This window comes from Devosia psychrophila, from assembly GCF_000971275.1.
GTDB lineage: Bacteria > Pseudomonadota > Alphaproteobacteria > Rhizobiales > Devosiaceae > Devosia > Devosia psychrophila.
Window position 1 is genome coordinate 56,529 of the sequence record NZ_LAPV01000093.1, and the last position, 113,459, is coordinate 169,987.

At 61.5% G+C, this 113,459-nt stretch carries 107 protein-coding genes, 1 tRNA gene, 2 pseudogenes and 1 riboswitch (2 of these 111 cut by a window edge); of the genes and pseudogenes, 52 read left to right on the forward strand and 58 right to left on the reverse strand.

Annotation, left to right across the window (positions count from 1 at the left end; translation table 11 throughout):
- The 4 genes from cobW to WH91_RS22590 form a co-directional block, all read right to left on the reverse strand.
- On the reverse strand, positions 1-885 hold the 5' portion of the coding sequence (gene cobW / locus WH91_RS08970) for a cobalamin biosynthesis protein CobW (protein ID WP_046170665.1). It extends 174 nt beyond the left edge of the window; only the first 885 of its 1,059 coding nucleotides appear in the window; its start codon is at positions 883-885; its stop codon lies off the left edge, out of view.
- Positions 882-1,646, reverse strand: coding sequence for a CbtA family protein (locus WH91_RS08975; protein WP_046170666.1), 765 nt, complete (start codon positions 1,644-1,646; stop codon positions 882-884). The genes cobW and WH91_RS08975 overlap by 4 nt, the downstream gene beginning before the upstream one ends.
- A gap of 24 nt (positions 1,647-1,670) precedes the next feature.
- Entirely contained in the window at positions 1,671-1,856 is a 186-nt protein-coding gene (locus tag WH91_RS08980; protein ID WP_046170667.1) for a CbtB domain-containing protein, read from the reverse strand.
- 38 nt (positions 1,857-1,894) lie between these two features.
- Positions 1,895-2,105: riboswitch (cobalamin riboswitch) on the reverse strand.
- A 181-nt stretch (positions 2,106-2,286) separates the two neighbouring features.
- Entirely contained in the window at positions 2,287-2,922 is a 636-nt protein-coding gene (locus WH91_RS22590) for a hypothetical protein (protein ID WP_052952701.1), read from the reverse strand.
- A gap of 99 nt (positions 2,923-3,021) precedes the next feature.
- Between WH91_RS22590 and WH91_RS08990 the strand changes: the two genes are divergently transcribed.
- Both WH91_RS08990 and WH91_RS08995 read left to right on the forward strand, forming a co-directional pair.
- The gene (locus tag WH91_RS08990; RefSeq protein ID WP_046170668.1) at positions 3,022-3,276 is read left to right on the forward strand and encodes a DUF2164 domain-containing protein; all 255 of its coding nucleotides are present in this window, start codon (positions 3,022-3,024) and stop codon (positions 3,274-3,276) included.
- Between the two features lie 133 nt (positions 3,277-3,409).
- Positions 3,410-3,705: pseudogene (locus WH91_RS08995) on the forward strand (DMT family protein).
- Here the strand turns inward: WH91_RS08995 and WH91_RS09000 are convergent.
- Positions 3,686-4,795, reverse strand: coding sequence for a zinc ABC transporter substrate-binding protein (locus tag WH91_RS09000; RefSeq protein ID WP_074797317.1), 1,110 nt, complete (start codon positions 4,793-4,795; stop codon positions 3,686-3,688). The pseudogene WH91_RS08995 and the gene WH91_RS09000 overlap by 20 nt on opposite strands.
- Positions 4,796-4,901: 106 nt before the next feature.
- Here WH91_RS09000 and znuC point away from each other — a divergent pair, with 106 nt between their 5' ends.
- The 3 genes from znuC to WH91_RS09020 all read left to right on the forward strand — a co-directional run bounded on the left by znuC (position 4,902) and on the right by WH91_RS09020 (position 7,103).
- A complete protein-coding gene (gene znuC, locus WH91_RS09005) occupies positions 4,902-5,708 on the forward strand; it encodes a zinc ABC transporter ATP-binding protein ZnuC (RefSeq protein WP_046170669.1) in 807 nt (268 codons plus the stop codon).
- Positions 5,709-5,878: 170 nt separating this feature from the next.
- The gene (locus tag WH91_RS09015; RefSeq protein ID WP_046170671.1) at positions 5,879-6,697 is read left to right on the forward strand and encodes a metal ABC transporter permease; all 819 of its coding nucleotides are present in this window, start codon (positions 5,879-5,881) and stop codon (positions 6,695-6,697) included.
- A complete protein-coding gene (locus WH91_RS09020; protein ID WP_046170672.1) occupies positions 6,687-7,103 on the forward strand; it encodes a Fur family transcriptional regulator in 417 nt (138 codons plus the stop codon). Before WH91_RS09015 ends, WH91_RS09020 begins: the two co-directional genes overlap by 11 nt.
- 138 nt (positions 7,104-7,241) lie before the next feature.
- Here the strand turns inward: WH91_RS09020 and rsmD are convergent, their stop codons facing one another.
- The 8 genes from rsmD to WH91_RS09060 form a co-directional block, all read right to left on the reverse strand.
- Complete coding sequence (gene rsmD, locus WH91_RS09025; RefSeq protein WP_046170673.1) at positions 7,242-7,838, reverse strand: 16S rRNA (guanine(966)-N(2))-methyltransferase RsmD; 597 nt, start codon at positions 7,836-7,838, stop codon at positions 7,242-7,244.
- Positions 7,839-7,970: 132 nt separating this feature from the next.
- The gene (locus WH91_RS09030; RefSeq protein ID WP_052952703.1) at positions 7,971-10,028 is read right to left on the reverse strand and encodes a pseudouridine synthase; all 2,058 of its coding nucleotides are present in this window, start codon (positions 10,026-10,028) and stop codon (positions 7,971-7,973) included.
- Between the two features lie 102 nt (positions 10,029-10,130).
- On the reverse strand, positions 10,131-10,841 hold the full coding sequence (locus WH91_RS09035) for a hypothetical protein (RefSeq protein ID WP_046170675.1): 711 nt from the start codon (positions 10,839-10,841) through the stop codon (positions 10,131-10,133).
- Positions 10,842-10,922: 81 nt separating this feature from the next.
- Positions 10,923-11,486 (reverse strand): signal peptidase II, encoded by a 564-nt coding sequence (gene lspA / locus WH91_RS09040; protein ID WP_158409539.1) that lies wholly within the window; start codon positions 11,484-11,486, stop codon positions 10,923-10,925.
- 210 nt (positions 11,487-11,696) lie between these two features.
- On the reverse strand, positions 11,697-14,816 hold the full coding sequence (gene ileS / locus WH91_RS09045; protein ID WP_046170677.1) for an isoleucine--tRNA ligase: 3,120 nt from the start codon (positions 14,814-14,816) through the stop codon (positions 11,697-11,699).
- Between the two features lie 243 nt (positions 14,817-15,059).
- Positions 15,060-16,031, reverse strand: coding sequence for a bifunctional riboflavin kinase/FAD synthetase (locus tag WH91_RS09050; RefSeq protein ID WP_046170678.1), 972 nt, complete (start codon positions 16,029-16,031; stop codon positions 15,060-15,062).
- 4 nt (positions 16,032-16,035) lie between these two features.
- The gene (locus tag WH91_RS09055) at positions 16,036-16,902 is read right to left on the reverse strand and encodes a TIGR01459 family HAD-type hydrolase (protein WP_046170679.1); all 867 of its coding nucleotides are present in this window, start codon (positions 16,900-16,902) and stop codon (positions 16,036-16,038) included.
- 81 nt (positions 16,903-16,983) lie between these two features.
- On the reverse strand, positions 16,984-18,216 hold the full coding sequence (locus WH91_RS09060) for an EAL domain-containing protein (RefSeq protein ID WP_046170680.1): 1,233 nt from the start codon (positions 18,214-18,216) through the stop codon (positions 16,984-16,986).
- A gap of 264 nt (positions 18,217-18,480) precedes the next feature.
- On the opposite strand from WH91_RS09060, the gene WH91_RS09065 reads away from it, so the two are divergent.
- Positions 18,481-19,908, forward strand: coding sequence for a sigma-54-dependent transcriptional regulator (locus WH91_RS09065; RefSeq protein ID WP_244542322.1), 1,428 nt, complete (start codon positions 18,481-18,483; stop codon positions 19,906-19,908).
- Here the strand turns inward: WH91_RS09065 and WH91_RS09070 are convergent.
- The 3 genes from WH91_RS09070 to WH91_RS09080 form a co-directional block, all read right to left on the reverse strand.
- On the reverse strand, positions 19,905-20,870 hold the full coding sequence (locus tag WH91_RS09070) for a DMT family transporter (RefSeq protein ID WP_052952704.1): 966 nt from the start codon (positions 20,868-20,870) through the stop codon (positions 19,905-19,907). The two genes, WH91_RS09065 and WH91_RS09070, sit on opposite strands and share 4 nt — an antisense overlap.
- Before the next feature lie 24 nt (positions 20,871-20,894).
- On the reverse strand, positions 20,895-21,089 hold the full coding sequence (locus WH91_RS09075) for a hypothetical protein (RefSeq protein WP_143078040.1): 195 nt from the start codon (positions 21,087-21,089) through the stop codon (positions 20,895-20,897).
- 502 nt (positions 21,090-21,591) lie between these two features.
- Positions 21,592-21,954 carry a DUF427 domain-containing protein gene (locus WH91_RS09080; RefSeq protein WP_046170682.1) on the reverse strand — a complete coding sequence of 121 codons (363 nt, stop codon included), beginning with the start codon at positions 21,952-21,954 and terminating at the stop codon, positions 21,592-21,594.
- A 181-nt stretch (positions 21,955-22,135) separates the two neighbouring features.
- On the opposite strand from WH91_RS09080, the gene WH91_RS09085 reads away from it, so the two are divergent.
- The gene (locus WH91_RS09085) at positions 22,136-22,426 is read left to right on the forward strand and encodes a co-chaperone GroES (RefSeq protein WP_046170683.1); all 291 of its coding nucleotides are present in this window, start codon (positions 22,136-22,138) and stop codon (positions 22,424-22,426) included.
- Positions 22,427-22,474: 48 nt separating this feature from the next.
- The gene (groL, locus tag WH91_RS09090; RefSeq protein ID WP_046170684.1) at positions 22,475-24,118 is read left to right on the forward strand and encodes a chaperonin GroEL; all 1,644 of its coding nucleotides are present in this window, start codon (positions 22,475-22,477) and stop codon (positions 24,116-24,118) included.
- Positions 24,119-24,387: 269 nt separating this feature from the next.
- Here groL and WH91_RS26090 read toward each other — a convergent pair whose 3' ends face one another.
- On the reverse strand, positions 24,388-24,657 hold the full coding sequence (locus WH91_RS26090) for a hypothetical protein (protein ID WP_425285332.1): 270 nt from the start codon (positions 24,655-24,657) through the stop codon (positions 24,388-24,390).
- On the opposite strand from WH91_RS26090, the gene WH91_RS09095 reads away from it, so the two are divergent.
- The 3 genes from WH91_RS09095 to WH91_RS09105 all read left to right on the forward strand — a co-directional run bounded on the left by WH91_RS09095 (position 24,634) and on the right by WH91_RS09105 (position 26,174).
- The gene (locus tag WH91_RS09095; RefSeq protein ID WP_046170685.1) at positions 24,634-25,035 is read left to right on the forward strand and encodes a type II toxin-antitoxin system HicB family antitoxin; all 402 of its coding nucleotides are present in this window, start codon (positions 24,634-24,636) and stop codon (positions 25,033-25,035) included. The genes WH91_RS26090 and WH91_RS09095 overlap by 24 nt on opposite strands.
- A gap of 16 nt (positions 25,036-25,051) precedes the next feature.
- On the forward strand, positions 25,052-25,297 hold the full coding sequence (locus WH91_RS09100; protein ID WP_046170686.1) for a BrnA antitoxin family protein: 246 nt from the start codon (positions 25,052-25,054) through the stop codon (positions 25,295-25,297).
- 151 nt (positions 25,298-25,448) lie between these two features.
- On the forward strand, positions 25,449-26,174 hold the full coding sequence (locus WH91_RS09105) for an EF-hand domain-containing protein (protein WP_046170687.1): 726 nt from the start codon (positions 25,449-25,451) through the stop codon (positions 26,172-26,174).
- Between the two features lie 31 nt (positions 26,175-26,205).
- Here WH91_RS09105 and WH91_RS09110 read toward each other — a convergent pair whose 3' ends face one another.
- From WH91_RS09110 to WH91_RS09140, 7 genes are all read right to left on the reverse strand, one after another.
- Positions 26,206-26,955 (reverse strand): TSUP family transporter, encoded by a 750-nt coding sequence (locus WH91_RS09110; protein ID WP_046170688.1) that lies wholly within the window; start codon positions 26,953-26,955, stop codon positions 26,206-26,208.
- Positions 26,956-26,958: 3 nt separating this feature from the next.
- A complete protein-coding gene (locus WH91_RS09115; protein WP_046170689.1) occupies positions 26,959-28,149 on the reverse strand; it encodes a glycosyltransferase family 2 protein in 1,191 nt (396 codons plus the stop codon).
- 18 nt (positions 28,150-28,167) lie between these two features.
- Positions 28,168-28,875: an ATP phosphoribosyltransferase gene (gene hisG, locus WH91_RS09120; protein WP_046170690.1), complete on the reverse strand. Its 708-nt coding sequence runs from the start codon at positions 28,873-28,875 to the stop codon at positions 28,168-28,170.
- A gap of 52 nt (positions 28,876-28,927) precedes the next feature.
- Positions 28,928-29,992, reverse strand: coding sequence for an ATP phosphoribosyltransferase regulatory subunit (locus tag WH91_RS09125; RefSeq protein WP_046170691.1), 1,065 nt, complete (start codon positions 29,990-29,992; stop codon positions 28,928-28,930).
- A gap of 202 nt (positions 29,993-30,194) precedes the next feature.
- On the reverse strand, positions 30,195-31,691 hold the full coding sequence (hisS, locus tag WH91_RS09130) for a histidine--tRNA ligase (RefSeq protein WP_046170692.1): 1,497 nt from the start codon (positions 31,689-31,691) through the stop codon (positions 30,195-30,197).
- A gap of 442 nt (positions 31,692-32,133) precedes the next feature.
- Positions 32,134-32,397: a hypothetical protein gene (locus WH91_RS09135; RefSeq protein ID WP_046170693.1), complete on the reverse strand. Its 264-nt coding sequence runs from the start codon at positions 32,395-32,397 to the stop codon at positions 32,134-32,136.
- A gap of 646 nt (positions 32,398-33,043) precedes the next feature.
- Positions 33,044-33,667, reverse strand: coding sequence for a DNA-3-methyladenine glycosylase I (locus tag WH91_RS09140; protein WP_046170694.1), 624 nt, complete (start codon positions 33,665-33,667; stop codon positions 33,044-33,046).
- A 91-nt stretch (positions 33,668-33,758) separates the two neighbouring features.
- On the opposite strand from WH91_RS09140, the gene WH91_RS09145 reads away from it, so the two are divergent.
- The gene (locus WH91_RS09145) at positions 33,759-34,436 is read left to right on the forward strand and encodes a L,D-transpeptidase (RefSeq protein ID WP_082102080.1); all 678 of its coding nucleotides are present in this window, start codon (positions 33,759-33,761) and stop codon (positions 34,434-34,436) included.
- A 63-nt stretch (positions 34,437-34,499) separates the two neighbouring features.
- Positions 34,500-36,488: a TadE/TadG family type IV pilus assembly protein gene (locus WH91_RS09150; protein WP_158409540.1), complete on the forward strand. Its 1,989-nt coding sequence runs from the start codon at positions 34,500-34,502 to the stop codon at positions 36,486-36,488.
- 16 nt (positions 36,489-36,504) lie between these two features.
- Here WH91_RS09150 and WH91_RS09155 read toward each other — a convergent pair.
- Positions 36,505-36,581: transfer RNA gene (locus WH91_RS09155), tRNA-His, on the reverse strand.
- A gap of 274 nt (positions 36,582-36,855) precedes the next feature.
- On the opposite strand from WH91_RS09155, the gene WH91_RS09160 reads away from it, so the two are divergent.
- From WH91_RS09160 to WH91_RS09195, 8 genes are all read left to right on the forward strand, one after another.
- Positions 36,856-39,606, forward strand: a complete 2,751-nt coding sequence (locus WH91_RS09160) for a sensor histidine kinase (RefSeq protein ID WP_046170695.1) — start codon at positions 36,856-36,858, stop codon at positions 39,604-39,606.
- 219 nt (positions 39,607-39,825) lie between these two features.
- Complete coding sequence (locus WH91_RS09165; protein ID WP_046170696.1) at positions 39,826-40,872, forward strand: extracellular solute-binding protein; 1,047 nt, start codon at positions 39,826-39,828, stop codon at positions 40,870-40,872.
- Positions 40,873-41,100: 228 nt separating this feature from the next.
- A complete protein-coding gene (locus WH91_RS09170) occupies positions 41,101-42,132 on the forward strand; it encodes an extracellular solute-binding protein (protein ID WP_046170697.1) in 1,032 nt (343 codons plus the stop codon).
- A 9-nt stretch (positions 42,133-42,141) separates the two neighbouring features.
- Positions 42,142-43,764 carry an ABC transporter permease gene (locus WH91_RS09175; protein WP_046170868.1) on the forward strand — a complete coding sequence of 541 codons (1,623 nt, stop codon included), beginning with the start codon at positions 42,142-42,144 and terminating at the stop codon, positions 43,762-43,764.
- An 82-nt stretch (positions 43,765-43,846) separates the two neighbouring features.
- Entirely contained in the window at positions 43,847-45,328 is a 1,482-nt protein-coding gene (locus tag WH91_RS09180; protein WP_046170698.1) for an ABC transporter substrate-binding protein, read from the forward strand.
- A 243-nt stretch (positions 45,329-45,571) separates the two neighbouring features.
- On the forward strand, positions 45,572-46,522 hold the full coding sequence (locus tag WH91_RS09185) for an ABC transporter permease (protein ID WP_046170699.1): 951 nt from the start codon (positions 45,572-45,574) through the stop codon (positions 46,520-46,522).
- Positions 46,519-47,358, forward strand: a complete 840-nt coding sequence (locus WH91_RS09190) for an ABC transporter permease (protein WP_046170700.1) — start codon at positions 46,519-46,521, stop codon at positions 47,356-47,358. The genes WH91_RS09185 and WH91_RS09190 overlap by 4 nt, the downstream gene beginning before the upstream one ends.
- Positions 47,345-48,922, forward strand: coding sequence for a dipeptide ABC transporter ATP-binding protein (locus tag WH91_RS09195; RefSeq protein ID WP_046170701.1), 1,578 nt, complete (start codon positions 47,345-47,347; stop codon positions 48,920-48,922). Before WH91_RS09190 ends, WH91_RS09195 begins: the two co-directional genes overlap by 14 nt.
- 17 nt (positions 48,923-48,939) lie before the next feature.
- Here WH91_RS09195 and bglA read toward each other — a convergent pair whose 3' ends face one another.
- The 8 genes from bglA to WH91_RS09235 all read right to left on the reverse strand — a co-directional run bounded on the left by bglA (position 48,940) and on the right by WH91_RS09235 (position 57,773).
- Entirely contained in the window at positions 48,940-50,610 is a 1,671-nt protein-coding gene (bglA, locus tag WH91_RS09200) for a beta-galactosidase BglA (protein WP_074797307.1), read from the reverse strand.
- A 35-nt stretch (positions 50,611-50,645) separates the two neighbouring features.
- On the reverse strand, positions 50,646-51,308 hold the full coding sequence (locus tag WH91_RS09205) for a UPF0149 family protein (RefSeq protein ID WP_046170702.1): 663 nt from the start codon (positions 51,306-51,308) through the stop codon (positions 50,646-50,648).
- Between the two features lie 57 nt (positions 51,309-51,365).
- The gene (locus WH91_RS09210) at positions 51,366-52,679 is read right to left on the reverse strand and encodes a GH1 family beta-glucosidase (protein ID WP_046170703.1); all 1,314 of its coding nucleotides are present in this window, start codon (positions 52,677-52,679) and stop codon (positions 51,366-51,368) included.
- Positions 52,680-52,766: 87 nt separating this feature from the next.
- Positions 52,767-53,846, reverse strand: coding sequence for an Mrp/NBP35 family ATP-binding protein (locus WH91_RS09215; RefSeq protein ID WP_046170704.1), 1,080 nt, complete (start codon positions 53,844-53,846; stop codon positions 52,767-52,769).
- Positions 53,847-54,103: 257 nt separating this feature from the next.
- Positions 54,104-54,757: a fructose-6-phosphate aldolase gene (gene fsa / locus WH91_RS09220; RefSeq protein WP_046170705.1), complete on the reverse strand. Its 654-nt coding sequence runs from the start codon at positions 54,755-54,757 to the stop codon at positions 54,104-54,106.
- Positions 54,758-54,829: 72 nt separating this feature from the next.
- Positions 54,830-56,014 carry an amino acid aminotransferase gene (locus WH91_RS09225; protein ID WP_046170706.1) on the reverse strand — a complete coding sequence of 395 codons (1,185 nt, stop codon included), beginning with the start codon at positions 56,012-56,014 and terminating at the stop codon, positions 54,830-54,832.
- 71 nt (positions 56,015-56,085) lie between these two features.
- Positions 56,086-57,015: an electron transfer flavoprotein subunit alpha/FixB family protein gene (locus WH91_RS09230; protein ID WP_046170707.1), complete on the reverse strand. Its 930-nt coding sequence runs from the start codon at positions 57,013-57,015 to the stop codon at positions 56,086-56,088.
- Positions 57,015-57,773, reverse strand: coding sequence for an electron transfer flavoprotein subunit beta/FixA family protein (locus WH91_RS09235; protein ID WP_046170708.1), 759 nt, complete (start codon positions 57,771-57,773; stop codon positions 57,015-57,017). Before WH91_RS09235 ends, WH91_RS09230 begins: the two co-directional genes overlap by 1 nt.
- A 210-nt stretch (positions 57,774-57,983) precedes the next feature.
- On the opposite strand from WH91_RS09235, the gene WH91_RS09240 reads away from it, so the two are divergent.
- From WH91_RS09240 to WH91_RS09250, 3 genes are all read left to right on the forward strand, one after another.
- Complete coding sequence (locus WH91_RS09240; RefSeq protein WP_046170870.1) at positions 57,984-59,153, forward strand: M20 aminoacylase family protein; 1,170 nt, start codon at positions 57,984-57,986, stop codon at positions 59,151-59,153.
- Positions 59,154-59,258: 105 nt separating this feature from the next.
- Positions 59,259-60,347, forward strand: a complete 1,089-nt coding sequence (locus tag WH91_RS09245; RefSeq protein WP_046170709.1) for an AbrB family transcriptional regulator — start codon at positions 59,259-59,261, stop codon at positions 60,345-60,347.
- Positions 60,344-60,619 (forward strand): hypothetical protein, encoded by a 276-nt coding sequence (locus WH91_RS09250; RefSeq protein ID WP_046170710.1) that lies wholly within the window; start codon positions 60,344-60,346, stop codon positions 60,617-60,619. The genes WH91_RS09245 and WH91_RS09250 overlap by 4 nt, the downstream gene beginning before the upstream one ends.
- 56 nt (positions 60,620-60,675) lie before the next feature.
- Here WH91_RS09250 and WH91_RS09255 read toward each other — a convergent pair whose 3' ends face one another.
- The 5 genes from WH91_RS09255 to WH91_RS25775 all read right to left on the reverse strand — a co-directional run bounded on the left by WH91_RS09255 (position 60,676) and on the right by WH91_RS25775 (position 64,188).
- Positions 60,676-62,316: an alpha-glucosidase family protein gene (locus tag WH91_RS09255; RefSeq protein ID WP_046170711.1), complete on the reverse strand. Its 1,641-nt coding sequence runs from the start codon at positions 62,314-62,316 to the stop codon at positions 60,676-60,678.
- 273 nt (positions 62,317-62,589) lie between these two features.
- Positions 62,590-62,964 (reverse strand): DUF1801 domain-containing protein, encoded by a 375-nt coding sequence (locus WH91_RS09260; protein ID WP_046170712.1) that lies wholly within the window; start codon positions 62,962-62,964, stop codon positions 62,590-62,592.
- Positions 62,965-62,966: 2 nt separating this feature from the next.
- A complete protein-coding gene (locus tag WH91_RS09265; RefSeq protein WP_046170713.1) occupies positions 62,967-63,896 on the reverse strand; it encodes a 2-hydroxyacid dehydrogenase in 930 nt (309 codons plus the stop codon).
- 11 nt (positions 63,897-63,907) lie between these two features.
- A complete protein-coding gene (locus WH91_RS25770; protein ID WP_280140227.1) occupies positions 63,908-64,042 on the reverse strand; it encodes a hypothetical protein in 135 nt (44 codons plus the stop codon).
- 11 nt (positions 64,043-64,053) lie between these two features.
- Positions 64,054-64,188: a hypothetical protein gene (locus WH91_RS25775; protein WP_280140227.1), complete on the reverse strand. Its 135-nt coding sequence runs from the start codon at positions 64,186-64,188 to the stop codon at positions 64,054-64,056.
- A gap of 127 nt (positions 64,189-64,315) precedes the next feature.
- On the opposite strand from WH91_RS25775, the gene WH91_RS09270 reads away from it, so the two are divergent.
- The 4 genes from WH91_RS09270 (at position 64,316) to WH91_RS09290 (ending at position 68,205) form a co-directional block, all read left to right on the forward strand.
- Positions 64,316-65,737, forward strand: a complete 1,422-nt coding sequence (locus WH91_RS09270; protein WP_046170714.1) for a circularly permuted type 2 ATP-grasp protein — start codon at positions 64,316-64,318, stop codon at positions 65,735-65,737.
- Between the two features lie 169 nt (positions 65,738-65,906).
- The gene (locus tag WH91_RS09275) at positions 65,907-66,857 is read left to right on the forward strand and encodes an alpha-E domain-containing protein (RefSeq protein WP_244542320.1); all 951 of its coding nucleotides are present in this window, start codon (positions 65,907-65,909) and stop codon (positions 66,855-66,857) included.
- A 46-nt stretch (positions 66,858-66,903) separates the two neighbouring features.
- Positions 66,904-67,773 carry a transglutaminase domain-containing protein gene (locus tag WH91_RS09285; protein WP_052952707.1) on the forward strand — a complete coding sequence of 290 codons (870 nt, stop codon included), beginning with the start codon at positions 66,904-66,906 and terminating at the stop codon, positions 67,771-67,773.
- A 96-nt stretch (positions 67,774-67,869) separates the two neighbouring features.
- On the forward strand, positions 67,870-68,205 hold the full coding sequence (locus tag WH91_RS09290) for an ArsR/SmtB family transcription factor (RefSeq protein WP_046170718.1): 336 nt from the start codon (positions 67,870-67,872) through the stop codon (positions 68,203-68,205).
- Positions 68,206-68,434: 229 nt separating this feature from the next.
- Here the strand turns inward: WH91_RS09290 and WH91_RS09295 are convergent, their stop codons facing one another.
- Positions 68,435-69,145: a DUF1428 domain-containing protein gene (locus tag WH91_RS09295; protein ID WP_046170719.1), complete on the reverse strand. Its 711-nt coding sequence runs from the start codon at positions 69,143-69,145 to the stop codon at positions 68,435-68,437.
- A 134-nt stretch (positions 69,146-69,279) separates the two neighbouring features.
- Complete coding sequence (locus WH91_RS09300) at positions 69,280-70,215, reverse strand: AEC family transporter (protein ID WP_046170720.1); 936 nt, start codon at positions 70,213-70,215, stop codon at positions 69,280-69,282.
- Between the two features lie 170 nt (positions 70,216-70,385).
- On the opposite strand from WH91_RS09300, the gene glpD reads away from it, so the two are divergent.
- Both glpD and glpK read left to right on the forward strand, forming a co-directional pair.
- Positions 70,386-71,885 (forward strand): glycerol-3-phosphate dehydrogenase, encoded by a 1,500-nt coding sequence (glpD, locus tag WH91_RS09305; protein WP_046170721.1) that lies wholly within the window; start codon positions 70,386-70,388, stop codon positions 71,883-71,885.
- Positions 71,886-72,071: 186 nt separating this feature from the next.
- Positions 72,072-73,568, forward strand: coding sequence for a glycerol kinase GlpK (glpK, locus tag WH91_RS09310; protein WP_046170722.1), 1,497 nt, complete (start codon positions 72,072-72,074; stop codon positions 73,566-73,568).
- A 308-nt stretch (positions 73,569-73,876) separates the two neighbouring features.
- Here the strand turns inward: glpK and WH91_RS09315 are convergent, their stop codons facing one another.
- Both WH91_RS09315 and WH91_RS09320 read right to left on the reverse strand, forming a co-directional pair.
- On the reverse strand, positions 73,877-74,380 hold the full coding sequence (locus WH91_RS09315) for a CAP domain-containing protein (protein WP_158409541.1): 504 nt from the start codon (positions 74,378-74,380) through the stop codon (positions 73,877-73,879).
- A gap of 17 nt (positions 74,381-74,397) precedes the next feature.
- On the reverse strand, positions 74,398-75,246 hold the full coding sequence (locus tag WH91_RS09320; RefSeq protein WP_158409542.1) for an aminoglycoside phosphotransferase family protein: 849 nt from the start codon (positions 75,244-75,246) through the stop codon (positions 74,398-74,400).
- A 216-nt stretch (positions 75,247-75,462) separates the two neighbouring features.
- Here WH91_RS09320 and WH91_RS24610 point away from each other — a divergent pair, with 216 nt between their 5' ends.
- Entirely contained in the window at positions 75,463-75,639 is a 177-nt protein-coding gene (locus WH91_RS24610) for a hypothetical protein (protein ID WP_158409543.1), read from the forward strand.
- A gap of 64 nt (positions 75,640-75,703) precedes the next feature.
- On the opposite strand, the gene uxaC is transcribed toward WH91_RS24610, so the two are convergent.
- Positions 75,704-77,110, reverse strand: a complete 1,407-nt coding sequence (gene uxaC / locus WH91_RS09325) for a glucuronate isomerase (protein ID WP_046170872.1) — start codon at positions 77,108-77,110, stop codon at positions 75,704-75,706.
- 217 nt (positions 77,111-77,327) lie between these two features.
- Between uxaC and WH91_RS24615 the strand changes: the two genes are divergently transcribed.
- From WH91_RS24615 to WH91_RS24900, 4 genes are all read left to right on the forward strand, one after another.
- On the forward strand, positions 77,328-77,492 hold the full coding sequence (locus WH91_RS24615) for a hypothetical protein (RefSeq protein ID WP_158409544.1): 165 nt from the start codon (positions 77,328-77,330) through the stop codon (positions 77,490-77,492).
- A gap of 51 nt (positions 77,493-77,543) precedes the next feature.
- On the forward strand, positions 77,544-78,215 hold the full coding sequence (locus tag WH91_RS09330; protein WP_046170724.1) for a response regulator transcription factor: 672 nt from the start codon (positions 77,544-77,546) through the stop codon (positions 78,213-78,215).
- A gap of 155 nt (positions 78,216-78,370) precedes the next feature.
- On the forward strand, positions 78,371-80,833 hold the full coding sequence (locus WH91_RS09335) for a sensor histidine kinase (protein WP_046170873.1): 2,463 nt from the start codon (positions 78,371-78,373) through the stop codon (positions 80,831-80,833).
- Between the two features lie 359 nt (positions 80,834-81,192).
- Positions 81,193-81,363, forward strand: a complete 171-nt coding sequence (locus tag WH91_RS24900; RefSeq protein ID WP_171910548.1) for a hypothetical protein — start codon at positions 81,193-81,195, stop codon at positions 81,361-81,363.
- Between the two features lie 114 nt (positions 81,364-81,477).
- Here the strand turns inward: WH91_RS24900 and WH91_RS09340 are convergent, their stop codons facing one another.
- The 4 genes from WH91_RS09340 to WH91_RS09355 all read right to left on the reverse strand — a co-directional run bounded on the left by WH91_RS09340 (position 81,478) and on the right by WH91_RS09355 (position 86,500).
- The gene (locus WH91_RS09340) at positions 81,478-83,025 is read right to left on the reverse strand and encodes a tripartite tricarboxylate transporter permease (RefSeq protein WP_046170725.1); all 1,548 of its coding nucleotides are present in this window, start codon (positions 83,023-83,025) and stop codon (positions 81,478-81,480) included.
- Positions 83,026-83,041: 16 nt separating this feature from the next.
- A complete protein-coding gene (locus WH91_RS09345) occupies positions 83,042-83,527 on the reverse strand; it encodes a tripartite tricarboxylate transporter TctB family protein (protein ID WP_046170726.1) in 486 nt (161 codons plus the stop codon).
- A complete protein-coding gene (locus WH91_RS09350) occupies positions 83,524-84,468 on the reverse strand; it encodes a Bug family tripartite tricarboxylate transporter substrate binding protein (protein WP_046170727.1) in 945 nt (314 codons plus the stop codon). The genes WH91_RS09345 and WH91_RS09350 overlap by 4 nt, the downstream gene beginning before the upstream one ends.
- A 169-nt stretch (positions 84,469-84,637) precedes the next feature.
- Positions 84,638-86,500 carry a putative bifunctional diguanylate cyclase/phosphodiesterase gene (locus tag WH91_RS09355; protein ID WP_244542319.1) on the reverse strand — a complete coding sequence of 621 codons (1,863 nt, stop codon included), beginning with the start codon at positions 86,498-86,500 and terminating at the stop codon, positions 84,638-84,640.
- Positions 86,501-86,747: 247 nt separating this feature from the next.
- On the opposite strand from WH91_RS09355, the gene WH91_RS09360 reads away from it, so the two are divergent.
- Complete coding sequence (locus WH91_RS09360) at positions 86,748-87,419, forward strand: spermidine synthase family protein (protein ID WP_046170728.1); 672 nt, start codon at positions 86,748-86,750, stop codon at positions 87,417-87,419.
- Between the two features lie 6 nt (positions 87,420-87,425).
- Here WH91_RS09360 and WH91_RS09365 read toward each other — a convergent pair whose 3' ends face one another.
- Genes WH91_RS09365 through WH91_RS09385 form a run of 5 tightly spaced genes read right to left on the reverse strand, consistent with a single transcriptional unit; the run spans position 87,426 to position 91,934 of the window.
- A complete protein-coding gene (locus WH91_RS09365; RefSeq protein WP_046170729.1) occupies positions 87,426-88,028 on the reverse strand; it encodes an ABC transporter ATP-binding protein in 603 nt (200 codons plus the stop codon).
- Positions 88,021-88,821, reverse strand: coding sequence for an ATP-binding cassette domain-containing protein (locus WH91_RS09370; protein WP_046170730.1), 801 nt, complete (start codon positions 88,819-88,821; stop codon positions 88,021-88,023). Before WH91_RS09370 ends, WH91_RS09365 begins: the two co-directional genes overlap by 8 nt.
- Positions 88,818-89,681 carry an ABC transporter permease gene (locus WH91_RS09375; RefSeq protein WP_046170731.1) on the reverse strand — a complete coding sequence of 288 codons (864 nt, stop codon included), beginning with the start codon at positions 89,679-89,681 and terminating at the stop codon, positions 88,818-88,820. The genes WH91_RS09370 and WH91_RS09375 overlap by 4 nt, the downstream gene beginning before the upstream one ends.
- Positions 89,678-90,664 carry an ABC transporter permease gene (locus WH91_RS09380; protein ID WP_046170732.1) on the reverse strand — a complete coding sequence of 329 codons (987 nt, stop codon included), beginning with the start codon at positions 90,662-90,664 and terminating at the stop codon, positions 89,678-89,680. The genes WH91_RS09375 and WH91_RS09380 overlap by 4 nt, the downstream gene beginning before the upstream one ends.
- A gap of 7 nt (positions 90,665-90,671) precedes the next feature.
- Positions 90,672-91,934: an ABC transporter substrate-binding protein gene (locus WH91_RS09385; RefSeq protein WP_046170733.1), complete on the reverse strand. Its 1,263-nt coding sequence runs from the start codon at positions 91,932-91,934 to the stop codon at positions 90,672-90,674.
- Between the two features lie 118 nt (positions 91,935-92,052).
- Between WH91_RS09385 and nikR the strand changes: the two genes are divergently transcribed.
- The gene (nikR, locus tag WH91_RS09390; RefSeq protein WP_046170734.1) at positions 92,053-92,499 is read left to right on the forward strand and encodes a nickel-responsive transcriptional regulator NikR; all 447 of its coding nucleotides are present in this window, start codon (positions 92,053-92,055) and stop codon (positions 92,497-92,499) included.
- 91 nt (positions 92,500-92,590) lie between these two features.
- Here the strand turns inward: nikR and WH91_RS09395 are convergent, their stop codons facing one another.
- Positions 92,591-92,842 carry a GlsB/YeaQ/YmgE family stress response membrane protein gene (locus WH91_RS09395; protein WP_046170735.1) on the reverse strand — a complete coding sequence of 84 codons (252 nt, stop codon included), beginning with the start codon at positions 92,840-92,842 and terminating at the stop codon, positions 92,591-92,593.
- 183 nt (positions 92,843-93,025) lie between these two features.
- Here WH91_RS09395 and WH91_RS09400 point away from each other — a divergent pair, with 183 nt between their 5' ends.
- Complete coding sequence (locus tag WH91_RS09400; RefSeq protein WP_046170736.1) at positions 93,026-93,391, forward strand: response regulator; 366 nt, start codon at positions 93,026-93,028, stop codon at positions 93,389-93,391.
- A 148-nt stretch (positions 93,392-93,539) separates the two neighbouring features.
- Complete coding sequence (locus WH91_RS09405) at positions 93,540-94,541, forward strand: sensor histidine kinase (protein WP_046170737.1); 1,002 nt, start codon at positions 93,540-93,542, stop codon at positions 94,539-94,541.
- Positions 94,542-94,558: 17 nt separating this feature from the next.
- Here WH91_RS09405 and WH91_RS09410 read toward each other — a convergent pair whose 3' ends face one another.
- Together WH91_RS09410 and WH91_RS09415 are read right to left on the reverse strand one after the other, a co-directional pair.
- Positions 94,559-94,906 carry a response regulator gene (locus WH91_RS09410; protein WP_052952709.1) on the reverse strand — a complete coding sequence of 116 codons (348 nt, stop codon included), beginning with the start codon at positions 94,904-94,906 and terminating at the stop codon, positions 94,559-94,561.
- Positions 94,903-95,160: a hypothetical protein gene (locus tag WH91_RS09415; RefSeq protein WP_046170738.1), complete on the reverse strand. Its 258-nt coding sequence runs from the start codon at positions 95,158-95,160 to the stop codon at positions 94,903-94,905. The genes WH91_RS09410 and WH91_RS09415 overlap by 4 nt, the downstream gene beginning before the upstream one ends.
- Positions 95,161-95,235: 75 nt before the next feature.
- Between WH91_RS09415 and WH91_RS09420 the strand changes: the two genes are divergently transcribed.
- Positions 95,236-95,544, forward strand: coding sequence for a hypothetical protein (locus tag WH91_RS09420; protein WP_046170739.1), 309 nt, complete (start codon positions 95,236-95,238; stop codon positions 95,542-95,544).
- A 232-nt stretch (positions 95,545-95,776) separates the two neighbouring features.
- On the opposite strand, the gene WH91_RS09425 is transcribed toward WH91_RS09420, so the two are convergent.
- The gene (locus tag WH91_RS09425) at positions 95,777-95,995 is read right to left on the reverse strand and encodes a hypothetical protein (RefSeq protein ID WP_046170740.1); all 219 of its coding nucleotides are present in this window, start codon (positions 95,993-95,995) and stop codon (positions 95,777-95,779) included.
- A 211-nt stretch (positions 95,996-96,206) separates the two neighbouring features.
- A complete protein-coding gene (locus WH91_RS23350) occupies positions 96,207-96,371 on the reverse strand; it encodes a DUF3606 domain-containing protein (RefSeq protein WP_074797298.1) in 165 nt (54 codons plus the stop codon).
- Positions 96,372-96,561: 190 nt separating this feature from the next.
- Here WH91_RS23350 and WH91_RS09430 point away from each other — a divergent pair.
- From WH91_RS09430 to glgX, 4 genes and pseudogenes are all read left to right on the forward strand, one after another.
- A pseudogene (locus WH91_RS09430) lies at positions 96,562-96,741 on the forward strand (DUF6766 family protein); the annotation flags it as partial.
- Between the two features lie 55 nt (positions 96,742-96,796).
- On the forward strand, positions 96,797-98,593 hold the full coding sequence (treZ, locus tag WH91_RS09435; RefSeq protein WP_046170876.1) for a malto-oligosyltrehalose trehalohydrolase: 1,797 nt from the start codon (positions 96,797-96,799) through the stop codon (positions 98,591-98,593).
- 24 nt (positions 98,594-98,617) lie between these two features.
- Complete coding sequence (locus tag WH91_RS09440) at positions 98,618-99,271, forward strand: YihY/virulence factor BrkB family protein (RefSeq protein WP_082102082.1); 654 nt, start codon at positions 98,618-98,620, stop codon at positions 99,269-99,271.
- Positions 99,272-99,472: 201 nt separating this feature from the next.
- Entirely contained in the window at positions 99,473-101,557 is a 2,085-nt protein-coding gene (glgX, locus tag WH91_RS09445; protein WP_046170742.1) for a glycogen debranching protein GlgX, read from the forward strand.
- A 75-nt stretch (positions 101,558-101,632) separates the two neighbouring features.
- On the opposite strand, the gene WH91_RS09450 is transcribed toward glgX, so the two are convergent.
- Positions 101,633-103,105 (reverse strand): glycosyltransferase family protein, encoded by a 1,473-nt coding sequence (locus WH91_RS09450; protein ID WP_144408359.1) that lies wholly within the window; start codon positions 103,103-103,105, stop codon positions 101,633-101,635.
- A 650-nt stretch (positions 103,106-103,755) separates the two neighbouring features.
- On the opposite strand from WH91_RS09450, the gene WH91_RS09455 reads away from it, so the two are divergent.
- The 8 genes from WH91_RS09455 to WH91_RS09490 all read left to right on the forward strand — a co-directional run.
- On the forward strand, positions 103,756-105,732 hold the full coding sequence (locus tag WH91_RS09455) for a tetratricopeptide repeat protein (RefSeq protein ID WP_074797295.1): 1,977 nt from the start codon (positions 103,756-103,758) through the stop codon (positions 105,730-105,732).
- 467 nt (positions 105,733-106,199) lie between these two features.
- On the forward strand, positions 106,200-106,868 hold the full coding sequence (locus tag WH91_RS09460; protein WP_046170745.1) for a recombinase family protein: 669 nt from the start codon (positions 106,200-106,202) through the stop codon (positions 106,866-106,868).
- 284 nt (positions 106,869-107,152) lie between these two features.
- On the forward strand, positions 107,153-107,458 hold the full coding sequence (locus tag WH91_RS09465) for a hypothetical protein (protein ID WP_046170746.1): 306 nt from the start codon (positions 107,153-107,155) through the stop codon (positions 107,456-107,458).
- Between the two features lie 142 nt (positions 107,459-107,600).
- Positions 107,601-108,479: a tyrosine-type recombinase/integrase gene (locus tag WH91_RS09470; RefSeq protein ID WP_158409545.1), complete on the forward strand. Its 879-nt coding sequence runs from the start codon at positions 107,601-107,603 to the stop codon at positions 108,477-108,479.
- A gap of 888 nt (positions 108,480-109,367) precedes the next feature.
- Positions 109,368-109,874: a hypothetical protein gene (locus tag WH91_RS09475; protein WP_046170747.1), complete on the forward strand. Its 507-nt coding sequence runs from the start codon at positions 109,368-109,370 to the stop codon at positions 109,872-109,874.
- Positions 109,874-110,437 (forward strand): hypothetical protein, encoded by a 564-nt coding sequence (locus WH91_RS09480; RefSeq protein ID WP_046170748.1) that lies wholly within the window; start codon positions 109,874-109,876, stop codon positions 110,435-110,437. Before WH91_RS09475 ends, WH91_RS09480 begins: the two co-directional genes overlap by 1 nt.
- Positions 110,438-110,523: 86 nt before the next feature.
- Complete coding sequence (gene rnhA / locus WH91_RS09485; protein WP_046170749.1) at positions 110,524-111,045, forward strand: ribonuclease HI; 522 nt, start codon at positions 110,524-110,526, stop codon at positions 111,043-111,045.
- Positions 111,046-111,133: 88 nt separating this feature from the next.
- Positions 111,134-113,459 carry the 5' portion of a hypothetical protein gene (locus WH91_RS09490; RefSeq protein WP_046170750.1) on the forward strand. The gene runs 113 nt beyond the window's last position, so the window shows 2,326 of its 2,439 coding nt (coding positions 1-2,326); the start codon lies at positions 111,134-111,136; the stop codon falls past the right edge of the window.

Sequence of the window (113,459 nt, forward strand, 5' to 3'; positions counted from 1 at the left end):
ACCGGGGATGGCTGCGAAGCCCTTGAGGCGGAGGACGTCGTGGTCGCGGATGGTGGCTTCGATGATGGCCAGCAGTTCGTCCTTGCCGGTTACGGCGGGGATGCGCAGCGAGAAGCTGTCGAAGTCGTCGTGCTCGTGGGTTTGGTCGCCATGCTCCAGCTCGTGATGGCTGGGACGATTGGCGATGTCGTCTTCGCTACCCATGCCCATGCCGAGCAGGGCCGCGATATCGACATGGCCGTTGCGGGCGTGGACGACGCCGACACCGGGGCGCAGTTCGGCGCGGATATTGGCTTCCACCTTGGCGAGGGTTGCAACGTCAACCAAGTCGGCCTTGTTGATGATGACGAGATCGGCGACCGACAGCTGGTCCTCGAACAATTCGCCCAAGGGCGTTTCGTGGTCGAGCATTTCGTCCTGACGGCGCTGGGCGTCGACTGCGGCTTCGTCACTGGCGAAGCGACCTTCTGCCAGCGCCGAGGCGTCGGCGACGGTTACGATGCCGTCGATGGTGACCTGGGCCTTAATTTCGGGCCAGTTGAAGGCGCGGATCAGCGGCTGTGGCAGTGCAAGGCCCGAGGTTTCGATGACGATGTGATCGAACTTTTCCGGGCGGGCCAGCAGCGCCTGCATGGTGGGGATGAATTCATCGGCCACGGTGCAGCAGATGCAGCCATTGGACAGCTCGATCATATCCTCTTCGCGGCAAGTTTCGTCGCCGCAGCCGGCCAGGATATCCTTGTCGACGCCGAGATCGCCGAACTCGTTGATGATCAGCGCGATGCGCTTGCCCTTGGGGGCGTGCGCCAGCAGATGGCGGACCAGCGTGGTCTTGCCGGCGCCAAGGAAGCCAGTGATGACGGTGGTGGGGATTTTGGTGGTCATGCGATGGCTCCGGCCGGAATGGCGGCCTTGCGGGTGGCGAACACGTCGCTGAACTTGCCGAACAGGCTGCCGAGCAGCAGCCAGAACACCAAGGACGTGCCCAGCGTGATAGCGGCGAATTCGGTGGCGAGATGGGCCGGAACGGCGCTTGGCTCATCGGGCGAAGCGGGCGCGCCGATGATATGGGGCGCGACGACCAGTGCCACCGCGACAGCAAAGGCCCAGTTGGCGCGGGTCTTGGCGAGCAGCAGAATGGCGCCGCCGGTGGCGAGGGACGTGCCGGTCCACCAGAGCTGGCGGGCGACGAGGTCTGCCGCCGGCATGCCGGGCAGTTCGGGGGCGAGGCCATAGGCGGGCGCCAGCGAGAAGGTCAGGAATCCGGCGATGCCCCAGAGGAATCCATTGGCGAAGGTGATCGGGATATTGGCGAACATCGAGACGGCGCCGATGACCAGCGCGAAGCCGGCGGCGGCCAGCACTGTGGCCAGAGTCGTATAGGCGGTGCGCTCGAAGCCATCCTGCGGCGCCCATTCTTCCGGTGCGGCAACGGTTGCGGCGACAACGTCATGGCTATGGGCAGGCGTGCCGGGCGCGTCGACATGGTCGACGACGGCTTCGGCGCCGTGGCTATGGCCGCCTTCGCCCTCGAAGGTTTCGGCATGCAGAATGATGGGGGTAACGCGGAAATGCTGGATTGCGGCCGTGACCAGGCCAGCACAAAGGGCTGCGAGAAGCGCAGCGGCAAACAGATTGCGGATCATTTTATTGCTCTCTAATTCGCCTGCTTAGTGGCAGGGAAAACCCATGGCGTGGCGGGTGTCGTGGGCGCCATTATGCAGGCGGAAATCGCCAGCAAAGCCGGTGCCGACCAATAGGGTCAGCCCGAGCAAAAGCGCCAGCGAACCGGCAATGAGACGCTGGGAAATCGAGAGTGACTGGAGACCAGTCGAGGTATTCGTCGTTGTATTCATGGCAGCACCCTCCGTGCGCGGAACAGTTTTGGGCTTTGCGCCCGACTCGTGTGCCGGCAGGTCTCCTGGCTCGCGGTGATTGCAGCCCCCTCGCCTTCCCGACCCATCAAGGATCAGTGGCCTATTGAGAGGGCCCACCGCTTACAGTTGCGGGGGCAGCCACGGTTTTGCGCCCTGATGGGTACGTCGCACCGTGTTCCCTTTTTCAACCTTCGCCTGTGGCGTGATGCCGGGCTGCAAATGGCCTAGTGCTGTGCTCCAGTGCTCACGTACCAGTGTACGTCCCGCTCCGGTGCTCGCACAAAACCATTTTCGCCTCGGCCTGACGCCGCATGCTTCGATTAAGTATCCCTAAGGCACAACGGCCATTGGAAACCAACACGCAACCAGCGTTACGCGCTCACGCGGTACCGGTCAATCGCCACGGTCTTCAGTTGGCATAATCGGGGCTGGCATAGCCCAGGCTCAACCGCTCCACGCGGACGTCGAGAACCTCGAGCAAGCCTTCGCTGGACGGCACTTCGATGTCGCCGGAGATAGGGGTGACGTCGATGGCTTGGGGAATTTCGTTGGGCACCGCAAAGCCAAGGCTGACGTAGCAGTCGCCGGCGACGCCGCTGAGCTTGCCGCTGTCAAAGCCGGCGGAGCCGCCATAGTCCCACCAGAAGCCGCTTAGGGTGAAGGGTTCGCCGTTGATGGCCTCCACCTCTGCGACCGTTTGGCCGATGCGGACGCCGCCGGGGCCGGCCTGGGAGGGCGACAGTGCGATGCTGCTGATCCCGGTCAACGCCGTCTCGTCGAACCAGCTGAACAGCATGGTCCGATCCGGATCGTCTGGAAATACAGTGGTGGCTGTATAGGTGGTACCTTCCGGGCCATCGACGGGGCCGGTCACGACATTTTCGGCGCCGAACGTTTGGACCACCAACGCTTCGGTAGTATCGGCACCATAGACACCTTCGCATGTGACCTGGTCAGCATCGGGGGCAGGCTTTTCTTTTGCCAATACCGGGCCAATGGCCAGCGCAGCAGCACAAAACGTGCACAGAAAAAGTCGGGAATGCATAGCGGTGTTTCTCCACGAGGCGATCAGTTTGTCTCAAATCCCTGCGCTCGGCAATCCGCGACTCGCCGTATGAACCGGCGATGAAGGAGTGCAAAAGCCATGAAGCCGATCAAGTTCACGAAGGAAGAAACCAAAGCCATCGTCGGCGAAATCCAGGATTATTTCCGCAGCGAGCTGGACCAGGATATCGGCGCCATGCCGTCCGAACTGCTGATGATTTTCTTCGCCGAGCGGATGGGCGCCTATTACTATAATCGCGGTGTCTATGACGCGCAGGCGGCACTGAAGGCACGCATGGACAGCCTGCATGACGATCTTTATGCGCTGGAACAGAAGACCAAGCACCTGCGTTGAATGGCGCTTTGGCGGGGCTGCGACTGTGGCTAGATAGAGCCGCCGCGTTCGCAGGTTTGATCAGGAGCGCGCCTTGGGCTTTAACTTTTCTACGCTGGCGCCGATCGGGCTGCTGCTCGCATCCAATGTGTTCATGACCTTCGCCTGGTACGGGCATCTCAAGTGGCCGAGTTCGGCGCTGTGGATCGCGGTGATGGTCAGCTGGGGTATCGCGTTTTTCGAATATTGGCTGGCCGTGCCCGCCAACCGGATCGGCGAGGCGGTCTATTCGCCCTCCGAGCTCAAGACCATCCAGGAAGTGATCTCGCTGAGTGTGTTCGCGGTGTTCACCGTGTTTTACTTTGGCGAAAAACTGACGCTGACCATGGGGTGGGGTTTGCGCTGATCGGGCTCGGGGCGTTTTTTATCTTCAAGGGGCCGTTGAAGTAGCAGTGTTCCTTGTCGGGTACCCCCACCCAGCCTCCCCCTGATGAGGGGGAGGAGTCAGATCGCGTTTCGGGCACAATGGCGGATAGCTCACCAGCCAAGTTCCTCCCCCTATCAGGGGGAGGTTAGGTGGGGGTACGCTCTTAGTTCGAACCAACTTCAGGCAATCCACGAGACTCGTAGCAAGTCCGCGCAACAACTCTGGATACAAATCCACCCCCTCGGTCAGCCCACCCCCCTCAGGGTCCAGCACGCCGGCCTTGGCCTCGGTGCCCTCGGTGATGGCCGAGATGATGGTGGGTTCAAAATTGGGTTCGGCGAAAACACAGGTGGCGCCGAGGGTTGCAACCTTGGCCTTGAGTTCATCGATGCGGGCGGCGCCGGGCGCCACGTCAGGAGTGACGGTGACCGAGCCGGCCAGCGACAGGCCGAAGCGGGCTTCGAAATACTGGTAGGCGTCGTGGAACACCACGAAGGGCTTGTCGGCGATTGGTGCCAATGTGGCTTTCAACTCTTCTTCCAGCGCATCAAGCTTGAGCTGTTCGGCCTCGGCATTGGCCTGGTAGGCGCTGGCGTTTTCGGGATCGACTTCCGACAGCGTGGTAGCGATCTGGGCCACCATCAGCTTGGCATTTTCCGGGTCGAGCCAGAAGTGCATGTCACCTTCGCCGTGCTCGTGGCCTTCATGGGCGGGTTCATCGTGGTGCTCGGCCTCGTCGCCATCCGAATGCGGCTCGAAGGCGCCACCTTCGCGCAGCGGAAGCAGGGTAATGCCGGGCGAATCTGCCAGCTCTACCACAGTGGCCTTGCCGGCCAGCGTGCTCAGCGCGTCGGCCAGAAACAGCTCCATGCCGTGGCCGGTCCAGAACACAATATCGGCCGATTCCAGCGCGCCGGCATCGGAGGGACGCAGGGCGTAGGTGTGGGGCGAGGCCGAGCCCTTGACGATAAGAGTTGGCTCGCCGACGCCGGCCATCACGGCGGCAACCAGCGAATGTACCGGCTTGATCGAGGCCACGACATTGGGCGCGGCGAAGGCTGTGGAGGTGAGCATCGTCGCGGCCAGCAGGGCGAAGGGGGCGAGCAGTTTCATCGGCTTGGGCCTCTTGAAGGTCTGAAGGTGTGGCGTGATATGTTATGTTATTACGCTTGCGGCAATGTTATGCTATAACGTATTGAGGGGCGTCAAGGGGTTTCGAATGGACGCACGGGCACAAAGAGAAACGCTGATCACGCTCAGCAATGCGGGCGTGACACGAGGCGGTCGCACGCTGGTCAGCGGCGTCGACCTGACCATTGCGCGCGGCGAAATCGTGACGCTGATTGGGCCGAACGGCTCGGGCAAGTCGACCACGGCCAAGCTGGCCACGGGTGTGCTCAAGCCCAGCATCGGCACCGTGTTGCGCAAGCCGGGCCTGCGCATCGGCTATGTGCCGCAGAAGCTGACCATCGACTGGACGCTGCCGCTAACGGTGGATCGATTAATGACGCTGACGGGGCGCTACAGTGCTAGTGAAATTAGCGCGGCGCTTGAAGCGGTCGGCGCTGCGCGCCTGCTCAAGGCAGCGGTGCAGGAGCTGTCCGGCGGTGAATTCCAGCGCGTGCTGTTTGCACGGGCGATGATCCGCAAGCCGGACCTGCTGGTGCTGGACGAGCCGGTTCAAGGCGTCGATTTTTCGGGTGAAGTGGCACTGTATGATCTTGTGCGCCAGATCCGCGACACGACGCAGAGCGGCATATTGATGATTTCGCATGACCTGCATGTGGTGATGGCCGAGACTGATACGGTGATCTGCCTCAACGGCCATGTCTGCTGCCGGGGCACGCCGTCGGCAGTCAAGCGCAGCCCGGAATATCTCAAACTGTTCGGGGAACGCGCGGCGGGATCGCTCGCGATCTACCAGCATCATCATGACCATGAACATCACGACGATGGCTGCGTGGTGGCAGAGGGGCATGAGCACGACGATGAGGGGCACGACCACGCGGGGCATCATCATGGGTGAATATTGCATGGTGGCTAGTCCGCACCCCCTCCCAACCTCCCCCGTCGAGGGGGAGGTGCCGGATCGAGTTTTTGGCTGGATCGAAGTCAAATCACAGGGCGGCACCCTCCCCCTCGCGGGGATGGCTGGGGAGGGGGATTTTTGGCCTCAGAGCCAGAAAGAGACCACAAATGTTCGGTGACTATTTCTCCCGTGCGCTGATTGCCGGTGTCGGTTTGGCCCTCGTTGCCGGCCCGCTCGGCTGCTTTGTGGTCTGGCGGCGGATGGCGTATTTCGGCGACACGATGGCGCATTCGGCCCTGCTCGGCGTGGCGCTGTCGATCCTGTTGTCCATCAACATGACGCTGGGCGTGTTTGCCGTTGCGGCGCTCGTGGCCGGTGCGCTAATCGTGCTGCAGCGGCAGGCGACGCTGTCGACCGATGCGCTGCTGGGCATTCTCAGCCATTCGACGCTCGCGGTCGGACTGGTGCTGGTCGGCTTTATCACCACCGTGCGCATCGATCTGATGGGCTTCCTGTTCGGCGATATTCTAGCCGTATCGGTTGAAGACATCGCCATCATTTATGGCGGCGGGGTGGCAATTCTTGTCATCCTGATCCTCGCCTGGCGGCCGCTGCTGGCCTCGACTGTCAGCCCCGAACTGGCCGAGGCGGAAGGGCTGCGGCCCGAGGCCAGCCGGTTGATCCTGATGATCCTGATGGCCTCGGTCATCGCAATTGCCATGAAGCTGGTGGGCGTGCTGCTGATCACCTCGCTGCTGATCATTCCGGCGGCCACGGCGCGCCGGCTGAGCGCGACGCCTGAGATGATGGCGGCGGTCGCAGCGGTGCTCGGCGCCATCGCGGTGGTCGGCGGCTTGTTTGGATCAAGAACCTGGGATACCGCGTCGGGACCGTCGATTGTGGTGATGGCGCTTCTTATATTTCTTGTGTCGCTGGCGGTTCCCGTCACGCGGCTGTTCGGCAGAGGCGAGACCCATGGCGCATAGTCACGAAATTCCCGCCGACCTGACGCGCAACCAGGGTCTGGTGATGGGCGCGCTGAACCATTCCGTCGGTCCGCTCAGCGCCTATGATATTCTCGACAAGCTGCGGGCGGATGGTTTGCGGGCGCCGCTGCAGGTGTATCGCGCGCTGGACAAGCTGGTGGAACGAGGGCTGGCGCATCGGCTGGAATCGCTGAACGCCTTTGTCGCCTGTGCCGACGAGCACTGCCATCGCAAGGGGCTGATCGCTTTTGCGATTTGCGAAGGGTGCGGCAAGGTCGATGAGTTTGCCGATGCGGTGATCGAGGAACGGTTGGGCGACTGGGCCAGTGCCAAGGGCTTCAAGGTCGAACGCACGACGATGGAAATCCGGGGCAAGTGCGAAGCTTGCGTGGGGGCGGCGGCTTAGACGCTCCGCCTCCACACCCACGGTGTCATCCCGGCCTTGAGCCGGGATCCATCCTGAGATGTGGAGATGAACATTGCGACCTTGGAGATGAGCATTGCGGCCTTGCGGCTGGCTCGACATCTCGAGATGGGCCCCGGCTCAAGGCCGGGGTGACATCGTGGGTGGTGCGACCTCTTTGGTCTCCCCAAACGTCAAAAAATGCACCGCTGCCGAACCGTATTCGCGGCGGTCGTCGAGGGTGAAGCCTGCCGGTATCGCGATTTCAGCATCGACACTTTCCTCGAACACCAGCGTTGCGCCCGGCTGCAGCCAGCCACCAGCGGCGATGCTGGCGAGGGCCTTTTCGCCCAGTTCCTGACCATAGGGCGGGTCGAGGAACACCAGGTCGAATTGGCCGAAGGTGCCTGGCGTGCCAAGGTCAGTTGCGTCGCGGCGAAGCAGCTTGGTAATGCCCCCTGCCCCAAACGCTTCGATGTGATCGCGGATCAGGCCACGCGATTCCGCCCCCATGTCGACGAAGGTGACGTGGCTGGCGCCGCGCGACAGGGCTTCGAGGCCGAGGGCCCCGGTGCCGGCAAACAGGTCGAGCACGCGCACGCCGTCGAACACCGGGCCGATGCGGGAGGCGAGGATGTTGAACATCGATTCGCGGACGCGGTCTGCCGTCGGGCGAATGCTATCGTCCGACGGGGAGTTGAGCTGCTTGCCGCGGAATTTTCCGGCAACGATGCGCATGGATAGGCCCCTTATTCAGCAAGCACGAAGCAATCACCAGACCTCATCCTGAGCTTGTCGAAGGACGAGGTCGCGGCACCATGCGGGCACGACCTCGTGGTTCGACAGGCTCACCATGAGGTCTACGTCGGCTTACGCCTTGGGGCGACGCGGAGCACCGCTGGACGGACGACCGCCGCCACCCGACGGACGACCACCGCTGAATGGGCGACCGGCACCACCGGCGGGACGACCGCCGCTCGACGGACGGCTTGCGCCACCAAAAGGACGAGGTGCACCGCTGGACGGACGGCTGGCACCACCGGCGGGACGACCGCCTGCAGACGGGCGACCAGCCCCACCGCTCGGACGGCCGGGACCGCCTGCAGGACGGCCTGCGCCGCCAGTCGGGCGACCGCCGGGCTTGCTGAAACCACCTGGTTTGCCAAAGCCGCCGGGCTTGCCGGCGCCACCGGGGCGCGGGCCACGGGCGGGGGCGGCGCCATCGCGCTTGGGCGCGGGCTTGCCGTCGGGACGCATGCGGGGCTTACCATAGGTCTTGGCCTCGGAGCCGTATTCGTCGCGACCCGGACGAGTCGGGCGCGCGGGCCGGTCACCGGCAGGACGGAAGCTCTGGCCTTCGGGACGACCAGCGCCCTCGGGGCGGAAGCTGCGGCCTTCGGGACGGCTCGCGCCTTCGGGACGGAACCGCGCGGGCTTTTCCGAGAAGTTGCGGCCGGGACGCTTGGCCTCACCACTGAAAGCGGCGCCTTCGCCGCGTTCATTATCGGGCCTGACGCGTGGCGTGAAGGCCGGACGTTCGCCTGCACCAGCATCTTCACGACGCGGACCGCGTGGCGTGCCGACGAATTCACGACCCTGCGGCGGACGCGAGCCGCCTTCGGGACGGGGACCGCGTGGCTTGTCGCCGAACGACTTCTTGTCACCATAGGGCTTCTTGTCACCAAACGACTTTTTGTCGCCGTAAGGCTTCTTGTCACCAAAGCTCTTCTTGTCGCCAAAGGCTTTTTTATCGCCGAACGACTTCTTGTCGCCACCCGGCTTGGCCGGGCGCGGTGCGGCCTTGCCGAAAGTCAGGGCGGACTGGTCGTCGCGGTCGGGGCGCTTGACGACGCGGGTGTTACGTTTAGCCACAAATTCCTCCGGCGCACGGCCGTCTTCATCAAAATGTACGTGGCGCGGCGGCGCCATCTCTTCGTCACTAAATTCTTCGCGCTTAGCCATCGGCTTGCGCCCGTCGAAACGGCCAGGACGATCCTGGCGGGGGCGTTCCTCGCGGATTTCTTCCTCGGTCTTTTCGGCGCCGTCCGTAAAGCGGAAACGCTGGCGGGCGATTTCGACGGTATTGGTGCCGCGACCGGTCAGGCGGTCACGCGTCGGCTTGCCGACCAGCGCATTGGCTTCAGCGGGCATTTCGCTGTCGAAATCGACGTCGGCTGCATCGGCCAGTTTCTTGCCGAGCTGCTCGCGCAGCATCTTGGCCTTGATGGTCTCGATGCCGCCGACCGGGATGTCCCCGAGCTGGAACGGGCCATAGCTGATGCGGATCAGGCGGTTGACCTCGAGGCCGAGGGCGCCCAGCACGTTCTTGACTTCGCGGTTCTTGCCTTCGCGCAGGGCAAGCACCATCCAGACGTTGGAGCCCTGCTCGCGCTCGAGCGTGGCTTCGATGGAGCCGTACTTGATGCCGTCGATCTCCATGCCGTCCTTGAGCTTGTCGAGGGCGGCCTGGGTAACTGAGCCATGGGCCCGCACGCGATAGCGGCGCAGCCAGCCGGTGGCGGGCAGTTCGAGCACGCGCTTTAGGCCGCCATCATTGGTGAGCAGCAGCAGGCCTTCGGTGTTGATATCGAGACGGCCAACGGTGACCACCCGGGGCAGGCCATGAGTTTCGAGATGTTCGAAAATCGTCTCGCGACCTTCGGGGTCCTTCTCGGTGACCACGAGCCCGGCGGGCTTGTGATAGAGCCAGACGCGGGTGCCCTGACGGGCGGCCAAGGGCGCGCCATCGACCAGGATCTTGTCGCGGTCGGTGACGTTGAAGGCAGGGGTCAGTACCTTCTTGCCGTTGACCACGACGCGGCCCTCGGTAATCCAGACCTCGGCATCGCGGCGGGAGCATAGCCCCGAGCGGGCAATGGTCTTGGCGAGGCGGTCGCCGGTATCGGGCTGGGAGGGTTTGTCGCTCATAAAGGCGTCTTTCATGTCATGCGGGACCCAAAAAGGGCGGCGCGGAAAATGCGAAGCGGCCGGATGATCCGGCCGCTTGAAACTGGTGTATCGACGTGACTGCTACTGCAGGGTGCGCTCGGTCTCGGTCAGGCGAACGCCCTGACCACTGGTCCCGTCGGGGGTCAGGCTTGGCGACGCCTTGATCCGGGCATCGCGAATGGCCTTGCGAACCGATTCCGGGCAGCGCGCGTCGCTGAGCGAGACGATTTCGCCATTGCCGATCGAGCAGACCAGATCGGCGTCGCCGACGCGGGTGAAATACTCGTCCGGTGGCATATAAAGCGCGCGGCTGGAACTGTTGACGCTGACGTCGCGATTGTTGGCCTGCATGCGGGCGGTCAGCGTACGGGCTTCCTGCTCGGTCAGCGGACGGCCGGCGACGGAGCGCAGGTCGACGACCTTGGCATTGCGCAGGCGGGCGATGTCGGCTTCGCTGAGATTGGCGGTATCAATCCGAACGGTGTCGCTGTCGACTGGCAGCAGAGCCGCGGCAACTGAGGTGCTTGGCGCTGGCAACGCCTGGCCTGATGCTGGCAGCACCAGCGGCGCGCGGGCATTGGTCAGGTCTTCCTTGGCGGCTTCGCCGGGGACCAGGCCGACACCGCGTGCGGTCGAGGTCATGACTTCGCGCTCGAAGGTACCGAAATCGGTCAGGGCATTGGTGCCTTCGGCGGTCGTACAGGCCGCCAGCGCAAGCGCCAGCACGATGGCCACACCGGCCTTGCCAAGTGCAACGAGAGCAGACTGTTGCCCGATCAATCCAATATGCATGAAACGTCCTTCACGATGTCGGCGGCTTATAACCCACTTTGCCGACTAAGACCAGATTCAGGCGGCAACGTGTTCGCGATGTCAGTTGGCCGGTTTTTGCGGCTTGCCGAGGCCCAGCAGATCGACGATCAGCAGGATGACGCCGACGGTGATCGCAACGTCGGCGATGTTGAAGATGTAGAACGACCAGTCGCCCCAATGCAGGTGGAAAAAGTCCGCCACCGCGCCATAAATCAGCCGGTCGATGGCATTGGACAGGGCGCCCCCGATGCAGAAGGCAAGGCCGAGGCGCACCAGAGCTGAATCGGCGCGTGCCCACCAGATCGATAGGGCGACGATAGCCACCAGCATGACGACGCCAAGCGCCCAGACTGGCAGGCTATCGAACAGACCGTAGGAAATGCCGGTATTCCAGACCAGCACATAGTCGAAAAAGTCAGTGACGCGCACGACTTCGCCACCGCGCCAGCCGGTCATCGCAAAGGGCACGTAGCTGGTAAAGACTTCGACGCAATTGGCCGTACCGATGGCGATGCAATCGGCCGAAACGGCGAATGCCTTATGCGCCCGATCAAGCCCGAAGGCGAGGATCGCCATGGTGAGCGAGATGTAGATGGAGGGGTGAAAGACGGATTTCAGGTTCACCAACATACCCTTTCACCTAAAGTGTCAGTCGTCACCCTCCCACTCGCGGGGAGGGTCAGGTAGGGGGGCGTTTGGCTCCGGCATTGGGGCTCTTCCACCCCCTCCCAACCTCCTCCACTCAAATCGCTCCACTGGAGCGATTTGCCCTCCGGGACGGGTCGGAGCCCGTCCAGGGGGAGGTGCCGTCCGGTGAACGGGGCACTATGGGAGCTAGGCAAGGGGCTCAAGCCCTGCGGCAGCGCGTTCGCGCAATGCCTGGGCATCACGCAGGGAAACGTCGGGGAATTCGGGATCGGAGCCGACATCAGGCAGCACCTTCCACGAGCGGGCGCAGCGCTGGCCCTGAGCGAGGGCCGGTACCACGGCGATGCCGGATACGTCGTCGAGCGTGAAGGCACCAGCAGGCGCCTCGGCATTGCCGACCTGGATATCAGAGGTGATGGCGATTTCGGCGAGGTCTTCGCCGGCCAGAGCCGTCAGGTAGCGCTCATCGGTGATGAACACTTTTGGCGCGGCTTCAAGCGACGAGCCGATGCGCTTTTCGCGGCGTTCGACTTCGAGCGCCCCGGTCACCACGCGGCGCACCGCGCGGATCAGCGTCCACTTGGCGGCCAAATCCTCGTTGAGCCATTCGGTCGGCACGTCGGGGAACTGGCGCAGATGCACCGATGAGCCTTCGCCCGGGAAACGCTCGAGCCAGACTTCTTCCATCGTGAAGACCAGGATGGGGGCCAGCCATGCGGTCAGACACATGTAGAGGTGGTTGAGGACGGTCAGCGATGCCTTGCGCTTGATCGAGGAGATCGGGTCGCAATAGAGCGCGTCCTTGCGGATATCGAAGTAGAATGCCGACAGCTCGATATTCATGAAGTTAGTCAGCAGGGTCACGATGCGGCGATAGTCGTATTCCTTGTATGCAGTCCGCACCTGCGCATCGAGCTGGGCAAGGCGATGCAGCATCAGCTGTTCCAGCTCTGGCATATCGGCGAAGGCGACCTCGTCGCTGGCCTCGTAATGCGCCAGGTTGCCGAGCAGCCAGCGCAGCGTATTGCGCAGCTTGCGATAGGCATCGACCGTGGTCTGGATGATTTCCTTGCCCAGCCGCAAGTCTTCCGAATAATCGGAGGAGGCGACCCACAGGCGCAGGATATCGGCGCCGTATTGCTTGATGATGTCCTGCGGGGCAACGGTATTGCCCAGCGACTTGCTCATCTTCTTGCCGTCGCCATCCATGGTGAAACCGTGCGTCAGCACGCCTTCATAGGGGGCATGACCATTGGTGGCACAGCTTTCCAGCAAGGATGAATGGAACCAGCCGCGGTGCTGGTCGGAGCCTTCGAGATACAGAGAGGCCGGGAACTTCAGATGCGGCCATTTTTGCTTGTTGCGCAGCACGAACGAATGGGTGGAGCCACTGTCGAACCATACGTCGAGCACGTCGGTGACCATTTCGTAGTCACCGGCCTTGTAGGCGTCGCCGAGATAGCGCTGGGCGGCGCCGGGCTTGTACCAGGCGTCGGCTCCCTCTTCCTCGAAGCTCTGGGCGATGCGGTGATTGACCGTCTCGTCCTTGAGGATGTCCTGCGTGGTCTTTTCGACAAACACGGTGATCGGCACGCCCCAGGCGCGCTGGCGGCTCAGCACCCAGTCGGGGCGGTCGGCGATCATGGCGCGCAGGCGGTTCTGCCCGGCTGCGGGGTAGAATTTGGTGGCGTCGATGGCGTTGAGAGCACGATGGCGCAGGGTGTCACCTGCAGCGCCCTCGATGTCGCGGTCCATATAGACGAACCACTGCGGCGTGTTGCGGAAGATCACCGGCTTCTTGGAGCGCCAAGAGTGTGGATAGGAGTGCTTGACGCGGCCGCGGGCGACCATGGCGTTGCGCTCGGCCAGCGCTGCGATGACTCGGTTGTTGGCGTCGCCCTTCTTGCCGTTGTCGTCGATGACGCGGGCGCCCTCGAAGCCGGGGGCTTCGTTGGTGTAGAAACCGTCGTCGCCGACAACATAGGGGATGGCTGCATCTCGTGCCATGTCTGAAAGAAATTGGGCCCGCTCCGCGAGCGAGATGCCAACGGTATTCGCGAAGGCCTGCGAGCGCTTCCGATGATACTCGTTCCAGGCTTCATAGTCCTCTAAGCCGTGGCTTGGAGCGGTGTGAACAAAGCCTGTGCCCGCATCATCCGTCACATGATCCGCGTCGATTAGAGGTACGTGAAACTGATAACCGCCGCCGAAACCTTTCAACGGGTGCGAACATGAAATGATATGCGACGGATCAACATCAGCGATGCGCGCGAATTCATCGACCTTAGCCTTTGCGAAGGTTTCAGCAGCCAATTTGTCAGCAAGAATGTATTTCTCACCCACGGAAGCCCAATTACCTTCTGGCGCTTTGGTAATTTCATACAGGCCGTAGGAAACCATGCCGGAAAAAGAAACGGCGCGGTTAGCGGGGATGGTCCAAGGCGTGGTCGTCCAAATTACAACCTTGGCATCTGAAGGAAGGTACTTCTCAGCGATCTGCATCGATTCTTCGACAGAAAGAGGCCGTGCTGGAGCTTCCTGCATCGTGTCGACCAGTACGCGCTCAACAATTTCAGTCTGCGATCGAATCCGATCGGCAACAGCCGATAGGTTTCGCTGCTCTACCGGAAACTTGACCCAAATAGTGTCGCTCTCGTAGTCTTGGTATTCGATCTCGGCCTCGGCCAGCGCGGTGCGCTCGACGACCGACCACATCACAGGCTTTGAGCCGCGATAGAGCTGTCCGGTGGTGGCGACCTTCATCAGCTCGCGGGCGATCTGGGCTTCGGCGTCGAAGCTCATGGTGAGGTAGGGGTTATCCCACTCGCCGAGCACGCCGAGGCGCTTGAATTCCTCGCGCTGGATATCGACCCATTGTTCGGCAAAGGTGCGGCATTCCTGGCGGAATTCGACAACCGGAACCTCGTTCTTGTCCTTGCCCTTGGCGCGGTACTGTTCTTCGATTTTCCACTCGATGGGCAGGCCGTGGCAGTCCCAGCCCGGCACATAGGCCGAGTTGAAGCCCAGCATCTGCATCGAGCGGCTCACGAGGTCCTTCAGCGTCTTGTTGAGCGCATGACCGATATGGATATTGCCATTGGCGTAGGGAGGACCGTCATGGATGGTGAACAGCGGCCGATCCTTGGCCTGCTCGCGCTGCAGCCCATAGATGTCCATCTCTTCCCAACGCTTGAGCCAGCCCGGCTCGCGATCGGGCAGGCCCGCGCGCATGGGGAATTCGGTTTCCGGCAAAAACAGCGTGGCCGAGTAGTCGGTTTCGGCGGCGCCCGTGGCGGTATCGGTCATGGCAAACGGCAATCGGTAAAGGAGATTTCGCCGCCTTTTAGCAAGGCGGCGCGGATCGGGCAAAGGTTGATTTGGGATGGGTTGTTTCAAGAGCGTACCCCCACCCAGCCTCCCCCTGATGACGGGGAGGGACTTGGCCGGTGGGTTGACTTGATCAAGCCACAAGCCAGATCAGATTCCTCCCCCTTTTCAGGGGGAGGCTAGGTGGGGGTATTCTTGCTTGTTCCTACCCGACAAATCCCACTAACCCACAAAACCCAGTTTTGCATCGAGCCCACTCAATGGCTTGGCCTCGGCCAGCGCCTCGCGTGCCTTGCGGCTGTCGCGGTCCATGGCGGTGATCAGTTCGTCGAGGCCCGAAAACACTTCCTGACCGCGGATGTGGGCGATCAGGGCCACGGTGATGATCTGGCCGTAGATGTCTTCGTCGAAATCGAACAGGTGGGTTTCGAAGGGCGGGCGCTGGTTGTTGAACATCGGCTTGCCGAAGGCGGCAACGCCATCGAGCAGGCGGTCGCCCAATCTGGCGCGGACGGCATAAACGCCCTGAGCCAGCTGGAAATTGGCGTGGGTCATGGTGTTGGCCGTGGGGTAGCCGAGTTCCCTGCCCCGCTGGTCTCCCTTGACGACGCAGCCATCGAAAAACCAGTGGTAGCCGAGCAGGCGATTGGCAGCGACCACGGCGCCTTCCGACAAAGCCGCACGGATGCGCGAGGAGGAAATCACCTCGTCGCCTTCGTCCATCAGATCGAGCGTTTCTACGGCAAAGCCCTGAGCTTCGCCCGAAGCCTTGAGGAAGGTCGGAGTGCCACGGCGCTGGCGGCCGAAGTGAAAGTCCGAGCCAACGATGACGCCGGTAACGCCCAGCGCCTCGACTAAAAAGCGGGTGACGAAATCCTCGGCCTCGATCTGGGAAAAGGCGCGGTCGAAGTTCAGTACCGCAATAGCGTCGAGCCCGAAGGCCTCGGCGAGACGCGCCTTGGCGTCGCCATCGGTGAGGCGGAACATGAAGGGAGCCGGCGCAAAAACGTCGCGCGGATGCGGCTCAAAGGTCAGCAAAATGGCCGGCGCGCCAGCCTCGGCGGCGCGGGTCTTCAGCGTCTCCAGCACGGTCTGGTGGCCGCGATGTAATCCGTCGAAATTGCCGATCGCCAGATAGGCGCCGCGCAGGCTGGCTGGGACGGCATCGAGATCGCCAAGACGGACGAAGCTCATCGGGTTACCAGCTCAGCCGCGGCAGGAAGCCAGCCATATGGGCGCGGCTTGGGGCCACGAGATCGGCAATGGCCTGGGGATCTGGCTTGCCGAAGGCATCGAGCTCGGCTGCATGGATCGAGCCGGTGACAAACAGCAGGTCGATGCCGAACTGGGCTGCGCCGGTCGCATCGGTGCGCACGCTGTCGCCGATGGCCAGCACTCGGGCCTTGTCGAGCGGGCGGCCGACAGCCTGTTCGGCCAGCCGGAACGCTTCCTCATAGATCGGCTGATATGGCTTGCCGGCCATCAGCACCATGCCGCCCATGGCCGCGTAGAGATCGCCCAGGGCGCCGCCGCAATAGATGATCTTGTCGCCGTGCTCGACGACGCGGTCGGGATTGGCGCAGATCATCGGCAGCTTGCGGCTCAGCCACAGCTTGGCGCGCTCGCGGTACATTTCGGGCGTGTCTTCGTCAGTGTCGAGATCGGTCACCACGACGACTTCGGCTTCGTCGGCGCCGGTGCGGCGGACGTTCAGCCCTTCATAGAGCGCGTCGTCCTCGGTCGGCGGACCGACATGATGGATGGCCTTGCCGCTGTATTTGGCGATCATCACCCGCGTCGCATCGCCGGAGGAGACGATGGCGTCATAGGCGGCGCGATGCACGCCGAGGCGGTCGAGCATGTCGACGATCGGGCCGGAGGGCCGCGGCGCATTGGTGATGAACACCACCTTGCCGCCGGCTTCGCGATATCTGGTCAGCGCATCGACGGCGGTCGGGAAGGCCTCGACGCCGTTGTGGACGACGCCCCAGACATCGCTCAGCACCGCATCATAGCGGGTGGCGAGGTCGGCAAGGCCGGAGATGGAAGGCAGCGCGCTGGTCATCGTAGCATTCCGATGCAAACAGGATTGGCCGTTCTATGTGGCAGTCTGCCCCTCGGGATCAAGGGGAAACGGACATGTGCCTTAGTATTCGGCACGCCGGAGCTGCGGGATCTGGCGCGAGGATTCCACCACTAGATCGGCGCGGACCGGGCCGGGCGCGGCAATGTGGGGGCCTTGCACCAGCACAATGCCGTCTTCCAACAATTCGACGATCTGTCGCTCGTTGGTGATGCCGGTGGCCAGCAGCTTGATATCGAAACGCGCGATGTAGTTGGCGATATCGGACGCGTGGAAATCGGTGAAGGCCTGCGGCTCGGCGATGAAGTGACCGGCATCGATGCGCAGCGAGCGAACGCCCTGCGCTGCCATTTCGGCGACGTCGATGCGCAGCGAGCGAACATTGGTCACCGAGAAACCGGCGCCCTTCTTGACCATGGCATCGGCAATGGCGCGCTCGCCGGTGGTCAGCCCCTGCCAGTCATTTTCGCTGATGGCGAAGATCAAGCCTGCCGCAATGGCGCGATTGGCTTCAAGCGTCACGATCATCTGTTCGGATGCCGACGAATCGCCGAGCGTGGCGCGTGACAGCGGCACATACAGCGTGATCGGCTGGCCGCCGGTGCGGGCGCGGCGCGAAATGGTGATAGCCTCGACCATGCCGATGCCTTCGATGTGGCGTAATACGTCCTCGCCACCGCGACGCGGCATGAAATCGACCCGGTCGGCCAGGTCGCCGTCCTGCATGCGCAGGCGCGGCACCAGGTCATAGCCTTGCGGGCGGCGCTGCGGCAGCGTCACCACGGGCTGGATGTGATAGATCAGGCGGTTTTCCTCGATGCCCTGGCGCAGCAATTCAAGCGGAATGGTCGGCTCCGGCTCGCGCATCACCGGCGGCGGCGCGGCGGCGATCATGCGGTCGCGACCGGACGGTTGGGCCTGCGCCTTGGCACGGTCCTCGATATCAGCAACCGCCTCGGCGACCTGGCGGATTACCGTACCCAGCACCGAGATATCGGCCTCGACGCTGTCGATCCTCACCTCGGCATTGATATCGGCGATGGCATTGATGCGTTGGCCAAGCACGGCGCCGGCCTGGGCGTCGGTGGCCAGCAGTCGCGACAAATCCTCGATGGCCTTTTCCAGGCGGCTCTCGGCGCGCTGGCGCAAACTGCGCTCCAGCAGCACGACGCAAACGCAGCCGAACACCACGGCGGCAAGTATCGCTTCGGCGGGGGTGAAGGTCAGCCCAAAATAGGCGACGGCGCCAAGGGCGGTCGCTGCAAGGGCAATGAACGTGTAGACCAATGCCTGCACGGGCGGACCTCAAACCCATCTGGGGTGCCGGGATTCGGCCCAATGCTTCTAGCACCGAGCTTGAGCACAAAAAAGCGCACAACCCGCGCTGTCCCAAGGCTAAATGCGGCCGTATCGCGGCGGCTAATAGTGGAACAAGTGCAAAATGCGACGGGTCGGAACGGATTATTTACCCTGTTGGGGAACTAATGGATGCAGATCGGGACAGCAGCGACAGCGGCTGACCACCGATATTGACTGATCGAAGCGCGAGGACTGCCCTGCATGGCGATGCACACTCGAAGCGATGGCGAACCCCATGGTCGGCTATTGCTTGTCGACGCCGATGACGCCAGTGCGCGACTGGTGACCGAGACGCTGGGGCAGAGCCTTGGCGGCAGCCTGCGCATTACCACGGCGAGCGGTGGCCGCCCGGCAGCGGAGCTGCTGCGCGATGGCGATTTCGACATCATCCTGGCCGATCTTTCCAGCCTGCGTGATCTCTCGGAGCGCAGCGACGATGCCGTCGCCCGTCTCGTTCGCCTTGCTGACGGCGCGCTGGTGGTCGCGCTTTCCGATGGTGCTTCGGTGACCGCTGCGGTTGGCGCCATGCGTGCCGGTGCCCATGATTATGTAACCAAGCCACTCAGCGGGCCGGCCATGGCCGCCCGCATCAGCGAACTGGCCCAGCGCCATGGCAAGACGCGCGCGCTCAGTATAGAGCCACGCAACTCGGGCCGCGCCGATTTTGCCGGCTTCATCGGCTCATCGAGCGCCATGCAGTTCGTTTATGAGCAGATCGGCCGCATCTCCGCCTCGTCTGCACCGGTTTTCATTACCGGCGAGAGCGGCACCGGCAAGGATGTCTGCGCCGAGGCCCTGCACGCCAAAGGTCCACGCTTCGGCAAACGCCTGGTGGCAATCAATTGCGCCGCCATCCCTCGAGATTTGATGGAAAGCGAACTGTTCGGCGTGGCGCGCGGCGCCTTTACCGGTGCCCATGACGACCGTAAGGGCGCCGCCGAACTGGCCGATGGCGGCACGCTGTTCCTCGACGAAATCGGCGAGATGGACCTTTCGCTGCAAAGCAAATTACTGCGCTTCCTGCAGACCGGCACGTTGAGCCGCGTCGGTGAAGCGGGCGTACGACAGGTTGATGTCCGCGTTATATGCGCCACCAATCGTAATCCGATGCAGCTGATCTCGGAAAAGAAGTTCCGCGAGGATTTGTTCTACCGGCTGCATGTGCTGCCGATCCACCTGCCGCCGTTGCGCCAACGGCCCACCGACATCATGGTGCTGGCCCGCCATTTCCTCGCACGTTATTCAGCGGAGGAGCGCAAGAATTTCAGCGGATTCGCGGGTGATGTGGCGAGCCTGCTGACCTCGGCGGAGTGGAAGGGCAATGTGCGCCAGTTGCAGAACCTCGTGCGCCGTCTCGTCGTGATGTGCGACGGCGAAGAAATCACCATGCCGATGCTGCGCGCCGCCGATATCGAGTCGCAGGGCCTCGCCCCCGTGGCGGAGCCGGCTCCCCGCAGCGAGAGGCGCCAAGCCATCCTGCCGATGTGGCAGCAGGAGCAGCGCATCATCGAAGATGCCATTGCCAGTTTCAGCGGCAATGTGTCCCTCGCCGCCGCGGCGCTGGAAATCAGCCCCTCCACCATCTATCGCAAGCGCCAGGGCTGGGCGGAACTGTCGGTGGCCTCTTAGGGCGTATTCGCCTCCCGGGCCTTGGCCCGATCAAGGCCGAGATAATGCTCGCGCAGGATCACTGCGATGCCCGAACAAACAATGATGACGGCGCCGCTGATCATGGCAATAGTGGGGATGTCGCCGAAGACGAAGAAGCCGATCACCAGCGTCAGAAGCAGCGAGACATATTCGAACGGCGCGATGACCGACATGTCCGCATAGCGGTAGCATGAGGTCAGCAGCAGTTGCCCGATGCCCCCCGCGAAACCCGCGCCGACAAGCAACGCCGCCTGTTGCGGCGTCGGCATGGCCCAGCCGAACGGAATGGTCATCAGCGACAACATGCTGGCGCTGATGAAGAAGTAGATGACGATGGCTTCGGTGCGCTCGGTCTGCACCAGCTTGCGCACCTGCATCATGGCAAAAGCGGTGAGCACCGCGCCGCCCGTGGCCGCAATTGCGCCCACGGTCTCGCTGTCGCCCATTGGTGCGCCACCGGTCAACAGTGTCAGGCGCGGCCACAGGATGATGACGACGCCACACAGGCCGACGATCACCGCCGTCCAGCGAAACGCATGCACGCGCTCCTTGAGCAGCACGGCGCTGAACATCACGATCAGCAGCGGCGCCGCATAGCCGATGGCGGTGGCTTCGGGCAAAGGCAGCCGGGTCAGTGCAAAAAAGCCGAGCCCCATTGACGAGGCGCCGACAAGCGCTCGGATGACGTGGCCCCATGGGTCTTTGGTGTGAAGCGCGGTGCGCAATTGCCTACGCAAAAGCAGCCAGGCGACGACGGGCAGGATGGCGAAAAAACAGCGGAAGAATACCAGCTCGCCGGCCGGAATAGTGCCCGTGGCCTTGAGCAAAGTCGCCATTACGACGAAGCAGCACACTGAGAGCACCTTGAGCACGATGGCGCGCATCGGGCCGCCGCGATGCCGAGCAGGGCCTTTGGCGTCAGCTGTGGCGGGAATGGTCAAGGCAGTCTCGTCGGTCGCGGCAAATTACTTGCCGGAGGTTTGCTCCAGCTTTTCCTTGGCGATACGCGCCGTGGTAAAGGCCTTGTGCTCGGGGCCGACAGCCGAGCCGGTCTTGACGACCTTGCCGCTGGCATCGTGAATTTCCCAATGCCAGTTAGCATTCGGGCCGCTGCCGCCCTTGAGGCTCAGCTTGATCTGAAAAGTGTTGTCCTGGGTCATGCTTGCCTTATGGCGCAGCTTGGCGCGACGTGGAAGAGGGAAAGGGAAAAACTTCGAACCGGCCCCCTTGGGCAAAATCGCTCCAGCGGAGCGATTTTAGGCGAGAAGGCCATGAGAGCTACGCTCGAATGGCAGGATCCTAGAGGCTTGGCGTTCTGCTTCCTGATCGCCTCGCCCCTCAATCGCGACCGACTAGCAGGCACTCCAACAAAACTTATCCCCACCCACCGGCACCTCCCGCATACTCCACCCCATCTTCACAACAGAGCTAGTCATGACGAGTGACGAGCGTGGAGACTGCCGGGAATGGGAGGTCGCTCCTGTTGCGTGCGGGGAAATCGGGCGCGCTGGTCTGCGATAATGGCCAGCACGATCCCAACCCACGACAAATCCCGACTTGGTGGCGAGGCAACTGCCTCACTTTTTACTACCCTACCCGAGGCAGTCGCCTCGCCACCATCGCTCACCTTGAAATCCGCAATCAGGCGGCGCTTCGGCATGCCTAGACTTCCGAGGTGCGATACTCGATGCGGTCACCCCAGAAAGCGAGATGATCGCGGATCGGCTCCACCAAGGGGCATGGATCAGGATAGTACCAGACCTGGTCGGGACCATCGGCCGTCAGGGTCTTGAGCGTATAATAGTGAGCCTCGCCCTTGTAGGGACAGATGGTCTTGGTTTCGGATAGCTCCAGAATATCTTCGCGTACATCCGAGCGCGGCAGATAAATTCGTAGCGGAGCGCCGGGCTCGTCGAGTTCAAGCGCGTTCAACGAACTGCCGATTTCGGCGCCGTCGAACAGCACGTGGACCCGGCCCTTGGCGGGGTTGATCTTGATATCCTTGTCCAGACATTGGCGCGTCATGTTAGCCTGCCATGTTCGTTAATCATCGGTCGCAAGTGACAACGCGCGAGAAGAAAGCGGGTTCACTAAACCTTGACTCGGTGAGGTCCCAGCCATATATCCCCGTCACCTGTTAGCACTCTACAATGGCGAGTGCTAATAGTGCCAAATTTGCATTCAAACGCTGCCATAGGAGCATAACATGAGCTTCCGTCCCCTGCACGACCGCGTGGTCGTTCGTCGTCTCGATGGCGAAGAAAAGACCAAAGGCGGGATCATCATCCCCGACACCGCCAAGGAAAAGCCCTCCGAGGGCATGATCGTTGCCGTTGGCCCCGGCGCCCGTGACGAAAGCGGCGCTCGCGTCGTTCCAGACGTCAAGGCTGGTGACCGCGTGCTGTTCGGCAAGTGGAGCGGCACCGAGGTCAAGGTCGACGGTGAAGACCTGCTGATCATGAAGGAAAGCGACATCATGGGCATCGTCGAGGCTTAATAGCCCCACGAGCCTTCGTTTCCATTCCACACTTAAGGAGCGCCTCACATGGCTGCCAAAGAAGTAAAGTTCTCTACCGACGCTCGCGACAAGATGCTGCGCGGCGTCAATATCCTGGCCAATGCGGTCAAGGTGACCCTCGGCCCCAAGGGTCGTAACGTCGTTATCGAAAAGTCGTTCGGCGCACCGCGCATCACCAAGGACGGCGTGACCGTTGCCAAGGAAATCGAACTCGAAGACAAGTTCGAAAACCTCGGCGCGCAGCTCCTGCGTTCGGTCGCTTCCAAGACCAATGACATTGCCGGTGACGGCACCACCACCGCGACCGTTCTCGGTCAGGCCATCGTTGTCGAAGGCGTCAAGGCTGTTGCCGCCGGCTTCAACCCGATGGACCTCAAGCGTGGTATCGACCTGGCTGTTGCCGAGGTCGTCGAGTCGCTGAAGTCCGCTTCCAAGAAGATCACCTCCACCGCTGAAATCGCTCAGGTCGGCACCATCTCGGCCAACGGCGAAACTTTCATTGGCGAAGAAATTGCCAAGGCCATGGAAAAGGTCGGCAATTCGGGCGTCATCACCGTCGAAGAATCCAAGACTGCTGAAACGACCGTCGACATCGTCGAAGGTATGCAGTTTGACCGCGGTTACCTGTCGCCTTACTTCGTGACCAACGCCGAGAAGATGACTGCCGTTCTTGACGAGCCACTGATCCTGCTGCACGAGAAGAAGCTGAGCAACCTGCAGGCTATCCTGCCGATCCTCGAAGCTGTCGTTCAGTCGCAGCGTCCGCTGCTGATCATCGCTGAAGACATCGAAGGTGAGGCTCTTGCGACTCTCGTCGTCAACCGTCTGCGCGCTGGCCTCAAGGTCGCTGCCGTCAAGGCTCCTGGCTTCGGCGATCGCCGCAAGGCAATGCTTGAAGACATCGCCATCCTGACCGGTGGCCAGGTGATTTCCGAAGATCTCGGCATCAAGCTCGAGAACGTGACCATCGACATGCTCGGCACTGCCAAGCGCGTTGAGATCACCAAGGAAAACACCACGATCGTCGATGGTGCCGGCACCAAGGAAGACATCGAAGGCCGCGTTGGCCAGATCAAGTCGCAGATCGAAGAAACCACTTCGGACTACGACAAGGAAAAGCTGCAGGAACGTCTGGCCAAGCTTGCTGGCGGCGTTGCAGTGATCAAGGTTGGCGGCTCGACGGAAGTCGAAGTCAAGGAGCGCAAGGATCGCGTCGACGACGCACTGAACGCGACCCGCGCTGCCGTTGAAGAAGGCATCGTTGCCGGCGGCGGCGTCGCGCTGCTGCGAGCTGCGCATGCCATGACTGTCAAGGGCGCCAATGCCGACCAGGACGCTGGCATTGCCATCGTCAAGCGCGCATTGCAGGAGCCAGTACGCACCATTGCCAACAATGCCGGTGCCGAAGGCTCCGTCGTCGTCGGCAAGATCCTCGAGAACAGCTCGATCACCTTCGGCTACAATGCCGCAACCGGTGAATATGGCGATCTGATCGCCATGGGCGTTATCGATCCAGTCAAGGTGGTTCGCACCGCCCTGCAGGACGCGGCTTCGGTCGCTTCGCTGCTGATCACCACGGAAGCCCTCATCGTCGAGGCTCCCAAGGACTCCGCACCCTCCATGGGTGGCGGCGGTGGCGGCATGGGCGGCATGGGCGGTATGGACTTCTAGTTCGCAACCGCGAACTAGTTTCCTCTCTCGCTCACGGGCCGTTTCGTTTTTGGCACGACGCGCTAAAGCCGCGCTGGACCAAAAACTGGCCCTGCGCGGGCGCGGCCCACGGCCGGTCCGCATTGCGGGCTAAAGGCTGAAGATTCGAAGTTCGTTTCTTCCCAGTCACGAACTTTGCAGAAAGGCGCAGTGGAAACACTGCGCCTTTTTCTTAGTGCCAAAGCGAACAAGGCTCAGCCTAGAGCCCTTGTAGCAACTCGCAGTGTGTATTATCTTACACGAAAGTTCATGGGTTGCTGGCTTTGGGGACAACCATGCACTTTGAGCGCGACAGCCGCAAACTGATTGCCTTGTTGCAGCGTGACGGTTGATACAGGGTGGATGCCACCGGTGACCATCACCAGTTCATACATCCAGAGCGTGCGGGGCGTGTGACTGTTCCGCATCCCAATAATGACATGCCATTCGGGACTGTCGATCGATTTATCGGCAGGCCGACTGGCTGAAGAGGTGATATGCGTTACGTCGCGTTCGTTCATAAAGATCCTGACAGTTGCTACGGGATCAGCTTCCCTGATTTTCCTGGCTGCACTTCGGCTGGGGACACCATGGATGACGCCATTGCCAATGGGACAAAAGCCTTGGCTTTTCATGTCCGTGGCATGGAAACTGATGGCGACACCATTCCAGGGCCACATTCGCTTGAGGAGATAGTGATCGATCCCGAATTTGCTGACGAACTCGACGGGGTGAGCTTTGCCCTTGTCCCTCTCGTTCGCGATCTTGGGTCGACCACGCGGATCAATGTTTCACTCGATCTCGGTCTGCTGAAGGCAATCGACGACGAGGCTCGGTCAAGAGGACAGACGCGATCGGCGTTTATCGCGTCAGCGGTGCGCCGAGAGCTTGTTGAATAGACAACGGACAATATCGATGAGACCACCACGACGCGGCGGCAGTGCCTACGACCAGGCAGAAGCCGCATTCAAAAGCGCAACGAGCAAGCCCGCAGCGGCCCCTGCCCCGGCCAAGCCGGCGACTGCGACCGAGGGCAAGGAAATGGTCACCCTGCGGCTCGATCGCGCCGTGCTGGAGCACTTCCAGGAGGATGGCCCGGGCTGGCAGGATCGGCTGAATGCGGCGCTGCGGGTGGTGGCGGGACTCGACCCCGCAATCTAGCCGCCTTTACGACGCATTACCGGAACCTTACCAGAGCATTAAATCTGTTCGCCAACCGCCTGCCTGCAACAGGTGTTAAGGCTCGGTTAACCACGCTGGACACTCTGCTGTGATGACCGGATCGTCCGGTCGCGACAGCAGAGGACCTCACATGTCGATCAGTAGCATTGCTGGAGGACAGTCGGTTTCGCAGTTGATGCGCACCAGCTTCAAACCGCCCAGCTTTGAAACCCTGGATGCCAATGCGGACAGCAGCCTGACGCTGGACGAAATCAAGCTCAAGGCCACCAAGGGCGCGGCGAGTGCCGAATCCAATGCCCGGGCAGAAGCCCTGTTCAAGGCGATAGATGGTGATGGCGACGGCAGCGTCACCAGTACCGAGAAAGACAGTTTTGACACCCAGATGGCCGAGCAGCGCCAGGGCATGGCTTTCATGACCCAACAGATGGCCAGCCCGTCCAATGCCGACATCTTCGCCGCCACCGATACCGATGGCGACGGCGGTGTATCGCTCGCAGAACTGGGGGATGACGACGCCGCCAGCGATGTCAGTTCCGAGGCGCTCAAGAAGATCTTCGATCTGATCGACGCCGATGGTAGCGGCTCGATCACCGAGACCGAGAGTTCAGAGTTCCTGAGCGCAATCAAAACCGCTCTGGACGAACAGCGTCCTGCAGATGGGCCGCCGCCCAATGTCGGCCCGCCACCGGGCGGGCGCCCGCCGGGTGGACCGCCTCCGGCATCGGCATCCACTGAAACGGACGAAGAGGAGGATACCACCGTTACCCTCTTCTCGATGGCTCAATCGGCCTACAAGACTACCCAGCAGCAAACCTTGCTGGAGCAGTTGGCGTCGATTTTCGACAGCGCCGCATGATCACCGCAGGGGCGGCAGCGCCCCTGCCTTGTTACTTGAAAAACAACAACCGCAGAGCCAGCGCGATCGACACCACGACCACGACGGGGCGGATGATCTTTGCACCATAGCGAATGCCGGTGCGGGCGCCTACATAACCACCCACCACCTGCCCGACCGCCATGGCGATGGCCGCGGGCCAGACGACGTCACCGGCCGGAATGAAGATGGTCAGAGCAGCCAGGTTCGAGACGAGGTTGAGGATCTTGGTATTGCCCGAGGCGCGGGTGAGCGCCAGGCCGAACAGCATGACGAAGCCTATGGTGAGGAACGAGCCGGTGCCGGGACCGAAGATGCCATCGTAAAAGCCGATGGCAAATCCCATGAGCGGCACGAACAGACCGAATGGCAGGCGAGCCGCCTTGTCGGCGTCGGAGAGATTGGGTGCAAACAGGAAATAGACGGCGATGCCGATCAGCGCCACCGGCACGACCACGTCAAGCAGGCTGACGTCGATCTGCTTGACGACTACAGCGCCGATCAGGGCGCCGGCATAGGTCAGCGCGATCGAGGGGACCAGCGCCTTGAGCGAAACGAAGCCACGCCGCCAATAGGTGATGGCGGCCATGCCGGTGCCGAACACCGATTGCAGCTTGTTGGTCGCCAGCGCCGACACCGGGGGCAATCCCACCGAGAGTAGCGCCGGCAGCGCGATCATGCCGCCGCCACCGGCAATTGCGTCGACAAAACCGGCCAGCAAGCCGACGGCTGCGAGGGCCAGGAGAACGAGAGGGTCGAGCATGGATCAGTCGGCCTTCGGCGTGTCAGCGATGCGCCGTTCGTAGATTGGGATGTTGATCATCGAGGACATGAAGCCGCTCATCATCATCTGGAACCCTGAAACGAGGGCGGTCAGGGCGAGGATGACCGGGCGCATGGTGGTGCTGGGATTGAGATCGCCGTAATCGCGGGCCGCCCACTCGCCCAGTCCCCAAACAAGAGCGCCAATGCCGAGCAGCATGAGGGCGATAGAGGCGAGCAGGATGCGCTCCAGCGTCAGGGCCTCGAGCAGTTTGTCATAGTGCCCGGAGCGGGGGATAAAGCCATAGCGCGAGGCGAAGCGGCGGCCGATGATGGCGAAGGAAATCGACTGCAGGCCGACGATGATGCAGAGCGCGGCGACGAGGAATGTATGGATGTCGAAGGAGACCCTGCCGATGGTCAATGGACCGGGCAGCAGCAGGGCGCCGACGACGAGGCCCACCGCTAGCAGCGTAATGCCGGGGTAGAGGAACAGCCAGCGCGGCGAGAACAGCAGCAGGAAGCGCAGGTGGCGCCAGCCGTCGCGGAAGGAGCGCAGATGTGGCGGGCGCGAGCGGCCGTCCTTGGCGAGCGTGGTTGGCACCTCACGCAAGTCGAGATGCGCCAAGGTTGCCTTGACGACCATTTCGGACGCGAATTCCATGCCGGTCGTGCGCAGGTTGAGCCCGAGGAACGCAGCGCGCGAGAAGCCGCGCAGGCCACAGTGGAAGTCACCGATGGGGGTACGGAAGAAGCGGCGGCCAACGGCGCTCAAAATGGGATTGCCGATATAGCGATGGTGCCAGGGCATGGCGCCGGGGGCGATACCGCCCTTGAAGCGGTTGCCCATGACGAGATCGGCGCCACCACGCAATTGGGCAATGAAGGCATCGAGATTGGCGAAATCGTAGCTGTCGTCGGCATCGGCCATGATGACGTAGCGACCGCGCGCCGCGTCGACACCACCGGCAATCGCTGCGCCATAGCCACGCTCGGAGACCGGGATAACCCGTGCGCCGAGATGCTGCGCGATCTGCTGGGAGCCATCGGTCGAGCCGTTGTCCGCAATGACGATTTCACCGGCAATGCCGCTGCGGTCGAGATAGCTCCGCGCCTTGACGATGCAGGTCGCCAGGGTCTCGGCCTCGTTGAGGCAGGGCATCAATATGGTCAGTTCCAGTTCGTCGATACCCATCTCAACCCCTCGCCGGTATCAAAACCCGGCCGTCGTCCCTAGTCGCGACAGCACCGCATCCAGTTGCGCCTTGCGTTGGGGCGCGAATGCCGCCGTGCGCGAGACGATCAGGCAGGCTTCGCTTTGCAGCATGACGCCGTCTTCCAGCACGCGCAGGCCATTGGCGGCCAGTGTCGAGCCGGTGGTGGTGATATCGACGACGATATCGGCCACGCCGGAAGCGGGCGCCGCTTCGGTAGCGCCGAGGCTTTCAACGGTGCGATATTCGGCAATGCCGGCCTTGGCAAAATGCTGGCGGGTCACGGTGATATATTTGGTGGCGATGCGCATCCAGCGGCCGTGGCGGCTGCGGAAGTCCGATGCGACGTCGGCCAGATCGTGCATATGGGTGACGTCGATCCAGGCTTCGGGCACGGCCACGACGACATCGGCATTGCCGAAGCCGAGCTTGCTGGCCACCGATACGCTGGCCGGGCCGCTCTCGCTGGTTTCGTGGATCAGGTCGAGGCCGGTGACGCCGAGATCGATATTGCCACGGATCAACTCGCGGGCGATCTCGGAAGCCGGGAAGAAGCGCACTGTGATTTCGGGCATGCCGTCGATGGCGCCAAGATAGGACCGGGCGCCGCCGGGGCGGGTGATGGTGAGGCCCTTGCTGGCGAACCAGTCACGGGTGAGCTCTTCGAGACGACCCTTGGACGGGACGGCGAGGGTAATGCCGCTCATGACTCTTTTCCTCGCATGAGCTGGTCCGAAAACCGGCAATCACTTTTCGGGCTCATGGGGAAACCTCCGCTTCGAGGCGATCGACCCAGACCGAGCAGCCTGAGGCCGCGATGGGCGCGGCGGCGCCAAGGCGTTCGAGCAGGCGATCATATTGACCGCCGGAGGCGAGCACTTCGCCATTGGGGCCGGTCATTTCGAAGACGATGCCGGTGTAATAATCGAGGCGCGGCGAGAAGCTGGCGTCGAAACTGACGCGGCATTCGCCGAGGCCATTTAGGTGACGACGGATGGCACGAATGGGCGAGCCGAGCATCAGGCGATGCCGGCTGGCGAGGGCTTCAACCTGGGTCAGCGCCTGCAGCACCGGGCCGGAAATGGCGAGGTAGTCGCGCAGCAGTTTCAGCGTCGATGCGGGAACATGGGCGGCGTCGAGGGCCTGTTGCTCGAGATAGCGGCCGGCGATCTCGTCGGGGGTGCGGCCTTCGGACAGGCTGAGGCCGGAGGCGACCATCTGCTCGGTGACGGTGTCCACGAGTTCGGCGCGGCTCGGCTGCTGTTGGCGCTGCACGTCGGGGGCGGCTTCGAGACGGGCCAGCAGACGGTCGAGCGCCTCGGTATGGCCAAAGCGATTGCGGATGCGCGGGCGCCAGGCGTCGGGCATGTCGGCCTGCACCAGCAGGGATTCGAACAGGGCAACACCGCCGAGGCGAATGTCCGGTGCGACGCCGAAGATGGAGAGGGCTGCGCGAGCGAAGGTCAGCACCTGGTCGAGGGCGACGTCGCCATCGGGCTGGGCCAGCAGTTCGATACCGGCCTGGTCGAACTCGGCGGGGCCGTTTTCGCGTTGGCGAAAGATTGGGCCCATGTAGGAGAAGGCCGCGGGTTTGCCGACGCCATCGGCGATGTAGGCGGTGACGATGGGCAGGGTAAAATCGGGCCGCAGGCAATATTCGGCGCCGGTTGTGTCGGTGGTCAGCAGCAGGCGGCGGCCGAATTCTTCGCCGGCGAGGTCGAAGTACGGATCGGCCGAGAGCAGCAATGGCGGCGTGGCGCGGGTGGCGCCCTGGGCTTCGACGAGGGCATCGAGCTGGGTGCGGCGGAAAGCGGCGTTGGTCATGGTAACGTTGCCCCACAGCGCAGCAGCAGAAGCGAGACACCCCCACCCGACCCCTTCGGGGCCACCCTCCCCACAAGGGGGAGGGAGAACTGGGCTGAACCATCGAGGGAATGCTGAGCCATCGCCACGCGTCTCCCTCCCCCTTGTGGGGAGGGATCAAGGGTGGGGGTTCTCTCCCACGCTGAGAGTTTTCCAGCGACCATCATTGCTCGCTCAGCAGTTTCTGGACTTCGGCGACGAGGTCTTGGCGGTTGATTTCGAACTGGCCGGGGCGGGCGGCTTTCCATTCGGCGTTGTCGGTGATGCCTTCGGCGGCCTGCTTGCCGGCGATCAGGTCCTTGACCTGAACCTTGCCGTCGGCGCGTTCCTGGCTGCCCTCGATAATGACGATGGGCGAGTTGCGCTTGTCGGCATAGGCGACCTGCTTGCCGAAGTTCTTGGTGTTGCCGAGGAACATTTCGGCGCGAATGCCAGCCTTGCGCAGTTCGGAAACCATGGCCTGATAGCCGGCCATCTGGTCCTTATCCATCACCAGCACGACGACCGGGCCGGTGGGTTCGGAGGCGCCGAGATTGCCGGTGAGCTTGAGTGCATTGGCGAGGCGCGAGACGCCGATGGAGAAGCCGGTTGCCGGCACGGGTTCGCGGCGGAAACGGGAGACGAGGCCATCATAACGGCCACCGCCGCCGACCGAGCCGAACACGACGTCCTGGCCCTTTTCGTTCTGCACCTTGAAGGTCAGTTCGATCTCGAACACCGGGCCGGTATAATATTCGAGGCCACGGACGACTTCTGGGGTAATCTGAATGCGGTCTGCGTATCCGCTGACCTCAATGCTATCAGCGATAGTCAAAAGCTCAGCGACACCATCCGTGCCAATCTGACTGGAGCCAAGAATGTCTCTCCAGCCGAGCACTGTACTTCTATTGTCTGCAGTTCGTTTACCGCCATCAAGGTCATAGTGCTGCGCCGCGTCCAGATAGCCCCAAACCGTATCGATGCCGCTTTGATTTAGACCCGCGCCTTTGGTGAAGTCACCGCTTTCGTCCTTGCGGCCGGCGCCCAACAGCAGACTGACTCCTTCTGCCCCAAACTTGTCAAACTTATCGATTGCCCGCAGTGCGGCAAGTTTCTGTTCAGCGCCCACTGCACCGGCGGCTTCCAATACGCCATCCAACACCTTCCGGTTGTTGACCTTGACGACGTATTTTCCCGCCAGTCCCAGCGCATCCATCACATCAGCCATCATCATGCACATTTCGGCGTCAGCTTCGGGGCCGGCGGCGCCGACGGTGTCGGCGTCGAACTGCATGAACTGGCGGAAACGGCCGGGGCCGGGCTTTTCGTTGCGGAAGACGTAGCCCTGGCGGTAGGAGCGAAACGGCTTGGGCAGGGTTTCGAAATTGGCGGCGAAATAGCGGGCCAGCGGCGCTGTCAGATCGTAGCGCAGGCTCATCCACTGCTCGTCGTCGTCCTGCAGCGAGAACACGCCGGCATTGGGCCGATCGGTATCGGGCAGGAACTTGCCGAGGGTCTCGGTATATTCAAGCAGCGGGGTTTCGACCGGGTCGAAGCCATAGCGCTCGTAGACCGCCTTGATCTTGTCGATCATCGCGCCCACGGCGGCGATTTCGCCCGGCGTGCGGTCTTCGAACCCACGCGGCAGGCGCGGGGCGATCAGCTTGGTCTTTTCGGTCATGGAAGCGCTTCCAGCGAATATCTGCGCATATTATGCGTTTCGGAATAATGAGGCGTTCGTAGCGGATCGGCGGGTTGGAAACAACAGTTGCGCCGGTGCTCCCGCGTGGCTTTAGCCAGCAGGATGAGAACAGGCGGGCCCCGAGACGGAAACCGCCTCTAGAGTAGTAAAAATAGTGAGACGAGAACCGTCTCGGGGCGTTGGGACTTTGTCGGAAGGCGGATCGTGACCCCAGCGTTTGCCGTAGCGCCCGCCCGATTGTCACCTCCGCTCAGCCCAGGGCAGAGACGCGACTCTCACCCTCCCAACTGTCACTCCGGACACCGGTCGCTGCAGCGCCGCCTGTATCCCGGAAGATCGGGGCATTGTGCATGAGAAATTGTGCACGGGGATAAGTTTGACCGGTAGGGAAGACCGGGATTTCTCCCGGCCCTCCCTGACGCTAGATGCCCGGCCTCCAAAACAGTGATGGGACCTGTGGGCTGCTCGATGGGATATCGAGCCAGTGGGCAGTTTCTGCTTCCGGGGGCAGGCCGATATCGGCCCGCAGGCGGGCGGGTATGTTTGCCGGCAGCCGCGGGCGGTTCCACCAGGCGGCAATGGCGGAGCCGAGGACGGGCAGCAGCCCACGCTGGTGCACGGCATCGGCGATGGAGAATTCAAGACGCAGCACAACGCTGCCCTGGGGAAGGCTATCGTAGGACATGATGGTTTCCGGGCGCGCCAAGACGCGGACCGGCCTCTGTTGGTAGGGATGATGGATGGTTGGAATCGGGGCGACGAACGACCCGGTTTCAGCACGTCACGGTTTTGGAGCCAGGAGTGTCCGGGGCACCGAAGTGCCGGGCGACGAAACGGCGAGGCAATCAGGCCTGGCGGTAATGTCGCATGGTTAGCCCATGGAGGAGTTTGAACATGACTGTCATGCGGTGCCTCCCTTGGGTTGGCGTTTGTGGACCGTTTTTGTGTAGCTCGCGGTTTCGTGAGGCGCAAGCGTGGATGTGGCAGGTTGACGCAGGCGGGGTTGGAGTGTGGCGGGAAAGTCACAGGGGGTGTTGCTTGAGGTTCTGTGCCTAGACAGCACCCCACCCTCATTCAGGGGAGGAGGCGCTGGCTGCCAAGTCGGTGTTCATCGAGCTTGGCGGTTGGTTGGTCGCAGCTTTGTGCCATCCACCACGGTCTTTTTCCTCGGACTTGATCCGAGGATCGCTCGCAGCGTGGGCGGGAGGGGCCTTCGGGCCGAGCCCGAGGGAGAAAGGGGGGTGATGTCGCTCGACGGGAATATCGGGGCCAAACGCCCCCTGCCTGACCCTCCCCGCGAGAGGGAGGGTGTCGACTGAGCGGTCAGCGCGCTATCGCGGTCTTGCCAGCGAAGCCCGTTCGGCTTCGACTTCGTCGCGGCAGAAACATCCGTCCATGTGGTCGTTGACGAGGCCCATGGCCTGCATGAAGGCGTAGCAGGTGGTGGGGCCGACGAATTTGAAGCCGCGTTTGCGCAGGTCCTTGCTGAGGCTCAGCGAGGCGTCGGTGTGGGCGAGCTGGCGCAGGCTTTCCCAGCTCAGGTCGGTTGGCCGATGCTCGGGCATGGTCTCGAAGGACCAGAAATAGGCGGCGAGCGAGCCGAACTCCTGTTGCAGTTCGAGAGCGCGGCCGGCGTTGTTGATGGTGGCGACGATCTTGCCGCGATGGCGGATGATGCCGGCATCTTGCAAAAGCACCTCGATATCGGCCTCGGCCATGGCGGCCACCTTGGGAATATCGAAGCCGTGGAACACGGCGCGAAAACGTTCGCGCTTGCGCAGGATGGTGATCCAGCTGAGGCCGGACTGGAAACCTTCGAGACAGATTTTCTCGAACAGCCGCGTATCGGAGGTGACCGGGCGGCCCCATTCGCGATCGTGGTAGTGGCGATACAGAGTGTCATCGCCGGCCCAGGGGCAGCGCGGCAGACCGTCTTGGGGCGACTCAGTGGACATGGCGCGACGATAGCCGAGGCTTTAGCGATCCGCTAACCATCACATCCATCAATGGTTTAACCATGCCGATTCACTGCATGTTGGGCGTTGCATGGCAGTATTCGCGCAAGCCGGACTTCCGGAAACCACGGGTGATACTGTCATGATCGGGATGAAGACGGCCGGCGCGGGACTGCTGGCCTTGCTGATGGCGCTTTCGGGCGTGTTGCCGGCGACGGCGCAGGGCCTGCAGCCGGGCTGGCGCTTTGCGCCCCCGCCGGGCGTCACCATCGTGCAGCACAAGCCGCGCAATGCCCTGCAATTGCAGGCCAATACCCAGGTCAACCCGGTGTTTTTGCGCCAGGTGGTGCAATACCCGACCAGCGAACGCAGCGGCACCCTCGTGGTCGATACGCGGGCGCATTTCCTGTATTTCGTGCTCGGCGACGGGCGGGCGCTGCGCTACGGCATCGGTGTCGCCAAATCGGGCTTCGAATGGAGCGGCACGCACAAAGTAACGCGCAAGGCCGAATGGCCGGGCTGGACGCCGCCGGCCGAAATGCTGCGGCGCCGGCCGGAGCTGCCGCGCCACATGGTGGGCGGGCCAGAAAATCCACTGGGCGCGCGGGCGCTGTATATCGGCTCGACGCTGTATCGTATCCACGGCACCACCGAGCCGTGGAGCATCGGGCAGAATGTGTCGTCGGGCTGCATCCGCATGACCAATGCCGACGTGATCGATCTCTATGAACGCGTAAAACTTAACACCAAGGTGGTCGTCCTTTCCTAAGGATTTTCGGCCAGATTGAGGTCGGCCCCGCAGCGGGGCCAAGAACCTATGGGTGCCCTGTCGATGTCACGTTTCTCCTCCCTGCTCCGCCGCTTCGGTCGTGACGAAAGTGGCGTGTTCGCCGTGCTGTTTGGCTTGATGGCCGTGGTCTTGATCGCGCTCGGCGGCGCCGTCGTTGACTATGTGTCTCTGGAACAAACGCGCAGCCGAAGCCAGATGGCGCTCGACGCAGCGGCGCTGGCATTGCATTCCCGCATTCTTGTCACCACGCCCAATAAGACCCAGATCCAGGCGGATGCGCAGGCGCTGGTGGACGACCGCGTTGGCCAGGTCGGGCTGGTGAAAATTGATGATACGATCATCAACACGACAGAGGGCTCGCTTTATTTCACTGCTCAAATGACGGTGAACACCACTTTTGTCAGCATGGTTGGGGTGAAAACTCTTAGTGCGCGGATCCAGTCAGAAGTGAAGCGCGGCTCGATGGATGTCGAAGTGGCCGTCGCCGTCGACATCACCGGCTCGATGAACGATACCGTGCCCAAGGCCGGCAGCGGCGGGCAGACAGAGACCAAGATCGCCGCGCTGGAGCGCTCGCTTGGCCAGTTGATCGACCTGGTGGTCAAGGACGACCAGACGCCCAGCTACTCCAAGATGGCCATCATTCCCTATTCGATGGGCGTCAATGTCGGCAGCACCTGGGCGCCGAGCATTCGGGGCGCGGTGACTGCGCCGACGCCAATCACCAATATCACCTGGTCGACGGGGACCGAGAAGGTTATTAGCGGAGCGAGCAGAACCAACCCGATTACCATTTCGGCAACAGCACATGGGTTCTTGGACGGAAACTTCGTGTACATCAACAACGTCAGTGGCATGACGGAGCTCAACAACAAAATCTATGAGGTCATCAACAAGACTAATGACACGTTTGAGCTCAAGAGCATTAATGGTACGAGCGGCTACAGTAAACACACCGGTAACACTGGCCGCGCAACCAAATGCCTCGTGTCGACATGCGAATTGGTTGTGGCTTCGGTCAATCATGGGCTGACCACTGGGGCCAATGCCGTGGTCGCAGGCGTCAATGGCATGCCGACCTATTCGCCGAATTCAAATTACGACACCTACAACCAGTATCCTGGCACCGACAGCACGTCCTATAACTGGATCAACAACAATCCGGCCGATGGCGAATTCAGATTTTTGGTCTGGAAAGTCGGCGCCGTTGCGCAGAACACTTTTGTTCTCCCGGGCACGCCCAGGACCAATGGCAAAGATTACGGGACTTATTCGAGCGGCGGTTCGGCTGGATGCGTCATCGCCGGATGCGAGTATTATCTTTACCAAAACCGCTACGCCAGCTCCAATCCAGTCAATGCCCGCTGGCGCGTGCAGTCGATAAGTACCTGTACGACAGAGCGCACGACCAACGGTCTGAACGATTCCTCGCCCGCCACCACGCTGATCGGTCGAAACTATCCTACCACATACAATCCTTGCCCAAATGTGGTTATCCAGCCGCTGACTACGAACAAGACGGTGCTGCACGCACTGGCCAGTAGCCTGCCCGCGACGGGATCGACGGCGGGACATTTGGGCATTGCCTGGGGCTGGTACATGGTCTCGCCAAACTTCAACGGCCCTTGGCCCGCGGCCAGCCAGCCAGCGCCAAAGACCGAGAAGAACGTGCTGCGCGCCGTGGTCCTGATGACGGACGGCGCGTTCAACACCTCCTATTGCAACGGCGTGATCAGCCAGATTTCAGGGAGCGGCAGCGGTGATGAAAACACCAAAATCAACTGCGACCCGGTCAATGGCGATGCTTTCGCTCAGGCCAAGAAACTATGCGCTGCCATGAAAGCGGCCGACCCATCAATCCGCGTCTACACAGTGGCGTTCGACGTGGGCGATATCCAGGCGGCCAAAGACATCATGGCCAACTGCGCTACCGACTCGACCTATGCATTCGAGGCAACCACGGGTGCCGACCTGTCGGCGGCATTCGCCAAGATAGGCGAGAACCTGTCGTATCTGCGCGTTACAAAGTAACGTTTGCCGGGGGAAATGGTACCACCTCTCGGGATCGAACCGAGGACCTCTAGATCCACAATCTAGCGCTCTAACCAACTGAGCTAAGGCGGCAAATGCTCTGCGAGGGATGACCGAAAGCTCGTCCCGAAAGCGGGCGGAACATAGGTCGAGAATTCCGGGATGACAAGCGGTGATTTTGCCTGTCATGACGGATTTGTCATCGCGGGCGGCTTAACCATCCTTGAGGAAGGAGCCGGCTAGGCTCGGTAGCGCACTGGACCGGTCCAACCCCACCCTATATTGAAGAACCCTTAAGATTGCCGGAGAAAATGTGCCGTAATGGTACGCTTTGTCCCTGCATCCGGGCCGGAGAGTTTAAGCGTTGATGAATGCCGACTGGATCACATCGCCAAGCGCCCGCCGCGTGCTTCAGCATGCCGCAGACTCGCGCCCGGCCTGGCTGTGGTCGCGGGACGGCCTTTCGCTGCTATGGCAGAACGACGCCGCACCGCTGTTTTTGGCCAAGCTGAAAAAGCATGGACTGAAGCCGGCGCCGCCAGCCGCACCGATCAAGGGGCAGATCGCCCGTAACATCCGCCTCGGCTCGACCGGGCGGACCAGTCTGGCGCGCATCCAGTTCATCGCCGGTGACAAACCAGCGTCGAGCACCTGCGCCACGACGCCATTAATCTGGCAGGACGGACAGACGGTGCTGCTGGTGGTTGGCGTCGATCCGATTGCGCCCGAGATTCTGAACGCGGCCCGTGAGGAACCGGATGCGGCGGCTTCGGCGATCTTCGCTACGGCGGCTGCAAGCCAAGGCGAGATCGTAGCGGAAGCCCCCGCCTTGCAGGACGATGCGGCGACGGTCGAAGCGGCGCCATTCGTCGATGCAAAGATAGAATCGCCGGAGCTGTACCGCGACGAGCCGGTGGATGGGCCAGCGCCAGAAGCTGATAGCGAGCCTATCGCGCCGGTGATGACGGCGGACGATGAAGTTGCTGCGGCGCAGGACGCTTTGGATGAGCCGGAGCAGTCGGTTGACGAGGCTCTGGGCGATCGCCCGACCGTGACCGACGAGACGGCTTATGAGCAAGAATTGCAGAACTGGCGCGACGCGGAGCGCGACGGCACTGCAGCCCTGGCATTGGTGAGCAATGACGCGGCAGAGGAGGCTGAGGAGGCTCAAGCGAGCGCTGATTCCGTCGAAGAGCCGATGCAAATCGAGGCCGTGGACGCGGCGCCGGCCGCTGACACCGCGGAAGAAGCACCAAGATCGAGCCGTTTGGGCCTGCTGGTGGACCGACTGGCCGCGGACGAGAACCTGTTCACGCCGCTGACTGAAGATGACGACGCCCCGCCAGCCGGTTCAGAGGTCCCTGCCCGACTCGACGACACGGGCCACGACGTCGTGGCCGATGCGGCTGATAGCGACGGCAGGGTGTTGGACGTTACCGACGCAGAAGCTGACCTGGAAAATCTGGTCGCGCTAGAGAGCATTGACGAGCCGGCCTCCGACGACGCGGACGGCGAACAGACTGATGTGCAGGGGTTTACGGAAACGTCTGCTGAGCCGGCTGATCCGGACACCGTTGAGCGTGTTTCGCGCTACAATTTCGACGAGCTGGCGCGCATCCTCACCGACCGGGTTGGCGAGCCGGCGACTGTTGCGCCAGCGCCCGCCGTACAAGGCGAGACAACACGCACCGGGGCCCTGATAAACCTGGGTGGCGAAACGCTGGTGCTGAACCGGTTGCCGCTGGGCATTCTGGTATTTCGCGACCAGCAGGTGTTGTTTGCCAATCGCGCCATCACCGAAATGGTGGGCTATGGCTCGGTGGAGAGCCTGCGCGCCGCGGGCCTTGCCGCAGTGTTTCCGGCCGCCGGCCCCGAGGGCGGCGAGAGTGCCGGTCCGATCAACCACCTGGTGCAGCGCGATGGAACGCTGGTGCCGGTGACGGCGCGGCTGCAGTCGATTTCCTGGCAGGGTAAGCCTGCCCTGATGCTATCGGCCAGCACGACGGAAGTGCGGACCGGGCATGAAGCGGCCGTTGCCGCCTTTGCGCGGTCGTTCGCCGAGCTGCGCGGCGATGGTTTTTTCGAAGCGACCCGGACCGGCGTGATCAGCGCAGTTACCCTCAACAGCCCAAACTTGCTGCGTGAACAGGGCATGCTGGAGGGCAAGCCATTGTCGGCACTGGTTGCCGGCGCGCAGGGGGCGGAGCTGCGGGCATTCCTCGAGCGCCCGGCCCGCTTTGCCGAGACGGCGAGACCGAGCCTGACCCTGCGCTCGACATCCGGCACGGCCGATATTGCGCTGTTTGCCCAGGGACAGGCGGGTGTAATCACCGGCTATTTCGGTTTCATCCGGCCGCGGGAAGCGGCTCCCGTCCGGCTAGCGGCACCTGCAGACACCGATCCGGCGCTGCTGGCGCGAATCAGTCGCGGGGTTCGTCGTCCGCTCAACACCATTATCGGTTTTGCCGACCTGATCCGTTCGGAGGCATTTGGCGCCTTGCAGAACGAGCGCTACGAGACCTATGCGCAGGATATTACAACGGCGGGCCAAGAAATTGCCGCGCTGGTGGACGAGCTGGATGACTATGCGCGCCTGCGCGAGGGGCGCTACCTGCCGCAGCGCGCCAGTATCGAGCTGACCAGCCTGCTCGAAAGCTGCGTGCTGCGCATTCGCCAGCAGGCGAGCGGCGCCCGCGTCATCGTGCGCAATGCCATTTCCGAGAACCTGCCACGGGTGACGGCGGATCGTGCGTCGCTGGCACAGGCGGTCCTCAACCTGTTGGCCAGCGCCATCGACCAGACGCCGACCGGCGGCGGCGTGGTCATTTCGGCGCAGCGCGAGGATAATGGCGACATTGCCGTGCATGTCCGTGACAGCTCAAGCAATGCCGTCGACATGGCCGAACGCTTCGTGGTGTTTCGTGACGGCATGGGCCGCAATGGCCAGGTGATGGTGCCGGTGCGCTCAAGCATTGGCCTCGCATTGACGCGCTCGCTGCTGGCAGTGAATGCCTTCTCGCTTTCCGTCGATCCCGCCGGCGAGCAGGGCATGTTGTTCACCATGCTCATACCGGCAAACCTGGTGGAAGAGCCGGCAACACCGGACGTCGGGGAATAATCCAAAGAACTGCGCGCTGCTATTTGTCGCAGCTTTAAAAGTTGATGGTGCCAGTCCGCTAATAGACTGTTTTTGTTCGACTTCAGCCGTAGTCTTTTGAACCATTCCAGACTGCAAAGCATTGATATCATTTAGCATTATTGACGGTTGATGGCTGGTCACCGACAAGGATCGCAGTACGGCGGGACCTTGAACCCCGTCTATAACGGGAGACCTGACATGATCACGACCAAGCGCCTCGCACTGACCCTTCTGGGTTCAGTTGCCCTCTGCGGCCTTGCCATGCCGGCCTTTGCCCAGAGCGGCGAAGTCAACATCTACAGCTATCGCGAGCAGAGCCTGTTGCAGCCGCTGCTGGACGGCTTCAGCGCCGAAACCGGCATCAAGGCCAATGTGCTTTACGCCGGCGATGGCCTGCTGGAGCGCGTTGCTGCCGAAGGCGAACTGTCTCCCGTCGACGTCGTGCTGACGGTCGATATCGGCAATCTCGTTGGGGCCGAAGAGCAGGGCCTGACCCAGCCGATCACCACGCCGGTACTGGCAGAGCGCGTGCCCGCGGAATTCCGCGACGATAATGCCAACTGGACGGCGCTCTCGCTGCGTGCCCGGGTGTTCTACGTATCGAAGGACCGCGTCGATGCGACAGCGCTGACCTATGACGACATTGCCGGCCCCGAATGGAAAGGCCGCCTGTGCACCCGTCCCGGGGATCATCCCTACAATATCGGCCTTGTTGCCCAGCGCATCGCTGCCAATGGCCTCGACGCTACGCGCACATGGCTGACGGCCGTACGCGACAACCTGGCTTATGCGCCGACCGGCGGCGACCGCGAAGGTGTCAAGAACATCCTGGCCGGTACCTGCGACCTGTCGATCACCAACACCTACTACATGGGTGTGATGCTGAACAACGACGCCGAGCCGGAGCAGAAGGACTGGGCCGCTTCGGCGCGCATCATCTATCCCGATGCTGAAGGTGCTGGCACGCAGGTCAACGTCGCTGGCGGCTTTATCGCCAAGCATGCGCCGAACGCTGAAAACGCCAATGCGCTGATCGCCTTCCTGCTGTCGGACGAGGCCCAGGCGATCTATGCCGACACCAACTATGAGTTCCCGGTCGTCGCATCGGTGGCTCCGGCTGAGTTGACCCAGTCGTGGGGTGTTCTCAAGGCTGCGACCACGCCGCTGGTGGAGGTTGCGGCGCATCGGGCAGAGGCTGCGGCGCTGGTCGATGAGATCAAGTTCAATGAGGGTGCGCAGAAGTAAGGGTAGATTCAAGCAAGAATACCCCCACCTAACCTGCCCCTGAAAAGGGGAGGAATCAGGCTGGTGGTGAACTGATATCCCGCCAATCACGCGATGGGCTCCTTCCCCTTTTCAGGGGGAGGCTGGGTGGGAGTATCCTTCCTCACCCCTCGCAAAGGTGATGGACGATGTCAGCTTGACAGGTTTCGCAACGGGTCGCACAACCCTTGGCATATTTGGAGAGTGGTTATGGCAAGTTGGCGTGGGATTGGCTGTGTGGCGGCGCTGCTGACACTGGCGGGGCCGGCGCTGGCGCAGAGCGATGCGGTCAATGTCTATACCTACCGCGAGCCGGGGCTGATCCAGCCGCTGCTGGATGTTTTTACCGCTGAGACCGGCATCAAGACCAATGTGCTGTTTGCCGCCGACGGGCTGATCGAGCGCGTGGCGGCCGAGGGCGAGTTGTCGCCAGCCGACGTGATCATTACCGTCGATATCGGCAACCTGGCCAATGCCAAGGAAATCGGCATTACCCAGCCCATTTCAGCCGAGGCGCTGGCACGCGTGCCGGACCAGTATCACGACCCCGACGGGCAATGGGTGGCGCTGTCGCTGCGGGCGCGGGTGTTTTATGCCTCGGTGGACCGGGTGAGCCAAACCGCGCTGACCTATGAGGATATTGCTGGCCCCGAATGGAAGGGGCGGCTGTGCACGCGCTCGGGGCTGCATGCCTATAATATCGGGCTGATTGCGACGCGGATTTCCCATTGGGGCGTCGACAAAACGCGCGACTGGCTGATTGGTGTGCGCGACAACCTCAACCATGCGCCGACCGGGGCGGACCGCGATCAGGTCAAGCAGATCTTCGACGGCACCTGTGACCTGGCCATCGGCAATACCTATTACATGGGCCTGATGCTGACCAACGAGGCCGAGCCCGAGCAGAAGACATGGGCCGCCTCGGCGCGGATCATTTATCCCGATGCGACCGGCGACGGCACGCAGGTGAACCTCTCTGGTGCCGTGGTGGCGAAATATGCGCCCAACAAGGCCAATGCCGACCGACTGGTGAATTTCCTGCTGTCGGACGAGGCGCAGCATATCTATGCCAGCGGCAATTATGAGTTTCCGGTGGTCGCAGGCGTCGCGCCGTCAGAGCTGGTGGCAAGCTGGGGCGCGCTGAACGCCGATACGACGCCGATGGTCGAGATCGCGGCGCATCGCAAGGAAGCGGCGGCGCTGGTCGACGAGATCAAGTTCGACGAAGGCCCGCAGAACTAGGTGGCTCGTTTGCAGCGATTGAAGGGTCTGCCGGTGGCGCCTTTGCTGCTGGTGGGGCTGGCGGGGCTGCCGATCGGCTGGCTGCTGTGGTCGGCCGTTGCAGCACTGGGGTCGGGCAGCAACGGGCTGACGGCGACGATGCTGCCGACGGCGCTGCGCGACACCGGGCAGTTGATGGTGCTGGTCGGGCTGGTGACGGGTGCTGTCGGGCTAGTCGCGGCCTGGCTAGTGACGCATTACGAGTTTCCGCTGCGGCGGCTGTTCGACTGGGCGCTGGTGGTGCCGCTGGCGGTGCCGACATATCTGGCGGCCTATTCCTACGTTGAGTTTCTCGACTTTACCGGGCCATTGCAAACAGCGCTGCGCAGCGTGAATGGTGCGACGTCGCTGAAGGATTACTGGTTTCCCAATATCCGCAGCGACTGGGGCGCGGTGCTGGTGCTGTCCAGCGTGCTATATCCCTATGTGTATGTGGCGTGCCGCGCGTTCTTCCTGATGCAGTCGGCGAGCCTCAATATCGCGGCGCGCACGCTGGGTGCTGGCGCGATGCGGACGTTTTTCACGGTGACGCTGCCGCTGTCACGGCCAGCGCTGGTGGTCGGCGTGACGCTGGCGATGATGGAGGTGGTTAACGACCTCGGTGCGGTGCAGTATTTCGGCATCAACGCCATCACCGCGATTATCTACTCGACCTGGATCAACCGCTCGGACTTTGGCGGCGCAGCGCAGCTGGCGGTGACGGTGGTGCTGGTAATCGGGCTGCTGATCATGGCGGAACAGCGGGCGCGACGGGACCGGGTGTATCTGGCCAGCCGCGACAACCGGGTGCCGCCGGGACGGGAAATCCTCAAGGGCGGGCGGCGCTGGGCGGCGTTCGGGTTTTGTTTTGTGCTGCTGGCGCTGGGCTTTGGCATTCCTGTGGGGCAACTGACCTATTCGGCATTCCGGGTCGTGCTGCCGGAGACTATCGCCATGACGCTGGCGGCGCTGGTGCCGACGGTGACGCTGGCGGGGCTGGGCGCGGTGATCACGGTGGTGCTGGGGCTGCTGGCGGCCAAGCTGGCGCGGCGCGGGCCGGTCGGTGGCGGGGCGATCCGTCTGGCGACACTGGGCTATGCTATCCCCGGCACGGTATTGGCACTGGGGCTGTTGCAGCCGCTGGGTCAGGCTGATTTGTGGTTCAATCGGGTGACCATGGCACTATGGGAGTGGCGGCCGGGCCTGATCCTGAGCGGGTCGATGGCGGCGCTGCTGTATGTCTATGCGATCCGGTTCCTGGCGGTCAGCCATTCGACGCTGGATGCGGCGATGCAGAAGCGCGGCGATTCGATGCTGCAGGCTGGGCGCGTGCTGGGCGAAAGCGGGATAGGACTGCTGTTCAAGATCGACCTGCCGACGCTGATGCCGGCGATCCTGAGTGCGGCGACACTGGTGTTCGTCGAGATCGTCAAGGAATTGCCGGCGACATTGCTGCTGCGGCCACTCGGCGTAGAGACTTTGGCGACGCTGGTGTACAGCCGGGCGAATGTCGGACTTTTTGCGCAGGCGGCTCTGCCCGCGCTCTGTATCGTGCTGGCGGGGCTGATCCCGGTCATTCTTGCTACGCGACTGGGTGATCGTAGGAAACTATAACAGGGCAAAGTGCTGCCATGTTAGTTCCCCCGTTTTATATGATTCGGCCAAGGCGCCAGAACGCGCAGCGCGAGGATAGAGAATGAACACAATCACCAAGGCAATCGGACTGGCGCTGGCCCTCAGCACGGCATTGGCCGGCGTGGCCATGGCGCAGTCGACGGAAGTGCGCATCGGCGTGGCGCTGGAGCCACCGACGCTCGACCCGACGGCAGGCGCGGCGGAAGCCATCGACATCGTGGTGTATCAGAACATCTTCGAAGGCCTGACCCGCATTGACGAGGCCGGCGCGGTGCAGCCGGGCCTGGCCGAGAGCTGGACCATTTCCGACGACGGGCTGACCTACACGTTCAAATTGCATGATGGCGTGACTTTTCATGACGGCTCGACCTTCGACGCCGAGGACGTCAAGTTCAGCTTCGACCGGATTTTGGCGGAAGACAGCGTCAATGCCCACAAGGAATTCTACGAGCCGATCAGCAGCGTGACGGTGGTCGATCCGCTGACCGTCGAGATGAAGCTCGATCGGCAGATCGGTCGCTTCCTGTTCGACCTGGGTCGCGGGGATGCGGTGATCGTGGCGCCGGAAAGCGCCGACAACAATGCCAACCAGCCGATCGGCACCGGCCCCTTTGCCTTCCTGCAGTGGGACAAGGGCAGCCGCGTCATCCTCGAGGCGTACCAGCCCTATTGGGGCGAGCCGGTGCACCTGACCAAGGCGACCTATGTGTTCATCAGCGACACTGCGACGCTGACCAATGCGCTGCTGGCCGGTGATATCGACGGCACCAACAATTTCGGCCAGGAAGCGCTGGGCGTGTTCGAGGGCAACCCGCAGTTTACCATTCTCGCGGGCACGACCGAGGGCGAAACCATCCTCGGCACCAACAATCGCAAGGCGCCGTTCGACAATCTCAAGGTACGCCAGGCGATGGCGCATGCACTGGACCGGCAGGCCATCATCGATGGCGCGACTTATGGCTATGGCACGCCGATCGGCAGCGCCTTTGCGCCGCACAATGCCTATTATGTCGACCTGACCGGCACCTATCCGCATGACGTGGCAAAGGCCAAGGCGCTGCTTGCGGAAGCCGGCTATCCCGACGGGTTCAGTGCAACGCTGAAGCTGCCGCCACTGGCATATGCAAGCCTCAGCGGCCAGATCATTGCCAGCCAGTTTGCCGAGGTCGGCATCAAGCTCGAACTGATCAACGTCGAATTCGCGCAGTGGCTGGAAGATGTCTATACGAACAAGGACTTCGACCTGACCATCATCAGCCATGTCGAGCCATTCGACATTGGCAACTACGCCAACCCCGACTACTACTTCGGCTATGACAACCCTGAATTCCAGGCGCTGATCGAGACCCTGAATGGTACGACCGACGAAGCCAAGCGCAAGGAACTGGCTATCCAGGCGCAGACCATTCTCGCCGACGACGCGGTCAACGGATATCTGTTCCAGCTGCCGCAGACCGGGGTTTGGAACGCCAAGCTCACCGGCATGTGGAAAGACTCGCCGATCGAGGGGCTGGTCTTGCGGGACATTCGTTGGGCGGAGTGAGCTTGCCGGCATTCAGCCTGTGAAGTCCCCGCCGTTGCAGTCGCACAGTCCCTCAAGAACCACCGGACGGCACCTCCCCCTCGACGGGGGAGGTTGGGTGGGGGTGCGAGAGCCCGGATATCGGGGCCAAACGTCCCCCTCCCTGACCCTCCCCGCAAGGGGGAGGGTGTCGACTGGACGTTTGGAGCCGATTCCGACTTCCCTGAGTCACAGTGTTGGGGATCATTCGGCCGCTATTCCCCGATGATCCTCTTCTCCCTCCGCCGCTTTATCGGTTTTGCCGTTACCCTCCTCGTCGCGGCGCTGGTGATTTTCTGGCTGCTGGATCTGCTGCCGGGAGATCCGGCGCAGTTTGTCCTGGGGATCAATGCCACGCCGGAATCGGTGGCGCGGTTGCGGCTGCAGATGGGGCTGGACGTGCCTGCGCCGGAGCGGTTCGTCGGCTGGATCTGGGGCATGCTGGGTGGCGATTTTGGCGTGAGCTATACCCAGCGCGCGCCGGTGTCAGAGCTGATCTGGGGCCGGCTGGGGGTGACGCTGCCGCTTTCGGTGTTTGCCATGGTGATCTCGGTAGTGGTCGGATTGCCGCTGGGCATTCTTGCGGCGCGGCGGCGCGGCAAGCCGCTGGATACCGTGGTGATGATAGTGGCGCAGACCGGCATTGCCATTCCCAATTTCTGGTTCGGCATGCTGCTGACACTGCTGTTTGCGGTCACGTTGCGCTGGCTGCCGCCGGGTGGCTTCACCCCTTGGCACGAGAACCCCGGCGCGGCGTTTCGTGGGCTGATCCTGCCGAGCCTGGCGCTGGCCTTGCCGCAGGCATCGATCCTGGCGCGGGTGATGCGGACGGCACTGGTCGATGTCACCAGCCAGGATTATATTCGCACCGCGCGGGCCAAGGGGCTGACCTTGGGGCAAGCGGTGTGGCGGCATGGCGTGCGCAATGCGCTGCTGCCGGTGCTGACCATCCTCGGGCTGCAGTTTGCCTTTCTGGTGGCTGGCACGATTATCGTCGAGAATGTGTTCTACCTGCCGGGCCTCGGGAGGCTGATCTTGACCGCCATTTTAGAGCGCGACCTGATCCTGGTGCGCGGCGCGACCATTATTCTGATCCTGGCGGTAACGGCCACCATGTTGCTGACCGACCTTGCCTATGCGCTGGTCGATCCGCGCTTGCGGGAGCGGAGCGCATGAGGCGGCTGTTCTCGCATCCAAGCCTTGCCATCGGGTTGATCGCAACGCTGAGCTTTTTGGCCATTGGCGTGCTGTCGCTGGTGTGGACGCCGTTTCCGATCGAGCAGATCAATATTCCCCGACGCTTCCTCGGCATAACGCCGGAGCACTGGCTGGGTACCGACAACCTCGGGCGCGACATGGCCTCACTGGTGATGTCGGGGACCTGGACCAGCTTTTTGGTCGCAGCCATCGCCGTGATCATCGGCATGGGCGTCGGCGTGCCGCTGGGCCTCGCGGCTGCGGCGTGGGGCGGGCCGGTCGAATGGCTGGTGCTGCGGCTTTCCGATTTCATCTTTGCCTTTCCGGCGATAATCGTCGCCATCCTGATCACGGCGCTGGTCGGGCCGGGCGCGAGCAATGCTATCGTGGCCATCGGCATCTTCAATATTCCGGTATTTGCTCGCGTCGCGCGTGGTGGTGCGCTCAGCGTCGCAACGCTCGACTTCGTGGCGGCAGGACGACTGGCGGGGCTGGGCAATGCGATGATCGCGTGGCGGCACCTGCTGCCCAATATCATGAGCCTGCTGATCGTGCAGGGCACCATCCAGATGTCGCTGGGGATTCTTTCGGAAGCGGGTCTTTCCTATATCGGGCTGGGCACACAGCCGCCGGCGACGAGCCTGGGGCTAATGCTGAAGGACGCGCAAGGTCTGTTCCTGATCCATCCGTGGCTGACGCTGGTGCCGGGAATGGCGATCGTGCTGATCGTCATTGCGCTCAACATTGCCGGCGACGGATTGCGGGATGCCCTCGATCCACGGCTGCGGCAGGAAAATCCCAATGTCCTTGCTTGAGGTTTCCGGACTTTCGATCCGCTTCGGCGCCAATGAAGTCGTTTCCGGCATGAGCTTTGCGATCGAGCGCGGCGAGCGGTTTGGCATTATCGGAGAGAGTGGATCGGGCAAGACGCTGACCTCGCTGGCAATCATGGGCCTCCTGCCGGATGGCGCTGCGATGGAGGGCACGATCATGCTGGATGGGGCGCGCCTGCCCCGCCTGGAGCGCGAGATGGCGCGGCTGCGCGGCAAGCGCATCGGCATGGTGTTTCAGGAGCCGATGACCGCGCTCAACCCGCTGATGCGGGTGCGGAACCAGATTGCGGAGGCGATCAGGCTCAATATCGAGGATAGCGAGACGCAGGTTGAGGTGCCGAGGCTGCTCGATGAGGTTGGGCTCGAACTCCAGCATGGCGATCGATTTCCGCATCAGCTGTCGGGGGGGCAACGGCAGCGCGTGATGATCGCCATTGCGCTGGCCAGCCGGCCGGACATGCTGATTGCGGACGAGCCGACTTCGGCGCTCGACCTGATCACGCAGCGCAAGGTGCTCGACCTGATCGCCGAAATCTGCGCGCGGCGGCAGATGGCGCTGCTGTTCATAAGCCATGACCTCAAGGCCGTGGCGCGGCTGTGTACGCGGGTGGCGGTGATGCATCGCGGCAAGCTGGTGGAAACAGGCGAGGCGCGTCAGGTGTTTTCGGCGCCGCAGCAGGACTACACGCAGAAGCTGGTGGCGGCGTCGCGGTTCGAGGTGCGGCCGCAGGATCGTCCGGCCATTGGCCGGACCTTGCTGGAAGTCGATGGGGTGACGCTGGACTATCGTCAGAACGGTTTTCTGTTCTGGGCGGCGAAGCCGTTGCGCGCCGTCGACGCGGTGCGGTTCAGCGTGGCGCAGGGCGAATGCCTGGCGCTGGTCGGGCCTTCGGGATGTGGCAAGACCACCTTGGCCAAGATCATCGTCGGGCTGGATCGTGCGACGGTTGGTGCGGTGCGGCTGGAGGGCGTCAGCTATCATGGCTCAGACCTACCCAAGGCGTTGCGGCGCGATATTTCACTGGTGTTCCAGGACCCCTTTGGAAGCTTCAATCCAAGGCTGACGATTGGTGACTCCTTGGGCGAGCCGTTGCGGCTGGAGCCGGGATTGACGCAGGCTGATGTGAAGGCGCGGCTGATCGAGGCGGTGCAGGCTGTGGGGCTGCATGAGGAAATGCTGGACCGGTATCCGCATGAGTTTTCCGGCGGGCAGCGGCAGCGGCTGGCGATTGCGCGGGCACTGGTGACGCGGCCCAAGCTGCTGGTGCTGGATGAGCCGGTGTCAGCGCTGGATGTGTCGGTACGCGGGGAAGTGCTGGCGCTGCTGGCGCGGTTGCAGGCCGAGTTTGGGCTGACTTACCTGATTATCAGCCACGACCTCGACATGGTGGCTGCGATGGCTGATCGGGTGTTGGTGATGGAGGCGGGCAAGATCGTCGAAGAGGGCCGCCCGGAGCAGATTTTTGCAGCGCCGCAGCATCGACTGACGCGCGACCTGGTGGCCGCGCGCCTGCCCGATATCGGCGCGGCCCCCTCCTCGCCCTGAGGGAAAAGAGGGCGATATCAGAGCACGCCGATATAGGCGCCGAATGGCTCCAGATCGATGTCGCCGTCGATGAAGGAGGCGATGACGCCGGGGCATTCGGCGTTGCTGGGCGACAGGTCTGCGGGGACGGCGAATTCGGCGCCGGTTTCGCCCATGTTGAAGACGCAGAGCAGGCGTTCACCCTCGTGCTCGCGGATGAAGGCGAGGACGTTGCCGGTGGCTTCGAGCAATTGGATATCGCCCTTGATCAGCGCTGAATGGGTGTGGCGGAAGGCCAGCAGGGCACGGTAAAATTCCAGCACCGAGCCATCGACGTCGTGCTGGGTATCGACGGCGTGCAGCAGGTGTTCTGCCGGCACCGGCAGCCAAGTGCGGTTCGCAGTGGAGAAAGCGCCGTTGGCGGCATGGGCCTGCCAGACCATGGGGGTGCGGCAGCCATCTCGACCCTTGAATTCGGGCCAGAATTCGATGCCGTAGGGATCGACCAGGTCGGCAAAGGACAGCTCGGCTTCCTTGAGGCCAAGCTCTTCGCCCTGATAGAGACAGACCGAGCCGCGCATGGCGAGGATCAGCGTGGCGGCGAGGCGGGTGAAGGCGGCCTCCTGCCCGTGGGCGGCCCAGCGGCTGACATGGCGAACCACGTCATGGTTGGAAAAGGCGAGGCAAATCCAGCCATCGGGCGCACCGGCTTCAGTGGCAGCAATGGATTTCTTGAAATGATCGGCGGAGAATTCGCCGCCCAGATAGTCGAAGGTATAGGCCATGTGCAGCCGGTCATCGCCCGCGGTATATTGGGCCATGACTTCGAGCTGGTGCTGACTGTCGCCGATTTCGCCGACGGCCGTGGTGCCCGGATATTCGTCCATCATCGTGCGCAGGCGCTTGAGGAAATCGAGGTTTTCCGGGCGGGACTTGTCGAACAGGTGTTCCTGAAAATTGTAGGGGTTCACCGCCGGGGCGGTCGAGGCATTGAAGTCTTCGGGCTTGACCACGGGGTTGGATTCGAGGCCGGTGGAGTGGAAATAAAAGTTCACCGTGTCGAGCCGGAAGCCATCGACGCCGCGCTCGAGCCAGAAGCGCATGTCGCCGAGCAATGCGTCTTGAACCTCGGGATTGTGGAAGTTTAGGTCGGGCTGGGAAACCAGGAAATTGTGCATGTAGTATTGCATGCGCCGGCTGTCCCACTGCCAGGCCGAACCGCCAAAGATCGAGAGCCAGTTATTGGGTGGCGTGCCATCGGGCTTGGGGTCGGCCCACACATACCAGTCGGAGCGGGCATTGGTGCGGTTCTGGCGGCTTTCGGCGAACCAGGCATGCTTGTCGGAGGAGTGGCTGATGACCTGGTCGATGATGACCTTGAGGCCCAGCGAATGGGCCTTCTGCACCAGACGGTCGAAATCTTCGAGCGTGCCGAAGCTGGGGTCGATGCCGCGATAATCGGAAACGTCGTAGCCGAAATCCTTCATCGGCGAAGTGAACACCGGCGACAGCCAGATGGCGTCTACGCCGAGATCGGCGACGTAATCGAGCCGACTGGTGATGCCGACAAGATCGCCGACGCCGTCGCCATTCTGGTCCTGGAAGGAGCGCGGATAAATCTGGTAGATCACCGCGCCGCGCCACCAGTCGCGGTCCATAGCAGTTTCGTCCGACGTTTTCGGCTCAGTCATCAGCGACGTGGCGGTCATTCTAGACTCCGGACGTTCAACAAGCGAATCATTGGTCAGCTAGCGCCGTGGCACTTCTTGTATTTGAGGCCCGAGCCACAGGGGCACGGGTCGTTTCGGCCGACCGATTCCACGCGGACAGGCACGGCTGCCGAGGCAACGACATGGGCGCGGTAGAGGTTGCCGGCGAGTTCGGGAATGAGGCCGGGCGCATCGGCGGCGAGCTTTAGCGCACCGGCATCATCGGGCGGTTCGGACGCCATGCCGATGTCCAGCAGGTCCATCAGCAGGAAAGCGGATTCCTGGGCGATCGACTCCTGCTTGCGCTTCAACAGCTTTTCCCACGCCGCCAGGCGCATGGCCATGGCGCGTTCGAAACCGGCCAGCCAGATTTCCCACAGGACGGTTTCGTCCTCGTTGTCGTCGATTTCATACAGCGGCTGATAGCGGTCGACGGCCAGTTCGGCGGCGATCTCGGCGTGACGTGCGCTGATCAGGTCGTTCAAAACCGCAAAATCGTCGCCGTTGGGCAAAGCCTCGGGCAGCAGGTCGGCGAAGATGGCGGGCAGCCACTCTTCCGGCGCGATCGGCTCAGGCGAGATCAAGACGCCGGCGAGATAGCCATCCAGCTCGCCCACCAGCATGACTCCCTCGTCGTCGATGGCCGACAGCATGGCCTCGAGTTCATGAAGGGGGCCGGTCAATTCTTCGGTCTGCATGGGTAACTCCGTGTCACCACATGAAACGCCAGAGGCAGAGTAAAAAAGCAAGCCTTGTCAGCGCGTGTTGTGAAGCAAGCCCTGGAAAGCGCGATAGCTGGATTTGGGCGTGCGCTTTTGTGTGGCGTAGTCGACATGGACGATGCCGAAGCGCTTGTTATAGCCCTCGGCCCACTCAAAATTGTCGAGGAGCGACCAGGCGAAATAGCCGCGGACATCGGCGCCCTGCTCACGTGCGGCGAGCACTGCCTTGAGGTGGTCGTCATAGTATTTGACCCGGCGCGGATCGTCGTTGCCCTCGACTTCGGCCATGCCGTTCTCGGTCACGTAGAGCGGGATTTTGGTATAGTCGCTGGAGACGCGGACCAGCAGGTCGCTGAGGCCCTTTGGATATATTTCCCAGCCGATATCGGTCTTTTCCAGCGGTCCCTTGACCTGTTCGATGGGCGCACCGGCTTCGGTTCCGGCCTTGTAGATGCCGCGCGTATAGTAGTTGATGCCGAGCCAATCGAGCGGCCGCGACACGACTTCCATGTCGTTCTGGTAGCCCTTGGGCAGGTTGTCGCCGAGCCAGTTGGTGACTTCCTCGGGGTATTGGCCCTTGAGCACGCCGCCGAGGTACCAGCGGTTGAAGATGCCGTCGCCCATGCTCATGGCGGCGAGGTCTTCCGGCTTGTCAGATGCGGCTTCGGACTTTTCGAGATTGAGCACGATGCCGAGGTTTTTGGCACCATTGGCGCGCAGGGCGTCGATGGCGGTGCCGTGGGCGTAGAGGACGTGGTGCATGGCGCGGGCGGCGGCGCGGATGTCGCGATAGCCGGGAGCGTGGATGCCGAGGTAATGGCTGAGGAAGGCGACGCACCAAGGCTCGTTGATGGTGGCAGTGGCAGTAAGGCGATCGCCGAAGTTTTCGGCCACCAGCGCCGCGTAGTCACCAAACCAGCCGGCGATGTCGCGGTTCATCCAGCCGCCCTTGTCCTGCAGGGACGAAGGCAGATCCCAATGATACAGCGTGGCATAGGGCTTGATGCCGCGTTCGAGCATGCCGTCGATCAGGCGGTCGTAGAAATCGAGACCGGCCTGGTTGACGGCGCCGGTGCCCTCGGGGATCAGGCGCGGCCAGGCAAAGGAGAAGCGATAGGCGTCAAAGCCACCGTCGCGGATCAGGTCGAGATCCTGTGGCCAGAGTTCAAAATGATTGCAGGCATTGATGCCGGTATCGCCGTTATGGACATTGCCCGGCGTCGCCGAAAAACTGTCCCATATCGAAGGGCCGCGACCATGGCCCTGCCCGCCTTCGATCTGATAGGCAGCGGTGGCCACGCCGAAGGTAAAATTGGGGCCGAAATCCTTGCGGTCGATCGAGAACATGGATGCTCCTCTGGCCGGCATTTGCCGTTGTTATTAGCCAGATAGCGCAGCCTGAATTGTTATGCAATCGATTGCGGTGGAGAGATGCTAGCGCGAAAGCTGTGGCGAATTTTGCAGGATGCGTTGCGCAATGGCCCGGAAAGACTGGGCCTCGGGGCCATTGGGAGAGACGGCGACGGGCGGTCGACCGGCGTCTGAGCCTTCACGGATCGAGATGACCAGGGGGACGGCGCCGAGGAAGGGAACACCGAGGTCTGCCGCTGCCCGTTCGGCGCCGCCGCTGCCGAAGATGTCGTAGCGGGCGCCGGTGTCGGGAGCGATGAAATAGCTCATGTTTTCAACAAGGCCGAGGATTGGGACGCCGAAGCGGGGCAGCATGTCGATGGCCTTCTTGGCATCGATCAGGGCCAGGTCCTGGGGTGTGGAGACAATGACCACACCATCGACTTCGGCCTGCTGGAACAGGGAAATATGGATATCGCCGGTGCCGGGTGGCAGGTCGATGACCAGGATATCGAGTTGGCCCCAAGCGGTTTCGCGCAGCAGTTGGCGCAGGGCGGAGGTGGCCATCGGACCGCGCCAGACTACGGCCTGATCCTTGACCAGCATGGAGCCGATCGACATGGCCTTGAGGCCGTAAGCCTCGTGCGGCGTGAACATGCCATCGTCGCGAATGGCCGGCTGGCCCTCAAGGCCGAGCAGCTTGGGGATGGAGGGGCCGTAGAGATCGGCGTCGAGAATGCCGACCTTGAGGCCCTCGGCCTGCAGCGCCAGCGCGATATTGACGGCGGTGGTGGACTTGCCAACGCCGCCCTTGCCGGAGCCGACGGCGATGATGTGCTTGATGCCAGGCACGGCTGTTTTACCCGCAGGGACGGGCTTGCCGTGCGAGAAGGTGGGCCCGGACTTCGGTGGGGCCTTGCCGCCGGTCAGCGAGACCATGACCTTGCGGGTACCGACCAGCTTTTGCACGACGGCGGCGGCCTGTTCGCGGGCCGGGCCGAATGCGGTCTCCATGCCGGGCGCGACGGCGATGGCGAAGGCGACGGCACCGGGGGTGACGATGATATCGGACAGGCCGGCATAGCCAGACAGTTCCCCGCCGCCGGGAATTTCTACGGCTGCCAGAGCGGACTTGATGGCGGCGGCGAGTTCGGTATCGGCCATGGATTTTGGCGGACGCGATCAGCGCCACACTCCAATGTCATTCCAGAAAAGGCAGCAATTCACACTTGGAACCTAGTGGCTCCCGTCACCCCACCCTCAATCCCTCCCCATTCAGGGGAGGGAGGCGCCAGCCCTGCGGTCAGTGTTCATAGTCTCCTTCCCCCTTGTGGGGAGGGATCAAGGGTGGGTGTCGTTTAGCCCCGATGTAAGCCGCAAACTACGCCACGATGACATCGCGTTTGCGGAGATAGTTGGCCTTAAAGGATCGACTGGCCGGTGGCTTTCCAGTCCTTGAGGAAACCTTCGATGCCGGCGTTGGTCAGCGGATGGTTGGCCAGCTTGCGGATCACGTCGGGCGGGATGGTGGCAACATCGGAGCCGGCCAGCGCAACCTGGGTGACGTGGTTGGCCGAGCGGATCGAGGCTGCCAGGATCTGGGTTTCGAAGCCGTAGTTGTCATAGATGGTGCGGATGTTTTCGATCAGTTCGACGCCATCGAGATTAATGTCATCGAGGCGACCGAGGAAGGGCGAGATGTAGGTCGCGCCGACCTTGGCAGCCAGCAGCGCCTGATTGGCCGAAAAGCACAGCGTGACGTTGGTGTGGATGCCCTTTTCGGAGAAATACTTGGTTGCCTTGAGGCCATTGAGAGTCAGCGGCAGCTTGACCACGACGTTGTCGGCGATCTTGGCGAGGTGCTCGCCTTCGGCAACCATGCCGTCATATTCAAGCGAGGCGACTTCGGCCGAAACCGGGCCTGGAACCAGCGCGCAGATTTCGGCGATGACTTCCTTGAAGTCGCGGCCAGACTTGGCGATCAGCGACGGATTGGTGGTGACGCCATCGAGGAGACCGGTCTCATAGAGCTCCTTGATGTCCTTGATTTCTGCGGTATCGACGAAGAACTTCATGATTTCCTCCAGAGTGCCCGTTAGGCAAAAGATGTAGCACGGCAAAGGCTTGCCGCAAGGTCAACGGCTGAACTATTTGATCGCAGCCAGCAGCGCGTCCGCCAGATCGCCGATGCGATCTTCCGGGATTCCCGCGACGTTGATGCGACTATCGCCAATCATATAGACCCCGTTCTCGGCTTTAAGATGTTCGACCACGGAATTTTCGAGGCCGAGCAGCGAGAACATGCCGCGATGGGAGGCGATGAAGTCGAAATCCTCGGAATTAGACTTGCTGCGGATCGCCTCGCTCAGCTTTTCGCGCAGGCGGATCATGCGGTTGCGCATGGCGTTTAGCTCGGCTTCCCATTCGGCGCGCAGCGCGGGGTCTTCGAGGATGGTGCGGATGATTTCGGCACCATGATCGGGCGGTTGGCTGTAGGAGCCGCGGATAATATTGAGCAGTTGCGACTGGGTCACGTCTGCCTCGGCGGCATCCTTGGCGATCAGGATGGCGGCGCCGATGCGTTCGCGATAGAGGCCGAAATTCTTGGAGCCGGAGAAGGCGACCAGCGCTTCGGGAACCGAGGCGATGACCCTGCGGGTGCCATAGGCGTCTTCGAGCAAGCCATCGCCAAAGCCGAGATAGGCCAAGTCGATGAAGGGCAAAGCGCCAGTGCGGGCGAGGCTGGCGGCGACCTTATCCCATTGATCGGGCGACAGATTTGCGCCGGTCGGGTTATGGCAGCAGCCGTGCAGCAGGACGACGTCGTCCTTGGTCAGGCCATCGAGCGCGGCCAGCATGGCGTCGAATTTGACGCCGCGGGTGACGGTGTCGAAATAGGGATAGGTCTTGACCACGAGACCGGAATTTTCGGCGATCGGGTTGTGGTTGGGCCAGGTCGGATCGGAGACCCAGACGGTGGCGCCGGGGCGGGCGCGGTTGATCAGTTGCATCAGCACCCAGAGCGAGCCTGTGCCGCCCGGAGCCTGGGCGACGCGGACGCGGGAGCGGTCGACGCTATCGGCCAGAGCGAGGTCGAGCACGGCGGCGCCATAGCCCTTGTTGCCGGCTATCCCCAAGTAGGTCTTGGTCTTTTCACTGTCGAGAATGCGCTGCTCGGCCTTGCGGACGGCGGTCATCACGGCGGTGACGCCCTTTTCGTCTTTGTAGACGCCCACGCCAAGGTCGATCTTGGTGGGGCGCGGGTCAGCCGCGTATTCGCCCATCAGCGCCAGGATCTTGTCGCCGGGGGCCTTGGTCAGGGTCTCGAACATGATGGGAGTGTGTTCCGTGGGAATGCGGGGTTGTTATAGGCGGCGGAAGTAATTTTGCAATTGGCAAAAAGTCAGCGGTTGACGCCGGCTTTTTCCAGTTCGGCGATCAATTGCGGAATGATTTCAAAGAGATCGCCGATCAAAGCGACGTCGGCGAGCTTGACCAGGGGGGCTTCGGGATCGCTGTTTATGGCGACGATCTTTTTGGCGCCCTGGATGCCGGCGAGGTGTTGGAGGGCGCCGGAAATGCCGATGGCGATGTATAAATCAGGGGCGATGATCTTGCCGGTCTGCCCGACCTGCCAGTCATTGGGGGCGTAGCCAGCATCGACGGCGGCGCGGGTGGCGCCGATGGCGGCTCCGAGCTTTTTGGCGAGTTGTTCGATGAGCTTGAAGTTTTCGGAGTAACCGAGCGCGACGCCGCCGCCGACCACGATCTGGGCGGTGGCGAGGTCGGGTGTGTTGCTCTCGGTGCGGTGCTGGGCGATCAGTTTGGCAGCGGAAATTACTGGCACATCAATGGCTTCGATGGGTGAATCGTTGCCACCGGCAGCGGCGCGGAAGGCCGAGGCGCGGATGGTCAGGATGTGCTGGGGCTGGTTGTCGGTGACGGTTTGCAGCGCGTTACCTGCATAGATCGGACGCGTGAAACGGGTTGGGCCTAGAATCCCGACAATATCGGTGACCGGCATCAGGTCGAGACGGGCGGCTAGCCTGGGCATACGGTCTTTGCCAACGCTGCCCGCCGACTGCACCAGATAGGTGTAGCGCGGTGCTAACGTTTCTATCACCTGAACGTCACCATCTGCGGTTCCGGCTGAGTGAGCGACAATGACCTTGGTAACGCCGGCTAGCTTCGCGGCTTCAGCGGCGACGGCGGTGGTGTCCTGGCCCAGCACGAGAACCTCGATCGGGCCGAGTTCGGCGACGGCGTGAATGACGCGGGCGGTGGCGGGCGAGAGGACGCCGAGGTCGTGATCGGCGATGATCAGCGTGCTCATTACAGCGCCTCCATCTGCGAAATTTCGGACGCGATGTAGGCGGCGAGCTCGGATGTCGAGCCGACGGTCTTTCCTGCCATACGTTCGGCGGGTGGGGATATCTTTTCGATAATTAAGCGCGGGGCGAGGCCGACGCCGAATTCCGCGGCGGGGCGAACGGCCAATGGCTTGGAGCGGGCCTTCATCACCATCGGCAGTGCGGCATTGCGCGGGGTGTTGAGGCGGAGGTCGGCGGTGACGATGGCGGGAAGTGGAATGCTGACGGTCTCGGTGCCGCTATCGACTTCGCGGGTGACTTCGAGCGACTGGCCGACGAGTTTGATGACGGAGGCGAAGGTGGCCTGCGGGCGGTTGGTGAGGGCAGCAAGCATCTGGCCGACGTGATTGCTGTCATCGTCGACGGCCTGCTTGCCGAGCAGCACGAGATCGGGACTTTCTTCGGCGACAACCTTGGCCAGCAGTTTAGCGATGGCGAGGGTTTCGAGTTCGGCGTCGGTCTCGATCAGGATGCCGCGATGGGCACCCATGGCGAGAGCGGTGAGAATGACGTCGTTGGCCGCCTTGGGACCGATGGAGACAATGACGATTTCGTCCCCCTGCCCGGCTTCGGACAGTTGCACCGCAGCTTCGACGGCGTGCTTGCAGAACGGGTTCATTGACATGCGGACGCCAGAGGTCTCGACGCCCGTTCCATCGGGGCGAACCCTGATGCGGACGTTGTGATCGACGACGCGCTTGATGGCGACGAGGATTTTCATGGAGCACCTCCGGCAAGTTGGCGGTGTCATGACAAAATTGCTGGATACGGGCAAGCCGCGCCGGGGAAAATATGAGCCAGTTGCGTCCGGTTTGTTGGAAAAGGGTACCGGGCGGCAGACGTGCGACAATGGTCGCAATGCTGTGTTAGAGTTGACGGCATGGATTGGGACAGCGACACTGACCCAGAATTGACTGCTTCGGATCCTTTTATGCCCGTAATCAACCGTATTGCCGAGTTTCACGACGAGATCGCCGCATGGCGACAGGATTTCCACGCCCATCCGGAAATTCTCTATGAGGTAGTGCGGACCGCCGGCGTGGTGGAGCAGAAGCTCCGGGAATTCGGCGTCGACGAGATTGTGACCGGCGTCGGGCGGACCGGTGTTGTCGGCATCATCAACGGCCGGACCAACACTAGTGGGCGCACTATTGCGCTACGTGCCGACATGGATGCGCTGCCGGTGACCGAGAAGACCGGCAGGGATTATGCCTCGACGGTGCCAGGCAAGATGCATGCGTGCGGCCATGACGGGCACACTGCGATGCTGCTCGGCGCGGCGAAGTATCTTGCCGAGACGCGCAATTTCGATGGACGGATCGCGCTGATCTTCCAGCCTGCAGAAGAAGGCGGTGCCGGTGGCAAGGCGATGCTGAACGATGGGCTGGTCGAGAAGTTCGGTATCGACGAGTTTTACGGCATGCACAACTGGCCGGGCATGCCGGCTGGGCATTTCGGCATTCGTGCCGGCGGCATCATGGCGGCAACAGACCGGTTTTATATCGACATTATCGGCCAGGGCGGCCATGCGGCGCGGCCGCAGACGACGGTGGATCCGATCGTGGTCGCTGCCAACATGATTGTCGGCATGCAGTCAATCGTGTCGCGCAATGTGGACCCGCTGGCCAATGCGGTGCTGTCGGTGACCATGGTGGAGGCTGGTGAAGCCGACAATGTCATCTCGCGCACGGCCAAGATCACCGGCACGGTGCGGACGCTGGCGCTGGATGTGCAGGACCTGATCGAGCAGCGGCTGGTGGAGTTCGTGCCGCAGTTTGCCAGGAGCTTTGGCGCCGAAGCGACGGTGCGTTATGCGCGGGGTTACCCGGTGACGGTCAACTCGCCCGAGCAAACTGATTTCGCCGCCGAGGTTGCCCGAGACGTGGTGGGGACTGAGCGAGTGGACGCCGACGCGCCACCTTCGATGGGTGGCGAGGATTTTTCCTTCATGCTGGAAGAGCGTCCAGGGGCGTATATTTTCCTCGGCAATGGCAACAGCTCGGAGCTGCATACGGACACGTATGATTTCAATGACGAGGTTATTCCGGTGGGGGTGACCTATTGGGTAAGGTTGGCGGAGAAGGCTCTCCCTGTGGGGTGACGCCGGGGACTCTGCGTTTGTGACCACCCCCTCCCTTCCCTCCCCTCGAGGGGGGAGGGTGAGATTGAGTTCGTTGCGCGTTTTGATCACTACTAGCTAATTGGTATGCCCACCATTTCCTCCCTCCTCCCCGTATTCCTGACCCTTGCCATATCTGCGGCTGGTGGTGGCGTTGCCACGCTGCTTGGGTTGCCGGCGGGGTGGCTGATGGGCGGGGCGGTGGCGGTGACTGTCGCAGCGATGGCGGGGTTGCCGATCCGCATGCCGAACTGGTTGCGGGACGTTTCGTTTCTGTCGATCGGCATGTCGATGGGCGCGTCAGTGGCGCCGGATAGCCTGCAGTTGATCACCAGTTGGCCGATCAGCATCGCCGCGCTGATGCTTGAGCTGGTGCTGATTGTTTCCCTGACCGGCTGGATGCTGGTGAAAGTGTTCAAGCTCGATCCGGGAACCGCATATCTCAGCTCGTTTCCGGGGCATCTGTCGTTTGTGCTCGGCATAGCTGCGGCCGGAGTGGGCGACCCGAGGCAGATTGTGATCATCCAGGTGATCAGGCTGCTGATGCTGACGATCTGCGTGCCGATTGGGGCCATGTTCATGCCGATCGGGATAAAGGTGGTTTCGCTGGACGCGGTTGCGGTTCTGGAATGGTGGCAGATTGGGTTGCTCGCGGCGGCCTGCATCATTGGTGGATTGATCTTCGTGCGGCTTAAGGTGCCCGCCGCCTTCGTGCTAGGCCCGATGGCGGTCGCGACCGTCGCCAAGCTGGCGGGCCTCTATGTCGGGTCGATGCCGTCGCCGCTGACTGCGATTACCTTCGTGTTGACCGGAGCGCTCATTGGCTCGCGCTTTGCAGGGTTGGAGCGCCGGGAATTCCTAAGAGCGGCCAAGGGTGGTTTGATTGCCACAGCAATGACCGTGGGGATCGTCACCGCCATTGCCTATGGCCTCAGCTTTATGGTGGACATGCCGTTCGGCCAGTTATGGCTGGGGCTGTCTCCCGGTGCGCTGGAAGGCATGGGCGCACTGGGGATTGCGCTGGGCTATGACACTGCCTTTATCGCTGCCCACCATGTGATCCGCCTGCTGGTGCTGAGTTTCGCCATTCCCATGGTGGTGGTGTTTATCCGGCGGCGCGAAGCCGCCACATTTGCCCGGCAAAACAGGCTAGAACCACAGGATATCGATAAATGAGCAAACCTCTTGCCTTCAGCCTCATCGGCTTGGCCCTGATGGCGGCACCAGCCGTGGCAGCGCCAATCTGTTCGGGCAGCTTTGCGCTCGACCGCGATTTGTATTCAGAAACCGATCTTACCAACTATTATTATGACATTTTGCGCAGCAACGGCGTTGATGTCAGCCGTGCTGAAATCTGGGGCGGCTGCGTCCGTGCCTTTGTTCGGCAGCCCGATGGCACCGAACAGATGCAGTTTTTCGAACCGCTCGGCCTGCGCCGCGTAGAATAGCGCCGGCTTAGATCAGACGGCGGGTGGAATGGGGAGCAGTGCTCCCCATTGATGTTTTATGCCGCGCGAAGGTCGACCGGACGCCCGGCCGGCACTGGCACGAAGGCGTAGCCACTGGCGCCGAGGGTCAGGGCGATACCGTCTAGATCGGCGTTTTGCGACACGGCTTCGAGGGTTGTGCCATCGAGCAGACCCGTCACGGTTAGCGACTGGGGCTCGGCAGAAAGATTGAAAACGCAAAGCAGGCCGTCATTGCCTTCGAGACGGGTGAAGGCCAACACCGGCTCTGCGGCCTTGAGAAAAGCGATCTCGCCGGTCTGCAGGCAAGGATGCTGCTTCCGCCAGGCCAGCGCGGCGCGATAAAAGGCTAGCGTCGAGCTTTCATCGGCATTCTGGCTGGCAACATTGAGCGCCGACTGGGCAGGCTTGACCGGCAGCCAGGGGGTGCCCGTGGTGAAGCCATTGGGTGCCTCGCCCGCATCCCAAGGCATTGGCGTGCGGCAGCCATCGCGGCCCTTGTCTTCGGGCCAGAAGCGGATGCCGCGCGGATCGGTCAGTTCCTCGAACAACAGATCGGTTTCCGGCAGGCCGAGTTCCTCGCCCTGGTAGAGGCAGACCGAGCCCTTGAGCGACAGCACCAAAGCCGCAGACTGGCGCGCCAATTCGGCAGGCGACTGACTGTGCTTGGCCCAGCGAGTCATGTGGCGCGGCACGTCGTGGTTGGAAAAACTCCAGCACGGCCAGCCATCGGGCCCGACCTTGAAAAAGGTCTCGATGCGCTCGCGGAAATGCGTTGCGGTGAAGTCATTGCCCAGGAAATCGAAGCCGTAGCACATGTGCAGCGTGTCGCCGCCAGAGGTGTATTCGGCCATCAGTTGCACAGATTGGTGGCTATCGCCGACCTCGCCGACCGACGCGGCGCCGGGATATTCGTTGAGCAGCGTACGGACGCGCTTGAGGAAATCGACATTTTCCGGCTGGCTCTTGGAATATTTGTGCTCCTGCATGTCATAGGGATTGACCGCATAGGGCAAATGTTCCGGCAACTTATTGGGCGGATTGGAGCGCAGCTTCTTGTCGTGGAAATAGTAGTTCACGGTGTCGAGGCGGAAGCCATCGATGCCGCGCTCGAGCCAGAAGCGCATGACATCGAGGACACCCTGCTGCACATTGAGATTGTGGAAATTGAGGTCCGGCTGCGAGGCCAGGAAATTGTGCAAATAGTATTGCCCGCGCGTCGGGTTCCATTCCCAGGCGCGGCCGCCGAACACAGCCGGCCAGTTATTGGGCGGCGAGCCATCGGGCAAGGGATCGGCCCAGACATACCAGTCAGCCTTGGCATTGGTGCGGTTGAGGCGCGATTCCTGGAACCAGGGGTGCAGGTCCGAGGTATGGCTGACCACCTGGTCCATGATGACCTTGAGATTGCGGGCATGAGCCTGTTCGACGAGGCTGTCGAAATCATGCAGCGAGCCGAACAGCGGATCGACGTCGCGATAATCGGAAACGTCGTAGCCCATGTCGGCCTGGGGCGAACGGGTTATGGGCGAGAGCCAGATGCAATCGACGCCGAGGCCGGCAATGTGGTCGAGCCGGCGAATAATGCCCGGCAGATCGCCGACGCCATCGCCGTTGCTGTCCTGAAACGACCGCGGATAGACCTGATAGATCACCCCGCCACGCCACCATTCCGTCATGCTCGTCTCCCTGCTGCTCAGCCCGTCAAGTCCGGACGGACTCTGCGTTTCCCACGTGAAGGTAGCGGTTCGGTTGCCCGGATGGAATCGCCCAATGCCGCAGGAGGGCATTGCGAGAAAGGCAAGACGATGACGGGGGTAGGACGAAGGAAGAATACCCCCACCTCGCCTCCCCCTGAAAAGGGAATCTGATCGGGTTTTCGGCACAATCTTCGAAAATCACCGGCCAAGTTCCTCCCCCTCATCAGGGGGAGGTTAGGTGGGGGTACCCGCTTATTTCTTGGCTTTCACCTTCGTCAGATTAAACGCGATCGCCCGGCCGATCAGCGCCTGCAGGGCGGCCGCGTCCACGTCGTCGCCTTCGTGGATGTCGATGGCTTTCCAGACCTTGCCGTTGCAGTTGTTGAACAGCTTGTCGGGGTCATCGAGCGCGGCGCCGTGGGAGAAGGTGAGCTTGACCTTGTCCTTGTGAGCATTGCCAACGGCGATGACGCCGCTGCGTTCCCAGACGGGGCTGCCCATGTATTTCCACTGCTCGACCATGGCTGGATCGGCGGCGAGGAAAGCCTTGCGGACCTTGGCCAAGATGGGGCCGCGCCAGTCGGTCAGCGCGGCTATGTAATCGTCGATCTGCTCGGAGGGGGTCATGCTCAGACCACGGCGCTGATCAGCGGCTCGCCGGCGAAATGTGCCTCAAGATTGGCGACCAGTAACGCGCCCATGGCGTCGCGGGTCTGGTGGGTGGCGCTGCCCTGATGCGGTGAGAGCACGACATTATCGAGGGCGAAGAAGGCTTCGGGGACTTGGGGTTCATTTTCGAAGACGTCGAGCGCGGCGCCGCCGAGGCCGCCATTTTGCAGCAGTTCGAGCAAGGCCGGTTCATCGACCAGCGTGCCGCGGGCGACGTTGACCAGCATGCCCTTGGGGCCGAGGGCGGTCAGGACTTCACGCGAGACGATGCGATCGGTGCCCTTGCCGCCGGGGGCGATGATGACGAGGCAATCGCTATCGCGCGCCATATCGACGAGGTTGTCGTAGAAGATATGTGGCTCGGACGGCTGGCGCTTGCGGCCGTGATAGACGACACGCATTTTCATGGCCTGGGCGCGGATGGCGATTTCCTTGCCGATGCGGCCAAGGCCGAGAATGCCAACGGTCTTGCCGGTGAGTTCTGTGAACAGGCCGATATTGCCACTTGGCCACTTGCCCTGGCGGACAAACTGATCGCCTTGCGGAATGCGGCGGGCGAGGGAAATCATCAGGCCGACGGTAAGCTCGGCGACGGCGTCGTTGAGGACGTTGGGCGTATTGGTGACGCGGATGTTGCGCGCCTTGGCGGCCTTGGTATCGATATTGTCGTAGCCGACGCCAAAGCTGGCAATGATTTCGAGATTGGGCAGGCCATCCATTAGATCGGCCTGCACGCCGGAGCCGGCATGGGCGCGAACGCGGGCGCCATTTTCGGCCAGCCAGGCATTGGGATTGGCCTGCTCGTGCAGCATGTGGACGGTGTAGCGCTCGGCGAGAGCGGCTTCACAGCTCGCGAGGAGCCTGCCGGTCTGCAGGATTTCGATGGTCATGGATATTCCTGTCATGGCAGTTTGGTCGGACAGCCGGAGTGTTCGTGCCATTCGGGCACAGCCCTCATGGCCTTCTTACCTAAAATCGCTCCACTGGAGCGATTTTCCTGCGGCCGGCTCGAAGTCTGCAGGATTTCGATGGTCATGGATATTCCTGTCATGGCAGCTTGGTCGGACAGCCGGAGTGTTCGTGCCATTCGGGCACAGCCCTCATGGCCTTCTTACCTAAAATCGCTCCACTGGAGCGATTTTCCTGCGGCCGGCTCGAAGTCTGCAGGATTTCGATGGTCATGAGGTTTTCCCGTTTGCGCATAGCTTAGCTGCGGGGGCGAGCATCGCAACCCCGGGGGTGGACGGCACCGAATAAAAGTGTAGCAATGTGAAGGCGATGGGCTGAGCCGTATTTCCTTCGGAGCATAATGGGCGACACAACGCCGTTTGACGAAATGTACAATCCGGACGGCAGCGTCCGTGAACCCTATCGGGCGCTTGCGGCATGGCTGGAGGAGCAGCCGGACAAGGCGCTGACGCTGATGCAGTCGGACGCCGAGGCTATTTTCCGCAAGCTGGGCATCACCTTCGCCGTCTATGGGTCGGACGAGGGCACCGAAAAGGTCATCCCTTTCGACGTTATCCCCCGCATCATAGCGGCGCAAGAATGGCGCAAGCTGAGCAAGGGCATCGAGCAGCGGGTCAAGGCGCTTAACGCGTTCCTCTATGACATCTACCACCGCCAGGACATCCTGAAGGCCGGGCGGATTCCGGAAAAGCTGATCCTGCAGAACTCGGCCTTTGCACCGGAAATGATGGGACTGGAGCCGGCCAAGGGCGTCTATGCGCATATCATCGGCGTCGATATCGTGCGGGTCGGTGCCGACGAATTTTATGTGTTGGAAGACAACCTGCGCACGCCATCGGGTGTCAGCTATATGCTGGAAGACCGCGAGGCGATGATGATGCTGGCGCCGGACCTGTTCCAGCGCCAGAAGGTCGCGCCGGTCGAGAATTATCCGGAAAACCTGCGGCGGACGCTGGAAAGCGTGGCGCCGGCTGGAGCTGGCTCGTCGCCCAATATCGTGGTGCTGACGCCGGGCATCTATAACTCGGCCTATTTCGAGCATTCTTTCCTCGCCGACCAGATGGGCGCGACGCTGTGCGAGGGGCCGGACCTGTTCGTCGATGGCGGCAAGGTCTACATGCGGACCACGACCGGGCCCGAGCGGGTCGACGTGATCTATCGGCGCATCGATGACGAATATATCGACCCGCTGACGTTCAGGCCGGATTCCATGCTGGGCGTGCCGGGGCTATTCAACGCCTATCGGGCAGGCAATGTGACCCTCGTGAACGCGCCGGGAACGGGCATTGCCGACGACAAGGCGGTCTATACCTATGTGCCGGAAATCATCGAGTTCTACCTCGGCGAAAAGGCGCTGCTGCAGAATGTGCCGACCTATAATTGCACCGACGAGGAGCAGCGCAACTGGGTGCTGGCCAATATCGCCGATTTGGTGGTCAAGGAAGTGCATGGTTCGGGCGGCTACGGCATGATGGTGGGTCCGACCTCGACCAAGGCCATGCATGCCGAATTCCGCAAGAAGATCGAAGCGCGGCCGGACAATTATATTGTGCAGCCGACGCTGGCGCTCAGCACCTGCCCGACTTACGTCAATGCCGGGATTGCGCCGCGACACGTCGATCTGCGGCCCTATGTGCTGATGGGCGACGAGGTGCGGATCACGCCGGGCGGGCTGACTCGCGTGGCACTGAAGAAGGGCTCGCTGGTGGTCAATTCGAGCCAGGGCGGCGGCACCAAGGATACATGGGTGCTGGAAGATTGATGATGATTTCATACCTGCATAGCGCCCAAACTCCCCCCTCCCCGGCCCTCCCCTCGAGGGGGAGGGTGCGCATCGGTGATTTTGAACAGATCGTGGCTGAGACACTGAACGGCACCTCCCCCCTCGAGGGGGAGGCTGGGAGGGGCGGCGGTTTGCCCTCGATCCAGCCATGACAATGCTGGGGCGCACTGCACAAAACCTTTATTGGCTCAGCCGCTATGTCGAGCGGGCCGAAAACATGGCGCGACTGCTTGAGGTGGGCTATCGGATGAGCCTGACCAGCCGGCGGGAGGGCGGCTCTTCGGAGCATCTGATGAGCATGCTGCAGGCGGCGGAAATGGACGAGGACTTCGCCAAGAAGGACCGCCCTGCCGATGTCGATACAGTCGCCCATTTCATGATGTTCGATCCGACCAACCCCAGCTCGGTGTTCAACTGCATCCAGGCGGCGCGTACCAATGCGCGCACTGTGCGCACGGCCATCACCGGCGACATGTGGGAAACGCTAAACGGCGCCTGGCTGAGCTTTAGCCAGATCAAGCCGCGTGACGTGCGCGGGGCGAAGCTGCTCGAGCTGCTGGAATGGGTGAAGCACCTGAGCCACGAATTCCGGGGGGCGCTGCTCGGCACTATTTTGCGGGACGATGGTTTTTCGTTTTTGCAGGCGGGCAATTTCGTCGAGCGGGCGGACAATACCGCGCGCATTCTCGACATGAAATACTACGTGCTGCTGCCGCGCGCCAAGATGGTGGGCGGCGATCTCGACATCCAGCAGTGGTCGCTGATCCTGCGGGCGGCTTCGGCACATCGCAGCTATCGCCATGTCTATCATGACCGCTACAAGGCCCATAACATTGCCGATTTCCTGATGTTGCGAGCCGAAATGCCGCGCTCGCTGATCTACTGTGCCCGTTTTATCGAGGCGCAGGTGGACACGCTGGCCGGGTTTTACGGCGGCAAGGGAGAGTGCAACGAAGCGGCAGCCTCATTGCGATCTATGGTCGAAGGCACGACGATGGAGACAATTTTCGCGCAGGGTCTGCACGAGTTCCTGACCGAGTTCATCGCGCGTAATAACCGCGTGTCGAACTCGCTGTCGGAGAGTTATAATTTTTATTGAGGCCGACGTGTCCGCTGACGGCGGCGCAGAACACGAGTAGCCAGAGATGCGTATTTCCATTCGCCACCAGATGAGCGTGACGCCGCCGGCGGGTTCGGCGCATGCGGTGCTGCAACTGCTGCTGACGCCGACCAGCGGCGCGACGCAGAAGATCGTCAGTTGGAACGTGGAGATGGCGGGGATCGGCGAAGCCGCACAGTTCAAGGACGCGTTTGGCAACACGGCGCATCTGGTCAACCAGATCAAGCCGGAGGGCGAACTTTTGGTGACCGTTACCGGCGTGGTGGAAACCACCGACCGGCACGGAGTGATTGGCCGGCCGGGCGGCGAGCCGGTGCCAGCGCTGTACCGGCGCAATACACCGCTGACCAAGGCATCGGTGACGCTTTACGGCAAGTTCCGCAATTCCAAAGACAGCCGGCTGGATGTGCTGCATGCCTTGATGGCGCGGGTCGGCGAACTGCTCGACGGGCCTGCCGCCGAAGGGCAGAGCCAGAGCCAGACGCAAAATGGGCAATCGCAAAGCCAGTCACAGGGACAGAGGCCGGCAGAGGCTGTGTTGGTGCCACACGAGGGTGTGGAGCATCAGGAGGCCGCGGCGAAGCTGCCCCGGCCACCCGCTACCGACTATGCGCATGCCTTTATCGGCGCGGCGCGGGCGCTCGGCATTCCGGCGCGTTATGTGACTGGATATCTGCTGGGCGACGAGGACGAGGCGTCGTGCTTCCATGTCTGGGCGGAGGCTTTTGACGAGGGGCTCGGCTGGATAGGGTTCGATCCGATGCTGCAGCTTTGCCCGACCGACCGGCACGTACGGCTCGCTGCCGGGCTGGATGCGCTATCGGCCACGCCGCTGCGCGCGGTCCCGGCAGGTGATGGAACGATCGAGGTCAGCCTGAGCGTTACGGTCGAGTAGTTTTTCGTCTCGCTTTTTTGGGTAGATCGAGAAAACCGCCCCGACAGAGCAACACTTAGCCATTGTACTAAGTGTTCGGATTTGATCCTTAGCTGTATGGCACAGTATCAACAGCTCGATGGCATTTTTCAGGCATTGGCCGATCCGACGCGGCGCGCGGTGATTGGGCGGCTGGGGCGCGGGCCCGCCAGCGTGGGGGAGCTTGCCAAGCCGTTCGAGATGGCCCTGCCCTCGTTCATTAAACACATTCATATGCTCGAAGAGAGCGGGCTGATCCGCACCAGCAAGCTGGGCCGGGTTCGCACTTGTACGATCGAGGCGCAAAGGCTGGCGGCGGTTGGCGGATGGCTCGATGAACAGAGGGCGATCTGGGAGAGCCGGACGGACCGGCTGGAGCAGTTCGTCACCAGCAAGGAGGAGAAACGGAAATGACGCTCGATCCGCTACGCGACCTCGAAATCACCCGCATCATCAAGGCGCCACGGCAGGCAGTGCCGCCAGTCTGGCAGGGCATGTGATGGCGGTCATCCAAGGCATGTCCACCCTGGCCCGAGATGGGGCAGGACGCGATAAGCTGCTTGGCATCGCCAGGATGGCTATGGCTGGCTGGCCGCCTGCAGCTTAGCGATTGGGCTACAGGCGGAGGACAGAATGCCGTGGCCTACATATCCACTAGCGGTAAGAACCCGCCATAGATGGTTCGCTTGCCGTCCCAGACGTCGGGGTTTGGGGCCATCCGCGGATCCTTCATCAGTACGCCCCAAGCAGTGTCGTGTATTTCTTTTGAAGGCCATTCGATGAACGAGAAGCTGATGGTCTCTCCATCCTGGCAGTCCACGGCCCGCTGAAAGTCGGTGGTTTTACCGGGGGGCACATCGTCGCCCCAACCGTCCAGCACGCGCAATGCACCATGCTCGATCAGCAGCGGCGCCTGTTGTTCAGACAGGGTTCTGAAGGCTTCCTTATTCGCCAGCGGAACCGGCGAAATCATGCCGTCGACATAGCCGGGCTTCCCATTGCGCCCGGTGTCGTGCAGCGTTTCGAAGCCTCCATAAATCATGCGCTTGGCATCGAATGGCATTTCGCCCATCGCCGCCATATCGGGATCGTCCATCATGGTCTTGGCGGCCTGTTGCCGCGTTGCGCGGTCGGGGTATTCGACCCATGAAAAGACTGGCACTTCGCCATCTTCAAGCTTGGTGGCACGATAGAAGTCGGTTTGTTCACCATGGGGTACGTCATCGCACCAATTTTCGACCAGTCTGGTTGCGCCCAAGCTCTCGAAATAACCGGCCGCCTTGCTGGCTTGCTCGCGGTATTTTTCCTTGTTGCCGGCTGGCACTGCAAGCACGAAACCCTCGATATATGACATGGATCGTCTCCGCTGAATTTCCGTTCTAACCACACGACGAACGGGACAATGCGGTATCGACACGGGCGGCGCAATTTTTTAGCAAGCTTGTCGCCCGGTCGAAGCCGCCAGTATCCCACCGGAGGTTGCCTGGCTCAGAGGCTGAGCAAATACAGCCACGCTGAAATCGTCAAAGCCGACATCACCGTGGCGATGAGGATGGTGTTGGCGGCGACGCTGGTGCCGCGATTGTAGTAGGTGGCGAAGACATAGACGTTGACGCCGGCGGGCATGGCCGAAAGCAGGATGCCGTAGCGAGCGATGTCCATGGGGACATGCAGCACCCAGATCATCAGCACATAGGCGATGGCGGGGTGGATGATCAGCTTGATCAGCGAGGCGACCAGCGCCTGCTTCCAATTGTCGGACAGCTTGAATTCATAGAGCGCGCCGCCGATGCCGAACAGGGCGGCGGGGACGACGGCGGAGCTCATCATGACGAGGAAGGCCTCGGCCGGTTCGATCAATTGCAGGCCGGAAAAGTATCCGACCATGCCGGCGATAATGCCCCAGATCAGCGGATTGGACAGCACGCGGCGGGCGGCGACGATCAGCGTCTTGCCGAGCGGCTGGCCGTCGCGCTTAACCAGTTCCATGGTGACCATGCCGATAGTGAGCAGGATGGCGCCATGCAGGCCGATGATCGACAACGTGACCGGCAACGCTTCGGGGCCATAGGCGCGGGACATGATGGGCAGGCCGACGAGGACCGTATTGGTGAAGGTGCCGGAAAACCCGACCGAGACGCCCTCGCCCGGGGTGTTCTTGAAAATGCGGATAGCGATGACGATGCCGATGGCGAAGCAGATCAGCGCGCCGAGATAGAACGGTCCGATGATCGACAGATTGAAGGCCGAACGTAAATCGGATGTCACAAGGGAGTGAAACAGCAGGCACGGCGTGGCAAAGTTGTTCACGAAGGCGATCAGGCTCTTGATGCCTTCCTGCGGGAACAGGCGAAAGCGGACGGCCGAATAGCCGAGCGCCATCAGCGCGAAAATGGGCGCGATGATAGTGACAATGGCAAGCATGCCGGGATTCCGGAACCAGAAGGGATGTGTTGCCGTAACCCTTTGCCCCGGAGGGGTCAATCATCACCTTGTATGGTAGATTTGATATGCGGGCGCACCGCTATAACGAAACCAAATAACTTTCAAAACGAAATTGAACCGCGTATAAACGAAACTAACAAGGAGCGAGCATGGCGGATAGCGAGAGCGTCGACATTTTTGTCATCGGCGGCGGCATCAATGGCGCGAGCGTGGCGCGGGACGCGGTTGGGCGCGGCTATACGGTGGCGCTGGCGGAGATGAACGATCTCGCGTCGGGCACGTCGTCGGCGGCGACCAAGCTGGTGCATGGCGGCTTGCGCTATCTTGAGCATTACGAATTCCGGCTGGTTCATGAAGCGCTGGCCGAGCGCGAAGTGTTGTGGGCGGAAGCGCCGCATATTATCAAGGCGTTGCGCTTCGTGCTGCCGCATCACAAGGGGCTACGGCCCGCGGTGGTGCTGCGGGCGGGCCTCGCCATGTATGACTATATGGGCGGACGGAGGCTGCTGCCGCCGACCAAGACGCTTGACCTGACCAAGCACGAGTCCGGCAAGCCGCTGAAGCCGGGCTATCGGCTGGGGTTCGAATATTCGGACTGCTGGGTGGACGACGCGCGCTTCGTGGTGCTCAACGTGCGCGACGCCGCGGACAAGGGCGCAGCGGTGCATGTGCGCACCAAGGTGACCAGCGTGCGTCGCGATGCTGGCGGCTGGACGGTTGAACTCGACGGCGAGGATGGACGGCAGACGGTGCATGCCAGACTGGTGGTCAACGCCGCCGGGCCGTGGGTCGATGATGTGATCACCGGCGCGATGGGCAAGAACGGCGCGCATAATGTGCGGCTGGTCAAGGGCAGCCATATCGTGGTGCGGAAACTCTATGAGCACGACCGCTGCTACATGTTCCAGAATGCCGATGGGCGCGTGATTTTCGCCATACCCTATGAGGACGACTTCACGCTGATCGGCACTACTGACGAGGATTATGAAGGCGACCCCAGTGATGTCAAAATCTCCGACAAGGAGACGGCTTACCTGCTGAGCGCGGCGAGCGAGTATTTCGCCAAGCCAGTGACCCGGGACCAGATCCACTGGACCTATTCGGGCGTACGGCCGCTGTTCGACGATGGGGCCAGTGCGGCACAGGAAGCGACGCGGGACTATGTGCTGAAGGTAGACGGCAATGCGGCGACGGGCGCGGCGATCAATGTGTTTGGCGGCAAGCTGACCACATCGCGGCGGCTGGCCGAGTCGGTGCTCGAAAAGATCGAGGACGTGCTAGGCAAGAAGGGCGCGCCCTGGACCAAGACCAGCCGTTTGCCGGGTGGCGATTTTGAGCCACTGGCGTTTGACGCCGAAGTGCGGCGATTGGGGATGGAGTATCCGGGGCTGCCGGCGACGATGGTGCGGCGGTTGCTGCGGCTGTATGGCACGCGGGCGCGGGTGTTGCTTGGAACGGCGCAGTCGGTGGACGATCTCGGGCAGCATTTCGGCTGGGACCTGTATGCAGCCGAGGTGGATTACCTGGTTGCCAATGAATGGGCGCGGACGGCACAAGATGTGCTGTGGCGGCGGACCAAGGTCGGCCTGCGGGTAAGCAAGGAAGAGGTTGCGGCGCTGGAAGCGTATCTGGCGGGCAAGGGGCTTTGAAGCATAAGTCGACACCCTCCCCCTTGAGGGGAGGGATCAAGGGAGGGGGTATCTGTTCACGCAGATTGGACTCGTGGAGAGATACCCCCTCCCGGCTCGATGACGGACCTGGCAAGCGCTAAGTCCTATCTCGCTTTCCCTCCCCTCAACGGGGAGGGTGGTCGACTGAGAGACCGGTGAACGGTTCTGGGAGGATGCATGACTTACATTCTGGCGATCGATCAGGGGACGACGTCGAGCCGGGCGATCGTATTTGGCAAGGACCGGACGATTGCCGGGGTGGGGCAGAAGGAATTTACCCAGCATTTTCCGCAGGATGGCTGGGTGGAGCATGACCCGGAGGAAATCTGGGACTCGGTCGTTTGGGCGGTGAAAAAGGCGATCAAGGACGCTGGAATCGAGGCTTCGGAGATTGCTGCCATCGGCATTACCAACCAGCGCGAGACGACGCTGATCTGGGACCGAACGACCGGCAAGGCGATCCATAATGCCATCGTGTGGCAGGACCGGCGGACGGCTGCCTATTGCGCCAAGCTCAAGAAGGCCGGCCACGAGAAACTGGTGACCAAAAAGACCGGATTGCTGCTCGACCCGTATTTCAGCGGCACCAAGGTCAGGTGGTTGCTGGACAATGTGAAGGGTGCGCGGAAGCGGGCCGAGGCGGGCGAGTTGGCGTTCGGGACGGTGGATTCGTTCCTGATCTGGCGGCTGACCGGCGGCAAGAGCCATGTGACCGACGCAACCAATGCCGGACGTACGCTGCTGTTCGATATCGGCAAGAACGCCTGGGACAAGGGGTTGCTGGCGCTGTTCGACGTGCCGGCGGCACTGCTGCCCGAGGTCAAGGATTGCGCGGACGATTTCGGGGTGACTGAGGCTGGGTGGTTCGGAGCGGAAATTCCGATCCTCGGCGTCGCCGGGGATCAGCATGCGGCGACTATCGGGCAGGCGTGTTTCCAGCCGGGCATGCTGAAGTCGACCTATGGGACGGGGTGTTTTGCGCTGCTCAACACCGGCGCCGACATGGTGCGCAGCAAGAACCGGCTGCTGACGACGATCGCCTATCGGCTGGACGGCAAGACGACTTATGCGCTCGAAGGCTCGATCTTTGTTGCCGGGGCCGCGGTGCAGTGGATCCGCGATGGGCTGAAACTGGTCAAGCATGCCAGCGAGACCGGACCCCTGGCCGAGAGCGCCGATCCGAGCCAAAATGTCTATATGGTGCCAGCCTTTGTGGGACTTGGCGCACCGTGGTGGGACGCCGAGGCGCGCGGTGCGATCTATGGGCTGACGCGCAATTCGGGGCCGGCGGAGATCGCCAAGGCGGCGCTGGAGGCGGTATGTTACCAGACCCGCGACCTGCTGGAAGCGATGCGCAAGGACTGGAAAGGCGGCGGCGACACGGTGCTGCGCGTCGATGGCGGCATGGTAGCGTCGGACTGGACCATGCAGTTCTTGGCCGATGTGCTCGATGCGCCGGTTGACCGGCCGGTGATCCTTGAAACCACGGCTCTGGGCGCGGCGTGGCTCGGGGGAGCGCGGGCGGGGGTGTGGCCGGGCATGGCTGAATTTGCCAGCAGCTGGGCGAGGGATGCGCAGTTCAAGCCGAAGATGGACGCAGCCGAGAGGAAGCGGAAGATCAAGGGCTGGGATGCGGCGGTGCGGCGGACGCTGACGGTTTAGGGGGCTGTTGCCGGATCGGTATAGCCGACCTCGTGGTTCGACGGGCTCACCATGAGGTCTACGGAACCGCTGATGCTCGTGACGAGTGGCCCTCGGGTCGAGCCCGAGGGAGAAAGAGTCCTTGTTAGGGCACCCCCACCTAGCCTCCCCCTGATGAGGGGGAGGAATCCGATCGAGTCTTTGGCACAATTTCTGTCAACCACCGGCCAGATTCCCCCCTTTTTCAGGAGGAGGTTAGGTGGGGGTATGCTTGCTCGCTACCTTTGCGCACTGCCCTCGCTCGTTACCCTAACTTCCTAGTCCCCACCCTACCCGCGCCAGGCGTCAAAGCTGCCGCCGGCTATCATGGCCCAGTAGAGTTTGCCACCGGTGCCGCGTGAGACGGCGAGGCCGAATTCGGTGAAGCGGTTGCTGAGGAGCGTGCCGCGGTGGCCGGAGGAGTCCATCCAGCCCTGGATCACGGCCGGCAAACTGGTGTAGCCCTTGCCGACGTTTTCGCCGACGGCGCCGAGATAGCCGGCCGTGGTGACACGCTGGCGCAGGGTAACGCCGAGGTCGTGGCTCATGGTGTTTTTCTGGGCCATCAGGCGGGCTTGCGAGCGAGCGGCGTCTTCGAGTTGGGAATTGTAGCTCCATTGCGGCGCGCCGTTTGCTTTGCGGACGGCATTGATGGCGCTGAGGATCTCGGCGTCACTCAGGCTTTCGGGCGTACTGGAAGCCGATTTTGGCAGCACCGGAATGGTGGTGGAGCAGGCCGCGACGGCAGCGGCGGCGCCCAGGATGATGAAGCCGCGGCGGGTGGTGGAGAGCATCGGGGCATCCATGGGGTTCATGCCTGGTCGTAGGCGCTGAGAAGATGTGGCAGGCAGGCGAGTTGGGCGGTTATCGCCTTGCCATCGGCGAGGGTCCAGCAGGCGGACAGTGCAGCATGGGCAGCGGCCCAGCCGAGAATGCGCTTGCGCGAATAGCCGAGGCGCTGGGCCAGGATATCGACGCGGGCGGCGATGCGGCGCGGATCAGCGGCAATGTGGAGAGCGTCGACCGGATTGATGAAGACATTGGCGAGCTCATAGGCCGGATCGCCGATCAGTCCCTTGGGATCGATGGCCAACCAGCCGCGATCGGAGCTGAGGATATTGTCGTGGTGCAGGTCCCCATGCAGTGGGATCTGGGCGCTGGGACGGTCGAACATCTTGAACGCAATGCCGCTGGCGCGGGCGTAGAGATCGCGGGCGGTGTGGGGCCAGACGCGAACATCGGTATCGAACAGGGTCTGGAACCGGGTGCGCAGCGGCTGCAGGTTTTCCGGCGCGTCAGGGCGGGGCCGATGCAGACTGGCAACGACGGTGGCGATGGCGATGGTGCCTTCGTCATCCTTGCCGGCGCGGACGGGCTGGCCCAGCGTGCCGCCATCGAGCCATTCGAGGAAAATGGTATCGCCATGCATGTCGAACACCGTGGCGGCGCCCTCGCCGCCGTACCAGTTGAGCAGCGCAGAGCCGCGTCGCTTTTCTTCGACGGCAAGCTGCTTCAGGATCTTGAGGGCAGCGAAATTGCGGCCATTCTGCTCGACGCGGAAAATCCAGCTCGTCGCCGTTTCGGCCACGGGCGTCGATTTGGTCAGGGACCAACGGATCATGGCGCGGCTGAGCGCGGTTTCGACAGGCGACTGATTCATGGCGTGCATTAGAGCAGAAGCCGCGATTTGTTTCGACATCCACAGCCACGTGACTGGTAAACTTGCTGAAATGTTGGCGGTAACCGGAAGGTAAGGCTGTCGGTTGGCAGATTTGCAACCCTAAGAGCAGGAAGCCTCTGCGCTGAAAGAGTTCGTTACTTTTACGGGCGCAGCATGAGGATCAAGCGAAACGCGAACCTGACAGGGAGGCTTCCGATGACGCATCAACCTTATGACGACCGCCGTGAACCGAGCCGGCTCGCCGACATCATTGCACGTGACGAGGCGCATCCGAGCGTCGGGCGGCAGGTGATGAACGGGCTGAGCGGACTGCTGGTGCTGATGGTCACCGGCGTGGTCATTGTGTTGCTGGTGCTGTGGAAGTCGCCGTAGGGGCGTTTCAGTCGACACTCTCCCCCTTGAGGGGGAGGGTAAGTAAGCAAGCAAGCGAGTTAGCCTACTTGATCTTATATGCATCCTTTGCTGCCTGGTAGCTTAGGTGTTTGGCGACATCCCTTGCCGTGGATTTCGTGATCCGATTTTCGCCGACCCAGCGGCCGAGGAAACCGCAGACTTCGCGGCGCCAGACGTCGTGGCGAGCCGGGATGGAGAGCAGGGCGCGGGTGTCATCGTTGAAGCCGGCGAGATTGTAAAAGCCGGCGCTTTCGACGACTTGGTCGAGATAGCGGCGGATGCCCTGCGGGCTATCGTGGAACCACCAGGGCGGGCCCACCATCAGGCTGGGCCAATAGCCCGCCATGGGTGCCAGTTCACGGGCATAGGTGGTTTCGTCGAGCACGAACATGATGAGGCGCAGGTTGGGCTCGTTGCCGGCGCGGCCAAGCAGGGCGCGCAGGCCATTGACGTAGTCGGTGGTGCCGGGAATGTCGGCGCCAAGATCGGTGCCACGTTCGGCCATCAGCAGCGGATCAGTATTGCGGCGGGAGCCGGCATGCATTTGCATGACCATGCCGTCTTCGACCGACAGCAGCGCCATTTCGGTCATCATCTGAGCGCGAAACAGTTCGGCATCGGCGGCGTCATGCTTGCCGGACAACACCCTGTCGAGCAGGGACTGCCGTTCCGGCGCGGCCAGATCGGCGGTGTTGGCGTTGGGTACGCCATGGTCGGTGGCGACGGCGCCGAAGCGGCGGAAATATTCGCGGCGATTGCGATGGGCGTTGATCAGCCCGGACCAGGTGGAAATGTTCTCCCCGGTGATCTCGCCGAACTTTTCGAGGTTTTCGACGATGGCCAGCCGGCCTGGATCGGTCACGTCGTCGGGGCGATAGGTGGTGCGGACGCGACCGATGGTGCCATTGGCCTCCATCTTCTGGTGATGGACCAGCGGATCGAGGGCAAATTCAGTAGTGGCGATGACTTCCACCCTGGCGCGGTCGAGCAGCGCGTGGGGCAGCAGTCCGGGCGTCGCTAGGGCCGCGTCGATGGTGTCGTAGATGGCGTCTGCGGTTTCGGCCGAGAGCTCGTCTTTGATGCCGAAGGCCCAATCGAGGGAGTGATCGACCCAGGTCTTGGACGGGGTGCCGGCAAACAGATGATAGTTAGCGGCGAACAGACGCCAGGCGGCACGTGCCTCGGCTACCGGCTTGCCATCCTTGCGAGGGACGCCGAGGTCGTCATAGCCGAGGCCACGGCTGCGCAGCATGCGAAGCACGTAATGATCGGGCGTGAGAAACAGCGCCGCCGGATTGGTAAAGCGCTGGTTATCGGCAAACCAGGACGGATCGGTATGCCCATGCGGGCAGATCAGCGGCAGGTCGCGAACTTCGGGATAGAGCTCGCTCGCAACGGATTTGGCGGGCTCGGAAGCGGGGAACAGGCGGTCTGGGTGCAAGTGGGTCATGAAGCGGTTTTGCCATGATCCGAAGCGCAGATCAATCATCTTCCATACAAGATAGCAGCCTATGGCATTTTATGTAAATTAACCGCGACTGCAGGTTTGCATTCGTGGCTGAGGCAAGCGGGATTAGCTTGCCCTGACGGGTGAGAACCAGCGCAATGCGGCTGCCCAAAGGTCTGGCAATGGATGATTTTCGGCCGGCGACCAAGGGATAATCCGAATGGCAATTGTTGACACGGACGAGGATGGCACGATCGAAGCGGTTCGGCAAAATGCCCGGCTGACAGGCCATGTGCAGAATGCCCAGGTGATGCTTGTGGCCGCAGGAATAGCGGCCTTTAGCATTGTGGCGGTGGCGACAGCCATGCTTGCGACGATGCTTTAGACAGGGACGCCTTATAGCTCTAGGGTGCGCCGGGGAGAACACCGGCCGCCCATGCGAATCCTGCTCGTCGAAGACAATGAAGACCTGGGCGAGGCGATAGAAAAACGCCTGCGCAACGCTGGCCATTCGGTGGAATGGGTGCGCGACGGCAATGACGTTGTATCGGCTGCCGAAGGTGACGATTTCGATGCGGTGGCGCTCGACCTGATGCTGCCCAATCGCGATGGTATCGGGCTGATCGCGGAACTGCGCCGGCGCAAGTTCAATGCGCCTATTCTCGTCATCACCGCCCGTTCCGAAATCGACGACAAGGTAAGCCTGCTCGATCTTGGTGCGGATGATTATCTGGTCAAGCCGTTCGACCTGCGCGAGTTGGAAGCGCGGCTGCGGGCGCTGATCCGGCGGACGGGCGGGCAGACGTCTAGCTTGCTGGCAGTGGGCAATCTCGAAATGGATCTGGCCGGGCTCAATGCGAGCGTCGCAGGCAAGTCGCTGGAACTGGGGCGGCGAGAATTCCGGCTGCTGGAAATATTGGTGACCAATGTGGGCAAGGTGGTGCCAAAGGAGCGGCTGATGAACCAGCTGTTCAACTTCGACGAGGCGGTGTCGGTGAACGCACTAGAGCTTCACATCTCGCGGCTACGCAAGAAGCTTGAAGCGGCGAGCGTGGAAATCGGCACCGTGCGCGGGGTTGGCTATGTGGTGCGGGTGCCGCATGGGTAGGATCGATAGTGCCGCATACACCGCGCGGCACCTCCCCCTCGACGGGGGAGGCTGGGTGGGTGTGCGGAAGCTTCTATTGATATTGTGCGCAGCCGTCCCCCTCCTCAGCCCTCCCAGCAAGGGGGAGGGTGCTGATCGAGTTCTTGGCGGGTGCCGTGGCTAACTCGTTCTCCATCAAGCGGCGGATTCTGGCGCTGGCGCTGGCGTTGTTGCTGGCGGCGGCGGTGGTGCTGATCATCTTTATTCGCGACTATTCGGAGCGAGCGGCGGACCGGGCGTTTGACCGGCTTCTGGCGGCGTCGGCGCTGACCATTGCCGGCGCGGTGCAGGTGGAAGACGACACGGTGATCGTCGAGCTGCCTTTCGCTTCGTTCGGAATGTTTTCGGGGCGGGACCGGGTGTTCTATGCGGTGGAAAGTCCCGGCGGCGGGGCGGTGACGGGCTATGAGGACCTGTCGCGCGTGTTGCCGGAAATGACCTCGGCGGGACCGATCTTCCGGGATGCGACCTATCGCGGGGAGTTGGTGCGGGTGGCCAGCGTGGGGCGGCTGACCTCATCGGGAAGCGATACCGACTGGGTAACCATTCATGTGGCGGAGACCCAGAGTGAGCGCGAGGCACTGGCGTGGGAAATTCTTAGTAATGCCATCGTGCCGGTGGTGGCGCTGACGCTGCTGGCGATTGCGCTGGTGTGGTTCGGCATCGGGCGGACGTTTGCGCCACTGGTCCAGCTTGAGCAGGAATTGCGTGGACGGGCGCCCGATGACCTGTCGCCGCTGGATGTGCCGGTGCCTATGGAGGTGAGCCATCTGGTGTCGGCGTTGAACGGGTTCATGGCGCGGCTGGGCAGTGCGGTGGAGCGGATGACCGGCCTGGTTGCCGAGGCAGCACATGAGGTGCGCACGCCGCTAGCGTCGTTGCGGGCGCAGGCGGAAGTGGCGATGGACGAGCAGGACCCAGAGGCGCTGCGGCGGCGGGTGGGGCGCATTCATCAAGGCGCGGCGCAGGCGAGCCAATTGGTGACGCAATTGCTGATGGAAGCGACGATCTCGCACCGGCTGGAAAACCAGGAGACGGATACTTCGGCGCTTGGGGCGGTGGTGGAGGATGTGCGACAGCGGCTGGACCCGGACCAGGCCGGGCGGCTGATGGTGGAGCTGCCGGAGGCGGTGAGCGAGGCGCAAATTCGCGGTGATCGGGTGGCGCTGCGGGAGATGGTGCGGAACGTGGTGGATAATGCGCTGGTGTATTCGGAAGGGCCGGTGGAGATCGGCGGTGTGGTTACCGACGGCGTAGTGACCATGGCGGTAAGCGACCGGGGACCGGGTATTGTCGAGGCTGAAAAGCCGGTGGTGCTGGAGCGGTTCAAGCGTGGAGCGACCAGTAGCGCCAAGATCGGTTCGGGGCTCGGCCTGTCCATCGTCAAGCGTGTAGCCGAGGCGCATCGCGGGGCGCTGCGATTGAAGGATAGGGACGGCGGCGGGCTGGTGGTGGAGATCGATCTGCCGCTGCTGGGACGGACCAACAAGGTGGAACAGCTGCGGCGAGCGCTGGGTTCGCTGTCGGCGCTGGTGCTGTGCCTGTTGCTGGTCGGGTCGCAGGACACCCAGGCGGCGTCGACCAGCTATCCGGCGCCGAATGGCAGCAGCGATACGGTGCTGACTATTGTGGGGGTGACCGACACGCCGCTGTTTGCGCAGTTCATTGCAGGCTTCCAGACGGTGCGGCCGGATGTGACGGTGATCTACGAGGAGACGGATTCGCGGCCGCTGTATGACCGGTATCTCGCCGGCGACATGGTGCCGAGGCCCGACCTGCTGGTGAGTTCGGCATCGGATTTGCAGATCAAACTGGCCAATGACGGATATGCCATGGCGTATGACAGCCCGTTTCTCGGCGGCCTGCCAGAGTGGGCGCATTGGCGCAACGAGGTGTTTGGCTTCACCTTCGAGCCAGCGGTGATCATTTATAATCCGGATCGGATCTCAGCCGCAGAAGTGCCGCGCACGCATCTGACGCTGGCAGAAATGCTGGAGACGCAAACCGAGCGGTTTCGCGGTACGATTGCTACCTATGACATTGCGCTATCGGGCGTGGGCTATCTGCTGGCGTCGCAGGACCAGGTGATTTCATCGAACTTCTGGCGGCTGGCGGCGGCGTTCGGGCGGGTCAATGCGCAGTTCTCGGGGTCGAGCCCGGCCATTCTCAACGGCGTAGCCGACGGATCGCTGGCGCTTGGATATAATGTGCTGGGTTCCTATGCCTTTGCGCGCAAGGCGGCGGGGGCCAATATCGAAATCGTGGTGCCGGACGACTACGTGCTGGTGCTGACGCGCTCGATGCTGATCCCGCGCGATGCGCCCTACCCTGAGTTGGGCAAGGCGTTCGTCGATTTTGCGCTGTCGCCGCCGGGACAGGCGATTGCGGCGGGACCCACGGCGCTGGGGTCGGTGGTGAATGGGACCGTCGGGGAGTGGACCAGCGAGGCGATTGCGGCACGAGGCCGCGGCGTTTTGCAGCCAATAGGGCTGGGACCGGCATTGATGGTGTCGCTGGACCAGCAGCGGCGGAAGCGGTTTCTGGATAGCTGGGGCGAGATCGTTTCGCCAAAGCCTTGAGGAAAGTCCTTTTGGGGGTACTCCCACCTCGCCTTCCCTTGATGAAGAGGAGGAATTCTATCGAGTATTGGGCACCATCCCCCATTCACCGGTCAGGTTCCTTCCTCTTTTCAGGGAGACTGCGTGAGTATTCTTTCTTTGCTTTCGCACTACGCAGCCATGCGATTAATGCATGGATTCTACGTTCGTCGCATGATTGTCACCTATTTTCGCCATGGAGCGCACTTACCACCCGCTCAATTGCACCCACCGCATAGCTGTGGTGCCCTTTTACCCCTACCGGAACCGACGGTATGAGCCCATTTGTCTAGTCATGAAAGCGACCCGGCAATTCGGTTGGGTCTTTAGAGGAACTGGCCATGAGCACCCCCCGCAAATCTTTTTTTGCAACCCTGAACACCTTCGTTGAAGTCTTCGGCAGCGCTGCTGCCGTGTCCAACGCGGTCGAAGGCGGGCGCGCTCCAAAGGCCAAGCACCTCAAGGCCCTCGGTATCGATGCAGTCGCTTTCCGTTCGATCGGCCGGGTTTAACCCGACCCGGCGTCGCGCTTTCCTCCCTGTGGGCGTGGCGCCGATCAGCCGATTGACGTGAAAAAGCCCGGATGCCCTGAAAGGGGCGTCCGGGCTTTTTGCTTTTCCAGGATATCAGTCTTCGTCGCTCGCCATCTGGGACAGGACGGCGCCCTTGCCGCGAAGGCGGAAGTAGAGCGGGATCAGGACGGCGGCGGCGGCCACGATGTAAAGCGTGATGGCGATGGGCGTGTGGACCAGAACCATCGGATCGCCCTGGCTGATGGCCAGTGCCCGACGCAATTGCTGTTCGGCCAGCGGGCCCAGGATCAGGCCAATGACCACGGGGGCGATCGGGTAACCGAAGCGGCGGAGGCCATAGCCCAGGATGCCGAAAGCCAGCAAGATCAGCAGTTCGAACGAGAACGGGATGGGCCCCAGCCGGCCGGACATGGCGCCATTGGCGCCCAGAGTTCCCAGCGTGGCAAAGGTCAGGATGCCAGCATAGAGCCAGGGTCGAGGCACGGTCAGCAGCTTTACCCAGAGGCCGATCAGCGGCAGGTTGAGCACCAGCAGCATGAAATTGGCGACCAAGAGGCTAGCGATCAGCGACCAGACCAGCGGCGCATTGTTGGCGAACAACAGCGGCCCGGGCTGCAGGCCGAACTGCTGGAAGCCGGCCAGCATGATGGCGGCGGTGGCGGATGTGGGAAGACCCAGCGTCAGCAAGGGAACCAGCGTGCCGGCAGCGGAGGCATTGTTGGCGGCTTCGGGGCCGGCGACGCCCTCGATGGCGCCGTGACCGAATTCCTCAGGATGTTTCGCGAGGCGGCGCTCGGCTGCATAGGAAAAGAAAGTGCCGATTTCGGCGCCACCGGCGGGCATGGCGCCAATTGGGAAGCCGATCAGCGTGCCACGCAGCCAAGGGCCCCAGGAGCGTTTCCAGTCTTCCAGGGTCATCCACACCGACCCTTTGACGGCCAAGACCTCTTCCTTCATCTGGGTGCGGGACGAGGCGATCGACAGTGTTTCGCCGATGGCGAACAGCGCGACGGCCAGCGTGGTCACCTCGATGCCGTCGAGCAGATCGGGGATGCCGAAAACCAGACGCGCCTGGCCGGTTTGCAGGTCGATGCCGATGACGCCAAGGCCGAGGCCGATGAACAAGGCGGTGACGCCGCGCAGCGGGCTATCGCCGAACGCCGCCGAAACGGTGATGAAGGCAAGCACCATCAGCGCGAAATAGTCGGCTGGGCCGAAGGATAGCGCGACCTTGACGACCCAGGGGGCGAGAAATGCCAGAGCGATGGTGGCGATCAGGCCGGCGACGAAGGAGCCGATGGCGGCCGTGGCCAGTGCGGGACCGCCCCTACCCTTGCGGGCCATCTTATTGCCTTCCAGCGCGGTAACGATGGAGGCGCTTTCCCCCGGCGTATTGAGCAGGATGGAGGTGGTCGAGCCGCCATACATGCCGCCATAGTAGATGCCGGCGAACATGATCAGCGAGCCGGTGGGATCGAGCCGATAGGTGACGGGCAGCAATAGCGCCACGGTCAGCGCCGGTCCGATGCCGGGCAGCACGCCCACGGCGGTGCCAAGGGTGACGCCCAGCAGCGCATAGAGCAGGTTCTGCCACTGCAGCGCCGCAACCAGGCCATTGGCCAAAAGACCGAAGGTATCCATTACACGCGTCTTTCGATCAGGGAATGAGCCGCTCGAGGGGGCCCATGGGCAGGGCGAGCTGCAGGCCGCGCGAGAAGATGAACCAGATGACAAAGGCCAGCACGAAGCCGATGGGAATGGTCTGCCACAGCGGGCCACGACCGAAGGCCTTGGCCGTGAAGGCGAAGAGAATAGCCGTGCCGATGGAGAAACCCGCCCAGCCGAGCAGCAGCATCTGCGCTACCAGCCCCCCGATGATCCACAGCATTGGACCGTAATTGTCTTTTTCACGCGCCGGGAACTGGCCACGCCAGGCCGAGAGCGCAGTGCCGATCGACAACAGGACCAGGCCGCCGGCGATCACATAGGGGAATACCTGCGGGCCAACCTTAGCCTGGATCGGCGGCACCCGCATCATCGAGGTCTGCCAGATGATGACAGCGGCAATCACCGCCAGCACCAGCGCTATAAAAAGCGCCGCCCCATCGGGGCGACGCGAGAGATTGGGTTCGCCTAGGCTCATTGCACCAAGCCGATTTCTTTCAGAATGGCGGAGGTCGCCTCGGTATCGGCCGCGAGCTGCGCGTCGAAATCGGTGCCGCCGAGATACATGTCCTGCCAGCCCTTGGTTGCCAGCGTCTGCTTCCAGGTCGCCGAGCTCACCAGCTTTTCGATATCGGCGCCAATAGCAGTCTTCTGCTCGTCGGTGATGCCGGGTGCTGCCGCAACCATGCGCCAGTTCTCGACGACGAGATCAACACCCGCTTCGCCCAGGGTCGGAATCTCCGAACCTTCGAGGCGGGCCGAGCCGGTCGTTGCCAGAGCGCGCAGGTCGCCCGACTTGATCTGGGCATCGAATTCACCGAGGCCTGAAATGCCGACGGTCACCTGACCACCAAGCACGGCTGCAAGCGCTTCGCCGCCGCCGGAGAAAGCGATATAGTTGACGGTGGTTGGATCGACGCCGACGGTCTTGGCAAACAGGCCAGCCGCGATGTGATCGACGCCGCCAGCCGAACCGCCAGCCCAGGAAACCGAGCCGGGATCAGCCTTCAGCTTGGCAATCAGATCATCGACAGTCTTGAGTTCGGAAGCGGCCGGCACGACGATGACGTCAGATTCGCCGGTGAGACGGGCGATCGGGGTCACGTTGGCCAGCGAAACGGGCGAAGCATTGGTCAGCACGGCGCCGACCATCACATAGCCACCGACGATCAGCGCATTGGGATTGGCATTGAACTGGTTGACGAACTGGGCGAGGCCAATAGTGCCACCGGCGCCAGGAACGTTGGTAACCTGTACATTGCCCGAAATGCCTTCAGCCTGGAGGGCTTCCTGCATCGAGCGGGCAGTCTGGTCCCAACCGCCGCCGGGGGCAGCGGGGGCCATGATGGTGTAGTCGGCAGCAAAAGCGGGAACAGCAATAGCGCTCGAAATCAGCGCAGCCAAAAGCAGCTTGTTCATAAGTCCTCCCATGTCATATTCGGAACGTCTCTGCGTTCGTGACACGGACAATAGGCTTCGTCCCTGTCACCGTCCTGTCAGCAAGGCAGATGGGCCGCGTAATCGGGTTCGACTGAATAATGCCAGCCAGATTGCTCCTGCAGGCCGCCAATTGCAACGGGGCAGACAATCAGTCCATGCGACGGAGCTGGTCGCCATTGGCGTCGGGCGCGGGGTTGGGGGCAATGCGCTGGGAAAACATCGATAGCAGATGCGTGGTGTCGGCAAACGATCCCGGACGCGCGAACAGATAGCCCTGCCCCATGCTGCAACCGAGTTCAGAGAGGATGCTGGCTTGCGACGCCGATTCTATGCCTTCGGCCACCAGCTTGATGTCGAGCTTCCTGGCAATATCGATGATGGAGCCAACCACGACGTCGCTGGCGCGATCGGCGCCGAGGCGATCGATGAAGGACTTGTCGATTTTGATGACATCGACGGGGAAGCTCAGCAGATGGGTCAATGAGGCAAAGCCGGTGCCGAAGTCATCGAGCGCGACAAGTAGGCCGCGCTGGCGCAAGTCACTGACCGCCTTGGGCACCATCTGGTCGCTGCCGGCCATGTAGACCGACTCGTTGACCTCGAGGATGAGGTGCTTGAGCGGAACGTTGGTCCTTTCAAACGTCTCGACGATTCGCGATTCGAGATCGCCGCGCTGGAAATCGCCGGTAGTGACATTGATGCCGACATGCTGGAAGGGAATGCTCAGGTCGAGCCACTGTCGGATGTCCGCCGCGATCTGCGTCAGCATCTGGCCTGTCAACTGCCAGGCAATGCGCGGATCGGCCAGCGCGGCGTGGAATTCGCCGGCTGCGGCGATGCGGCCATCGGGCATGCGCATCCGCGCCAGGGCTTCGAGGCCGACGATCTCTGCAGTGTCGAGTCGGACGATGGGCTGGTAGTGCACCAGCATCCGCCTGTCGGCGAGGGCCTGATCGACATTACGCACCATCGTGGCGCGCTCCATCATTGCCGTGCGCATGCCGGGCGTGAAGCGGACATAGCCGCCGCGACGGATTTCCTTGGCATGATAGAGCGCAAAATCGGCGTTCTGGCTGAGAGAGGCTTCGTCGTCGCCATCAGGACCGAAAAGTGCGCCACCAATGGTGATGTGGGGGTCGATGGTCTGGTCGTCCATCTGGATTAGACCGCTCACCGCATTGAGCATGCGGTTCGCTGCGTCCCGCAGGGCGTGGTCGGAATGGCAATCGGACACCAGGATGGCAAACTCGTCGCCGCCGAGGCGGCAGGCGGTCAGCGAGGGGTGGCAGTTGGCCAATCGCTCGGCCACCGTGCGGATCAGCATGTCGCCAAAGGCGTGGCCGACGGTGTCGTTGACCAGCTTGAGATGATCAATATCGACCAACATCAGGCCAAAGGGCACCTGCAGGCGGATGGCGCGACCCAGCAATTCGTTGAAGCGACCGCGATTGGGCAGGCCGGTCAGCGCATCATAATAGGCCAGGCGATGACTACGCTCGCGGACGATCTCGTTGTCGATGGCGATGGAGCAGAGATGCACGCAGGTCTCGACGATGCTGCGCTCGAGATCATCGGGCCCACGGGCGGTGCGGTAGTAGAAGGCGAACGTCGCCACGACCTGATTGGCGCTGTTGCGGATGGGGCTGGACCAGCAGGCGCGGAGGCCAAGCGGTTCGGCCAGACTGCGGAAACCGTCCCATAGTGGGTCAGTGGCAATATCGGTGACCATGACCGCCTCGTTACGAAACGCCGCGGTGCCGCAGGAGCCAACCTTGTCGCCGATGGCCACGCCATCGATGGCGCTGGAAAAGGACAGCGGGAGAGATGGCGCTGCAAGCGGACGCAGGCGGCTCTCCGCATCGACCATCAAAATGGAGCAGATCGCGTCGGAAGCCAGCTCCTGCGCACGGCGGCACAGCAGATCGGCAACCGACACCAGCGGCTCGCCACGAGCGACCGCTTCCAAAACTTCCGTCTGCAGTCGCAGCAGCAGAGCGCTATCGGTGACCATCAATTCAACCTCAACCCGGATGCACTCTAACAAGAGCCAATGAAGCGGCGGTTCCGACGGTGACGGGAATTGCGCAGGCGAAGATCAGGAAGAATTAAGTAAGACCAACTGCTTCAGGGCACAGGTTTTAATGCGTGGCAGCCGCCGTAGGGAAAGGCCGTTGTCCCGCGCGACGCATTTTGCAGGCGACATATCGGGGCAGAAACCGTAAGCGGAAACTGGAGCGCCCAAGGGCAAGGAGACCGGCATGCTGCCATGGATTAAACTGGATCGCGCCGTGGTGCCCGGCGGCGGCGGCGAACTGCAGTTGATGCAGCGCGGCACGGAATTCTCGATCATGGCGGGCGGCAACGGGTTGATGAACAGCCGGCTGAGCGGCTCGGAAGAGGCGTTGGCGACGCTGTCGGCCGAACGCGTCGGCATGCGCAAGAGCCCCAAGGTACTGATCGGCGGGCTTGGCATGGGGTTTACCCTGCGAGCGGCGCTGGCGAGCTTTCCGGCCGACAGCCGGATCATCGTGGCTGAGCTGGTGCCCGAGATCATCGCCTGGGCGCGGGGGCCGCTGGCATTCCTGCATGGCACCAGCCTCGATGACCCGCGCGTGACACTTTATGAAGGCGATGTCGGCGCGGCGATCACCGACGGCAAGCCGTATGACGCGATCCTGCTCGATGTCGATAATGGCCCGGAAGGGCTGTCGCGGCCGAGCAATGACCGGCTCTACACTGCGTCTGGCATTTCGACGGCCAAGCTGGCGCTGGCTATGGGCGGACACCTGGCGGTGTGGTCCTCGGCTCGCGATGCGCCGTTCACCAAGCGGCTCAATCAATCGGGAATGCAGACCGAAGAAATTACCGTACGGGCCAATGGCAAGCGTGGCGGTGCGCGGCACACGATCTGGTTCGCGACGCGGCGGTAGAGCCGCTTAGCGCAGTTGGCCACTCGACAGGGTATGGCGTTGTGGCGCTATGCGCGCCAGCAGGGGCGCGTCGTGGCTGATGGCGAGAATGCCGAGGCCGACCGCGCAGCGGGTCAGCAGGAAGCGCCAGATTTCGGCCTGGGTGATGGGATCGAGCATGGCGGTGATCTCGTCGGCGATGAGGTAGCGGGTCTGGGGTGAGAGGGCCCGGAGTAGCGTGACCCGTTGCAGCTCGCCGCCCGAGATTTCGTGCGGGTAGCGGTCATACCAGGCGCGGGAGACGCCGAGGGCTTTGCGGGTGGCTTCGTCGGGCTGCCAGTCTTCTTCGACGATGCGGCCGATGCGCCAGCGGGGGTCCACCGCAAAAATAGATGATTGGTGGAGATATTGGACGGAGGACCGGCCGCTGGTGGTGGTGGCGCCGTCGATGGCTACGACGCCCCTGCCCGGCTGGAGATAGCCGGCCATGATGCGGCCGAGCGTGGATTTTCCGCTGCCGGAGCGCCCGGCAAGGCCGATGATCTGGCTCGGCGCCAGTGAGAGGGAGACACCGGACAGAACTGGCGCTTGCTGGCGATAGGCAAAGTGGATGTCGCGGGCTTCAAGCATGGGCGGGATCCGCGCTGAAGTGGTTTTCCGGCATGGAGTGCCAGAGGGCGCGGGCGTAAGCGGACTGCAGGGCAGCGCCGTTTCCGGAGAAGGCTGATGCCGGCTCAACATCGACTAGCTTGCCGTGCTGCAGGATGGCGACGCGATTGGCGAAGGGCAGAGCCTGGGCGAGATCGTGGGTGATCAGGAGGACGCCGTTGCCTGCATCGGCAAGCTGGCGGAGGTGCGTGAGGACCGCGATTGCATTGCTGGGATCGAGGCCGCTGGTTGGCTCGTCGGCTACGATCAGGTCGGGCTGGCCGATAGTGGCGATGGCCAGCATCAGGCGACGGGCCATGCCGCCGGACAGCTGGTGGGGAAAGGCGTGGGCGGTGGAGGCATCAAGGCCGAAGCGGGCTAGTGTTTGGTTCAGCGCAGCCTTGCCGACCTTGCGACCGCTGCGCCGCGCGGCCCAGGCGAGTTGCTTGGCACAGCGGGTCAGGGGATCGAGGTGGCTGGCGGATTGTGGGACAAGGCCGATGCGGCGGCCGCGATGGGCCGGCCAGTTGCTGCGCTCGAGTTTTACTCCATCGAGCAGGAGTTGGCCCGCAGTGATGGCGTTGGGTGGCAGAATGTCGAAGAGGGCATGGGCCAGCAGGCTCTTTCCGGCGCCGGATGCGCCAACAATTGCTAGAACCTCGCCGCGGTCGAGACCAAAGCTCAGGCCTTGCAGCGCCAGTACAATGCGCTGGTGCAGCAGGCCATCATAGCGCCGGAAACCAACCGAGAAGTCTTGCACCGAAAGCAGCATCATACCTGCTCCTGTCGCGGGTCGGCCAGTAGGCGAAGACCATTGCCGATGGCGTCGAAGCACAGCACGAGTGTCAACAGGCAGAGGCCGGGGAACAGGCCCAGCCACCATTTTCCGGCCACCAGGTAGCGCATGGAATCCGACAGCAGCACGCCGATGGCGGGCTTTGAGGGTTCGAGGCCAAAGCCGATGAAAGTGAGGCCTGCCTCATGCAGGATGGCGTGGGGAAACAGCAGGACGAGGCCGACCAGCAGTTGTGGCCAGAGATGGGGCAGGAAGTGATGGCGGCCGATATAAGCCCATGACTTGCCCATGCGGCGCGAGGCGATGATGAAATCGGCATGGCGGAGCTGGAGGGTCTCGGCGCGCAGGATGCGCGTCAGGCGCGGCCAGTGGGTGACGGCGACTGCAATGATGACCGCTGTGGTGCCGCCGCCCAGGGCGAAGGAAATCAGGATCAGCAGGACCAGATGCGGCAGGCCCATGGCGGCATCGACCAGGAACGCTACTAGCGCGTCAGCCCAGCGGCCGCAGGTGATGGCGAAGATGGCGAGCAGCGTGGCGATGACCACGGATATCGAGGCGGCGACGAGCCCGACCCAGAGACTGACATTAAGGCCGTGAATGGTGCGGGCCATCATGTCGTGGCCGAGCTGGTCGGTGCCGAACCAATGCGCGAGGGATGGCGGCGCGAGGCGCGTGGTGAAGTCAGCGTCAATACCGAAGCCGCCGAGCAGGATGGAGGCCAGAACCACGCCGGCAATAATCAGCGCGCCGACCAACGCTGAGAGTATGGTCAGCGTTCTATTGTTGGGCCAGCGGTTGCGCGATGCTGCCGCCGGAATATCGATGGCCTGGCTCATCGGGCCGGCTCCCCGTGCATGCGCGGATCGACAACGCGGTAGAGCAGATCGGCGATGGAATTGCCGATGAAGACGAAGACGGTGAGGAACAGCGCCAGCGCCAGCAGCAGCGGTACGTCGCCGCGCGTGCCGGCCTCGACCGTGGCGCTGCCTAGGCCGGGATAGGCGAAGACCTGTTCGGCCAGAACCGAGCCGCCGAACAGCTCGCCGAGCGAGGCGAAAAGGACGGTGATGGCCGGCAGTGCCGCATTGCGGGCGCCGTGAAGGAGCGCGATTTCCAGCTGGGACGCGCCCTGCGCCCTGGCGTAGAGCGCGTAGTCGGACTGCATGATTTCGACCAGCTTGGCGCGGGTGTGCAAGGCGATCTGGGCGACGCCGAGCACGGTGAGGGCGATCAGCGGCAGGATCATGTGGTGAAGGAACTGCAGCGTCGTCACGTTGCCCGGCAGCATGCCGATTGGGGCGGCGCAGCAGACAGGGGTCCAGCGCAGGCTGACCGAGAACACCATCAGCAGCAGGATGGCGATCCAGAATGTGGGCGCGGAGGCCAGCACGTAGGAATAGAGCCGCACCGAGCGATCAAGCCAGGTGCCGGGAAAGGCACCTGCCACCACACCGAGGGCAAAGCCGAATATGCCGGAGAGCAACCAGGCCAGTCCCATCAGCGGCAGGGAGGTCTTGAAGCGCGCGGCCAGCACATCGGCGACGGGCGCGTTGTAGGTCATGGAATACCCGAGGTCGCCGCCGAGGAGGTTGCCCAACCATTTGCCGAACTGAACCTGTGGCGGCAGGTCGAGACCCCATTTTTCGGCGATCAGTTCGCGTTGTTCTGGACCGACCCGGGCGATATCGGCGCCAAGATAGGCATTGACCGGATCGACCGGCGATAGTTTCGCCAGCGCGAAAGCGACCACGGCTACCGCGACCAGCACCAGGGCCAGCCGCACTACGCTCACTGCGATCAATGTGGTCCAGTTGGTCATGGCGTGGCTATTCGCAGGTCCATTTCCAGTTCTGGATCAAGGCGGTGATCGGCCAGCCGTGACCGTGTGGCTCGGTTTGGGTGGGGCCGATATCGAGGCACCGATTGACGTAGTAGATGTGATCGAGATTGACCAACCAGGCCCAGCCCGCATCGCCCTCGGGGCCGAAACCCGTAGTGCCGTCCCACTCAGCAAGTTGCCAATCAGGATAGGAGGCTTCGAGGCTTTCGGCAGCTTGTGCGGCGGCGAAATGGGCATCGACGGCAGCGTTGGAAAAGTAACCGGCGTTGTAATAGTCGACGCCGCCCAGCGCGGTGTCATAGAGGCTGTAGACTTCGAGCGGAGTGTGGCTGCCCCAGCCGAACATCACGGGCTCGGAATGCATGACGCGGTCGATGTCGTCCCAGCTCTTGCCCGCAGCCGTGGCTTGGATGCCTAGTGGTTTGAGCAGTTCGGCTAGCGTCGCTGCGAGGGCCTGGCGGGTGGAGTCCGAGGCCGGATAGTTGATGGGGAAGGCCGCGCGAATGCCGTTTTTGATGCGGATGCCATCGGAGCCGGTGACCCAGCCCGCGGCAGGCACGGCCACCATGTCGACCTGTCCCGCCTGGGCGGCGGCGAGGCTGGTATCCTCGTCAGTGAAAAGGAAGGTGATTTTTTCGAAGGCGGCTTTAGCTCCGTAATAGTTCGGGTTTACCTCGACGATCAGTTGTTCACCCTGGGTCCAGGCGACCAGCTTGTATGGTCCCGAGCCTATGGGGTTGCGGGCATAGCCTTCGCCGTAACTAGCAGCCGGGACGATGCCCAGCGCGAAGAAATTCTCGGTGAAGGTGATCCAGGGTTGCTTGAGTTTGATCTGGATCGTGGCGTTATCTACGGCAGTGGCGCTGTCCAGCACCGTCAGGTCGAGCGCACCGCCTGCCTTGGCGCCTTCAGTGAAGGTGAAGGCCACGTCGGCAGCAGTGAGCGCCGTGCCATCCGAGAATTTGGCATCGGTGCGCAGCTTGATCGTCCAGATCAGGCGATCGTCGGACAGAGTCCATGCTGTCGCAAGATCGGGCTGGGCAACGAAGTCGGCATCGCGGGTCAACAGGGTCGACTGAAATAGCGGATGGCCATAACGGCCCCAGCCTAGAAGGGGGTCATAGCCGGTGTCTGGCTCGCCGCCGATAGCCAGCACCAGATCGGGTTTCGGGGCGGCGAAAGCCGTAACGCTCGTGAGCATGGCGGCCAAAATGGCGACAACGGCAGCACGGCGAATTGCCTTGCTCATGAATCCAGCCCCATGTCACGATTGCACCATCGCGTTTAGGTCAGGGCTCCTGACCCAAGATAAGACTAGGCATCGGAAAGTATGATGTCCAGCCCGAAACATCATACTGGAGCTGTGCATGCAGCGTGTAACCGTAACGCTTGACGATGACCTGATGGACGAACTGGATGCGCTGATCGCCATTCGCGGCTACCAGAACCGTTCCGAAGCCATCCGCGACCTGGCGCGTGCCGGCCTCAAGCAGGCGGCGCAGGAGACTGGATCGGACCAGAATTGCGTCGGGGTGCTGAGCTATGTCTATAACCACGCGGCGCGCGACCTGGCCAAGCGGCTGACTTCGACATTCCATACGCACCACGACCTGACCATTGCCAGCCTGCATGTGCATCTCGACGCCGAAAGTTGTCTCGAAGTGGGCATTCTCAAGGGGCCGATGGGCGTGGTGCAGCATTTCGCCGACCATGTGATTTCAGAGCGGTGCGTTCGCCACGGTAGCCTGCATCTGGTGCCAACCACGGAGTTGGCGCCCGCAAACTCCGCTTTTCCCCATAGCCACGAGCACTAGGCCAGGGCGGCAACAAAAACCCGACTTCCAAGGAAGCCGGGTTAGATTAGCTGCAGGCTTGGGTGACTTGGCACCCTGCGTTCAAAGCGGATTAGCGACGACGGGCAACGAGGCCCCAAACGAACAGTACGATGACTGCACCGACAACGGCGCCAATCAGCCCGGCGCCTTCGCCAGGTGCGTACCAGCCGAGTGCCTGGCCAAGATAAGAGGCAACAAAAGCGCCAACAATGCCCAGGATGGTGGTCAGGATGAAGCCAGATGGCTCATTACCGCCAGGCATGATGAATTTGGCGATGATGCCAGCGATGAAACCGATTATGATTGTCCAGATAATGCCCATGACGCTCTCCATGATGTAAGTGCCGGATCAACGTTGCAGAAACCCGCCGGGTTCCCCGGGTTCCATCCAACCTATTTAACCACCCAGCAGTGCTTTTGTCTGCATATGGCATTGGTGGGATCGATAGTGCCATCCGTAGATTATCGCGGCAGTGTCGCAATCGATCACCAAGGAGCGACGCATATGACCCGCGGTATTTCAGTCCTCGTCGTCGAAGACGAAGCCCTAATCATGCTGGACATCGCTGACCAGCTAGAGGCCGAGGGCTTTACGATATACCAAGCCCACAATGCCGACGTCGCCATCGAGCTGTTAGCGGCTCACCCCGACATCCGTTTGCTATATACGGACATAGACATGCCGGGCTCGATGGACGGACTTAAGCTCGCGGCAGCGGTTCGCCACCGCTGGCCACCGGTAAAGATCATCGTGACCTCAGGTCACCGGGCCGTGGAGACTACCGACATGCCGAACGGCAGCGTATTTTTCAGCAAGCCGTACAACCACCATGCCGTGACTGCCTCAATGCGCGAGCTGCTGGAAATCTGACTGGCGGGTGACAAGGGCAAGACAATTTTAACCAGGTGAAATAGGGACGCAAAGCAGGTAGCATCAGGATCGATCTATTGGCATACAAGGGGTACAGCGCGCTTTGTCAGGGGGACAGTGCAAGTTGCCGCGCCTATCAGGATGACCCATGCCCCTCCCCGACGCCTCCCACCCACTTTGGGAACCCAACCACCTTCGCCGGGCCTTACATGCCGCCGGAGTCTCACTTTGGTCCTGGAACGTCGAAAGCGACGCTTTTTCCATGGACCAGCATGGCTTTGCTCTGTGGGGCATCGAGCCCACCCCAACCGTAAACTTTGAAGATTTGTCGGCGAAGATCCATCCCGCAGACAGAGATCGTGTTCGAGAAGCCTTCAATGCGACGCGCGCGCTCGTCGGCGCCTATGAGATCGACTTCCGCATCCTGCTCGGTGACGAGGTTCGATGGGTCTCGGCCCGGGGTGTTGGCAGTGATGAGGGATTATATAATGGCCGGATGGCCGGGGTATTTCTTGATGTAACCGGACGCAAACAGGCTGAAGAAGGCCATGAACTCCTGGCTGGCGAAATGAGCCACCGGGTCAAAAATTTACTGGCGATTGCAGCTGGGCTGACCAACCTTACGTCCCGCTCCACCACGACAGCAAAGGAAATGGCCGAGGAATTGACGGCGCGTCTGGCGGCACTGGGCCGAGCTCATGACGTGGTGCGCCCCTTGCCTGGTCACCAGGGACGCGCTGCATTGCTCGGAGACCTGATCAGTGTCCTGTTGGCCCCTTACGACGACACCGCAGCATTCAGCGGGCGCATTCGCGTCGCTGTACCGAGAATGGGGGTCGGCGAACAGGCCGCAACCACCCTCGCGTTAGTGGTCCATGAACTGGCGACCAATTCGCTGAAATATGGTGCGTTGTCTGCCGAAAAAGGCACTTTGGATATATCGGGCGTCGCTGACGAAGATTTGGTCTGCATAACCTGGACTGAACGCGGCGGCCCCGCTGTCGATGTTCAGGGCCAGGGGGAAGGCTACGGCAGCAAGCTACTGAACCGTGGCGTATCCGGGCAGTTGGGTGGTTCGATATCAACGGAATGGTTTGAAGAAGGAATTGTGGTTTCCCTGAAAATAGACCCGGCCCGCCTGTCAGCCTGATACCGATTTACTTCAAGTTATGCCGACAGGCGAAGAACGGCCGTGTTCACTTCATCTTCCGCTAGCGGCTTTCCGATGCTGGAGCGGGTGCCGATGAAACCGGGCGTGCCCAAGTTCATCGATGTGGTGATGATGACGGGTACGTCCTGCTTCTCGCATTCCTCCAGCACCGCTTCGCAGGTTTCCGAACCAAGGTGAGTATCGACGAAGGCGAAATCGGGGCGTTCACGCCAGAGGATTTCGAGCGCACTGGAGCAGTCTGGTGCCGGTCCAAGAACCTTGTGGCCGTTACGCTCAAGAATGCGCTTGAGCTCGACACCGTGGTCGGCTTCGTCCTCGACGATGAGTATTTTTGAGCCGGTCATGCCCAAGACCCCCGAATTCGGTCGATGATCTGCGAGAGCATAAGCTGCCCCGCGTCGGTGAGGCGCAGCCGGTCTTCGTGCTGGGTTGCGAGGTCTGCGCCAACCAATTCAGCGACGGCGGCTGGATCGGCCTTGTGACCGCTTTTGTCATTTGAGACAAGACTGGAAACGAGGTCGCCACTCTCAAGCTGGTGGTACGCAGCAAAGGCGAACACCGCCAATGCCTTGTCACTGAGATCATTGGGTGTCGTCATGGTTCAGCACTCCTCTCTCAAGGCAACGGTATCGATCGGCAGTCGTTCCCTAAACTGAAACGGGAGAGACTCGAAATGAACACCGCAAATCTTCAGCTTGAAGGCTTGGTTATGGTCATGGCTGGCATTAACCAGGCGCTAGTCGCCAAGGGGCTGTTTTCAACGGCGGAGCTAGACCGGGTGCTGGCTGTTTCGGAACAGACCGCAATGGGTGACGACAGGGTGGCGGAGGATTTGTCACCGTCTAACCGCGACGCGATCGTATTCCCGATTCGCTTGTTGAGGCTGGCCAATAACATGGCAGATGGCGCGGGCGTGCCATCGTTTAGCGAGCTTGCGCGCATGGTCGGCCAAAGTAAGGGTCCGCATAACGATCAACTGTAGGCGGCTATCTGGATCGTTTTGATCCGCGCGCGGCCCCGCCACTGGCATTACGGTCAGGAGAATGGCCCCGACCATCCCGCCGATGGCTAGCAAACCGACCGGCGTGATTTCGGCGTCAACCTGGAAACGCGCGCTTCGCCAGGTCAAGCGGATGGAAGCGCGGACCGGGCGATTGGCGTGCTGCAGCTTTGCGGGCAATCCGTCATTGCGCGTATCGTCCAGCGCGTCGCCTTCAGAGCTCATGTTTTGGTACCCGAGCCGCCGTTAGTGCGGGTGTGATGCTATCCGGGTCGTTTGGCAGGGGCACATACCCCTGTCCCATCAGCCAGTCCCGGACGACAACGTTGATCGCATCTTCGTGGGTCATCTTGCCACGCGGCGGCTCGTTTCGATCATCGATGAACTGCTCAAGGCCATCGAGAAGCTCATCGTCGATGTGAACGGTCATCATTGTGGACCCGATCCCCTGTTTTTTGGGCGCGGCGGCGCCGTGAAGTTATGGGTGTAGGAGTTTGGCCCGATGTCAGGTCCTTTGCGGGGCTTTACTCCGCCAGGACGCGGGATCTTGTCATAGTCCTCTTCGGCCGAGGGGTGGGGGTCGGCAACGTCATTGCGGACACCGCGCTGCTCACCTGTCGGCAGACCATCGTGGCTCTCGCGGCTCATTTCGAAGTCAGCTTCTTTTCAACGGCACTGCGGCTGCTGCCGGCGGACTTCAGTGCGTCTTTCACGTCGGATTTGGTCGCACCAGTTTTGCCAGCCTCGTATTTGACTTCGTGGTCCTGTCCACCGGCCACTTTCGAGCGATCCTGCTTGGTGTTCGACATGGGTTTTCCCTCTGGTTGTCGTTAAGCCCAACGCTGAGCGGGCGCGAAGGTTCACCGTCGGCTTCGGTCAGGCGGAACGCTTTAGCGCACCGAACATTCAGCAGGGGTCTGGCCTGGGAGGATGGTTATGGGTGCGATCAAGCGCTTCTCTCGCGGCAATGAGCTGATCCTTGCTTTGGTGGCCGTGTTTCAGCCCACTCCCAGCAGGATCGAATATCGGGGCCAAGCGCGGCTGTGGTTCGAACCCTTCCAAAATTGGCAGTCCGAGTTCGTATCGACAGCGGTCATCGAAGTGCTGTCCATCGTTCGACACCAGGGCTCGCCTGAATCCGCGCCGGTGGCGGCTCCCCACTCAGACACTGGTCACTAACCCGAGTTTTCCTATGTTGCGTCATACCTCCCAAATGATTTCGCGTAGCCATAAAATGCGCTTTGGAGCGGAGCCCCGTGACGGCGGCACCCGCTTCAAGATATGGGCCCCAAAGTGCAAGTCGATGCGACTCAAGATCAAGGGACGTCGAACGCTGCTGGAACTCGAAGCCCAGGACGACGGGTGGCACCGCCTTGATGTCGATGGCGTCGAGCCCGGCGCGCTCTACAAATATGTGCTTCCGGATGACTCCGAAATGCCCGACCCAGCGTCGCGTCATCAGCCCGATGACATCCATAGCTATAGCGAAGTTATCCAGCCCCGGGACTACGTCTGGACAGACGCACAATGGGAAGGGCGGCCTTGGGAAGAGGCCATCATTTATGAACTCCACATTGGCACTTTTACCGAGGAAGGAACTTTCCTGGCGGCGATCGACAAACTCGACCACTTGGCGACGCTGGGCATAACAGCGATCCAGATCATGCCGCTGGCCGAGTTCCACGGGAGGTTCAACTGGGGCTATGACGGCGCCATGTGGTTCGCACCAGATTCGACCTATGGCCGCCCGGAAGACCTCAAGGCCTTCATCGATGCGGCTCATGGCCAGTCGATCATGGTGTTCCTCGACGTGGTCTACAATCACTTCGGACCGCATGGAAACTATCTGCCGGCGATTGCTCCAATCTTCACCAAAAAGCACAAAAGCCCCTGGGGCGAGGCCATCAACTACGATGGGGCGGATGCTGCTGTGGTGCGGGAGTTCACCATCGAAAGCGCCCTCTACTGGATCATAGAGTTCAATTTCGACGGCCTTCGCTTTGATGCGGTTCAAGCTATTGCGGACGACAGCCCGACCCATATCCTTGAGCAGCTTGCATCAAGAATTCGCGCAGCGCGCTCGCACCGCCACACCCACCTGATTTTGGAGAACGCAGCGAACCAGGAGACCTGGCTTCGGCGGAACAGCGACTTGGAGCCAGTTCATTACACGGCTCAATGGAATGACGACGTTCATCACCTGCTGCATGCGGCCGCAACGGGCGAGAATACGGGATACTATGCTGATTTCGATAACTTGGAAGAACGCTGCGACAAGCTGGGCCGTGCGCTCGCGGAAGGGTTTGCCTATCAGGGGGAGCTAAAACCGCATGAAGGGATGAAGCGCGGTCACGCCAGTGCCGGGCTGCCCTCGACTTCGTTCGTGGTTTACATGCAGGACCACGACCAGATCGGCAATCGCATCAAAGGCGACCGCATCACCGAACTGGCCAATGAGGATGCTATCAAGGCGCTGAGTGCGGTCTATCTGCTTTCACCGCAGATACCGATGCTGTTCATGGGTGAGGAGTGGGCGAGTGCAGCGCCGTTTCCCTTTTTCTCGGATCTCCCAGTAAAGCTTCGAGACGTCGTTCGCAAAGGACGTCAGGAGGACCTGAAGGGCACTCCGGAGTACGAGGATCCTGGGAAGCCGAACGTCGAAGAGGCAGTCGATCCGACAAGCCCCAAGACCTTCGCATCTGCCAAGCTGGACTGGCAAAATCTTGCGAGCGAACACCATGCGTCATGGCTCGCCCACTATCGCGCGTTGATCGATATTCGAAAGATGGAAGTCATACCCCGCCTTGTTGGGCAAGAGGGCTTCGCATCTCGGTATGAAATCCTTGGGCCGAATGCCGTCTTGGTCAGCTGGAACATGGGCGATGGCTCGGTTCTCCGGCTTTACGCCAATCTCGACAATGATGCCAAAGGTGACATCCCCGCTGTGCTGGGACGCCCCGTTCATCTGGAAGGGTTTGCCGATCAGGGCCGGCTGGGACCGTGGAGCGTTTTATGGACGGTTGAAGTGTGATGGGTGCCGCCCACAAGATCCAGGATGCCGCTGAATAGGCAGAATTCGCGGGGAACAGAGTGGCGCTTTGATCATTCAGCCCGCCTAGGCTTGGACCTACCTATCGTTGTCGTCATGCCGTTTTTAATCGGCGCCCTGCAGGGGGCCAGCGGTCTGGAGTGGACGGTAGGGGTGGCTTCGTATCTGGCAATGCTTGTGGTGGTGTCAGGCTTGGCGGCGCTCTACCGTTGGGGACCAGGTCGCCGGAACGCCAAGTGGCGCTGGATAACGCCGGGAACGGTGCTGTCGGTTGTGGCACTAGGCATCACATCGATCCTTTTCTCCTGGTATGTGTCCAATTTCAGCGATGACAATGCCACCTATGGATCCCTCGGCGCCGTAATCGGCCTGATGTCATGGCTCTGGATCTCGGTAACCCTGGTTGTTATCGGCGCCGAACTCAACTCCGAAATCGAGCATCAGACGGCTCGCGATTCAACCACGGGGCCAGACAAGCCGCGCGGCGCGCGTGGCGCCAAAATGGCCGACACCGTCGGCAGGGCCTGGCCGTTGGACCGTGAAAAAGTTGAAGCTGAACCCGCTAACCCGCTACGCAAGAAACGGCTCTCTCTCGGTGCGCTGGCATTTGCACTGCCTGCTGCAGCCGCTCTTCGTTACGCGGCGCGAAGACGTCGCTAACCGCCCCGTACCTTCTGAAACGGAGCGATTGGCAGTTCGCAATCATCGACGCCTCGATGTCTGGGGCGCGCATCGCGGCCATTAAGCCGCAACTGGCCCTCGTCGATAAGATTATCAGAGTTCAATTCTCAATCGGACTGGGTGCGTGTGCAACTGGCGCGGGCCAGGCTCGTTTCTGCGGTGCAACAACACGGAATACCTATGTCCAGCATCATTAGCTCCTCACCTTCGATCCTCCCCGGCGACTACACTGTTTTGGGCGCCAACTGGGATGGCGAAGGCACCAACTTCGCGCTGTTCTCCGCCTATGCCAGCCGGGTTGAGCTGTGCCTGTTCGATGAAGCCAGCGGCGCCGAAGTCGAACGGATCACCCTGCCCGAATATACCAACGAGATCTGGCACGGATATCTGCCCGACGTCGGACCAGGGACATTGTACGGCTATCGTGTGCATGGCCCGTTCGAGCCAAGCCAGGGCCATCGCTTCAATCCCAACAAGCTGTTGCTAGACCCCTATGCGCGCGAATTGGTGGGCGATGTGCAATGGTCTCCCGCCCATTTCGGCTATAACGCCGATGCGGAGGAAAAGGACCTTTCGTTCAACGAGCAGGACAGCGCCTCAGTCACGCCCAAGGCGCGGGTGGTCGATCCGCGCGCCTATGACTGGTCGGGCGACAGCAAGCCCAATCTCGACTGGGCCAAGACGATTTTTTACGAAACCCACGTCAAGGGCTTTACCCAGTTGCACCCCGCCGTGCCGCAAGAATTGCGCGGCACTTTCGAGGGTTTGGCGCAGCGTGAGGTGATCGACTACATCAAGTCGACTGGCGTCACCTCGGTGGAGCTGTTGCCGATCCACGCTTTTCCCGATGATGACTTTCTGCTGCAGAAAGGCCTGCGGAACTATTGGGGCTACAACACGCTGGGCTTCTTTGCGCCGGCCAGCCGCTATTATGGGCCCAACGGCATGAACGGGTTGCGCAACACGGTGCGCGCCTTCCACGATGCCGGGCTCGAGGTGATCATGGACGTGGTCTACAACCACACCGCCGAAGGTAACGAAATGGGCCCGACGCTGTCCTGGAAGGGCATCGACAACTTCTCCTACTACCGCACCATGCCCGGCGATGCGCGCTACTACATCAACGACACCGGCACCGGCAACACGGTCAATACCAGCCATCCGCGCGTCATGCAGATGATCACCGACAGCCTGCGCTATTGGTCGGAAGACATGCATATCGACGGCTTCCGCTTCGATCTCGGCACTATTCTCGGTCGCGAGCCGGAAGGCTTCGACCAGCGCGGTGGATTCTTCGATGCGGTTGGGCAGGATCCTGTTCTGGCCAAGGTCAAGCTGGTGGGCGAACCGTGGGACATCGGCCCCGGCGGCTATCAGGTCGGCGGCTTTCCGCCCGGCTGGGCCGAGTGGAACGACAAGTATCGCGACACTGTCCGCGACTACTGGAAGAACACCGATCACACCTCAGGCGACTTCGCCGCGCGCTTCACCGGCTCGGGCGATGTCTATGACAAGCGCGGCCGCCGACCCTGGGCGGGGGTCAACTTCCTCACCGCGCATGACGGCTTCACCCTGCATGACGTGGTGTCGTACAGCGAGAAGCACAATGACGCGAACGGCGAGGACAACAACGACGGGCACAACGATAACCGCAGCTTCAATTACGGCGCCGAAGGCGAGACCGACGATGAAAACATCGTGGCCACCCGCGAACGCCAGAAGCGCAATTTCCTCGCCACACTTTTCCTGTCACACGGCACGCCGATGCTGCTGGCCGGCGACGAATTTAGCCGCACTCAGGGCGGCAACAACAATGGCTATGCCCAGGACAGCGAGATCAGCTGGATCAATTGGGACTTCAACGACAATGCCAAGGCGCTGACCGAGTTCGTCCGCAAGCTGGTGGCCATCCGCAATGCCCAGCCGCTGATCCACCGCGACAACTGGCGCGATATGATGAGCGTCACCTGGTACAATCCGGGCGGCGGCGAGCAGCAGGCCGCCCACTGGCTCGATGCCGGCGCAACGACGCTGGGTATCCGCCTGTCGCGCGATGACCTCAAAGGCCAGGACGGCATCTGGTGGGAGCTGGTCGTGCTGTTCAACCCACACGACGGCGAGGTGGATTTCGTCGTCCCTGCGCGCGCCGATGATGAATCGTGGACCGTGGAGATCGACACAGCGTCCCCGGAGCATTCCGAGCGCTCGGTGAAGGGCGGCGAGGCTATCAAAATGGCGCCGCGGTCACTGTTGCTGATGCGGTAACGGGACGCCGGCCGCTCGTGTCCCTAGCGGTCGGCAATACCTTCGCGAACGACGGCTGTTGCTGCCGTACAGCGTTCAGCCGCAGTCTCCTGCGCGGTGCGCAACGCAGATTGCCTGTGACATAGGATGATTGAAACACACCGAATCCATATATGGCGCGGGGGGCGGTGTCCCGTCATCCACATAGTGCAAATAGTTGAATTCCGGCGACGCTAGCGAAGCCTCGCCTACGCCGGTTTGGGCAAAGGGTACATCGCGGTGCAGATAGACATAGCCTGCCGTATACCAGATTAACTCGGACGTGATCACGCCGCAAAGATCATCCTGCTGAGCCAAATAGCGCATCGCAGCGATCTCATTGTCTTCCTGCTGCTGGAACAGAATTTGAAATCTGGCCTGGTTCGGTATCGCGATGACGGCGCAGACCAGAACTGGAAATAGTGTCCCGATCCATGCCAGCCCACGCGGCTGGATATCCGTCGCGATGCTGCGAGCGAGATAGGCAACGGCCCAGGCCATCGCTATGGTCATCAGCAACGTGGCTGGAAAGTAAAAGCGGTATTCTTTGTGCCCGATAAAAGAAAAGGCCAACACCACCAGTATCGCCGGCAAGGTTAGCCGCCAGTGCTGCCTTATCGTCACCAGCACGATGCCGGCCCCGACGCCACCGGCCACCGCTCCCCAATTAAACACCATGGACTCGAGATAGGTGTACCAGGGACTGGTGCCGAAGGTCGCTGCCACGCCATCGAAGATATTGCGCCACAGGTTCAACCACACATGCTGAAACGGCCATAGACCGGTCGCCATGTCGAACACCGCAACCACCAGCAGCCAGAGGCCGACAAAGATCAGGCTGAGTTTTTTGTCGCGTGCGCTCATCAAAACCCAGGCAGAAATCGCGATCACCGCCAGCGCCGGCGCCAGGTGAAACCGCAGGCTGAATGTCAGCACCAGCAGCCCCGTCCAGACCACCAAAGAACGCCACGACCAGCGAATTGCAAAAGGCAAGATGGCGCACAACCCCAGAAATGGCGCCGAAATGCTGTCCGAGAGCGTATTACTTGAGAGGGCGATGTTCTCGTACCAGAACATCGGAATGGCACAACTTAGCGCGGCGATGAGCCCCCCGAAGCGCCTGCTTAGAACCACGAACAGATACGGGAAGGGCAGAACCGAAATTGCCGCCACCATAATGTGGATCGCAGGCATATAGACATCTGGTCCGCCCCCAAACCATGACGCCACCCGCATCGGCAGCGACAGGAAAAGCGGCAGGCCCCACCATCTGATACCTTCCACATATTCCCATGGCACAAGGCCATAGCCGAACACCACGCGGTGGCTTTGCTCGATGGTCTGGAAAATCTCGTCGGGGTGGTGGATGAACTGCCCGCCCAGCGCGATGCCGACGCGGACTGCAAGCGCTACAGCGAACAGGATCCAAAACAAAAAAGTCCCCAGAGTCGTTGTCCGCCTCTGCGCACTCCCGGACACCACCGGCGCCCTCGTGCCACTTTCCCCACCCGCCATTTGCCCGCCCGCCACGCCACAGACCCAAAATCTGGCGTGAACCTAGCATCACTTCGATAACAATCGTTTTGCAGAGCAGAGGTCTAGCTAATGCTTACCGCGAGTTTCATCTCGCGGCACGGCACTTCGAGATTCAGGCTCTCCAAAAGCCACACTTCCAGACGTGCAGACTTATGGTTTACGGAGGTTATGGAGAAAGCCGCGAATGTTGGGGAACGCGTTCAACATGACTGCGTCAAGAGAAGCATGTGCATCACACACACGCGCTATCTAACGTCTGGAGCTATTGACGAGTTAGATGGTGCCCGGGACCGGCGACGATTGTCAAAATCGAACCAGTCAAAAAACCAATTATATCCAACGTCATCAACGATTTAATAGAGTGCTATCTTCCTCTACAAAATTCGCAGCGTGTGCCTGACGTGCTGCGATTGTGTGCCCGTGATAACGGGACTAACGACATGATGCAAGGTGCCAAGATCATACGATCGAACAGCCCAATAACTATATACCCAGGATTTGGAAGCGATTAGCTGCCGCGATGAGCAGTGAGGCGTGGGATGCAGTGTTCAATGAGTTGTTAGTAGAATGGAAAAGAAATGGCCGTTCCATTGCGCTCTCTGATTTGCACCGATTTCTTGCGGATATGCACATCGGAGTTTCAAATGGACGTTAAGGCATTTGTTGGCCACAGCTTCACTCCCGATGACGCGGACCTAATAAGACAGTTCACTGATTACTTCACCCAAGTTGCAAACATGGGTGATGGTTTTTCTTGGCACCATGCTGAGCCCGCCGAACCCGCTGAACTAAAGCAAAAAGTCATTCGCATCTTTGATCAATGCAACACCTTCATTGGGATTTGCTCTCAAAAAGAGTACGCGTTTTCCCCGTCAAAAAGAGCAAAAGCGCCGTTCCAACCATCGAAGTCATTTGTGAAAAATGACGATCTATCTTGGAAGACTTCCGACTGGGTAATCCAAGAGATTGGGTACGCGGTAGGCAAAGGTATGAAGGTAATCATCCTTCTTGAGGAAGGGGTTCGTCCGCCGGGCGGTCTGCAAGGCAATGTCGAGTACATTTCGTTCAATCGAGCATCACCAGAGAAGTCGTTTGGAAAATTTTTGGAAATGCTCAAGGCGCTGCGAAGCCCTGATGATAAGGCGCCTAGCTCAGCACTAACTGTGGTGCCAACCAGCATCGCCGCCGACGTGGTCGCGATTGACGACACTAACAGGAACGTGCGGGAAGAGCATTGGCTGGATGGCCCAATCTCCGCAGATTGGGACTTGGACAAGTATCGCTTTGCCGTTCGAATTGGTGGGTATGAGAAGGACATGCTGCGGATTGATGAACTGGTGAGTTCTTTTTCCGGCATGTCACACACGAAGAAAGACAAAGCGATTTTCGACGCGATTGTCTTGAGTGCGCGAATGGAAAACGGTCTCGGAGGGACCCTGTCCGAGCTAAGGACAATTAGCGATGAAAACCCGGGCGCAACAGAGATTGCAGCAATATTGGCGAGATCACTAGCGCATTTTGGAGAAGATCACGAGGCCGCCAAAATATTCACAGCCGCCTCCCAAGACGCATCGCAGGATTTGCTTAGCACGCTCGAAATGATTAGAGGCGCCGGGTATCATTTTGCTAAGGCTGGAAACGCCAACGAAGCATGGTCCGCTATTGATCGGCTAAGAACACTAGCGCCTACAGAAGGGTACGAAGAGCAGACTTTAGTTGCTGGCGCTATCCGCGATGTAGCAGAGATTTTAGAGATAAAGCCACTTTACCTAGCTTCACTTGAACGCCTAGCAACATTGGCCCCGGACAACGAAGACACCCGCTTCCAATTGGCATACCAGCATTCGATGAATGGAAACGAAGATCTTGCACTTGTAAATTATGTGCGCATTTCTCCCGCCGACAGAGGCTCAATGACTTGGAACAACTTGGGTGTTGCGTATGGTCATCTAGATTTAGAGACGTTAGCCGTCGATGCTTATCAAACTGCCCACAATATGGGTGAGACCTTAGCTACCAGTAATCTAGGCAATCAGTATTTAAAGGGCGGCTTTGCGAAGATCGCCCGTGAACTCAGCGTCACGGCTCTTCAAAATAAACATCCCCATGCCAACCTAATAGACACACTCTCGCGGGCAGAAAAAGCACAAAAAAACGAAGAGGCTACGGTAATACGAGCAGTTGAGCATGCGGCTCAGAAGGCGTCCTTCTTTAAAGAACTCGGCACTTCGATAGTCTCCAAAAGTTCAGATGTTAGCAAGTCGCACTGGATCGGTGAGAAATACTCCCTAACTTTGGCTTCACAGGATAGCAGATTTTCCGCCAGTGGAAGTTATGAGACAGAAGCGACTAGCGGCCTCTCGGGTTTGATGATCAGTTCACCAACTCAGAAAGTCCTTCATAAGGTGACTATAAAGGGTTCCGTTTATGGTCGATCGGTTGTCGCCAAAAGAAGCGTTGAGAATGATCGTAAGTCGCAGTCGCTTTTTACGGATAACGTCAGCAAACAAAATGTGATCCTATACTTCAATGAAGCACAGGATGTAATTAAGCTTATGACTTGGGCGGGAGAGGTGGTGGAAACATTTAAACGGGTTATTGCGTCTGAGCTTGAGGGGTAATCGGAGTACGAGCGACAGGGCCTAAAAATGACCCAAAAATGTGAAGGGCCGAACTCGACGGTCGTTGAGCCCCGCACCCCCCCCCCCGGCGGTCCCGTTCACCTCACCATTGGAGGCAGACGATGAAACTGCCTTGGCTTTTGAAGTCGGGCCAGACTTCGGGGTCTTGGCACACGGTCCTGCCACCCTGTTGAACAGTGTACCCGTACCCTTGCAGCACTCCATTGGTATTCACGCTGGCGGCTACTTGGGCCAGCACCCCGCCTGCTCCGGCATCATCAGGCCACAGACCATCCAGAATGCAAACTTACTCAGCTTGCTCCCTGTGAGTAAGTTGCGGCTTGTGCGGATTATCTCGGTCAATGCAATCACTCCATGCCCCTTCTTGTCATGCACAACGAACGTTGACATTAGACAAGCTCGCCGTTATTGCTCATGTCATACACAACGCCATTGGATGACAAGCCGTGAAGCAGTACGTCACATACACGAGGGTTAGCACTGCTGAGCAGGGCCGCTCCGGGCTGGGCCTTGAGGCTCAACAGCGAGACATAGACATTTTCCTCACTCAGTTCTCAGCGGTGCCGTTTGAAGTCATTGGGTCTTTCCAAGACACTCTCTCCGGCGCGACGGATGATCGCCCGGAGCTACAAAAGGCACTCAAGCTAGTGCGTGACACGGGGTCGGAACTGCTGGTGGCAAAGCTCGACCGCCTGAGCCGCAAGGTGTCGTTCATCGCTGCCGTTATGGATGACCCCAAGGTGAGCTTGCGGGTGGCACAAATGCCCCAGGCGGACAAGTTTCAACTGCATATCTATGCCGCACTTGCTGAGCAGGAGCGGGACTTCATATCGGCCCGCACCAAGGCGGCATTGCAGGCGGCAAAAGCGCGGGGGCAGAAGCTCGGCGGCTTACGTGACAAGACCATGAAGCGGAACGCTGCTTTGCTTGCCCAGACCATTCAAGGCGACAAGCGGGTGTTGAAGATCATTGCGCCGCTACAGGTGGCGGGAAAGAACCTCTCGCAGATTGCTAGCTTACTCAACGAAATGAACGTGGCAACGGCGCGGGGTGGGACTTGGACGGCGAAGCAGGTGTCGCGCATACTAGAGAGAGTGAACGGGGAGCCCGCATGATGGAGATTGTCCATTGGGGCTATATCGCATTCGCCTCCATTATTGGGGCGGTCTCAGTCATTCGGGCGCTTCTCTAAATAAATCAACCCAATATATGTCACTGCCGAGTGACAAATCCGATTGTTATTGCCGCAAAAGGCGCGGGCTTTACCGGGCAAATATTGGCACCATTCGGTGACATTGTCAGAATTGTCGCCATACGGTGACGTTATAGTTGTTGCATGACGTGACTTCATCGCATCAATAGGCACCGGACCCCATTATCGGGGACGGAGCATAGTATCATGACTTCCCATGAGGCCCCCTGCCTCGACCACTTCGTTGCCGCTTCGGATGCGCTCAAAGCTGCCTCCCACGCCGCAGCCCTACCTCTCTCCGCATTCAACGCCGTTGCCGACCTCCGCAATGTCGGTGAGCTTCTGTTTCAAGCGGCATTCGCCATTGTCGACACGGGCGGGATCGAGGATCGCCAGACCCTAGACCCTTACCGCTGGGGGCTCATGCTGCTCCTCGAACTCACCGCTTCACTCCCTGAGGAGGCCGCAGCCCTGCCCGCCCGGTGGGCCTCTGTCACAACGGGGGGCCGCTGACATGGCGCGGTTGCGTGGGAAGCGCTGGCAGGCGGACGTGCGGGATGCGGACGGGTTTCGGCTCCGGCCCACTTTTGGGACTGAGGAGGAGGCCATTGCGTGGGAGGACGGGGCTAGGTGGGCGGTAGAGGCGGGGAGCCCGTTGCCCCCAACGCGCAACCTTACACGCCCCAACGGCGCCCGTGACCTGTCCCTGCTAGGCAACTGTTTCGACCACGTATGGCGCACCGATTGGGCGAACCTCAAGTCGGCCAAGACGGCTGGCATTAATGCGAAAACCATCGTGGAGCATTACGGGCGGCATAAGCGGCTTGCTGAGATCACGGCGGCGGACATTGCCGAACTCAAGATCGACCTGGCTGAGACCGGATTGTCCTCTGCGACGGTCAACCGCAAGGTGGCGGCGCTCTCCAAGCTGCTCAAGGTCGCCCACGAGGCGGGAGCTATCCCGGCTATGCCTGCCATCCGCTGGAACCGCGAGGAAAAGACAAAGTACCGCTATCTCGACACGACCGAGGAGCGGGTCCTGCTCAACTACTGGATTGCCTCAGGCCACGAGGACATGCACGACCTCACAGCCCTGTTAATCGACACCGGAGCCCGGTGCTGGTCGGAGATGCGCCCGGTCCGCTGGGACGCCTTCGGTCCAAACTTCTCCTCGATCACGTTCTGGCTGACCAAGACGGGCAAGCCGCGCACTGTGCCACTCACCAAGCGGTCACGGGCAATCCTAGCCCAGCGCAAGAAGCTCATGCCGGGCACCTTGGGACCCTTCGCGGGGCTCCACCGGAGTACGATGGTCGAGCGTTGGCGGCAGATGAAGGGCGTCCTGAGCTACGAGGACGTGAACCCGCACACCCTGCGGCACACTTGCTGCACTCGCTTGGTGCTTGGCGGCGTGGACGTGAAGCGCGTTATGGAATGGATGGGTCATAGCTCGATCAATACCACCATGCGCTACATGCAGTTGAAGCCTAGCGGGCTGGAGGACGTGCTTCATGTCCTGGAGAATGCTGGCTGACCAGCGTCCCGGTTGCCGACATGCAGGTAGTTGGCGACTATGTGGGCGTTCTAGCGGAGGTCAGACCTCGGCTAAAAAGCGCGGTCGCCGCTACTACTGCATTTTCTTTAGGTCACAAATCACCGGTGTGGGTCACAGTTGGGAAGCTAAGTCCTTGGTGGGACTGGCTGGGTTGTGGATATATATCTAGTGACCTGAATTTAAAGCGCTTTTTGAGGGATTGACCGATTGGCTGCGGCCCTTCATACACGGTCATCGAATGCAATCAGCGTTCGTATTGCGCCTCGGTGATGTGGTCCCACCACGACACAAGCCGGTGTTGAAATCTTCGACACCTCTCCAGTCCAGCCAGTAGCCCGCGACCCATCTCATAGGCCCCGCCTGTGATGCATCCGGTCGCCCACGGCTCCACCACCCGCGCCATCCCCCAAGCCTACCCTGCGGCATCCCCGCAAGACGCCTTTGGCTCACGCCGATGGGGTCGGTTCTTTGACATTGTGAATATGAAAGTCCCTGCCGTGAGGTGGGGAGCCGGTCAAGTGTGCCTCCCGGTAGCAGCATGTGTTGCGATGACAAGAAGGCTCAGACTTCACCGTACGTCACTGGTCCGATTGATGGGCCGTCGCGTGTAATTACTCCATCAAACCAGTCCGGAACGGGTTGCACACTAGGACGCTCCATTGCGGACTTATCTGTTTCTGACGCCTCTAGCTTCCACCCAAATCACCATCAGCAAGCCCTCACGGCCACCGCTAACAGCCCAGCGGAGCCTTTTTGCTGATCACCACAGGAAACCAATGATGACCATAACAAAACAGCTACAGCCAACCCCAACCCTCTCCCCCGACCTACTCAGGAATATCAATGCGAACACCTAATCCCGCCGCTATGACCCGCGACGAGGCAGACGCTTTCTACAGGCTCGACGGCCCGTACAACTTCGCGAAAAACACGTCCTACATAGGCGCGATGCTCTCTACCGCGTTGGCAGGTGGGCGAAATGCTGACCCCAACGTAAGTGTCGCTATGGACCGCGTTGAGGAGCTTGAACGGAGGCTTGTGGCGCTGTTCGTGGTCCGGGCCATGTCTCCGGCACCAACGCCTGAAACGCCCCGTACCGCGCCCCCTAGCCACGACATGAAGGCCCTGTTGTCAGATGCGGGGAAAGATGCGCGATACGTCAAGCGTCTACTCCAGAACGGTGCAGCCATGTCGCTCAGAAACGTCCCCGAGACACTTCGCATAGTTCAGGCGCTCCGTCCGAAGCTAGCGGCGATTTGGGCTATCTACGACACCACTGACAAGCCTGAGCGGATTGAGTTCACACCGGACACGCAGGTTGAGTTCTGGCGCAGACTTGAAGCTGGCATGAGCGAGGCGGACGCCCTGCGCTAATGGAGTATTTTCAAGACGCCATTGACCGCACCAATGGGGACATTCTCCGGGTCAGCGTCGGGGAGTGGATAACGATCTCCGAACTGGCGAAGTCCAAAGGGGTCGGGCCACGGCAGACCCGTGCCATCCTTGTTGAAATGGGTTTCCTTGCCTCCGAGGGACAAGACCGTGACCTAAAGCTTCGCCTCGCCTCATGGGTCACTGATTGCGGATGGGGACGACGACAACGCTCGTTCAAGGGCATCCAGTTCGACGTGATCGGGCCTGACGCCCATCACTGGATTAATGATCGGTGGGACAACGCCGTAGGAGAGTTCGCCAGCCTGTCCAACTTAGGGCAAACCGCACGGGACCACTTGCGGGCCTTTCTAGATCGCCGCATTGACCCTGATATGGCCGTGCAGGAACAAGTCTGTTGGCTGGTCGATTTCTACCCGGCGCTGTCACAGTCTGACAAGGCGAGGATCATCGGCGTCACACAGCAGGTGGTCAGCAAATATGAAAAGGTTCGCCGGGTTCAGATTGACCGGCGCATCTCTAAGCGCAACGCCATCCTGCACTAATGGGGTCTTCGCTACCTACACCATGTTCTGTGGTGGGTAGATTACGGAAGCCCACAACCAACCCAAAACACACAGGGGAAGACCGCATGAGCGCGTCTGACAACAGCATTTCTTTGCCTACGACCTACACAGACTACTCCATCTACACAGACGGCGCTTGCTCGGGTAATCCGGGTCCTGGGGGTTGGGGAGCCGTCATCCTTTATTGGCACGGCAACAGCGTAAATCACCGGCTGTACGAGTTCGGAGGACAACCAGTCACCACCAACAACCGAATGGAGCTTGCCGCCGCCATCAACGGGATTTCGGTCCTCAAGGCCAGCGACGGGTTTGATCCTGCATTGCCAATCAAGCTCTACAGCGACAGCCAGTATCTGATCCTCGGCATGTCGGGGCGACTGACAAAGTGGAAGGCAGACGGGTGGCGGACGAGCGCCAAACAGCCCGTCAAGAACCGCGAGATATGGGAGAAGCTGTGCGAAGTAGCGCAGGGGCTCAATATCGATTGGCAATGGGTCAAAGCCCACTCTGGCAATCCACTAAACGAACGGGCCGATGCACTAGCCAATGAAGGCATGACACCGTTTCGACTGAGCGCTGCCGCCTAAGCTCCTGCCACACCCAAACACCGTCCCATGGCCCCTGAGGTTGTCTCTCGGGGGCCTTTCTTTTTCAACCACACAGGATCACCAACAAATGGCCGATGGCCTATTCGGAACTAACGTCGCAGCGTCCCAACTAGGGCAAGCCGCTCTCAAGCCTGCTGGCATTCCCGGCAGCACCTTTATCCAGCCGCGTCAGGTCGAGACCGGGGGCAACTTACGCGCCCTCGCGTCCGCCTTAGGTGGGCTTAACACCGCCCTACAAGGCTACGGCCAGCGACAAGAAGCAAAGCAGGCGGACCCCGCTTCCGACATGAACCGTGATTGGGTTGCCCGCCGTGAGCAGATGACGATGGGTGAGCTAAAGGAGGAGGCCCGGCTGGGCACCCCTGATGGCATTCGGGCTCGGCAGGATGCGCTCGATGCGCTGCTTGGTGAACGGGCCAACGACGACTTCCGCACCGGCTGGACCACCTTCTACAACACCGAGTTCGAAAAGGTCGGTGGGAACATGAACGCCGAATACGAGCGGATGCGTGGTGAGTACGCTGCCGCCATGCCGAGCGAGATTTCCAAGGGCAACTTCTACCGCCTCACCGGCAATCACTTCTCGCAGTGGCAGGCCACCGACACCGAGCAGAAGGTCGGCTTCGTCAAGGAGCAGATCGCTACCACCGTGGTCGCCAGCTTCCGCAATGCAAGCGACGACATGGAGGCTGCGGGCAAGACCGCCAACGAACGCGCTCAGGCCATCTTCGGGGCTTCGGCCTCCAACCGTACCTTCCTCGAAATGTCCGGCCAAGAGCAGAACGACACGCTCTATGCGCTGGCTGCTGAGTACGCCGTGAAGGGCGATAAGGACATGGTGCGGGAACTCCTCCAGGGCACCCGCGTGGGCGCTAACGGGGCACCGCTGCCGTCCCTAGTGTCCATCCCTAAGTTCGCCGTGGATGGCCTCAAGATGGTCGAGACCGCGCAAGGAGTTTGGGAGGACAACGCCAAGGCAAATAGTCTGGAGGCTCAAGTCGAAGCTGATGCATTGATTGTGAGCGGGGCCTTCACCGCCGACGAGGCTTTTAAGCGAGACGGGCTGGGGATTTGGGACGACGCTGAACTGGCTAACATGGTCCAACGGTCCACCGGCATTCGTACCACAGAGGCCGCAAGGTTCGCCACCGAGGACGTCAAGCGACAGCAGCGTTTTCAATCCGGTCAAGCGGAACAGCGAGCATCGGTGGAGACCCTTGGCATGCTCACCCGGTACGGCGGCAGCACCCGCATCAAAGATGTGGAGATTATCGCCAATGAAGGCACAGGGACCCGCACGGTGTCCTCTACGCAGTTGATCGAGCAGGCCGTGGTTTTGTTCGAGACCGACATGACCAACCGGGAGGCCAAGATGGTCGAGAACGGCACCGACCCCGCGCGGGCAGCCTCCTATATCCGGGGCAAGAAGCTGGCCTTCTACGCCGGAAACAAGCTCCCTAACACCGAGTGGGCTGACACCTTCAACGGTCTCGCCATGCGGGCCACGGTGGAGACCCTAGTGGAGCGCGGTGATGTGCAGCAGCAGATGCTAGACAGCGCCGAACTCTACCGGGAAATCGCCACGGCCAACCCCGCCTACGCCTCCACCTTGTTGACCGATCCAAAGTCCAAAGAGTTCCTTGAGGTCTACGCGCTCGGCGTCACCAACCGCCGAATGCCCCCCGCTGATGCACTTCACTTCGCTGCTCAACGGGTCGCCATGCCGGAGACCGAAAGGGCTCGAAACCTCCTCAATGCCGACACGACGCAAGAGATTGCCCGCGACGTGTTGCGCGGCCTGAATATGGATGACGACCGGGGCTCAAACTACGGCTACGTGGTGTCGCGCATCCAAGACATGGCGCTCGGTAGCTCGAATGAGCGGGAAATCCGGGATCAGATCAAGGCTGAGATCGAGAACACGTCCGTCGAGATCAACGGGCTCCTCGTGCCGGACCATGCGGACCTTCCTCAGGACTTTCCGGTTCTAATGGATGCTGAATTGAAGGCTGCCTTTGACACGTTCAAGGACGCCTACGGATTGGAGAGCCCTGACGACTTGAGCATCCGGCCAGCTGGTCCAAACCAGAACAAATGGTTTGTCATCAACAAGGCTACCGGGCTCCCTGTGCGCTCCGGCTACGTGACCCCTCAGTCCCTCAACGTCCACCGCACACAGGCAGCCCGAGCGCATGACGCAATGGTCCTGGAGATGGTGCAGGGGAAGGACGCCGACCGGGTAGCCGGGCAGGCCCGCTACGACGCCTCCATCGCAGACATGGAAGCGAACATCGCCAAGTTCCGTGGCCGCTCCGGCAAGATGAGCCCCGGCATTGCGGACTACCTACAGGGTGTCCTAGACGACCGCCTTGAGCGAGATGAACTGCTCCGCA

Coding starts and splice junctions, on each gene's coding strand:
- WH91_RS09290 (WP_046170718.1), top strand. CDS start 67,870: ATGGCACAGTATCAACAGCTCGATGGCATTTTTCAGGCATTGGCCGAT.
- bglA (WP_074797307.1), bottom strand. CDS start 50,610: ATGACCGCCACGTCGCTGATGACTGAGCCGAAAACGTCGGACGAAACT.
- WH91_RS09085 (WP_046170683.1), top strand. CDS start 22,136: ATGAGCTTCCGTCCCCTGCACGACCGCGTGGTCGTTCGTCGTCTCGAT.
- uxaC (WP_046170872.1), bottom strand. CDS start 77,110: ATGACCCACTTGCACCCAGACCGCCTGTTCCCCGCTTCCGAGCCCGCC.
- WH91_RS09330 (WP_046170724.1), top strand. CDS start 77,544: ATGCGAATCCTGCTCGTCGAAGACAATGAAGACCTGGGCGAGGCGATA.
- WH91_RS09255 (WP_046170711.1), bottom strand. CDS start 62,316: ATGACGGAATGGTGGCGTGGCGGGGTGATCTATCAGGTCTATCCGCGG.
- WH91_RS09275 (WP_244542320.1), top strand. CDS start 65,907: ATGACAATGCTGGGGCGCACTGCACAAAACCTTTATTGGCTCAGCCGC.
- WH91_RS09260 (WP_046170712.1), bottom strand. CDS start 62,964: ATGACCCCCTCCGAGCAGATCGACGATTACATAGCCGCGCTGACCGAC.
- WH91_RS09455 (WP_074797295.1), top strand. CDS start 103,756: ATGGACGTTAAGGCATTTGTTGGCCACAGCTTCACTCCCGATGACGCG.
- WH91_RS09015 (WP_046170671.1), top strand. CDS start 5,879: ATGTTCGGTGACTATTTCTCCCGTGCGCTGATTGCCGGTGTCGGTTTG.
- WH91_RS09270 (WP_046170714.1), top strand. CDS start 64,316: ATGGGCGACACAACGCCGTTTGACGAAATGTACAATCCGGACGGCAGC.
- WH91_RS26090 (WP_425285332.1), bottom strand. CDS start 24,657: ATGAACGAACGCGACGTAACGCATATCACCTCTTCAGCCAGTCGGCCT.
- WH91_RS09410 (WP_052952709.1), bottom strand. CDS start 94,906: ATGACCGGCTCAAAAATACTCATCGTCGAGGACGAAGCCGACCACGGT.
- WH91_RS09250 (WP_046170710.1), top strand. CDS start 60,344: ATGAGCAAACCTCTTGCCTTCAGCCTCATCGGCTTGGCCCTGATGGCG.
- WH91_RS09475 (WP_046170747.1), top strand. CDS start 109,368: ATGACCCGCGACGAGGCAGACGCTTTCTACAGGCTCGACGGCCCGTAC.
- WH91_RS09050 (WP_046170678.1), bottom strand. CDS start 16,031: ATGAGCTTCGTCCGTCTTGGCGATCTCGATGCCGTCCCAGCCAGCCTG.
- WH91_RS09160 (WP_046170695.1), top strand. CDS start 36,856: ATGAATGCCGACTGGATCACATCGCCAAGCGCCCGCCGCGTGCTTCAG.
- WH91_RS09465 (WP_046170746.1), top strand. CDS start 107,153: ATGACTTCCCATGAGGCCCCCTGCCTCGACCACTTCGTTGCCGCTTCG.
- WH91_RS24615 (WP_158409544.1), top strand. CDS start 77,328: ATGGCAATTGTTGACACGGACGAGGATGGCACGATCGAAGCGGTTCGG.
- WH91_RS09020 (WP_046170672.1), top strand. CDS start 6,687: ATGGCGCATAGTCACGAAATTCCCGCCGACCTGACGCGCAACCAGGGT.
- WH91_RS09065 (WP_244542322.1), top strand. CDS start 18,481: ATGGCGATGCACACTCGAAGCGATGGCGAACCCCATGGTCGGCTATTG.
- groL (WP_046170684.1), top strand. CDS start 22,475: ATGGCTGCCAAAGAAGTAAAGTTCTCTACCGACGCTCGCGACAAGATG.
- WH91_RS09210 (WP_046170703.1), bottom strand. CDS start 52,679: ATGTTCTCGATCGACCGCAAGGATTTCGGCCCCAATTTTACCTTCGGC.
- hisG (WP_046170690.1), bottom strand. CDS start 28,875: ATGAGCGGCATTACCCTCGCCGTCCCGTCCAAGGGTCGTCTCGAAGAG.
- WH91_RS09095 (WP_046170685.1), top strand. CDS start 24,634: ATGCGTTACGTCGCGTTCGTTCATAAAGATCCTGACAGTTGCTACGGG.
- WH91_RS25770 (WP_280140227.1), bottom strand. CDS start 64,042: ATGACCATCGAAATCCTGCAGACTTCGAGCCGGCCGCAGGAAAATCGC.
- WH91_RS09295 (WP_046170719.1), bottom strand. CDS start 69,145: ATGTCATATATCGAGGGTTTCGTGCTTGCAGTGCCAGCCGGCAACAAG.
- WH91_RS09425 (WP_046170740.1), bottom strand. CDS start 95,995: ATGATGACCGTTCACATCGACGATGAGCTTCTCGATGGCCTTGAGCAG.
- WH91_RS09110 (WP_046170688.1), bottom strand. CDS start 26,955: ATGCTCGACCCTCTCGTTCTCCTGGCCCTCGCAGCCGTCGGCTTGCTG.
- WH91_RS09190 (WP_046170700.1), top strand. CDS start 46,519: ATGAGGCGGCTGTTCTCGCATCCAAGCCTTGCCATCGGGTTGATCGCA.
- ileS (WP_046170677.1), bottom strand. CDS start 14,816: ATGACCGATACCGCCACGGGCGCCGCCGAAACCGACTACTCGGCCACG.
- WH91_RS09360 (WP_046170728.1), top strand. CDS start 86,748: ATGCTGCCATGGATTAAACTGGATCGCGCCGTGGTGCCCGGCGGCGGC.
- WH91_RS09285 (WP_052952707.1), top strand. CDS start 66,904: ATGCGTATTTCCATTCGCCACCAGATGAGCGTGACGCCGCCGGCGGGT.
- znuC (WP_046170669.1), top strand. CDS start 4,902: ATGGACGCACGGGCACAAAGAGAAACGCTGATCACGCTCAGCAATGCG.
- glgX (WP_046170742.1), top strand. CDS start 99,473: ATGTCCAGCATCATTAGCTCCTCACCTTCGATCCTCCCCGGCGACTAC.
- rnhA (WP_046170749.1), top strand. CDS start 110,524: ATGAGCGCGTCTGACAACAGCATTTCTTTGCCTACGACCTACACAGAC.
- WH91_RS09080 (WP_046170682.1), bottom strand. CDS start 21,954: ATGACGCGCCAATGTCTGGACAAGGATATCAAGATCAACCCCGCCAAG.
- WH91_RS08980 (WP_046170667.1), bottom strand. CDS start 1,856: ATGAATACAACGACGAATACCTCGACTGGTCTCCAGTCACTCTCGATT.
- WH91_RS08990 (WP_046170668.1), top strand. CDS start 3,022: ATGAAGCCGATCAAGTTCACGAAGGAAGAAACCAAAGCCATCGTCGGC.
- WH91_RS09055 (WP_046170679.1), bottom strand. CDS start 16,902: ATGACCAGCGCGCTGCCTTCCATCTCCGGCCTTGCCGACCTCGCCACC.
- WH91_RS09140 (WP_046170694.1), bottom strand. CDS start 33,667: ATGTCCACTGAGTCGCCCCAAGACGGTCTGCCGCGCTGCCCCTGGGCC.
- WH91_RS08975 (WP_046170666.1), bottom strand. CDS start 1,646: ATGATCCGCAATCTGTTTGCCGCTGCGCTTCTCGCAGCCCTTTGTGCT.
- WH91_RS09180 (WP_046170698.1), top strand. CDS start 43,847: ATGAACACAATCACCAAGGCAATCGGACTGGCGCTGGCCCTCAGCACG.
- treZ (WP_046170876.1), top strand. CDS start 96,797: ATGCGCTTTGGAGCGGAGCCCCGTGACGGCGGCACCCGCTTCAAGATA.
- WH91_RS09240 (WP_046170870.1), top strand. CDS start 57,984: ATGCCCGTAATCAACCGTATTGCCGAGTTTCACGACGAGATCGCCGCA.
- WH91_RS09265 (WP_046170713.1), bottom strand. CDS start 63,896: ATGACCATCGAAATCCTGCAGACCGGCAGGCTCCTCGCGAGCTGTGAA.
- WH91_RS09300 (WP_046170720.1), bottom strand. CDS start 70,215: ATGCTTGCCATTGTCACTATCATCGCGCCCATTTTCGCGCTGATGGCG.
- WH91_RS09195 (WP_046170701.1), top strand. CDS start 47,345: ATGTCCTTGCTTGAGGTTTCCGGACTTTCGATCCGCTTCGGCGCCAAT.
- WH91_RS09000 (WP_074797317.1), bottom strand. CDS start 4,795: ATGAAACTGCTCGCCCCCTTCGCCCTGCTGGCCGCGACGATGCTCACC.
- WH91_RS09405 (WP_046170737.1), top strand. CDS start 93,540: ATGCCCCTCCCCGACGCCTCCCACCCACTTTGGGAACCCAACCACCTT.
- WH91_RS09235 (WP_046170708.1), bottom strand. CDS start 57,773: ATGAAAATCCTCGTCGCCATCAAGCGCGTCGTCGATCACAACGTCCGC.
- hisS (WP_046170692.1), bottom strand. CDS start 31,691: ATGACCGAAAAGACCAAGCTGATCGCCCCGCGCCTGCCGCGTGGGTTC.
- WH91_RS09165 (WP_046170696.1), top strand. CDS start 39,826: ATGATCACGACCAAGCGCCTCGCACTGACCCTTCTGGGTTCAGTTGCC.
- WH91_RS09225 (WP_046170706.1), bottom strand. CDS start 56,014: ATGTTCGAGACCCTGACCAAGGCCCCCGGCGACAAGATCCTGGCGCTG.
- WH91_RS09420 (WP_046170739.1), top strand. CDS start 95,236: ATGAACACCGCAAATCTTCAGCTTGAAGGCTTGGTTATGGTCATGGCT.
- WH91_RS09440 (WP_082102082.1), top strand. CDS start 98,618: ATGCCGCTGAATAGGCAGAATTCGCGGGGAACAGAGTGGCGCTTTGAT.
- WH91_RS09320 (WP_158409542.1), bottom strand. CDS start 75,246: ATGAATCAGTCGCCTGTCGAAACCGCGCTCAGCCGCGCCATGATCCGT.
- WH91_RS23350 (WP_074797298.1), bottom strand. CDS start 96,371: ATGTCGAACACCAAGCAGGATCGCTCGAAAGTGGCCGGTGGACAGGAC.
- glpD (WP_046170721.1), top strand. CDS start 70,386: ATGGCGGATAGCGAGAGCGTCGACATTTTTGTCATCGGCGGCGGCATC.
- WH91_RS09100 (WP_046170686.1), top strand. CDS start 25,052: ATGAGACCACCACGACGCGGCGGCAGTGCCTACGACCAGGCAGAAGCC.
- WH91_RS09115 (WP_046170689.1), bottom strand. CDS start 28,149: ATGGGTATCGACGAACTGGAACTGACCATATTGATGCCCTGCCTCAAC.
- WH91_RS24610 (WP_158409543.1), top strand. CDS start 75,463: ATGACGCATCAACCTTATGACGACCGCCGTGAACCGAGCCGGCTCGCC.
- WH91_RS09125 (WP_046170691.1), bottom strand. CDS start 29,992: ATGACCAACGCCGCTTTCCGCCGCACCCAGCTCGATGCCCTCGTCGAA.
- WH91_RS09075 (WP_143078040.1), bottom strand. CDS start 21,089: ATGACCCAGGACAACACTTTTCAGATCAAGCTGAGCCTCAAGGGCGGC.
- WH91_RS09345 (WP_046170726.1), bottom strand. CDS start 83,527: ATGAGCCTAGGCGAACCCAATCTCTCGCGTCGCCCCGATGGGGCGGCG.
- WH91_RS09035 (WP_046170675.1), bottom strand. CDS start 10,841: ATGCATATTGGATTGATCGGGCAACAGTCTGCTCTCGTTGCACTTGGC.
- WH91_RS09350 (WP_046170727.1), bottom strand. CDS start 84,468: ATGAACAAGCTGCTTTTGGCTGCGCTGATTTCGAGCGCTATTGCTGTT.
- WH91_RS09315 (WP_158409541.1), bottom strand. CDS start 74,380: ATGCTCTCCACCACCCGCCGCGGCTTCATCATCCTGGGCGCCGCCGCT.
- WH91_RS09365 (WP_046170729.1), bottom strand. CDS start 88,028: ATGCTTGAAGCCCGCGACATCCACTTTGCCTATCGCCAGCAAGCGCCA.
- WH91_RS09230 (WP_046170707.1), bottom strand. CDS start 57,015: ATGAGCACGCTGATCATCGCCGATCACGACCTCGGCGTCCTCTCGCCC.
- WH91_RS22590 (WP_052952701.1), bottom strand. CDS start 2,922: ATGCATTCCCGACTTTTTCTGTGCACGTTTTGTGCTGCTGCGCTGGCC.
- WH91_RS25775 (WP_280140227.1), bottom strand. CDS start 64,188: ATGACCATCGAAATCCTGCAGACTTCGAGCCGGCCGCAGGAAAATCGC.
- nikR (WP_046170734.1), top strand. CDS start 92,053: ATGCAGCGTGTAACCGTAACGCTTGACGATGACCTGATGGACGAACTG.
- WH91_RS09380 (WP_046170732.1), bottom strand. CDS start 90,664: ATGACCAACTGGACCACATTGATCGCAGTGAGCGTAGTGCGGCTGGCC.
- WH91_RS09340 (WP_046170725.1), bottom strand. CDS start 83,025: ATGGATACCTTCGGTCTTTTGGCCAATGGCCTGGTTGCGGCGCTGCAG.
- WH91_RS24900 (WP_171910548.1), top strand. CDS start 81,193: ATGAGCACCCCCCGCAAATCTTTTTTTGCAACCCTGAACACCTTCGTT.
- WH91_RS09400 (WP_046170736.1), top strand. CDS start 93,026: ATGACCCGCGGTATTTCAGTCCTCGTCGTCGAAGACGAAGCCCTAATC.
- WH91_RS09135 (WP_046170693.1), bottom strand. CDS start 32,397: ATGTCCTACGATAGCCTTCCCCAGGGCAGCGTTGTGCTGCGTCTTGAA.
- WH91_RS09145 (WP_082102080.1), top strand. CDS start 33,759: ATGGCAGTATTCGCGCAAGCCGGACTTCCGGAAACCACGGGTGATACT.
- WH91_RS09415 (WP_046170738.1), bottom strand. CDS start 95,160: ATGACGACACCCAATGATCTCAGTGACAAGGCATTGGCGGTGTTCGCC.
- WH91_RS09170 (WP_046170697.1), top strand. CDS start 41,101: ATGGCAAGTTGGCGTGGGATTGGCTGTGTGGCGGCGCTGCTGACACTG.
- rsmD (WP_046170673.1), bottom strand. CDS start 7,838: ATGCGCATCGTTGCCGGAAAATTCCGCGGCAAGCAGCTCAACTCCCCG.
- WH91_RS09105 (WP_046170687.1), top strand. CDS start 25,449: ATGTCGATCAGTAGCATTGCTGGAGGACAGTCGGTTTCGCAGTTGATG.
- WH91_RS09205 (WP_046170702.1), bottom strand. CDS start 51,308: ATGCAGACCGAAGAATTGACCGGCCCCCTTCATGAACTCGAGGCCATG.
- WH91_RS09150 (WP_158409540.1), top strand. CDS start 34,500: ATGTCACGTTTCTCCTCCCTGCTCCGCCGCTTCGGTCGTGACGAAAGT.
- WH91_RS09480 (WP_046170748.1), top strand. CDS start 109,874: ATGGAGTATTTTCAAGACGCCATTGACCGCACCAATGGGGACATTCTC.
- WH91_RS09395 (WP_046170735.1), bottom strand. CDS start 92,842: ATGGGCATTATCTGGACAATCATAATCGGTTTCATCGCTGGCATCATC.
- WH91_RS09215 (WP_046170704.1), bottom strand. CDS start 53,846: ATGGCCGATACCGAACTCGCCGCCGCCATCAAGTCCGCTCTGGCAGCC.
- WH91_RS09245 (WP_046170709.1), top strand. CDS start 59,259: ATGCCCACCATTTCCTCCCTCCTCCCCGTATTCCTGACCCTTGCCATA.
- WH91_RS09370 (WP_046170730.1), bottom strand. CDS start 88,821: ATGATGCTGCTTTCGGTGCAAGACTTCTCGGTTGGTTTCCGGCGCTAT.
- WH91_RS09355 (WP_244542319.1), bottom strand. CDS start 86,500: ATGGTCACCGATAGCGCTCTGCTGCTGCGACTGCAGACGGAAGTTTTG.
- WH91_RS09030 (WP_052952703.1), bottom strand. CDS start 10,028: ATGAGCGACAAACCCTCCCAGCCCGATACCGGCGACCGCCTCGCCAAG.
- WH91_RS09185 (WP_046170699.1), top strand. CDS start 45,572: ATGATCCTCTTCTCCCTCCGCCGCTTTATCGGTTTTGCCGTTACCCTC.
- fsa (WP_046170705.1), bottom strand. CDS start 54,757: ATGAAGTTCTTCGTCGATACCGCAGAAATCAAGGACATCAAGGAGCTC.
- WH91_RS09385 (WP_046170733.1), bottom strand. CDS start 91,934: ATGAGCAAGGCAATTCGCCGTGCTGCCGTTGTCGCCATTTTGGCCGCC.
- WH91_RS09375 (WP_046170731.1), bottom strand. CDS start 89,681: ATGAGCCAGGCCATCGATATTCCGGCGGCAGCATCGCGCAACCGCTGG.